Raw genomic sequence first — 115343 nt, 5'->3', positions numbered from 1 at the left:
CTTTACCAGTGCTATCAGCAAGGATTTTCCATGAAGAACTTTTATATAGAACATTGAGCCAATCACAACGAACGCTAACCCAATCCAGACTGGAGAGTGGTTTTTGGCACTTTTTACTGGATCTCCGCTTTGCAAAATTGTCTTTGAGATTGCTTTAAAGACTACAAATGCCATTATTGCTCCAAAAACTGGCGAAAGAATCCAGCTGGCAACCACTTGAGCCATCTTGCCCCAGTTGACTATCCCCAGACCTGCATACACAATCCCATATCCAACTATTCCACCAATGATAGAGTGTGTTGTTGATACTGGCAACCCAAATTTGGTTGCTATTAGGAGCCACAAAGCTGCGGCAAGTAAAGCTGCTATCGAACCGTAGATTAGAACAGTTGGCTCTGTTATTTGAGAGAGGTCAATTATACCTTTTCTTATAGTTTCTGTAACGCTCTTTCCAAAGAAATAAGCTCCAGTGAACTCTAAAATACCAGCAATTATGACTGCCTGCTTTGGAGTTATTGCTCCAGCTCCAACAGCAGTGCTCATGGAATTTGCAGCATCATTTGCTCCTATTGCCCAAGCCATGAAAAGACCAACAGTAATTGTGATAAAGAGCCATGGATCTGTAAGAGCTTCAAGCACTTATCACCACCCAAGAAACCGTCAGCTGGAGAATATAAATAGCTTGTCGAAATAGAATATAGCTATATAACGTCATCTATATAGACTATATAGAAAAGATGCAAAAATAAAAGTTCACCATTCCTCTTCTTCCCACTCTTCCTCCTCTTCCCAATCCTCCTCCCATTCTTCCTCTTCCCACTCTTCTTCCCAGTCCTCTTCCCAATCCTCAAATTCCTCTTCCTCAAAGAACTCTTCCTCTTCTATTTCTTCAACTTTCTTTTTCTTTGGAGGTTGCATGTTCTCACCCCCTCAATTGTCTTTCTGCATTATGACTTTAAGAACTTTTCGTTAATAAAAGAATAATATAAGAATAAAAGAAGGATCAGCTGACCTTTATAGGCTCAACTTGGATTCCTCCATCCACAGAAATCTTGACATAATGGTAGAATCCTCCCTCGTCAGGTTTAGCATATGGCGGAGCTCCTCCTCCACCAGTTACTACAAAGTAGACTCCGTTCTTTTCTCCGTACCAATAGATGTGAATATGGCTGAATATTCCAAAGGCATTGTATTCTTTCATTAGGTTGAGTAGTTTCTCTCCCTCGCTCGGTTTCATTGAATGATCGCCTCCAGGTCTTGGATCAACTGGGGGTGTATGCATAACAATTATTGGCCTTTTGTTGAGTTTCTTTGCTTTTTCAAGCTCATTCTCGAGCCATTTCCACTGTGAAGCACTCAAGGAGTAGCCTTTTTCAACGTTGTTCATGAAAATGAAGTAGTAGTTTCCAAGGGTAAACGAATAATCTGTTGGCCCAAAGTATTTGTGGTATATGTTGATTCCTTCTCCTTGATACTCGTGGTTGCCTACTGAGATGAAAACGGGCTTGTCGAATTTCCAAGCTTTAAGTAGCTCTGCCCATTCTTCAACTTTTCCAGAATAAACTAAATCTCCTCCGTCAATTATGAACACTCCGTTGTCATTGTTCATGGCATCTCTAACTTTTAAGAATATCTCTGGAACTTTTTTTCCACTTCCGGGCCTGTGATCACCAAAAGCTAAGAAAGTGAAGTTCTCAAGATTCTTTGCTTGGATTACAAAGTGTTCCTTATTTGTTGTAAGCTTAATCCAAGTGTTTCCGGTTTCTGCATTCTCTGGGATCTCCATAATGTTTGGATTCACGTTTTCAACAATGTAGGTTATCTCTGCTCCATTCCCGTTTTTAACTTCAACACTCACATTAAAGCCCAGAGCGTGAATGTAAACCCTTGAGCCGTTGACATATCTGATAAATCCACCTCTAACTGTTACATTCTCCCCATTAACAATGCGCCAGTTGTAAATAAACGGCTCCTTAAAGTAAATCTCGTTAATTATCCAGTATTCGTCGTTTTCTGGAATTCCATCCCAGTTGTTGTCACCGATTTCTTTCAGCACAACACCTTCAAAGTCTCCTCTTCTCAAAATATATGTTGCCTTTGGCTCTCTTTTCCCTTCTTTAATTTCGAAGGCATACTCCAATGCAGCACCTATTCCAGCTTTTCCATTACCTGTAAAGATTAGTCTGTCTCTGTTGTCTTCTTTGTATGCCACAATCATTCCTATATCCTGTCCAACGAACTTGTATCCAACTTTGTAAAGGACATAGCCGAAATAGTCGTTGATTGTAATCAGCATTGGCTTTCCTCTCAAAAGCTCGCGGGCGTCTTTTGGACTCAAAATTGCAATTCCGTTCTCAAACTCACTTGCAGGTTTTATTTGAGCATTTGGAAAGTAGTGCTTCGCCAAGTCTTCATATCCCTTACTGACATAAACTACACTTGTATCAAAAAGCTTCCACCAATTCCTGATTATTTCTCCACGCTTGTACTCTTTGAAGTTAATTCCTTGAGCTTGAGTCTGTGTTGGTGTGGAAGTTGTTATTTGTGTCTCACTTGGCTTTTCTTGGGTTGCAGTTTGGGTAGTCTCTGTTGGAGTTGCCCCTTTCTGCGTGCATCCTGCTGAGAAGATGATCAGCCCTATTAAAAGCAGCACGAAAAGCTTTCTCATGTTTTTCACCAAAAACCCTAAGTAGTTCAAAACTTAAAGACCTTTGGGTGACAGAAATGTTCGTTGGGCATTATTTTGATGTTGAAGAAAAGGAAGTTACAATAGGAGGGGTTGAGAAAACAACAATTAGATGGCTCGTTTCTCCAAAAGTTGGGGTAAAGAACTTTGCAATGAGGTATTTTGTAATTAAGAAAGGTGGAAAGATACCTATTCACCAGCATCCATGGGAGCATGAAATATTTGTAGTCAAAGGCGAAGGTTACATAACAAACGGTAGAAAGACAGTAAAAGTTGTTCCGGGCAGCTTTCTGTATATACCTCCAAATGAACCCCACGGATATGAGAATCCAGATTCGGAGACCTTTGAGTTTCTCTGCATAATCCCTGTAACTGAGAAGAGCATTCCTCCAGAGGAGAGGGGAGATTGACATATTCTTTTAAACTTTCTCTTCTTCTCCGCAACATTTTTAAATCGTAAATTCCAAGCTCAAAGCGGGCTTTTAATGATAGCTGATGAGAGATGGAAAGGTGTTTATTCCTTTGAGGACTCACCATTTTTGATGGAAATCCTTACAGAGCTCAGAGACAAGAATACTGGTGCAATAGAGTTCAGAAAAGGCTTAGTAAAGCTCGGCAGGTACATGGGTTATGAGCTAACAAAAACAATGGACGTTGAAACTGTTGAAATTGAAACACCGTTGGAGAAGACAGAGGGCATAGTTGTCAAAGACAGGAAGAACGTTGTAATTGTTACGGTTCTAAGAGCTGCAATTCCGCTGATGGAGGGATTGATAAAAGTTCTCGAGCATGCAAGGGTTGGCATAGTTTCTGCATCAAGGGGAAAAGCGCCAAGGTTTGAGATAGAGATGAACTACGTTAAGATTCCAGAGATTAAGCCTCAAGACACTGTAATAATTGCAGACCCAATGATTGCAACCGGCTCAACACTGCTAAAGGTCATCGAGGAAGTTAAGAAGTATGGGACTCCAAAGAGGATTATAGTTCTTGGAGTTTTAGCAGCACCAGAGGGGATAAGCAGAATTAAGGAAGCGCATCCAGAAGTAGAAATTTTCGTGGCAAAGATTGACAGGGAGCTGAATGACCACGGCTACATTCTCCCAGGACTTGGAGATGCTGGAGATAGGGCTTTTGGTGCACCAATTAAAATAGCGAAAAAATAATAACCCTTCTCTTTCTATTTTGTTTGGGTGAAAATGGTAGGCATAGATGAAAAAGACGAAGAAATTCTCAGAGAGCTTCGAAAAAATGGCAGGGCTACGTTGACAGAGTTGGGAAGGAAAGTCGGGCTTTCGCCGGCAAGTATAAAGAACAGAATTGAAAAACTTGAAAAACTTGGCGCTATTAAAGGGTATTCTGCAATAGTTGATCCTACTTTTTTGAATGAGTTCGTTCAGGCAATAATTGAAGTTGAGCTTCTCGTTGATAATGAAGCTGTTGACAGAATGCTGTACAACATAAGTCAGCTTGACAATGTTGTTGGAGTTTACAGAAAAACTGGAGAGTTCCAAATTTTAATAATGGCTAACTTTAGGGATGTTTCTCAGCTTAAAGAGTTCGTGAAAAGTCTTTCTTCCGAATACCTTGGAAAGAATATGAGAAGGTCCAGAGTATCAGTTATCATAGATGCTTTTAAAGAAAGTGGGGTTGTTTTGTATAAGGAGAGGAAGTCAAGAAGGAGAAGGTAGTGCAATAGGTTCAGGTGGTTTCAATGCTGTTTGTAATCAGAAAAGGCAGAAAAAAGAATGAGCTTGAAGCCTATTACATTGAGAAAGAACCTGAAAAGCTTTCTCAGATGCAGAATTTGAAGGCTGATAGTATTTACCGGCTAATTATGAGAGACAACCGTTTGTTTAAAGTTCTTGAGGGCAGTCAGTATAGGAATCCCAAAGAAATTGAAAAACTTTTGAGACAGGCGAGGATTGTTTTAGTAGATACTGACGAGTGGGAGGAATATTTTAGAGTAAGGCTCCAAAATAAGAGGGTTGAAAAGGCCTATCTATGTAGATTCTGCCTTCTCAATGGGAAGATAACGGTCTTAACTGAAGGAAACAGAGTAAAATTCCATAATGAGTATATTTGTGAGAAATGTGCAGAGGAAGAGCTCAAAAACGAGTTAAGGTATCGCTTCAGGAGTTTAGGAATGTTTGACCAAGCAAAGAAGCTTTTGCAGCGATTTAGAGACTTGGATAAAGTTCTAATGGTTTTTGACCCAAGATTTGACCCAACTAAAAATCCTGAAGTTACAAAATGGGACGAGCTTAAGCCGAAGAAGATTAAAGTCAAAAAGCTGAACATTGACGAACTTGAAATTCCGGAAGAGCTCAAAGATGTGTTAAAGAGTGAGGGCATAAAGGAGCTTTTACCAGTTCAGAGCTTAGCTATTCAGCATGGTCTGTTAAAAGGAGAGAACCTTCTCATTGTTTCAGCCACAGCGAGCGGGAAAACTCTTGTAGGAGAACTAGCTGGAGTTCCTAAGGCGCTAAAAGGAGAGAAGATGCTTTTTTTGGTTCCCCTTGTGGCTTTGGCAAATCAAAAATATGAGGATTTCAAACGTCGCTATGGGAAGCTTGGCTTAAGAGTGGCGATTAGAGTTGGTATGAGCAGAATTAAGACTAAAGACGAGCTCGTCGTTGTAGATACAGGAATTGATGCCGACATAATTGTGGGAACTTATGAAGGAATTGATTATCTATTGAGGGCTGGCAGAAAAATTGGAAAAGTTGGAACTATTGTCATTGATGAAATTCACATGATCGATGACGAGGAGAGAGGAGCGAGATTGGATGGCCTCATAGCGAGATTAAGGAAGCTCTATCCAAAAGCTCAGTTCATTGGGCTGAGTGCTACAATTGGAAATCCTGAAGAACTTGCAAAAGAGCTTGGGCTTAGGTTAGTTGTCTATGATGAAAGACCAGTGGCTTTAGAGAGGCACGTCATTTTAGCGAGAAACGAGAGTGAAAAATGGCGTTACATAGCTCAGCTGGCTAAAGCTGAGGTTATGAGAAAATCAAAACAGGGATACAAGGGTCAGACCATAGTTTTTACGTTCTCAAGGAAGAGATGCCATGAGCTGGCTGCGTTTCTAACAAGCAGAGGATTGAAGGCAAAGCCTTATCACAGTGGATTGCCGTATCATCAAAGAAAGCTCACAGAGATGGAGTTTCAAGCTCAGATGCTTGATGTTGTTGTAACTACAGTTGCTTTAGGAGCTGGGGTTGATTTTCCAGCGAGTCAGGTAATCTTTGAAAGCTTGGCAATGGGCAATAAGTGGCTGAGTGTTAGAGAGTTCCACCAGATGCTTGGAAGAGCTGGGAGACCTCTCTATCATGAGAAGGGAAAGGTTTACCTCATAATTGAGCCTGGGAAGAAATACTCAGCTCAAATGGAAAGCACGGAAGATGAAGTTGCATTTAAGCTGTTAACAGCACCTATTGAACCCGTTTATGTTGAGTGGAGTGATGAACTAGAGCAAGACCAAGTTTTAGCTCATGCATGTGTGTTCTCATATTTGGATGATATAGAAGAAGTTCAGAGCAGATGCTTGGGCGCAAATCAAAGCGCTGAAAAGGTTTTGGAAAAGCTTGAAGAGTATGATTTTGTTGAACTCAGAGGCAAGCTCGTGAATGTTACACCTTACGGAAGAGCTGTCAGCATGAGCTTCTTACTGCCAAGTGAGGCTCAGTTCATAAGAGAAAACCTCACAAAGAAAAGTCCAAGAGAGATTGCAATCACGCTTTTGCCTTTTGAAAATGTTTATCTCAGCGGAACTTTGCAGAGGGAGCTGGAAGGAGCGGTTAGGGGAAGGCTGAGCGCTAACATCTTTTCCCCAAGCTTTGCTTCGATTTTAGAGGAGCTTGAAAAAGTTATCCCAGAGCTTAGTCCAAATGCTCAAGAGAGGCTCTTTACGATTTATCAGGATTTCTTTATGTGTGAAGAAAAAGAGTGCACTGAGTATGCGATGCACAGAATAAGCGACCGCATCATAGAGCTGAGGAGAGAAGGGAAGCATCCAACTCAGATAAGCGAGTACTTCAGGAAAATGTACGGTCTAATTCTTTATCCCGGAGACGTCTTTACGTGGCTTGACGGCATAATTAGGAAGCTTGAAGCAGTTGAGAGGATTGCAAAGGTGTTTAGGGTTAAGAATGCAGAGTTTGAGGCGAGAACTTTGAGGAGAGAGCTCGAAGAGGGGAGAAAGTTAAGAAGAGACTAACCCGCAAGCTGTAAAATCATCTGCGCTGGGTCTCTTATCGCTGGGCCTAAGCCGAGAATGTAAATTGCCAGATACCAGTATCTTCTTTCTTCTTCGTCTGGCACTAGGTATTTTAGGCCGTAATAAACGACTATTAGGATAAAGAGTATCCATGGGTAGTAAATGAATGCTCCAAATTTTGTGACTAGAATATTCTCAAGCCAATGGACTTCTCTGTAGCCGTAATAGTGTATTGCCACAACTGTTGAGCCTATGTCAAAGAGGTGAGCTAAGACAGGATATAGGTAAAGCTTCTCAAAGGGCCTAAACTTGTAGAAAACAAGAACTGGGAGTATAAAAACTATCGTCCAGAAAATCGTGAGCTCATAAGGCTTCCAGCTTTTAACGTGTGTTACAAGGAGATAGTTTGCACACAATGCCAAAATTGTGCCCCAAGCTATTGTGACTTTTGGGTATGTTTTCAGCTTTGCATCGGCTATTAAAGCGGGAACAATCAGGAAAAATGCTGTGAAAAATATTCCGGGTGTTAAAATCAGAGGATTTGGCTTCAGCACTCCACCATCAACTAACGCCCTGACAGTTGCTCCAAAGACGACCATGGGAGTAACAGCCCAGAAGAGCTTTTCATCAACTTTAATCTTGAGGGGTTTGATTATGTATCTATAGGAATATATGACACCCAAACCCAGAAGAATGGCGTAGACGATGGTGTTGTATGGGTTGTAGCCTTCTCTCGTGTACATAGGTCTTATGAAGTAAATCCAGAAAAATTCCTTGATCGATTCGAGCATCTTAATCCCCTCAACACCTAAGGGAGAATGTTTAAAGCTTTTTCGCAAGAATTTTTTCAATAAATTGGGAAGCTTAATAAACTTTGAGATGTTATAAACTAAGAGGTGATATTATGCCAGCACCAATGGGTGGAATGGGCTTAGGGCCTCTTATTGGGGCCATTGGATTTGGAATGTTTGTAGTTATGTTTATAATTGGTCTAGCAGTTGCGGCGGTATTCCTATACATTGGAGCAAAGTTTGCTAGCATTGAGGATGCGAGCTTTGGAAAAGCGATTATAGCGGTAGTAGCAGGAGGAATTTTGTCTCTCATACTTTCCATGATACCAGTTCTCGGGTGGATTCTGGGGAGTATAGCATACATCTGGATCATCAAGACAGTATTCAACACAGACTGGGTCAAGGCAGTGATAGCTTGGCTTATATCAATAATAGCGGGAGTCGTTGTGATGGTAATATTGATGGCTATAGTGGGAATATCCCTCTTAGCTTAGTTGCTTTCTGAACCTTTTCTTTTTAGCAAAATATAAATATTCTGAAGGGAAGATTATTTTTTGATGCCGATGTTCTTCAAGCCCGCCAGTGAAGAGAAGAAAAAAGTAGGTCTCATTGAAGAACTTTCACCATTAGTTGGTGAGCTAGAAGAAGGGAGCATGGCGGCTGTAGTAACTACTGATGCCCTTGCACAGACAATTCTCCAGTATTCTTCTCTTGCAAATGCTCTTAACTCTGGAATAACTGCCTACTATCTCGAGCCAACTAACGGGTTCTCCTTGAAGCTTCTGAGTAAGCTTTCTGAAAATACTGAGGACTTATTCTTGGGCAAAATTTACACTTTAGATGAGCTTTCCTCTGCTTTGGAGCTTGTTGAGGATAATTCACTCGTCTTTGTCTCAAACTTCTCAATTCTTGAGAATCAGTCAAAGGAAAAGCTGATTAAGATGAGAAGAACAGTTGATGAAAAGGGGCTGTTCTTAGTTTTATCACACAATACCCTTGAAATAAATGAGCTAGATCTAAATTCTGAATTTAGAAGGCTGTTCGGCATTCCTGAGCTGTTTGAACATCTTTTGGTTTTAAGGACAAGCGGATATAGAGGACATTACCGCATGAACATTAGCGTTCTTAAAGCCCCACCAGAGTTCGTGAAAAATATTGGGGAGCACAGCATCCCAATTGACAAAAAAGCTAAGCTCTTCTTAGTATAACCTCACGTATCCAATTCCAAGTTGATATCTTGCATATAAGGCTAAGCCAAACAGCAGAAACACAATAATCAGCGCCACATAGTCTTTTCTCTTCATTTCGATTGTATATAAGAAAGTTCTTCTCTTATTTGCTCCAAATGCTCTGCTTTCTAAAGCTATGCTCAGCTCGTGGGCTGTTTTTATTGATGCAATTATCAAGGGAATTAAGATGGGTACTGTCTTCCTAATCCTTGAGAAAAAGCTGCCCTTTTCTAGCTCAAGGCCTCTTGATTTTTGTGCATCAATTATTGTCTGGGCTAAGCTGAAGAGAGTTGGAATGTATCTTAAAGCTATTGTGAGAGTTAGTCCAATCTCATAGGGCATTTTAAGCTTTATGAAGCCTAAGATCAACTCCCTCTGGGTTGTTGTCATTAAAAGGCCAAAAGTTATCATGGCCATTGAAGCTAATCTTAAAGCGTATCCAAAGCCAATAAAGAGTCCAAATGTCCTTGGTTCTAAAATAAAAGGCCAGATTGCGATTGTTATGATTATCAGAGGAGTTAGTGGCTTCAACACCTTTATCTGCTCCTTAAAGCTAATCTTTCCAAGGAATTTGAGAGAAAGGGAAAGCAGGGCAAAGAGTATGAAGAGCAGATACGGAGAATTAAAGAGAATCATAGCTAGAATGCCTAGAAGTGAGGAAATTATTTTGACCCTTGGATCTAAGCGGTGGAGGAATGAATCCCTCTCAATATAGAGGTTGTACATCATGTTCTCACCCTCTCTAAGAGCGAATTCACGAACTCATCAACACTTCTTACAAAGCCGATGCCAAGGGATTCGCTGATCCTAAGAAGTTCAGGCTTTTCTAAGCCGTAATTTCTCAAATTAAGCCGGAAGAATTCATCAACAGAACCATCAAAAACTTTAGTTCCATCGTAAAGCAGAATAACTCTCTCCGCTAATTCTAGGACAAGCTCCATATCATGAGTTATCAGCATTATTCCATGACCTTCTCTCCTCAGCTTTCTGATGACTTCCTTTACACTTTCAGCGCTTTTTTCATCTAAACCAGTGGTTGGTTCATCTAGGATAAGGTACTTTGGCTTCATTGCCAGTACGCATGCAATTGCTAAGCGCTGTTTTTCGCCTCCGCTTAAAGAATACGGACTTCTGTCTTCATAACCTTCCAAATTTACGGATTTTAATGCCAATCTTACTCTTTGTTCAATTTCATCTTTGCTTAATCCTAAGTTTTTAGGACCAAATGCAACTTCTTTGAAAACGTTTTCTTCAAAGAACATGTGCTCAGGATTTTGAAAAACATAACCAACAATTCTAGAAAGCTCAGCAACACTAGCTTCTTTGGTATTTATTCCATCAACAATCACTTCTCCCTTCGTTGGCTTTAAAAGTCCATTGAGGTGCTTTGCTAAAGTTGTTTTTCCAGAACCGTTAGGGCCAACTAGGGCAAGGATTTCATTTTCAATAGTCAGGCTAACATCTCTCAGGGCAATTTTCCTGCCTTCGTAAATGTGCCAAAGGTTTCTGACTTCAATCATCGTATCTGCATTTGAGCTGAGAGCTTAAAAAAGTGACTAAAGGATTAACAAAAAGAGAAAAGAAGTAAAGAATCAACCGCTTATGGTTTCGAGAACTGTCGGATCAATTGTCCACCATTCTTCAATTATCTCGTCTCCTTTAAAGTAAATCTCGTATCTCAATGGGATTTGTGTTCCTTCTTCTGTTGTTACTATGACAATTGCTTTTATTCCCGTCATGCCCTCTTCGCTTTTTGCGAGCGTTATATTGTATATTCCAACATCTGTTACATTGTTCCCTGCAAAGAATTTGCTCCATGTTGCCTCTATCTCGCTTACTCCATTGTATGTACCGTTGAGCGGTCCTCCTATCCAGTAAAGGGTTGAATTCTCAGCATTCTGCTGCATTAAAGCCGCTAAATCATTGTCTTCTAACGCCTGCCAGTGTTTAAGGCCTCTTAATGAATAATCTAGCAGAACATAGGCTTTCTTTACATTTATGTAAGCCCTTCTCATATGCGGCAAAGCCTGTATGTGTCCCTTAATTGGGTGTCCATACTGCCAGCCTTTTTGGTAGTGATATTCTGCCAATGACTTGTATTCTCTCACTTGAGGCATTGTTGCATTTGTTATGTTGTACTGAGCAACATTCTCGTACATTTCATCGAACTTGTCGGTGTATTTGTTGTAAAGCATGTACCAGATGTAGTTTAGCATGGCATAGTCAAAGTACTTAACTTTTTTCTGAGGTGTGAATTCAAGGTTGCTTGTGATAATTTCTTTAAGCAATTCTTTCCACTCCGGTCCCCTATACTTTGCACCGAATTCTAAGGTTAATCCTGTTGCAAAGACTAGTCCTTCTCCGAATGTATACGTAACGGCACTCGGCTTGTTATAGTCTGGGTTTCCTTGGGAATAACTAATGTCTGACTGTACCATTATTATTTTTGCATCCTTTGGGAGATTAATAAGATAGCCATGGCTGGCATAGGTGCTGTAGTACCAGAGGTCTTTTTCTACATGATAGTCATACCTTGAGTATCTTTTGGTTATTTCTACTCCTCCTGGTAGGGGAGTCTTCCAGATTCCTCCATGCCATCCCCAGTTTGCAGCATGTACTTCTAATACCTTCCCTGCTTTGACGAACTCCTCAATGTCCCCCATTTCTGGTGCAAGTTCATCATAAAAGATCTGAGGCTGATCACTTTCTATGATAATCAAGTCGTACTTATTTATAAGATCTGAAGCGGTCAAAGGTGCGAACTCAGAAGATGAAAGGATGTCATATGGCACACCGATTTCATCCAGCGTTTCTCCAACAGCCTTTGAGCCCCAAGCGTCAACATTTTTCAACAGTAAAACTCGCTGGTTGCTATAATTACTTTGGGCAGAAACACGTGGAAAGCTAATAAATCCGACGCTACTTGCTAGAAATAAAAATACAATTACTAAACTTGCTATTTTTTCATGGATTTCCCTCCAATTTGACTGCTAAGGCAGTTATATTACTTTGTTCTATGCTCTCAATCTATTTTAGTAATGACAGATTACCAAATGCTAGAGGGTCAGAGATCATGTTCTTTCAGCTCTCTCCTAAGGTTAGCAAATAATTTCCGTGAAAACTCAAGAAGGTTAATCTCTTTTCCAAGTTCTTGCTTTAAAGAAGTTGCATTGGCTGGCACTTCATTATTAACGTTCACACCTATCCCAAGTATGAGAAAATCAACCATATCGAGCTCTCCTTCGGCTTCAACTAATATTCCAGAAACCTTTTTTCCATTAATAAAAACATCCCCAGCTTCATTGACTTGAGGGCTTAGGTTGTATTCTTGAATTGTCTTGGCAACTGCAAGGGATGAAGGCATTAAAATTTTCTCAACCTCCGTGAGCTTAATCTTCGGTCTTAGGATTACAGAGAAGTATAAGCCCCCTTTTTGAGATACCCATGACCTTTTTAGTCTCCCTCTTCCGGCAGTTTGTTCTTCTGCAATTATAAAGGTCCACTCCTCTTCTCCTTTTTCAGCGAGCTCTTTGGCAACGTTCATGGTTGAATCAACGCTTAGGTAATAGTAGGCTTTGACATCTAGCTCCCAAGGATAGGGCTTATTGGGCTCTTTCAAAAGCTTATAGCCCTTTGGTGTTGATTCTATCTCGTAGCCAAGCTCAATAAGCTCTCTCACATGCTTCCACACAGCAACTCGTGAGATATCAAGCTTTGCCCCTATTTCATCGCCTGAGACACTATAACTTTCGCGGAGAGCCTTTAAGAGCTCTCTTTTTATTCTGCTATCCTTGAGCACTTTTCTTGGCATCTTTATCACGTGATTTTACTATGCCTTGAGCGTTAAAAAGCATTTTCGTTAATCACAAAAATTTTAAAAGTTAACCAAAATAAAACAGCGGAGGGAGCTAAAATGAAGGCAAAGGATATTGCATACTCAGCTTTATTCGCAGCTTTAACGGCAGTTGGAGCTCAAATAAGCATTCCAATTGGAGAAGTGCCAGTGACTCTGCAAGTTCTCTTCGTTCTGCTCAGCGGGTTGATTTTAGGAGCGCGTTTAGGTTTCCTAAGTCAGGCGATATACCTTCTGATGGGTACCATCGGACTGCCCGTTTTTGCGGGATTAAAAGGGGGATTCGTTTATCTCTATGGTCCAACGGGAGGATATCTAATAGCATTTCCAGTAGCTGCATTTTTGGTTGGCTTGATAGGTGAGAGATATGAGAATCTAAAAGGCTATATCCTGGGCTCTTTAATTGGCATTGGTGTTATATATCTCTTAGGCTGGCTTAGACTGGGTTTCTACTTCGGAGGAAACTTTGAAAAAGCCTTTGCAGTAGGTGTTGCACCGTTTGTTGTTATTGACTTGATAAAAGCTGGGATTGCTGTGGTGGTTGCGGACAGGGTGAAAAAATCTGGAGTTATTTAAATCTCCCCTCTTTCAATCTTTTTGAGTGTTTCCTCAGCGAATCTTAAATCAAAGCTGCTCTTAACTTTAAAGAAGCTCAGCGTTACTTTAGGATTTCTCTTAGCAAGCTCTTCAATGCTCACTGTTTCGTAATCCAAATATTCTTTAATGCAGCTCAGCTTTTTCTCGTTTTCTGCCAGACAAGCCTCTAGTGCACTCTTTAATGCTTTTGCGTCATAAAACGCATGTGTAATCTCTAATGTTCCATCGCTCCATGATGGAATTAATGCTTCGCTGTCTGAATCTAAAAACAGTGTTGAGAGGTAATTTACTAGAAAAGGCATTATCAGCGGCATATTCCCTTCAACAAGGAAGAGTTCTCCAGAGGCTGGTAAAGCTTTGTAAAGCGCTTCGATTTTGTTTTTGGCTTTAACTTCAACGGGATTTGAGACGTGAAGAGAAAAACGCTTCAGCTGTCCCTTTCTTATGATTGTATAGACTTCATCAATCCTCTTTGCCATTCTGAGCCTTTGCTCAACTATCTTAACGAGAGGCTCTTCATTCAAAGGTATGAGATAGCTCTCCCATCTTTTTTCTGGGAATGCTAAGATATAGGCATGCATGAAACTATGGATATAATGGGGATTTAAAAAGATTTTTGCCAGTTTTTGTCACTTAATCAAAGATTTTTACAAAAAACTTAAATTGTTCATATTTCTGCATTTTTGGTGGGCAAAATGATACCAAAAACAATGAGTACTCAACATCCTGACAATGTATATATACCTTTCTTTGCCCAAGAACCTCAGCTGAGTGGTGAGGACGAAGTAATTGAAGCGTTTTATGCTTTTAGTGTTCTAGGAATAGAAGAGCAAATGTGGGATTTCGAAGGAAAAGAAGTTGATGAATTTGTTGTTAAAAAACTTCTAGAGAGATATCCTCATTTTTTCAGAAAGCATAAGCTTGGAAAGGATTTTAGGTTGACTCCAAGAGTACCCAATCCCAGCGTTGAGAAAACTGAAGCAAAGCTTTTGCTTGAAACGCTCGAAAGTATTCCCCGGTCAGCTGATTATTCGAAGATATTTTATGGCGAAGAAAGTGCTCCGATATTTGAAGTTATCCTCCCAATGACAACTTCAGCAAACGAAATTAACAGAGTCTATGAGCTGTACAAACGTTATATCGTTGGAAAGCAGTACAAGAGAGTCTACGATATAAAGCTATATGAGTGGATTGGGGAATTCTTTCCTGAAGAAATTAACGTAATACCTCTCTTTGAAACAAAAGAAGCTATATTAAACTCGGCTGAAATACTGAGAGAATACTTGCATGGGAAGGACTTTGAATATCAGCGTGTTTTCTTGGCGAGGAGCGATCCTGCCATGAATTATGGGATGTTGAGCGCTGTCACCTATGATAAATATGCGCTCTTTAAGCTTCAGGAGCTTGAAGAGACGGAAAGTGTTGATATTTATCCGATAATTGGTGTAGGCAGTGCGCCATTTAGAGGCCACCTTGTCCCCGAAAATGTTGAAAATGTCTTGGAAGAATATAGATGGGCTCAGACATTTACAATTCAAAGCTCATTTAAATATGATAATCCACCAAAGGAAGTTATAAAAGCTGTTGAGAAAATTAAAAGCTCAAAGAGAAAGGAAGCTGAGCCAATTGATGAACAAATTCTCTCACTTCTCAGAAAATATGAAATTGAATATTCCAAGCAAATTAAAGCTTTAGCAATGTCAATAAGAGAGGTTGCGAAATTTGTTCCTTCTAGAAGAAAGAGAAAGCTCCACATTGGACTTTTTGGTTATGCTAGGGACGTTAATGGTTTTGCACTTCCAAGAGCAATAAAGTTTACTGCATCTCTTTATTCTCTTGGCATACCTCCAGAGGTTCTTGGATTAAATGCACTTAGCGAAAAGGACATTGAGGTCATAAGTGATGTTTACAAGGGCATTTACAAAGATTTAAGCTTTGCATTTAGGTATTTCAATCCTAAATCGGCTGAGAAATTTAAATTCCTAAGGGACATTCTGAAAATGAGCCAGCTGTTTGAATTTGAGAGAAATGAGGAACACTGTGAGATTACAAACAAAATACTGGATGGCGAGATTAATGAGGAGTTAATAATCAAAGCCGCGAGCATTAGGGGATTCTTGGGGTGACCGCCAAGCTTTTATACTTTCCATCGTAATTAGGTTGGGGGTAGTGTCATGCTGGCGGAATTTACGGTAGGCTTCCTTTTCACCCTAGCATGGGCGGGTTTTTTTGTGATCGTGGGGAAGCAGAAGAGCATCTGGAAGGCTACTTTGGGAGTGACCATACTGTTCTTGGTTATGATGGTCTTAAACTACGCGAGGTACCACCTCGGTGAGCCCCTCGGTTGGTTCCTCGGCGCTATCGTCGGCTTCCTGTTCAGTCTCTGGTTTATTCAGAGAGTTGGGTCGGAAAAGCCCACCAAGGAGAGCGCCGTTGCAATGTTCCTTTTTGATCCACTCATCTTTGTGGTGTTGTTGATTGTTGTCCTCTTTCTCTGAGGGCCGAAAATTTTATATACTTTATGTTACTAAAATTCCATTGGCGAGAGCTGAAAGGAGGTGAGAGCGATGGCTGAGATGATAATACCATATCCTCAACTCAAGAAGATTCTTGAGAGAACATGTGAGTTAGCAGTAATAAAGCCAAGAGCAGAGGAGATGATGGAGATAGTTGAGAAGAAGCTCAGTGATCTCTTTGAAGTGGCCTATGAGAATGCAAAAGCTGAAAATACCGGAATAATAAAGCTCAGACATCTTCCGCTAACAAAAGGATTCAAGAATTCAATGAATCTCTTCAGAGCTGTCATTGAGGATGAGAAAGTTGAAATTGAGCCGATAAGGAAGTTCGTTCTTAAGAAGATACCCTCTGATCTGCCGCTTGATGAGGAGGTTGTTAATGAGTTGCCCACTATAACAGGAACGCTCTTCGTGCTCGTTGGAAGAGTTATCAAGGCTTTGCATCCAGAAGTCAAAAATGTTTACCCAGAGCACATTGAAGAGGCTGGAAAGGTTCTGGATTATACGCTTTGATGCTCCTTTTACTTTTGCTTTGGCATGCTTAAAAAGAAGTTAAAAGTAGAGAATAATCACTTAAGCCATTTCTCAAACCACCCAACAATCAGCTCAAGCCTCTTAACTCTATGTTTCGGCTTTCCACTCCTTGATAAGTCATGATTTTCTCCCGGAAACACTGCCAGCTCAACGATTTTTCCAAAATACTTTAGTGCTGTGAAAAGCTGCAATGCCTCTGGAAGCCAGCAGCGATAATCTTCCATGCTGTGGATTATCAAAAGCGGTGTTTCAACATTGGGGGCATATTTCAGAGGTGATTTCTTCCAGTACCCTTCAAAATTGCTCCATGGGTCTTCTCCGATTTGATCTGGGGCGAAGTAGTAGCCTATGTCAGTCGTTCCAAAGAAGCTCACCCAGTTGGAAATTGACCTTTGAGTGACTGCTGCCTTAAATCTATTCGTGTGTCCAACTATCCAGTTCGTCATGAAGCCACCATAGGAACCGCCAGTAACTCCGATTCTTTCAGCATCAATGAAGTCAAATCTTCTCAAAGCTTCATCCACGACTTCCATTAAATCTTGATAGTCCCTTTCGCCGTAGTGCTCCCGAATGTCTGCAAACTCCTCCCCATAGCCGTCGCTTCCTCTTGGATTGCTGAATATCACTACAAATCCTCTAGATGTTAAAACATGGAACTCATGCATGAAGGAGTAGCCATAGGCTGTCTTTGGACCTCCATGGATTTCGAGAATGGCAGGATACTTTTTGCCTTCTTTAAAGTCCACTGGTCTCATTATCCATGCATCGATTTCTACGCCATCGCTTGCCTTAACTTTGAAGTGCTCAGGTCTTGAGAGCTTATACTCCTTGATCCACTCGTTGAAGTTTGTGACCTTCTTCTCTTTGCCGTCTCTTAGAATGTACAGTTCTGTTGGAGTTACTGCATCTTGAGCAATAAACGCTATGTAGTTTCCAATTCCAAAAGTTTCAATACTCCTATCGCCGCCTATTACTCTCTCAATGTTTCCTTCCAAATCTACTCTAAAGAGGTTCGCCCTCGGTCCATCTGTTGCTATGTAGTAAACCCAGCCATCCTTGTAAATCAGCGGATTTCTCGACTTTCCTCTCACATCGCAGTTAAGTGAGTTGTATGCTGAGCGATCGAGCTTTTCAGTGAGCTTTTTAATCTCCTTTGTCTCGACATTGAAGAGATAAATGTGAGTGTTTGTTGGTATTCCCTTCTCAAGGGTGCTCATCCTTAAAACAAAGTTCTTCTCATCAATTATCACAAAGTCTCCAATACGCCACTTAGAATCGGTGAGCTTTTCAATCTTCTTGCTCTTAACATCTAAAACGTAAAGGTCGCTTATCATTGGCTTCCTTTCTCTGTCTTCTTGAGCAACGAAGTAAATTTTACTTCCATCGTCGCTCCACTTGAGAGTTAGGATGTTTAGTTTTCCTTTAGTTAGCTTTCTCTTTCTCCCGCTCTCTGTGTTAACTAAGAAAATTTGGGCTCTCTTTCCGTAAATCCAGCCTATCCCATTGAACCAGAAAGGTATCTCTTTGATTATGTGGACATCATCCTTTTCCTTTTTGCGTTCAATTTCTACTGGTGAAATAACAGCGAGAGCTTTTCCATCGGGAGAGAATTCAAAGTCGTTGATCCCGTATTTAAACCTCGTTAAAAGCTTAGCTTCTCCACCTGTCGTTGGAATTAAATAAAGTTCACTCTCCTTGCTTTCTTTATCTCTCTTCGACGCAAAGGCTATGAACTTTCCGTCTGGCGAGAACTTTGGATTTGAATCTTTAGGACCAGCTGTGAACTGCATAACCTTTCTACCATCATAAAGGTAGATTTTGCTGAAGTAGTCATCTTTTTCAAGGCTTATCTCCGTAACTGTGAATGCCGTCTTGTTCTTGTGGACATCTAGTCCGCCAACGAGTTTGAATTTTCCCAAGTCCTTGATGTCAAGCTTTTTCATTAAAACCACCACAAAAATTTGAAGTCGTTTATATAAAAATTTAGCGTTTCGATAGTTATCATAGTGAATACTAATTGGAAAGGTATTTATACCCTCGGCATGAAGTTTATGTGATTACCATGAGAAGAAAGAAAACAATTGCTGTAGTTATGCTGTTGGTCATCCTTCCGGTAATTGATGAGGCATTAGCTAAGTGGGAACTCTCAAAATATCCTCAAGATAAGTCTATTTCTCCGGTATACATCTGGTATAAGCCAAGAGTATCAAAATTCCTCTCCCTAAAGATTGCTGAACATTACGGGGAAGTACAGTCTGCATGTTGTAAGAAATACGCTGTGATATACCTCAAAAGGGCTCTGCCCTTGAAGCTGGAATATAATGAGACCGACAAGATGTATGAGGAGCTTCGCATTCTGTATTCGGAGCAGTATAAGATTTTATCCGAGATTCCGACGACTAATGACACCAAACGGCTTTATGAGCTCGTGTGGAGGTATTCTGAGAATCAAGAACAGATTAATAAACTGAAAAGACTAGACAAGACAGCTGTTTTGAACTTAGGCTTCTCTTGGATTTCGTTTTACTCATTCATCTTCCATCAATTTGGTTTTCTGATAGGCATCGTTCTGTTCGCTATATTCCTTGAGCAGTTCGAGAGGAAAGTTAAGGTTAATGAGAAGCTTAAAGATCTCCTAATTGTCACAATATCAGCTCTGGTTGTTTTCCCTCTAATCTTGTATGGACTTCCCCTTGGGGAGAATCATGCTCCCCGTTACTTGGACATGCATCTTGAAGAGAGTAGCTCCTCGCTGGTGTACGGAAACGTCAGCTGCTATGAGGAATGGAATGTTAAACTCAACGATGAAAGTGTTGCTTATCTAAAGTCTGTACTACCAAATCTTACAGTAGGGGCAGTTTATGATGATGTGCATATCTATGCTGTAACTCTCCTCTTAAATGAATCTCAGAGAAATGAACTATTTAGAAAGCTCTCGGAACTTACTGAGATTAATGTGCCGTACACGGTCTGTTCTGTTAATAAAAGTATTGAAACAGCACTTAAGGTGGAGAAAACAGCAAAAAGGCTGTACGTTGATGGCTATCTATCTAAAGAGCAGTATGAGAGATTGTCCCTTTATTGCGATGAAGTCATTAAGAAGCTTAAGAGAACAAGGTTTGTGTGGGACTATGAAGTGCATATGAGTTTTAGGTGATCATTTCTATTAGGCCAATGATTTTTAAACTTCCTTTCCATCTTTTTACGGAGGTGAGGGAATGACGGTAAAAATTAGATTTGACAAAGAAGTGAGAGATTATGCAAAGGGAGAGAAAGTCAAAGATTCACTGTTAAGGCTCACTGAAACTGCTTTGGCCGAGGCATTGGAGAACTTTCACAGAAGGATGATTGTTCTTCAAGGAGAGAGTATGAATAAAGCAAAGCTAGCTGGAATTTTAGCTGGAGCCTCTGTCAGGGTTTTATCTTCCCTAATTGATGAATTAATTGCGAGAAAGCTGAGAGATGAGAGCGAGGGGAAGGTTGAGGTTTTATATGCTACTGATGCTCTCGGAGAAGGAACATTTGGAAGAGCTCGCTATGAAGAGTTTAGGAAGCATTTTGACATCTTAGCAGGTGAAAATGCCGAGCTTACAAAGGTCACGTTCAAATATACGAGCGATATTCTCGGCAGGACTTTTGATTTGCTAATCCTCGATTTGAGCTATGACTTCTCTCCCAACGATTTGGGCAGGATAATTGAGACTGTTAGGGGTGGGGGATTAATATTTGTCCTCACGAATCCATTTGAAAAGTGGAAAAATATGTGGACTGGCTTCCACAAGAACCTCGTAACTCCTCCATACACCATTGATGACGTCAAGAAGCGCTTTAATAGGAGATTAATTAGAAAATTTGAGAAGCATGAGGGGATATACATAGTGAATGCCGAAAATCAAAAGCTTCTGAAGAAGCCAGAGAAAAACAAGAGCCAGGCAAAGCTTCCAGAGAGAGAAAAAATCGATGTCCCCGAGGAAACTAGATTTCCAAGAGAGCTTTATGAACTGTGCCTCACAAATGGTCAAGTTGAGGTTCTCAGGAATCTTGAGGAGCTAATAGAAAATGATGGCATGGTCGTTCTCACAGCTGATAGGGGAAGAGGAAAAAGTGTGAGCGTTGGTATTGGTGTTGTCGGCTTAGCCTTGTCTTCAAAGAGGAGAAGATTCAGAGCAGTAATAACAGCTCCAGAATTGGAGAATGTGCAGAGCTTATTCAGATTTGCAAAGAAGAGCTTGGAGATTCTTGGCTATAAAGTCAAAGTCGTTACGGAGAAGAACCTCATAAAGGAGCTTTATGCCAAAGGCATTGGGTTGAGGTACTATCCACCAACTCAAGGATACAAGAAAAATGCTGATGTTTACGTTCTTGACGAAGCTGCTGGTATTCACGTTCCAATCCTTCACAAATATCTTGAAAAGCCAAAAGTTATTTATTCCTCAACCATTCATGGCTACGAGGGTGCGGGAAGAGGCTTCTCTGTTAAATTCCTAAAGAAAGCGAAGGAAAAGCGAGAATTTAGAGAAATCCATCTCTCAGTTCCAATCAGATACTCCAGCGGAGACCCAATTGAAAAGTGGCTCTTTGATGTACTTTTGCTGGATGCGGAGCCAGTGCCCCTAACGGAAGAGGATTATGAGCTGATTAGAAAAAAGGAAGTTTACTTTGAAGAGCCGGACCTAGATGATTGGTTTGAGAATGACAGGGAGGACTTGAAGCACTTTGTCGGGATTTATGTTCTAGCTCACTACCGCAACAGACCGAGTGATGTAGCTTTGCTTGCAGATGCTCCACATCACGAAGCCCGTGTATTGAGATTGAAAAACGGCAAGATAGTGTGTGCTATTCAAATTGCAAAAGAGGGAGGAATTCCAAAGGGTGTAATTGAAAAGATGGCAAAGGGCTACAAGCCGAGAGGAAACATAATCCCAGATATGATGGTCAAGCACCACTATGCCAAAGAATTTGCAAAGCTCAAAGGATACAGAGTCGTGAGAATTGCTACACATCCAGACGCTATGGACATGGGGCTTGGAAGCAAAGCCCTTGAACTGCTCATAAAGGAAGCTGAAGAAAAAGGCTACGACTGGGTTGGCTCAGGCTTTGGGGCTAGTGAAGAGCTGATTAGGTTCTGGATTAGAAACGGCTTTGCCGTCGTTCACCTAAGTCCTTCAAGAAACCCAGTTAGCGGTGAATATACGGCAATAGTAATTAAGCCCATAAGTGAAAAGGCCAAGCAGATAGTGAAGCAGGCAAATGCAGAGTTCAGGATTAGACTGTTAGACTGGCTGGGAGACACTCACAGAGATTTGGAGCCAGAAATTGCAAGATGGCTCTTTGAGAGTCCCTTTGGTGAGGCGGTTGATTATCCAGTACATCTGACAAAGACTCAGATAAGAAGATTGGAAATGTTTGTTGGTAAAGTCCTTACCTATGATACTGTAGTTGATGCAGTAAAGCCAATAGTGAAGCTCTACTTCCTTGATGGCTGGATGAGACCATATCTGGATGAACGTCAAATTTTACTCTTGATTTACCGCGTCCTTCAAGCTCACACTTGGGAGGAAACCGCTAAGTTCATTGACAGAACACCCCTCTTCACAATGATAGAAGTGAGGGACATAATCAGAGGGCTTTGGTATTACTATAAGCACATAATCAAGAGCTTTTCCAGCTAACTTTTTTATACTTTATAACTTTTTTATACTTTAAGTGCATTATTTAACTAGGAATATTAACGATGTCTCGTTGCACCGATGGTGATTAGAATGCCCAGCAATTGGGAGAGGATAATGGCGATTACAAAGGAGGGAATGCGGAGCATAGCAATGATGAAGCGCAAAATGCGGAGGGGCAAAAGGATTGCTCTTCTAATTGATGGTCCTAATATTTTAAGGAAAGAATTCGGAATCCACCTTGAGGATATTGTTGAGGCGCTTGAGCAACTTGGAAATATTAGAGTTGCCAAAGTTATTCTCAACCAATATGCTCCTCAAGGTTTAATTGAAGCTGTAGCTAACCAAGGTTTTGAACCGATAATTGTTCCCGGAGAAACGGGGGTTAAATTGGCAGTTGAAGCTATGCGTGAGATATATAATCCAAACATTGACATAATAGCTTTAGCAACGAGAAATGCTGAGTTTTTGCCCATAATTCTCAAAGCAAAAGAGAAGGGTAAAGAGACTGTGATAATTGGAGTTGAGCCAGGATTTAGCGCTGCTTTAAAGCATGGAGCTGATTATGTCATCATTTTGACTCCACGGGGTGGAGATAGTGGTGAAAGAAAAGATATTCAGAATTCTAAAAAGAGAGGAAAGAGAGGTTAAAGAAAAAAGTGAAGAGCCGAGAAAAACAATTGGGCTTATCATTGATGGACCAAACATTCTTAGAAAGGAGTTTGGGATTAGGTTGGAAGATATAAAAGAAACTCTCGAGAGGATTGGAAAGATTAGGGTTGCCAAAGTTGTCCTCAATCAATACGCTCCTCAAGGTCTTATTGAGGCTGTTGTGAATCAAGGTTTTGAGCCGATTATTGTAGCTGGAGATACCGATGTTAGAATCGCTATAGAGGCAATGGAGCTAATATATAATTCCGATGTAGATATAATTGCCATAGCAACGAGAGATGCTGACTTTCTTCCAATAATTAGTGAAGCCAAGAGAAAGGGAAAAGAAACTATCGTGATTGGGGTTGAACCGGGCTTCAGCGTTGCTTTGCAGAATGCTGCTGACTATGTAATTAGGATGGAAGGCAGAGGAGATGGAGTTGGGTACGAGAAAGACCACAGGGAGCACAAAGCATAGCTTTTTAAATTCTATGCTGCCTACAGACTATCGGCGATGACAATGATACAGGAGTTCATTATGTTCATAGTAGGCTTAGTTTTACTTATTAAGGGCAGCGACGAGTTCGTTGAAGCTGGGAGTAGAGTGGCTAAAGGCTTCGGTATTAGCGAGTTCTTGATAGCTCTTGTGCTGGCGAGCGTAGCTACAACTCTTCCAGAGGTTACGGTGTCTGCAATTGCGGCTTATGAAGGCAATAGCGGAATCGCCTTGGGAAACGCTGTTGGTAGTGCATTGGCGAATATAGCGTTGATTTTGGGAGTTTCTGCAATGATTATGCCTCTCAAAGTTGATGAAATCGCTTGGAGGAATTCTCTTTTCATGCTTGCTGTAACTTTCTATGCTTGGTTTTTGATGAGAGACATGACGATTTCGAGAATTGAAGGAGCTACGCTGATTTTGATTTATCTCTGCTTCCTCTACTATCTCTACAAGAAGCACATCACCCTTGAGGAAGTTGGGAGGAGCAATGGTAAAAACGTGAAGAGAGATATTGTAATCCTATTTTTAAGCGGTATTGTCGTTGTAGTTGGTGCGAGAATGGTTGTCACAAGTGCTGTAACAATAGCCAGAGCCTTAGGAATCTCTGAGGTTGTCATTGGCTTGACGCTGGTCTCTATTGGAACATCTCTTCCAGAGCTTGCAAACTCTTTGACGGCAACATTAAAGAAAATACCTAATATAAGCGTTGGAAACATTGTTGGGGCAAACATTCTGGACATACTGATGGTTATAGGAATTGCTTCAATAATAAGGCCAATAACAGTTGATGCAGGCATCTTCTCATTTACCATGCCTCTCACATTGTTGGTTATGGGAATTCTCACCATATCTCTTAGATTGACAAATAAAGTCAGCAGAGCGACGAGTGCTATTCTCTTGGTAATTTATGCCTATTTCCTCTATTCCCAATTTTAATTTCCCATTTTTGCCCCAATAAAGTTTTAAACTTCCTTCTATTACTGACTTATGGAAGTTAAAAAACAAGTTGTAGGTGGTTAATATGAAGAGGCTTGCTTTGATCTTGGCTTTGATGATCATAGCTGGTGGATTGGGATGTATCAGCAGTAATAAAGAGCAAACAACAACAGAAACCCCGGAGCTTGTTGTTTACGCTTATGACAGTTTTGTCAGCTGGGGATTGGCAAATGCAACGATACCAAAGTTCGAGAAAATGTACAACGTCAAAGTTAAGATAATCACAGTTGGAGACGCTGGAGAGGTTTTGAACAGGCTCATTCTCGAAAAAGACAATCCAAGGGCAGATGTCGTCATTGGAATTGACAACAACCTTATAGCAAAGGCAATTGAAGCTGGAGTTCTTGAACCATACAAGCCAAAGAACATTGATGTCGTTCCAAAGGAGCTAATAGATGCACTCGATCCAACTTATCATGTAGTTCCATTTGACTATGGATTCATTGCAGTTGTGTACAAGAAGAGCGAGGTTCCAAACCCACCACAGAGCTTTGATGATCTAACAAAGCCTGAATGGAAGAAGAGCTTGATTGTCGAGGATCCGAGAACAAGCTCAACTGGTGCCGCATTCTTGCTATGGACAATTGCTGTCTATGGAGATCCAGGATGGCTCTACTTCTGGGAGAAGCTTAAGCCGAACATTTATCAAATAACCAAGGGCTGGGACGCTGGATGGGAGATGTGGGACAAAGGCGAAGCTCCGCTGTTTGTCAGCTATGCAACAGACCCAGCTTATTCCGCTTATTCGTCAGGAAAAGAGCCCGACATTGGGGCAATAATCTTCAAGGAAGGAGGTTACCCACAGATTGAGGGAATTGGTCTTGTTAAAGGAGCAAAGCACCCAGATTTGGCTAAGAAGTTCATTGAGTTTGTTCTCAGTGAGGACTTCCAGAAGGAGATTCCACTCACAAACTGGATGTTCCCAGTGAACAAGAACGTTCAGCTTCCAGATGTTTTCAAGTATGCAGTTAAGCCAGATAAGCTTGTAACTCTTGATCCAAAAGAAATTGAGCAGAACTACTCAAGATGGCTCGAAGAGTGGACAAAGCTCATGATCGAGGGCAAGACTCCGGAGGAGATAATTAAAGAGAGGCAAGGGTGATTCTGAAAATTTTTCGATTCTCGCTTATTTTTCTGTTTTTGCAGTTTTTGACTGTTAAAGTTGGCTAATTTCAAAATAATGATTTGAAAATTCTTTGGAAGTCTTTAGTAATTATTTGTTAGGAAATTACTTTGTGTTACAGATTTTCTCTAAAATTATAACGTTTTAGATGTACACATTTGGATTTGAGGATTTTTAAAGCTTATTTTGTATGCACTCCTTATGGAAATCTGACCATTTTGGGTTTGGAGAGGTTTGAGGTAAGATTTTTGAAATTAAGGGTTTGTTTGGGCGTTGGAAGCTTCTTGAACATTTTTGTGCATTAGTAGATCCGAGGAAGTAATGGGGGTTACTCCATAAGAAAAAATATAAGATCACCTAAATCCGGGACTTGCTTTGGCTTTGTTATTAGTCATTTAGCACAAGGTTTTTATAATTCAAGCGTTTTTATAGTTTCATTAGGGAAATAGAGCAAAATTGCGCCCTGTTCCAATAAGACTCTAAGAGAATTGAAAGGCTCTCCTGATAAGCCCAAAACCTCTCAAGAGGGTCGTTCCAATAAGACTCTAAGAGAATTGAAAGATTGGATCACGAAACGAACTTATGAAAGAATATTACGTTCCAATAAGACTCTAAGAGAATTGAAAGCCAAAGCATTGACAAAGTCCTTTCCCAAAAGCTCCAGCGTTCCAATAAGACTCTAAGAGAATTGAAAGCCTTCGGGCTTGATTGCTATGGGTTGGCCGTTGTAGAGTTCCAATAAGACTCTAAGAGAATTGAAAGAACGTTCGAGGAGGGTGACTCAATACATCAGGGCTTGTTCCAATAAGACTCTAAGAGAATTGAAAGGACTATGAAGAAGATGAACAGCCCTGCTAGTGGTGAGGTTCCAATAAGACTCTAAGAGAATTGAAAGAGCTCGATGATGAGCTTGCGCTGATCGAGAATGCAAGTTCCAATAAGACTCTAAGAGAATTGAAAGGTCTTCAACCTGTGTGTTTACAAAGACAGCTTTTGCAGTTCCAATAAGACTCTAAGAGAATTGAAAGCTTTGGCTTGAGATACTTCTTTTCATCATCATACTTTCGTTCCAATAAGACTCTAAGAGAATTGAAAGTGGATTGCGGATTTTGGCCTCAATAACCCAAACGTGTGTTCCAATAAGACTCTAAGAGAATTGAAAGAGATGATGTCCTCAAGGTCTGGGAAAAGGTTCTTCAAGTTCCAATAAGACTCTAAGAGAATTGAAAGTTGGTATAGCTCCACCAATTGCCTCACCGATGTCGTGGGTTCCAATAAGACTCTAAGAGAATTGAAAGACGGTGGCGTACCGCTTCCTCATTGACATTCCAGAGTGTTCCAATAAGACTCTAAGAGAATTGAAAGCACCCAACGGCTCGGGCTTTAGCTCTCGATCTTGAAGCGTTCCAATAAGACTCCAAGAGAATTGGAAGTGCAATAACAAAAGCCCAGAATCGTGAACCCAAGAAAAACCTCTGAGCTTGTGGTGGGGCCGCCGGGATTTGAACCCGGGTCCCCGGCTCCCGAAGCCGGAAGGATAGGCCAAGCTACCCCACGGCCCCTCGAGAATGAAGTTTAAGGAAACTGTTATAAACATTTCGCAATGAGATTGAGAAAAAGCAGGAAGGGGTTTCTATGATTTCAATTATAGTGCCAACATACAACGAGCGTGACAACATTGAGGAGCTTGTGAGTAGAATAAGCAAAGCGTTAGAAGGTTATGAGTTTGAAATCATAATCGTTGATGATGATTCTCCAGATAAAACGTGGGAAAAAGCACAAGAATTAGCACAAAAATATCCAGTTAGAGTGATTAGAAGGATAAATGAGAAGGGTCTCTCTTCTGCGGTGATTAGGGGATTTAAAGAGGCTGAAGGCGACATTTTTGTAGTCATGGATGCTGATTTGCAGCATCCTCCAGAGGTAATTCCGAGGCTCATTGAGGCAATCGAGAGTGGAGCTGACATTGCAATTGGCTCCCGATATGTAAAGGGTGGAAAAGTTGAGAATTGGTACTGGTGGAGGAAGCTAATTTCAAAAGGTGCAATAATGATTGGTCGTGTTGCGTTGCCGAAAATTAGAAACATTAAAGACCCGGTAAGTGGATTCTTTGCCCTCAGAAGAGGAGTTGTTGAGAATGTTGAGCTGAACCCAGTGGGCTTTAAAATTCTCCTTGAGATTCTCATAAAGGGAAAATACGGCAAGGTCGTTGAGGTTCCGTACACATTTGGTTTAAGAAAGAGTGGGGAGAGTAAGTTGAGCCAAAAGCAGATTTTCAATTATTTGAGGCATCTCTATCGTTTAATGAAGTGGGAGGGTGAGATTGACCGTTTGGTTAAGTTTTCAATTGTGGGAATGAGTGGAATAGTTGTAAATCAGTTTTTCTTGTGGCTTTTTGCAAATATTCTCGGTGGGGGGATTGCTAATTTAATGCTTGCTAACATTCTTGCGACTGAGCTTGCAATCCTCAACAATTTTACTTGGAATGATTTGTGGACGTTTAGGGATTTGAAGAGCAAGCCCCTTTACAAGAGGCTCTTCAGCTTCCACTTGGCTGCTTTAACTGGAGCTGTTGTCCAGTGGGTAATATTTGGTGTGCTTGTTTACCTTGGCATGCATTATCTAATAGCGAACTTAATCGGAATTGGGTTTTCGTTCATCGTTAGGTTTCTGGTCAACAGACACATTACTTGGGGCTAATGCTCCAATTAAGCGAGCAACTTAAATAAGCATTGCGAAATTATCTTTGGTGGTATTATGAGGGAGTTTCTTAAAGAAGCGAAAATAAATGTGGACGAAATTTTAAGGCACATTATGAACATATCCGAGTTCCACAGAATCCAGGGTTCAAAAGAAATCGTTGATACAGCGGAGTATGTTCTCGGAGAGCTCAAAAAAGCTGGAATTGATTCTCAGCTTTTGGAAGATGTCTATGATGGAGAAACCTGGCATCTAACATTGAGATCCCCAATTGCATGGGACTTAATTTATGGCGAAATTGAGATTTTTGACCAAAAATTTACAACTAAGGAAATTCCTCTCGTTGTAATGGCACACTCGCCAAGCGGAGAAGCTGAGGGAGAGATAGTTTACATTGAAAGAGAAGAGGACTGGGGAAAAGTAGAGGGAAAAATAGTTCTAATTGACAAGAAATGGAAGGAGAATTATGAAAAAGCAAATAAGAAGGGTGCCATTGGTTTTATAGCCTATCGCAAAGGAACTGGGAAAGCCTTTCCATATATGGGGCTGTTTCTCTCAAAGAAGGATTTAGAGTGGGCAAAGATTCCAGCTGTTGCTGTGAGTGAAGAGATTGCGAATAAAATAATTGGCAAGTTAAAGAAGGGAGAGAGCGTAAAAGCCAAGATGAAAGTTCAAACGGAGATTAAAGATAAACAAATTTTGCCAATGGTTTATGCAAAAATTGGAAAGCCACCGTATATTCTCTTCACAGCTCACATCTGTCATCCAAAGCCTGGGGCAAATGACAACGCAAGTGGTTCAGCAATGCTCATAGAGTTGGCAAGGGTATTGAAAGAAAGATACGGCGAAGACTTCAGATTCGGCTTTGCATTCCTATGGATTCCCGAATACCATGGAACACAAGCATTCATTGAAAAGTTCGCTGAGCTTGAGAACTATTATGTGGTGATAAACCTCGACATGGTTGGTGGAAGTGAAGATCGCTCCGCTTCAACCATAATGATTGTAAGGACGCCACTATCAAGGTTCTCAATTGTAAGTGGGCTTTTGGAGTACTACCTCAATCTGGCGAACTCTCAAGGTGAAAGCTTTGGCGGTGAAGGAATGCCCAAGCTGAAAGTTAAAAGCTACTCTTATCAGATGGGAAGCGACCACGACATCTTCAACTTCTTTGGAGTTCCTGGAGTCATGCCAATAACTTGGCCTGACAAGTTTTATCACTCAAGTGAAGATAGCATAGAAAAGATAAGCAAAGATTCTCTCGAAGTAATTGGGAAGGCTGTTTTAGCTACAGCCTTAGCACTGGCGAAAGCTGAGAAAGAAAAACTGCAGAGATTTGCAAGAGGCTATGCTATGAAATATCTGGGAGAACTTGGCATGGATAGAGAAATTGAGGTTGCGGAAAAGCTTGTTATGAAAGGTCTTGCGAGGGATGGAAAGTTTTTGGGAATTGACATAGGTCATGATTTTGAGTTCAAGACTTGGATAAAGTGGGAAAAGAAGGGACTAGTCTCAGTTAGGACAATTAGGGAATTTGATGAAAAAGCAGCAAAAGAACTTGAAGAATTTATGGAAGACAAAAAGTTCTCAATTCATCTTCACGAGCTTCTAATGTTGGGAGAAACCCTTCCAGAGAAAGAAGCGTTTAAAGCTCTAGAAGAAGAATTCGGAAAAGTTGACAAAGAGAAGCTCAATAAAGCCCTCGAAATTTTGAAAAAGCTGGGATTTGTTAGCTATTAGATTTCCTTCTCCTTCTCTTTCAATTCTCTCTCTAGCTCGTTTATCTTTTTAACGATGTTCTCTTTCAGCTTTTCAAGGAGTTCTGTTGGTGACGTTGCAGTGTAAACGTAGCCGAGCCATCCCTTTTGGATTAGCTCTCTCTTTAGGAGCCCTTTTCTATATAGGCTTAGCACGTGCTCTCTCACGCTTCTCTCACTTATACCTAGCTCTCTTTGAATCTCCGTAATTCTCATGGGTACTTTTTTCTCCAGAAGTAATCGATAAATTCTGATTTCAGTTTTTTTAACACCCAATGATCTTAACAAGCTTTCAAGCTTCTCATGTATCTCATTCATTTTCTCACACCTCTGCAAATTTATCTTCATACTTTAAACTTCATAAATGTTGCGGTTCTAAATGAAATTTATTCTGCCAATATAGGTTCCATTAGGCAAATATACATCTCCTTTTTTACTATCTTTCAAGAAGGGAATCATCTTGATTCCTTCTTTTACGTCAAATCCCTCTATGTAGGGGTTTATCGTAGGGAGAATTAGGAAATTTTCGATTCTCAAAAAGCATTTTACTTTTTTTGCAATGCTCCCAAATTTTATTGTAATTGCTGGATGAATATGTCCAAGAAAAGCTTTTTCAAACTTTACCTCTGGGAGATTTTGATGGCCGTGAAGGAAAAGGAGATTGTCTATTACGTGGTATCCAACTACTTTAACGTTTTCAAAATCCCTCAAAGCTTCTTCAATTTTTCCATCATGATTCCCTCTTGTTATTATTACCTCAAAGTCTCTAAGCTCAGAGAAGAACTCTATGAGAAGCTTTTTTGTAAATGTATTAATTCCAAGGGGTTCTTTGATATCACCTAAAATTACCACAAAATCTGGGTTTTTGAGCTTTACAAACTCAGCGAGCTTTTTTTCAAATTTTGTTCTTATTCTTAATCCCCTTGAAAGCTCAAAAGCTATGTGGGGGTCAGCAAACACTAAACCTTTCCCCTTTGATGTCTCGAGTTCAAGGGAGAGGCTCTCAAAATCAAGAGTCAAGACAGAAAACCTCCAGATAATGAAAGGGATAGAAAAGAACTGAAGGTATCAGATTAATCCTCTTTCCTTCTTTCTCTGCCTCTTGAGTCTCCTAATCCTCTTCTTGATCCACTTCCACCTCATCCTGCCCTTCTTTTTCCACTTCCTTGGTCTCCTCTTCATGATGATCCCTCCTATGATCGCTCCGCTCTAAGCTCTCTCAAGTATATTTTTAAGCTTTTCTCCTAAAAGCAATGAACCTATAACAATGCCCAAAAGAAGCGAGATTATCGCTATTAAGCTTGCTTTACCGATTGGAAGCACTTCCTTTTCAACTATTTTTTCTACTGGTGTATAAACGATCTTTGTCTCATTTGGGCACTGGATTGTGGGTGTAGTTGGTGTTGTGATGTTCTGAGTTGTGTTTTCACAGTTTATGTATTTTTCAACAATTTTTTCGACTATTTGAACTTTTTTAGATTGGTAAACGGAAATTGTAGCAGTATCGAGGAGTTGTTTCTTTGGAAATGGGCTCTCAAGCTTCAATGTTAGGTTTCCAGTTTTTACTGGAACTATTTCTACTGTGAAAGTTCCTTCTGAAGGACTCCCTGCTATCATTGTCGGAGATGATAAATAAGTAATTCCTTCTCCCTCTATTGTCAAAACAAAAGAGCTTGGATAGCTCGTATAGACGGTATAGGTGACCGTGGCGTTAAACGGAACGCCTAACGTTGCATTGTCTGGAAGATTGAGTTTTGCGGAAAAAGTAATCTCTGGATCTAGGACATAAAATTTATGCTCGATGATCCTACGGTATGTTTTTCCATCGTGGTCATATAAGAGCTCGATTGTGATACTCTGATTTTTCTTTTCAATTGTGACCGTGGAGTTGGCGGTAATAGTAGCGTTTGGGGAGAGTAAGGGACTAAAAGTTCTGTATTTCATGTCATCTGTGAATATTAACATTTCGAGATTTTCAGCAGGGGCATTTCCGATATTTGGTATCACCAAATTAAGTGGTACAGTTTCTCCAAGATGAACTTTTTCTGGGAGATCGACTTTGATGTTCACTATTGGGAGTGTAACGTTTGCTTCTTCCTCTTTCAAAGCATCTTCATCTACAAATACGATAAAATACGCAAGATTATTTTCAACACCTTCAAATCCGTATTTGAACTTTATTGCTAATGGGTAGTATACCAGATAGGGATTATCAGTGCTCAAAACTTTTTTCTCAACTATGTTTCCCGCTTTGTAAAGAGTTACTTCGACTTGGTTTTCATCAATGAAGTCCGAAACTTCGAGTTCATAGAGCTTTGAGAGTCTAACCTTCTCATGTTCAGCAATAAATCCTTCAAAATATGGCAGTTCCTTAATTGTTAAATACGTTGCATTCACCAAATCCAAACGAACTAATGCACGATTTTCATCAAAATCTAATAATGTTAATAAAGTTACATCGTCTACGTATGTCCTTTCGCCTTTGGAAAGCTCGTATGTTTCGTTCTTAACGACTAGAAGAGCTTTTCCATTGCTGATACCTTTGTATATAATATATCCGCTTTGGTCTTTGTATATGTATTCTCTGAACAGATAATTGAGGGGATTCAGCTTTATTTCAAAGTTTTTGTCCCTGTAGTAGGGCCTCTCTTTGGAAAGAGTTACATTTGTGTATCCTAAATTAAGCTCTGCATAACTTTCATTAGCTTTAATAACTTCAATCTGCTTGTTCTTGAGAACTAGAGTTTCTCTGGCTTTGAAATATGGAACATCAATCTCAAGAAGAACTGCTGGATAGATCTCAGACTTAAACGAGTCTTGCAGATAGATTTGGATATCATCAACCATTAGCCCTTCATTGAAGGAAATTGTTCCCATTCTGTAAAGCAGGCCATATCTGTATACTTGAATTAGAGCTTTTGTAAAATCTTTGTCAACATCAACAACTTTTATAGTGTAAGTGTCAATAGTCACGCTCTCTCCAATTCTAAGCCACACGAAAATTTTGCCTTCATTTTGAGCACTCACGGGGAGAGAAAACAACAGAAGTAATGCCAAAAGGACAATAATCTTCCTCACTTTCACCACCAATCTTATTAGGTTCAATGCTTATTAATTCTTTGCTGGTGATTAGCTATGAGAATAGGGTTTATTCAGATGGAACCCAAGCTTTTGGATCTAAACGCTAATTTAAGCAAAGCTGAGAAGCTTTTAAAAGAGGCTGCCAAGCAAGAGGCTCAGTTGGTTGTTTTTCCTGAACTCTTTGATACTGGTTACAACTTTGAGAGTAAGGAAGAAGTTGAAAGCATAGCTCAGCAGATACCAGATGGAGAAACCACACAGTTCTTAATAGAGCAGGCAAAAGAGCATGAAATGTTTATTGTGGCTGGAACTGCTGAGAAAGATGAAAAAGGTAAACTTTACAATTCTGCTGTTCTTGTGGGACCAATTGGATGGGGTTACATAGGGAAATACCGCAAGATTCACCTTTTCTACAGAGAAAAGCTGTTCTTTGAGCCGGGGAATTTGGGATTTCATGTGTTCAATATTGGAATAGCAAAAGTAGGCATAATGATCTGCTTTGACTGGTTCTTCCCAGAAGCTATGAGAACCTTAGCGTTAAAAGGTGCTGACATAGTTGCTCATCCAGCGAATCTTGTAATGCCTTATGCCCCAAGGGCAATGCCAATTAGGAGCTTAGAAAACAGGGTTTTTTCAATTACAGCTAACAGGATCGGAGAAGAGAGAGGGCTCAAGTTCATTGGAATGAGTCAGATAAACTCACCAAAGGCTGAGATCTTGCTTAGAGCTAGTGAAGACAAAGAAGAGGTTGGTGTTGTAGAAATAAATATAGAAGAAGCACGGAATAAAAAGATAAACGAATACAACGATATTTTCAAGGACAGGCAGCCTAAGTATTATTTTGTCTGATGTGCTGTTTGCTTCTTTTTCTTACTACTTATGAGTTCCAGCAGCAAGTAGCAGTCTGAAAGTTTCAATCAGCAATAGTCCAATTCCACCAAAAAGTGTTGCAGATAGTAGGGCATTTGAGTGGAAGTTGTAAGCGTTATAAAGTATAGCGTAAATGTTTGCCCATACTAAGATTACCTCGAGGAGTGTCATCATTTCAGCAAAGACTTTCAGTGCTTTTTTGCTTGTTTTTGGAGCTACTCTTATTGTCATGGGATCCTTGGCCATGTATGTAAGAGCAATTGGGAGCAGAGATATTGCCAAAGGAAACAGAAAGACTCCGAATGTCTTCTGGGCGAAGTTGTCAGGTTCTCCGGCTATGTTGAAGTGAATTGCAACTGTATCAGGGAGCTTATCCCAGCTGAACGCCAAGAATCCAAGACTGAAAGCTAAAATACTTATCTGAATCAGAAGATATGGCTTTACATCTATTCCTTCAATAGGCTTTGGCTCTCCAATTGCTGGCTCTTTGATGCTTTCCTTCTCAACGATTTCCTTGGCCATCTTATATCCTATGGCAGTTATCAGCAGGGTCCCTGCCACTACTATTAAGGTGAAAATGAGCATATTATGAATTTTAGGGCTCAAGATGAAGAGCAAAATTCCAAAAGCCATGAAAGCTTTTCCGCCGAAGGTGTTTACCTTTACCCATGCCTCCTTAGATGCAAAGGTGTAGCCAAAGCGAAAGCCTATCGCCATGTTCGACTCGTTTCTAAAGAGGTAAGTTAGCAGGCCGGCTATAAACATCGTGACAGCAAGGAACATTTCAAACATCATGTTCATTGCTTCAATCCCATCCATATTCATCCCTCATCAGCTTTTTAACAACGTTATTGACAAACTCCACCTCTTCCTTAAGCTCTTTAAGGACATCTTTTCCAAGAGGGGTTATCCGATAATATTTCCTAGCTCTCCCTCCAACTTCAGCCCAAAAACCTTCAATTAGCTTGTATTTCTCCAAGCTTTTCAGCAAATCGTAAAGAGTCCCCTCACTTGGCACGATTTTACCATTACTCAGCTTTTCAAACTCCTTTCTGATTGCATAACCGTGCATATCCCCTTTATTCTCAAGAATAGATAGGATGATAAAGGAGTAAGTGCCAGCCCTAAGCTCCCTCCTCAGCTTTTTTAGGGCTTTCTCTTTTGGATCACCAAACAACCTTTTCTTCCTCCTTTTCTACTTTCGCTTTTGGAATGGCATACTGCAGTAGTATGAGTGTTATAACAATGATGATACCATAAGTCATTATTAAGCTTGTCTGGGAATTCGTGAGCTGATAATATGCGGCAAACGTATCAATAACGCTGTGGGCAATGCTTAGGACTACTAAAGCTTTTCTTCCAAATCCATTTTTATAAGCGTATGCCAGTATTAGAGTGGTTCCTCCATGGAAAAGAGTCGCTATGTATCTTTCAAATGAGCTAAGCAGTGCTTGTGTCAGCTGGACTGGAGGCAAACCTCCTAGAGCAAAGCTTTGAACTACTTGAAGCAACGGCACCAAAACTGCCTCACCGAGTCCAAATCCAATTCCAATGAAGAGTGCTTCTTTAAGAGTCTTATTCCTCACAAAAGCATACTTCAGACTCTCTTGGAAGAATCCGGCAACAAATCCAAGCCAAATCGCTGTGATAACTGTGAAACTAAACCCTTTAGCAATTATATCTGCATTTGATTTAATTCCTAAGGCCAAGAATGGAGCTTGCTGAATTATCGGCTGAATGAAAAGTGTTACTGCAACTAAAAAGAAGCCCAAAATAAGCTCTGCACCTTTAATCTTCTTAAACCCAATGGTGTAAACTGTTAGTAATGCTAATATTCCGCCCAAGATGGGCAAACTAACTGCTAAGGGAAGGGGAATTCCCTTTTCCTTCCAAATAACTTTTTTAATCCAGAGTCCAGAAAGCTTGTATTCGCTATCAACTTGGCTAAAAACAAGTTTTATCGTAACATTAGCTTTTTCGAACTCAAAATGATAATACCCCAAAATAAATTCCCCAGCTTTTCCTTCTTCAGCAAATTCAAAGCTTTCAAGATTGCCATATTTCGAAATCATCTGTTCTCTTAAAGCATTGAAGGATTTTTCATTAAAAGCCTCCTTCATTTTTTCGTCCAGATATGGTTCGAGAATTGAGTAATTTCCAGTTTTTAGGCTTTCAAAAACTGCTTTTGCAACTTCGTCATAGGGCTGCGCTGCATGGATTAATGAGGTAGAAACCATAACAAGAAGAAATAAGCTCAAAATTATCTTTTTCATTTTTCACCACCAATACCTCGGACTTCGATGTATTGTGGAAACATTAGAAATATAAAGCTTGCGGTTGGTTTTCACAGGGGGAATTAAAGTGATTCACGAGATACCCTTTGAGGAGATACTACAGAACCTTGAGGAGTTAGATTCTAAAAAAGTTCTTATTCAAACTCCAGAGGGGTTAAAGAAAGAAGCTCAAGCTTTGGCTGAATTTTTGGAAAAGAATGGAATTGAGGTAATAATAAGTGGAGATATAAACTATGGGGCTTGTGATTTAGCTGATAGAGAGGCTAAGATGCTCGGCTGCGATGTTTTGATCCATTTAGGTCACTCTTACATGCAGCTTAATCTAGAAATTCCTGTAATTTTTGTCCCTGCTTTTGCAAAAGTTGATGTTGTGAAAGCTTTGGAGAATAATTTAAACGAGATTAAAAAGCTCGGTAAAAAAATAGCTCTCGTAACAACAGTTCAGCACATAAGGGATTTAAGGAGAGTACGGGAGTTCTTAGAAGAGAGGGGCTTTCAAGTTTTCATTGGCGAGGGAGATAATAGGGTTTCATTTGCTGGACAGGTTTTGGGGTGCAACTTCACAACGGCAAGAGTTAGAAAGGAAGTTGATGGAATTCTGTTCATAGGTGCTGGCTACTTTCACCCAATTGGTGTTGCTTTAGCCACAAAAAAGCCAACTTTAGCTATCAACCCTTACAGTGGAGACTTCGCTTGGATGGATAAGGAAGTAGAAAAGATTGTGAGGAAAAGGTGGGGAATGATTGCTAGAGCTTATGATGCTAAGAAATTTGGCGTTATTATAAGCACAAAGAAGGGACAGCTACGCTTAGGGGAAGCTAAGAGAATAATGGGGCTTTTAAAAGAGCACGGGAGAGAAGCACAGCTGATAGCAATGAACTACATAAATCCAGAGGCTTTGGAGGGCTTTGATTTTGATGCCTACGTTGTTGTTGCTTGTCCTCGTGTACCAATAGACGATGCAGAGAAGTGGAGAAAGCCCGTTTTAACGCCGAAGGAGGTTGAATTACTGCTCGGCTTGAGAGAAGAGTATGAGTTTGATGAAATTCTTGGGGGTAAAAGGGAGATTGATGAGCCTTTGGGAATAAGCTTAAAGCTTCCAAAGAGGTGAAAGGATGCTTAGACTCATATTAGACTCAGCTCTTCACCTTCTGCTGATTTTCATGTACTACAGCTTCTTAAAGACCGCTATAGAGGTTTTCACGTATAAGAAGCCGAGGAAACTGTTGCTCCTCACGGTTTCAATATTTGGAGTCTTCATCTCTCTCTACATTGACATTCTTCTCGGCTTTCTATATCTCTTCCTCGTGCTCCTCCTTATAGGCTTGAACTCAAGAGAAGCGATTGTATCAGCTTTAACAGCTGAGTTTGGCTTCATAATAGCCCTTGTTGTTGTAATGTTTATCTTAACGACAATCGGCACAATGTACAACATTCCAGGCTTCAGGTTTGAGATGCGCTTTGAGGAGTTACTTCGCTACATGAGGGGTTAGCTATGAAGAAGAAGCATCTTGCAATGCTCCTCTCAAGGCTCAAAGGGTTTGAAAATCCCAGACCAGAGCTGGAGCAGTATAGAACTCCGGGAAACGTTGCAGCTGAGCTTTTATGGTTAGCATATTCTTTGGACGACGTTGAAGGCAAAGTTATAGCTGATTTAGGTGCCGGCACAGGAGTTTTAAGTGTGGGAGCTTGCCTTTTGGGGGCAAAAAAGGTTTACGCTGTTGAAATTGATGAAAATGCTTTGAAAATAGCAAGGGAGAATGTAAAAGCTCTGGGTGTGGAAAGTTGTGTTGAGCTGATTTTCTCTGATGTGAGCTTTTTTGATAAGCAAGTTGACACGGTCATCATGAATCCCCCTTTTGGCTCTCAAAATCCAAAAGCGGACAGGCCTTTTCTTCTAAAGGCTTTTGAAATAAGCAGGGTTGTGTATTCAATCCATCTGGCAAAGCCCGAAGTCAGGAAATTTATTGAGGCTTTTGTGAGGGATAACGGCTTTACAATAACGCACCGACTAACAGTTGACTTTGAAATTCCGGCTCAGTTTTTCTTCCACCGCAAGAGGCTGGAGAGGATAAAGGTTGACATATATAGGTTTGCTCAGCCAACCGAGCGCTCATCATGATTCAGCCAGTGCCGGTATCATCATCGCATAGCATAAATTTATAAACTCTCCACCATTCAAAAAGCTTGATGCCGATGATTGAGGAAATCCTCAGCGCTTCATTGCTGATGCTAATCATGATTGATCCGAGCGATAAGATACTCTTGGTTAGCTTACTTAGGGAGGACTTTCATATAGAAGACATAAAGCAGCTCATCATTAGAGCAAACTTAATCGGTTTTATCCTGCTCATAATCTTTGCCTTAGCTGGTAAAATAATTCTGCAGGATATTTTTCACATTGATTTGAATGCCTTGAAGGTTGCTGGAGGATTCGTTCTGTTTAAAATAGGTCTTGAGGCACTGGAAGGCGGCGGTATGGTAACACTCAAGAAGGAGAAGAACATCTTAGCCTTAGCTGCAGTTCCGGTTGCAACTCCTCTTATAGCAGGACCTGCTGCAATAACAACTGCAATCACCTTGACAGCGGAGTATGGGTTAAAGGTCTCTGCCTCAGCTATCTTAATAGCGATTTTGCTAACTGCTCTGCTCATGTTCGTAACGCTCTACATGATTCAGAACATCAAGAAAACAACCTTGGGTGTTTTTATTAGAATAATAGGTCTCTTCACGATGGCAATTGGTGCCCAGATGATGGTTGAAGGCGTTGGTGGGATTTTCCTCAGACTGCTTCAAAGCTCTGCCTGAAGCAAATGACTTTTAAGGTTTTTTGCATTCTTAATGGCAGGAAGGTGGTAAAATGGTAAAAGAGAGAATTGAGAGAGTAAAAGGAACGAGAGATTTACTTCCAGAGGATATGGCTAAAAGGAGATGGGTGTTTGAAAGGATAAGAGAGGTCTTCGAGGTTTATGGCTTTAAAGAAATCCTCACTCCAACCTTTGAATACACCAAGCTCTTCCAGCTCAGGAGCGGAGAGGAAGTTGTGAAGCAGCTCTACGCCTTTAAGGACAAAGGTGGGAGAGATATATCCCTGAGACCAGATCTGACTTCAAGCGTAGCTCGCTTATTTGTCAATAAATTCCAGAACGCTCCAAAGCCCGTGAAGTGGTACTACATAACAAATATGTTCCGCTACGAAGAACCTCAGAGCGGTCGCTTGAGAGAGTTCTGGCAGGCTGGCGTTGAGCTCATTGGCTCGGCAAACATCGAGGCTGATGCTGAGGTAATAGCTTTAATGATTGAGAGCTATCTTGCAACGGGTCTCAAAGACTTTACAGTTAATATAGGTGACAGAGTTCTTTTAGATGAGTTTGCCAAAATGCTGGGCGTTGAAGATGACATTGGATTGATGAGATTAATTGATAAGAAGGACAAGATGACGAGGGAGGAATTCATAAAGTCTCTCAAAGACTTTGGACTGAACGATGATGCCATTGACAAAGTTCTCTTTTTGATTGAGCTTAAAGGAAAGCCTGATGAAATCTTACCCAAAGCTTACGAGCTGTTTACAAGTGAAGTAGCTAAGGAAGAACTGAAAAAAATTGAGGAATTATTTGAGCTTTTGAAGGCTTATGGTGTTGAAAAATATGCTTTAATCGACTTTGGAATCGCGAGAGGCTTTGACTATTACACAAGCATTGTGTTTGAGGCAATAGCTCCGAATGAACTTGGTATTGGCTCCATTGGTGGCGGTGGGAGGTATGACAACTTAATAGAGGTCTTTGGTGGAAAGCCGACACCAGCGACAGGTTTTGCAATTGGAATTGAGAGGCTAATCCCAATATTGGAAAGCAAAGGACTTTTGCCGAGCTTTAGACTAAGTCCAGACGTTTTTGTGGTTTACATTGGAAAGGAGCTTGAGGTCAAAGCCAAGGCAATAGAGATAACCCAAGCCCTTAGGAAAGCGGGGATTAAAGCAGAGTATGACTTGCAGGGAAGAAAACTGAAAAAAGCCTTAGAGTATGCTGATAAGCTTGAAATACCCCTCGTTATAATACTCGGAAAGAGAGATCTGGCTGAAGGAAAAGCCACGATTAGAGATATGGCAACTGGAGAGCAGAAGAGTGTTGCAATTGAAAAGATAGTTGAGGAAGTTAAGGAAATGCTTGGATGATGATTAAACCCGTTGCTGACCGGTGATGAGAGGACTGACTAGCTGACCGTGATGGGAAGTGGTATGGGCAGAAAAATCTTTGCTCCTCTCTATATTTTAACTGGAGTTTCCGGGATAGTCCTCTCTGCAGCTTATCCGAAAATCTCTTTTCCTAATCCTCTCAATCCAATCTTCTTTTCAGCTTTTCTCGTTTTTGGTCTGCATCTCTACGGCGTTAAGAAGGCAGTAATTTACGGAATGTTTCTTTTACTGCTTTCACTGTCTCTCGGAATTGAATTTTACTACCTTCTGAATGCTCAGCTTAAAAACGCCGCTCTTTTCCTAATAACTCCCCTATTCGTGGGTATTAAGTTTGCTATAGCGTATTCCCAAAACTCGTGACTTCAAGTGTTCTTCCTTTTAATTTCAAACTTGTTTTTCTTCCTCTCAAAGCGCCATTTTTCGATTGCTCTTATGAATGGACATCTCCTCCTCCATTCTGCAAAGAATTCTTTAAGCCCCATGCTTTTCACCCGAAAATAGATTAGAAGAGGGGGTTTAAAAATTAAATCATGAAGGAAAATTCATCAATGCCAAGTAATAACTTTGTGAGTCACTTTACCAGCCAATGCATCTTTCAAAGCCTGCTCCATAATCTCTAATCCTTTCTCTGCTATTTCTTCAGTTATAACTAGCGGAGGTGTAATTCTGATGACATTTCCAAACATTCCGTAGCTCGGCAGAATTAAGCCGAGTTCAAAGGCTCTCCAGCATATCTTTCCAGTTAGATCTGGGTCTGGTTTACCATCTGGCTTAACGATTTCAACACCAATCATCAGTCCCTTTCCTCTAACGTCGCCCATGACTTCATATTTCTCCTGCATTTCCTTCAAGCGCTTCATTATGAATGCCCCGACCTTTTGGGCGTTCTCAATGACCTTTTCCTCCTCAATTATCTTCAGTGTAGCATAGGCTGCTGCTGAAATCACTGGATTGGCAGCTGGAGTTAATAGAGCGCTTCCGCTCGTCATGTCCATTAGCTCAGCCCTTCCTATAACTCCGCTCAGCCCCATTCCACTAGCAACTCCCTTTCCAAAGGAAATGAAGTCTGGCTCTACTTTGAACCACTCTGTTGCAAACCACTTTCCGGTCCTTCCAATGCCCGTTTGAACTTCATCCATCGCCAAGAGAATGCCGTGTTCATCTAAGACCTTCTTTAGTTCGATGAAAAAGTTCTCTGGCGGAACAACTATTCCTGCGTCTCCTTGAATTGGCTCCGCTATTAAAGCGGCAACTTCATCTGGTGGAACTACATGGGCTAAAACGTAGTTCTCAAGATAATCTAAAAAGCGGTTTATCAGCTCATCTGGTTCTTCATAGCCGTTGATTCCCCAGACGTTTCGGTAGGGGTTTGGATAAGGAATCCACACAACATTGGGCACTAAAGGTGAGAACCCTCTCTTCTGAGAGCTCTGGAATGCGGCTATGGAAGTTGCACCATAAGTCTGTCCGTGATAAGCTCCAATAAATGCTATGAACCATGGCTTCCTCGTGGCAAAGCGTGCTACCTTCATGGTCAAATCCATTGCATCGCTCCCGCTCAAACCGAAGAGTATCTTCGGATTTTCAATTGGAGCTTTTTCTGCTAAAATTTCAGCAACTTCTATGGCTCTTTTGCTATAGGTATAACCTATCATTGAGTGCTGTATCTTTGAAACTTGTTCTTGAACTTCTTTAACCAACTTTGGATGGGCGTAGCCTGTTGATGCTGCAGCAGCCCCAGCTAAGAAGTCAATGAAAATATTCCCATCAACATCCTCTATTAAAGCTCCAAAACCCCTCTCAGGAACAACTGGGAATAGTTTAACACCGAGACCAGAGGAAATCACTCTCTTTTCTCTTTCAATCAGCTCCTTTGCCTTTGGTCCCGGAGGCTTAATAACTATCTTGGGAAATTCCTCAAAGCCCATAAAACCACCTCAAATTTGTATTTTGGAATCCAAGCTTTTCTGAGTTAAAAACCAAAAATCAAAAAGAAGAAAATGGAAAAATTGAGTTCATGGATTCGCTGTGACGAACTCATCGGTGTACCTCTTAATGACTGTGTAGAGCAGTATTAGACCAATCAAGTTGGGTATTGCCATGAGACCGTTCATCATATCTGAGAATGTCCAGACGTTTTCTAGGACTGTTGTTGCACCGATGTAGATGAATATTACGAAGAGTAGGTTGTAAATCAGATGAAGCTTTGGATACAGCCTGGCGAACTTCTCTGGGTCACCTTCAATCCACTTAGCTAAATACATGATGTTCTGTCTTCCATAGAATGACCATGCTAAGACTGTTGAGTATGCGAAGAGTATGACACCGATAACGACCATTATCTCACCGATGTGTCCAAAGGCTCTTGCGAATGCTTCTTGGGTTAATGCTGTACTTGTTTTGTCTGTTTGCCAAGCACCAGTTGCTACAATTGAAATTCCAGTCAGTGAACATATGACGAGTGTGTCAATGAATGGTCCGAGCATAGCAACGTGAGCCTGTCTTGATGGGTGGTCTGTTCTTGCAGCTGCGTGGGCAAGTGTTGCCGTACCAAGACCAGCTTCATTTGAGAAAAGACCTCTTGCGACACCCCATCTTATGGTTGTACCAACTGCACCGCCAGCAACTGCGCTTCCAGTGAATGCGTCCTTGAAAATTAGTGCTATTGCACTTGGCAGTTGTCCAGCGAACTTAATCCAGACTCCAATTGCGAAGATGAAGTAGATTATTGCCATAAATGGAACTAAAGCCTCTGCAACCTCACCAATTCTCTTAATTCCACCAACGATAACTATGAATGTCAGGAACGCGAAGAATGCTCCACTTGCCCACTCTGGAATGTTGAATGCAACTTTCATTCCCAATGCTAAGGAGTTTGACTGAGTCATGTTACCAATACCGAATGCTGAAATCGCCGCGAAGAGTGCAAAGAGCACTGCAAGGGTTTTTCCAAGCTTTGGTAAGGACTGTTCTCTTGTAAGGTAGAACGCCAACAGAGCAAAGAGCAGTGCGATTATTATTGCTAGAATCTTGAGTCCGCCACTCAGTCCAATGGCTTCGTATCCGATAAATGCTGCAAATATTAACATAAATACCATCGCTAAGTATCTTGCTGTTGGTGATATCTTCTCTTCTGCAAGACCTATTTCAAGGAAGTTAAATGTTCCACCAATCATTGTTCCATCTGGTAGCTTGCTTCTGAAAGCAACACCTAAGAGACCCTCTGAGTATCTTGTTGCCATACCAACTAATGCTGTAACCCACATCCAGAACAGTGCTCCAGGACCACCAAGGTGAATTGCAGTTGCGACACCAGCGATATTTCCAATACCTACTGTTCCAGCGATGGTTGCCATCAATGCTTGGAATGGTGTGATGTCACCCTCACCTTGCTTCTTTCTTCCCTCAAAGAGAGTAAACCTAATTGACCATCCAAGTCTGCGGAACTGAATTCCTTTCAGAACTATGGTGAGGAAGAGCCCTGTACCAACAAGCAAAATCATTATGGGGGGACCCCAAACCATGCCATCTAACCAGTTAATAAAATCTATTATGGCTCCCATATAGACACCTCCAACCTATTTAGGTTTTTTCTGAACGTCACTGTACCATAAAGTAGAGTTTTCTGCATTGGTGTACTTTACAAACTTATCTTAATATCGACAAAATATTTAAGGATTTTGGCTAATTGTTGAAGTTTTTCTCAAGTAATGTTGAGGTTATATATGCTACATTTTGGCAACGATATGTTTTTGAAACTATAATATACACAGTAAACAGTGAGAAGTGCATTAAAAATCTGGCAGGATTAAGGGAGTAAGCTCTCCTTTTCAAATCATATGAGTTTCTCATTGGTGATAGTTTATTAATGAACTAAAGCTTGATCAAGTTGAAGCCAAAAAGCCTTCATTTTTCCTTTTAACCTCTTGCTGAGAAAGAGGTTTAAAGCTCAAAAAGTCAGCTTAAAATAAAGATGTGGCCTCTGGGAGAAAATTGAGGGAAAATCTTATTAGTTATGAGAATCATAATCAAAAAATTGAGGAATGATGAGTCTGGAGCCCCCTGAAATCAGTGATGAGGTTTCGCGGGTCTGACCGGTGTTGTATATGCTCAAAGAAAAGATATGCAAAGATCTGTATGAGGAAATTGAGAGGTTAGAACGTTCGATTATTGAGCTTGAAGATGAGATAATTGAGCTTAAAGCTCAGCTTAGAGCCAAGACGGAGGAAGCTACGAGCTTAGCTATTGAGAACCAAAATTTACGATATAAGCTTGAACGCTTAAGAAAAACGTATGAGCAACTCATAGAGATGCTCAAAAAGATGAACTTCCCAATCATTGTAATCAATGAGAATGAAGAGGATTAGCTCAGTCTAATGGGAGCTTATACTAGACAAATTCTTCATATTTCTTGTTTTTGCCTAAATTTCAGTAAACTTAATATAACTTCACTCTTCTGTTGTTTTTAAGGTAAGTACTTTTCACTAGTTAATTTTGGAAGGGTGATTAAAATGTCAATGGATATGACAACGAGGATGTTTAAAGAGGAAGGATGGATAAGGAAGACCTGTAAAGTCTGTGGAAAACCTTTCTGGACGCTCGATCCAGACAGAGAGACATGTGGGGACCCTCCGTGTGATGAGTACCAGTTCATAGGAAAGCCGGGCATTCCAAAGAAGTACACGCTTGATGAAATGAGAGAGGCATTCTTAAGCTTCTTTGAGAGACATGGGCATGGAAGGGTTAAGAGGTATCCAGTTCTGCCTAGATGGAGAGATGATGTTCTCCTCGTTGGGGCAAGCATTATGGACTTCCAACCTTGGGTCATTAGTGGAGAAGCTGATCCTCCAGCAAATCCGCTCACAATTTCCCAGCCTTCAATAAGATTCACAGACATTGACAACGTTGGAATAACGGGGAGACACTTCACAATCTTCGAAATGATGGCACATCATGCCTTCAACTATCCAGGCAAGCCGATATACTGGATGGATGAGACAGTTGAATTAGCTTTCGAGTTCTTCACTAAGGATCTGAAGATGAAGCCTGAAGACATAACCTTCAAAGAGAACCCATGGGCAGGTGGAGGAAACGCTGGACCCGCTTTTGAAGTCCTTTATAGAGGTTTGGAAGTTGCTACGCTTGTGTTCATGCAGTATAAGCTAGCACCTCCCGGAACTCCGGATGACCAAGTTGTGATTATCAAAGGGGACAGATACATCCCAATGGATACCAAGGTCGTTGATACCGGTTATGGTCTTGAGAGGTTAGTTTGGATGAGTCAAGGCACTCCAACGGCTTACGATGCTGTCTTAGGTTATGTCATTGAGCCCCTCAAGAGAATGGCTGGCATTGAGAAGATTGACGACAGGATTCTAATGGAAAACTCAAGGCTGGCTGGAATGTTTGACATCGAGGACATGGGTGACCTTAAAGTTTTGAGAAGAGAAGTTGCGAGCAGAGTTGGGATAAGCGTTGAGGAACTTGAGAGACTAATAAGACCCTACGAGCTTATCTATGCAATAGCCGATCACACAAAAGCCTTAACTTTCATGCTGGCTGATGGAGTTGTTCCTTCAAACGTTAAAGCTGGCTACCTTGCTCGTCTGTTGATAAGGAAGAGCATTAGGCATTTGAGGGAGCTTGGTTTGGAGATTCCGCTCAGCGAAATCGTTGCCATGCACATAAAAGCTCTTCACAAGACTTTCCCAGAGTTTGAGGGGATGGAAGACGTCATTTTGGACATGATTAATGTGGAAGAGAAGAGATATCAAGAAACCCTTAAGAGAGGCTCCGATTTGGTCAGAAGAGAAATTAAGAAGCTTAGGAAAGAAGGCAAAGACGAAATTCCACTAGAGAAGCTCATACTGTTCTACGAAAGCCACGGCTTAACGCCAGAGATTGTTAAGGAGATAGCAGAGAAAGAGGGTATAAAGGTTCACATACCCGACAACTTCTATAGCTTAGTAGCAAAGGAAGCAGAAAAGACGGCAAAAGAGGAAAAAGAGGAACAAATCGTTGATTTCGAGCTTGTAAGAGACTTGCCAGATACGAGAACGCTTTACTATGAAGACCCGTTCATGAAGGAGTTCGACGCTAAAGTTCTCAAGGTCATTGATGAGTGGGTCGTTCTTGATAAAACAGCATTCTATCCAGAAGGTGGTGGACAGCCGTACGACACTGGTGAGCTTAACGGTGTTGAAGTTCTAGAGGTTCAGAAGGTTGGAAAGGTGATACTCCACAGAGTTAAGGAGCCAGAGAAGTTTAAAGAAGGAATGACAGTTCACGGAAAAATCGACTGGGATAGGAGAATTCAGCACATGAGACACCATACTGGAACCCACGTTCTGATGGGAGCTTTGGTGAGGGTTCTTGGCAGGCACGTCTGGCAAGCTGGCTCACAGCTGAGCACAGATTGGGCGAGGTTAGATATTTCCCACTACAAGCGCATTAGTGAAGAGGAGCTGAAGGAAATAGAGAGGCTTGCTAATAAGGTTGTCATGGAGAACAGAAAAGTCACTTGGGAGTGGTTGCCGAGAACAGAGGCGGAGCAGAAGTACGGCTTTAGGCTTTATCAAGGTGGAGTTGTGCCGGGAAGAGTCATCAGAGTTCTCAAGATTGAGGACTGGGACGTTCAGGCATGTGGTGGAACTCACTTGCCGAGTACTGGCTTAGTCGGTCCAATAAAGATACTTAGAACTGAGAGGATTCAAGATGGAGTTGAAAGAATTATCTTCGCATGTGGTGAAGCTGCGATAAAAGAGTGGCAGAAGGAGAGGGACATAATAAAGAAGACAAGTGAAGTCTTCAGAGTTCCACCAGAAAAGTTGCCAGAGACAGCTGAGAAGTTCTTCGAGGAGTGGAAGCAAGCAAGGAAGGAAGTTGAAAAGCTCAAGAAAGAATTAGCTAAGCTGCTAGTTTACGAGCTTGAGAGCAAAGTCGAGAAGATCGGCGAAATTGAGTTCATCGGAGAGGTTGTCAAGGGAGACTTAGACCATCTAAGAGAAGCAGCACTCAAGCTGAAGAAGTCCAATAGGATAGTTGCACTCATAAGCGAAGACACGAACGCTGTGGTCGTTGCAGTTGGCGATGCTCTTGAGTTCAAAGCTGGCGAACTTATAAGGGTGATAACTTCAATCGCTGGTGGCGGCGGTGGAGGAAAGAAGGACTTAGCGCAAGGAAAGATAAAGGATGTAAGAAAGGCAAGAGAAGCTTTGGAGGAGCTTAGGAAGAGGCTCTCCTCTTGATTTATCTTTATTTTAGGATCGAGAAATTATGGTTAAATTTCTTTTTATGTTCCACACTGTAAAAGATGAGCAGAATTGCAGAATTTACCTCGACTGCATCTTTAGTGTACTCCTGTTCAAGAAGAATAAAAAGTGAGGGGCTACTTCTCGTTTTTCATGTATTTTATGTATATGGTTTCGTTTGACTTCCAGAATGGTAACTTTATCATTCGTATCTGTATTGTAGCTTCTTGCTTTTCAAATATCACTGTTTTTGTAACATCTTCTGGAAGCCAAAATTGGACGTATATAACTTCCTTGGGCAAATCCTCTTTTGAAACTTTGTACTCAAACTTATCTTTTCCCTTAATGTTCTTGTCTCCATATTTGATGAGATACTCCGTTCCTTGAGGAAATATTATCTCAAGCTTAAAGCTATCAACGTAGGGATTTATTTTCATTCCGAACAACCCCGCACCATCTTTTGTAATAAATGTGACGCTCTGATTCTTGATGTAAAATACTTCTTCATAATCTACACTGGCTGCTGGAAGTTGTGCTGTTTTGAGGGCATATGCCAGTAATACTATTGTTATAACCCCCAGTGCTAGGAGAGTCTTGTTCATTATCCCCCCTCCTATACGTTATTGTTTCCAGAGAGTTAATTAACATTTGTGCTAGGTTCTTGTTATTAGAGTCCTGTGGAATTATCTATGAAAACCGTCTTAACACCAAACTTCTCTCTCAAGAGAGGCATTAGTGCCTTAACACCTAAAGTTTCTGTTGCATAATGTCCAGCTGCGAGAACACTCAGCCTTAAGTCTTCAGCCGTTCTATAGTTTCCATGAGTGAACTCGCCTGTTATGAACAAATCAACATTCTTTCTCACAGCTTCTTCAATTGCAAATCCTCCAGCTCCGCTTATGACCCCGACCCTCTTAATTTCTTTCCTTCCGAACTCATAGCTCTTCACATAGTCAATTTTCAGCTTTTCCACTAAAATTTGAGCTATCAGCGGGAGAGGCTTTGGTTCTTCAAATTCGCCGATAAATCCGATTGTAACGCCTCCATAGTCTCCGAAAGGCTCTTTGGGCTCTAAATCAAGGAGCTTTAAAAGTTGGGCGTTGTTTCCAACTTCTGGGTGAGCATCTAAGGGAACATGGGCAACGTAGAGGTTTATGTCGTTCTCGAGGAGGAACTTGAGCCTCTTTTGAATGAGCCCCGTTATATAATCAACTCCGCCCCAGACTATGCCGTGGTGGACTATTATCATGTCAGCCTTGAATGTCTTTGCTTTCACAAAAGTATCTAAGCATGCATCAACGGCAAAGGCTATTGTGTTAACTTCGCTCTTCCCTTCAACTTGGAGGCCGTTTTTCGATTTGTCTGGGAAGGCTTTTATGTTCAAATATTCATCGAGGAAGTTTACAATCTCGTCTCTGCTCGCCATTTTTATTCACCAGCCGAATTATTCACTAAGTGAATATAAACTGACAACCTTTTTAAGCTAACCCGCTTTCCTTAAACCAAAGGGTGAGACTTTAGAGGTGTATGGATGATGGATGCTTATAGAAAAGCCTGCGAGGAAATCGCTCAGATGATAATTTCGGGTGAGATTAAAAGCAGAGAGGAATTAAACAAGGTTAAGGTTAGAGTTGCGAGAAAATATCATTTGAGCAAGCTTCCCGGTAACGCTGACATCTTGAGAGTTATGAGTAAAGAGGATAGGGAGAAGTTCAAAGACTTCCTTAAGAAGAAGCCTACGAGGACAATAAGCGGTGTTGCAGTTGTTGCAATGATGACAAAGCCTTTTCCATGTCCTCACGGGAGGTGCATCTATTGTCCTGGAGGCCCTACTGAAGGTTCGCCGCAGAGCTACACTGGAAAAGAACCATCAGCTTTGAGAGCAATTCAAAGTGCTTATCACCCTTACATAATCATGCTCCGCCGTTTAAAGCAGCTCTATGACATAGGACATGACATTGACAAGGTTGAAGTGATTATTCAAGGCGGAACATTTCCAGCAATGGACTTGGATTATCAAGAATGGTTCATAAAAAATGCATTTAAGGCAATGAACGACTTTCCTTACTTTAAGGATGTAGAGAACCTTGAAGAAAAGCTGATTAGAGTTCTGATTAAAAAAGACTACTCGGTATTTGATGAAGATCCCAAGTTTAAAGCCGCTTGGGAGAGAACTCATAAGAAAAAGTACTACTACCTCGAAGACGAGCAGAGAAAGAATGAGAAGGCAAAGGTCAGAATGGTCGGCTTGACTATTGAAACTCGTCCTGATTGGTCTTTTGAGAGACACATTGATAGAATGCTTGCCTTTGGTACTACAAGAGTAGAGCTTGGTGTCCAAACTGTTTTCAACTTCATATATGAGAGAGTTAAGAGAGGGCATACCGTTGAAGACGTTGTTAGAGCGACTCAGCTTTTGAAGGATGCTGGACTTAAAATAAACTACCATATGATGCCCGGTTTGCCGGGAAGCAACTTTGAGAGGGATTTAAAGGCCTTCCAGATAATCTTTGAAGATTCTCGCTTTAAACCAGATATGTTGAAGATTTATCCGACGCTTGTAACGGAGGATACAATCCTGTACAAGTGGTACAAAGAAGGTAAATATAGGCCATACACTACTGAAGAAGCAGTTGAGCTCCTTGTTGAGGTTTACAAGATAATTCCAAAGTGGGTTCGCGTTATGAGGATTCAGAGAGACATTCCTGTTCCTCTAATTGCTGCTGGGGTTAAGCACTCCAACTTAGGACAGCTCGTCTTCAACGAGCTCATCAAGAGAGGCATAAGGCCAAGAGAAATTAGATTCAGAGAGGTTGGTCATGTGATGCAGAAGTTTGGAATTCAGCCAGAAGTTGAGCATATAAAGCTTTTGAGAGAGGACTATGAAGCAAGCGAGGGCAGAGAAATTTTCCTCAGCTTTGAGGATGTTAAGAATGACATTCTCATAGGCTTCCTTAGGTTGAGGATTCCAAGCGAAAAAGCCCACCGTAAAGAAATCAACAGAGTACCATCAGCAATTGTTAGAGAGCTTCACGTTTACGGCCCACTGGTGCCAATTGGAGGCAAACCTAAATACGAGTGGCAACACAGAGGATATGGAATGGAGCTTTTGGCAGAGGCGGAGAGAATAGCGAGAGAGGAGTTTGATGTCAAGAAGATGCTTGTCATCAGCGGCGTTGGAGTTAGGGAATATTACAGAAAGTTCGGTTATAGAAAAGACGGTCCTTATGTGAGCAAGCGCCTGGATAAAAGCTATGCTGACTTTGGAAAGAGCAAAGAGTTTGATGCACATTTGAATACCTGAGGTGAGTCAATGAGATTTAAACCCAAACCTCTCAAAAGTGATGTTAAATTTGAGTGCAAATTCTGTATAGATTGCTGCCGTGGGAGGTTTATCTACCTCACACTTTACGACATAAAACGTATAGCAGAGCATAGCCATGATCCTCAAGACTTCGTTCTCTTCACAGCTGAAAACGGAAAAATTAGGTTTGTCTTGGCTTACAGAGAGTGGGATTTGGGCTGTGTATTTCATGACCCAGAGACGGGCAAATGCAAAATCCATGACTACAATCCCCTAGTTTGTCAGATTTATCCTTTTATGGTTTCTCACAAACCTCTGGGCGTTGAAGGGGAAGAGCCTTTTGAATATAAAGGGGAAAAGCTCTGGCTGTATTATGATGAAAGCTGTCCCGGAATAGGGGAAGGAAAAGAAATCATCACAAGAGAAGAGATAGCCGAGCTCGGTTTGAAATTCAAGGAGGAGTTTGATAAGGCTGATTTGGATGGCTTTATGGATATTTTAAAGTAGTTTTTCCATAATCACGGCTCTTTCATTGTATCCTCTCCTTTTATACCAGTCTAGTGCTGGGTTATTAATCTCTACACGCAAGACTATTTTTCTTGCATCATTTTCTTTTGCAAACTCTTCAGCCTTTTTGAGCAGTGCTGAACCAATTCCAATGCCCTTAGTTTTCACTTCGATGTCGTAGATATAGGCAATTTTTACATAGTCAACTGTATCAATTGTAATGCATACCCACACATGCCCGAGGTATCTTCCTTTTTCATCCACCGCAGCGAAGAACTTGTGCTTCCCTTCGGAAAATAGTTTGTTAATAACGGCTGAATATGCCTCAACATATTCTCTTTCTGTGAGGTCGAATTGTAGGAATTCTCTACTAACTTGCATATCATATTCAAGGATCTCATCAAGGTATTGCTCTCCATCAACTATCTTAAACTCCATAAAGAGCTTCCTCCCGTGAGATTCTAATCCATCTCTCATCTTTGAGATAGACGTACCCTTTCGTGTACTTTTCAAAAATTGTGTAGATTGCTTCTCTAAATTCCTCCGGAATGTTATCAAAATGGGAATTTCTGTCATCAAAATGGAGCATCTCAACATGCCAGTGAGGTTTTCCTTCAATTGGAAAGTTTGGGTTTTTCTGTTTTATTAAATAGAGAGAATGCTCAAGCTCATCCTTGTCAAGCCTTATCTTGCCCTCTTTTATCCTCTCAGGTAATGTATCAACATGTTTGGGTTTGTATTTTATTAAAGTTGGATCTATCCCATTTGCTAGGAGGAATGTTAGAATTCCATTGCATTTAAAGCACGTTCCGCAGGGCACATATTCTCCATTTTCCTTGTGAACTGAATGGCAGCTGCGTTGGAGTCTAAATAAAGTTGGATAGCGAGTATAAAGTATCCTCTCAACGATTAATCCGCTCAAAGGTCTGACGACTGACCATTGTCTCACTTTTAATCCTCTCTCCTCAAACCACCTTGTCATGTATTTGTCAAAATATTGGCTCTGGTCAAAGACTGCATAGAAGTGGGAAATTCCATGAAATTCATAGCTGAGTCCTCTTGGGTCATCATATTCATTTCCGAGGAGAATGTTTCCGATGTTATACTTGTATATTAGAGGCAAGAATGAGAAAACATAATGTTCAAAAAAGAACAATCTTATTGGATAAACTTCTGCTTTTGGTTTGCGAATGTTTTTTAATATCCTCATGCTGCTTTCGATGAAATTATAGAGCCTGTCAACGTTGCTCCAAACCTTCCTTGTATTTGGTTCATTATTGATGAACCATTTATAAGCAGTCAGCGCAACCTTCCAGTGTCCTCCTGACTCATTAAAAAAGAATGGATAAACTTCACAGCCTATTTCTTTCATTAAACCGTATGTAAGCAGGCTTTCTTTGCCCCCACTTAACATTACTGCGCACTTTTTATAATCGGGTTCAAATTTTATATCTTCGTGTATCACTTCTTCTGCCTTTATCTGTGCCATCGGCTCTGCCATTTTTGGTGTAATCTCTTTCGGAATGAATTCCTCTTTAACAAAGCCTGTTTTCTTTGCTATCCTGTTAACAAATATATCTCTTGCAGTTATTTCCATCATGTCTCTAAAGAATTGTATGTCTCTCTCATCGAGGGGGAAATCAAAATATATGAGCGGTGTGAAGAGCCCATAGTTGATTGCCGGTGTTATTGTCATCAGCTTAGCGAATAAATCTATTTTTGGTATTCTTTCTGGATAGTGGTGTATTAGCTTAAATTTCTTTTCCTCTCCATCTATCGAAATAATGTAGAAAGCAGAGATCCTTCTTGATTCTATCTTAGGCTTTTCGATAATAATGTAATCAAAGCACTTGAGGCTGAACACTTTCTTCCACTCCAATGGAAACTTTTATTTTCTCTGCATCTTCAATAATTGCTTTTGCTATGTCTTCAACACCTTCATAAAGCGGTACTCTGGTCATTATTCCATACTGAATCTCTATTTCTCTTGCTTTTTTCAGAGCTTCCTCCTTTGTCATTTTTTCCGAATTTATCGTTATTGCTATTGGCTTTTTTCCAGAGAGAAGCTCTATGAGCTGGATATACCTTTCAAGTGGTGGAATTTCATACTGAGGAAAGTCATCGAAGTGTTTCCTCATAGGTGCATGCTGGAGGATTATGTAATCAGGCCTCCCTGCAGCTATAAGCTCAAAACCTCCTGGATATGCGGGATGAAGAAGGGAGCCTTCGCCATGTGTAACTATGACATCTGGATTTTCTTCCTTCCATGCCCGCCATATGATATCTTCTATTGCGCCAGCAACAAAATCGTTGATTATGGAGTCCATAACTATGCAGTATTTAGCTCCCTGCATCCAGCCGGTTTGTCCCATTGCAACGAAGACACTTTTCTTTCCAAGTCTCTCAAATGCTTCATGGAGCATTATTGCAGTTGTCCTTTTTCCTATTGCTCCATCAGTTCCGAGGACAGCAACTTTAATTGAGGTAACTTCGTTAATTTTTCCAGTGAATGGAATTTTCATGTCCTGATATAGCTTCCTCACATCAATTAGTTCGACTTTATAGCGCTTTGCAAGACGAGAAAATTCTGGATCATCACTTAAGAAGTTATGGAGGCCATTGACAATGTTAATGCCCCGTTTAATAGCTTTCTTTATTATGTCACGATACACCTTGGGCAGGTATCCTCCGGGGGTAGCGACTCCAATTATTAGGTATTTGACATCTGGATTCTCAGAGATTGCTTCTTCAAAGCTTCCATATATTGGAATTCCCCGTGGAATACCATCCAAAACTTCACCTGCATCTTTCCCAGAGAGTGTTGAGTCTATAACACCAACAATACGGAACCTTTTGGAGTACCTAACCAGACCATGTGCAGTCTTCCCATCTGTTGTGTTATATCTACCTTCAGCCAGTATTAGGGTTTTTTCCATCGTTAAACCCTCCAGTTAAGATAAGCACAAAATTTTGCCATCTACACCAAACTTTTTCACAAATTTCACTAAACCCGTCAAGACTAAAGCAGATGCGGGAAGAGCTTTAATGTTCTCAAGCTTATACAAAATTTCAGCATGATCATCTGAAAATTCAAATATGTAACCGTTAGAATCATGTATCGCTTTGAGCGCATTTTTATCCTTGTGGGTTCCAGTAGGATTCATGAACTTGAACTTGGGGTATATTTTTGATATTCCCACGTACTGTTCCAATTTTCTGGCTCTTATGAGTGGTGTCTCACTATCGGAGCTTTCTTTGTCCTCCATATCTCCCACCAAATCTCTCAATTCTAATATTAATAAGGTTATATTGCTCTAATCTTGGTTTACTATAGCCTGATTCTTTAAGATTTGGAGTTGTCCAATTTACGGTAAGTTATGGGTATATAAACCTTTCTCCTAGGTGAGGCTTTTATTTTGTGTTAACTTTGTTAATCTACCCTAAAATTTTTAGTTCTCGGCTGAGAATCAACATTATCTAGCAAAAAGTTTATAAACCCAAGTTTTACCAATATTGATGCCCCTCGGGGGCGGGAGGTGTCTCAAATGCAACCTCCAAAGAGACAGAAAAAAGTTGAGGAATACGAAGAGGAGCCAATTATAGAAGAAGAATTTGAGGAAGAAGAATTTGAAGAGGAAAGCTGGGAAGAAGACGAGGACTTTGAAGAAGAAAGTTGGGATGAGTCCGAAGATTGGGATATTGATGAAGAAGATGAAGACTGGTAGCTTTTCTCTTTCTCCTCTTTTTATGTTCTCATTTTTTCTTTGATATTGGGGTGTTTTTCATGAAGCGTTCAATGAAGAGGGAAAGAGCAACATTGAAGAGCCTTGAAAAGGCTGCTCAAATGAGGAAGAGACCTAACAACTCAAAGTGGTTCTATTCTTTTGTGCCTTTTAAGATATCAACTGGTGGTACAGCTCCTTTGATTCCTCTCCTAACGTTAGCTGTTGGAGGTGGCCCTTCCGAGGTTGGTGTAGTTACCGCTGTTGGAAGTAGCTTTTCAATGCTTGGAGGACTGTTTTGGGGAAAACTATCTGATAAGTTAAATAGGAGAAAAGTTTTCCTTATCATAGGATTTTTGGGTTCAGCATTGATGACATTTGTCTTTGTATTAAACAGGTCCGTGCCTCAGGTGATTTTAACGAATGCTATCTATTCATTTTTCATTGCATCCACAATTCCAATACCAATCCTAATAATAACTAAGAGCTTTCGATTTGAGGATTGGGATTATGCTATAGGGAAGTTCAATGAAATTTGTGGATGGGCTTGGGTTATAGGATTAATGATTGGTTTTGTGCTCTCACAATTCTTGAGCATTAGGGAGATATTTATAGTGCTTGGTGTGATTGGTCTTATCTCTGTTCCTTGGGGAATTAAGGTGATTAGAGAGGTTCCCTTACACATTGATAGAAAGATTCTTGGCGTGTATTTTGGATATGTTATTGAGAAGTTTAGATACCTTCCAAATATGATTATTCACATGCCTCACTTTTCATGTGGGAAATTCAAAATATTTTATCTTTCAACTTTTTTGTTCTGGATTGGTGGAATGTTGTATTTTACTCAGTTTCCGGTTCTTCTAAAAGATAGGGGTTATACAGCTTCAGTGGTATACTTAATGAGCGTGGGTAATTCAGCAATCTCAGCTTACATGTATACAAGGGTTGGGATGGAGCTGAAGACAAAAAGTTGTATATCGGTGCTTAGAAATGCCCTGATGTTTAGGATCGCTGGGTTTGTGATTTTGCTCTTTGCATTGAAACTTAGTGGGATAAAGTTCTTACTTTTGGCTTTTATCTCCTACTTTTTAGCTGGTTACACGTGGGCATATATAGGGATATCAACAACATTGGTAATCTCTAAGAATGCTCCGGAAAAAGAGAGAGGAACACTGATTGGAACATACAACTTGATAAGCTCTCTTGGAGCAATTATAGGGAACTTGGCAAGTGGTATTTTAGTAGAGCTCTTTGGTTTTGAGACAAACTTTTCTCTGTCAATTCTCTTACTTGGAGTTTCAGTGATAACGCTGAGGTATAGTGGACTATGAGGGTTTATGCTCATGGCTTCGTGTTATTAGGATTAAGTCAATTTTAGCGAAAGTTTTATCCTCTCTAGGAGTATTCCATAGAAAGTGTAGAGGAATAAGAACAAGAGGTGATGGAATTTGGAAAATGTGGATATAGATATGCTACAAGACATTTATTTATGAAACTATGTGAAGCTATTAAAGAGAGGGCTTTAGAGGCTAAAAAGAAAAAGATGAAGCTGAAAAATGCAAAGACAAAGATATGGGAGGATATATGTATGCATTAGGAAGACTAATGGCTTTTAATGAGGTAATATCAATAATTCAGCAAACAGCAGAATCTCTCGAACTCGGAATGAATTTGAAAGATTTGAAACTCAACGATATAGGCCCGGATAAGGATTTAATTTAGCAGCTTAAGAGTGGAAAAGAATCAAAAACTTGACAAATAATCTCGGCGATACTTATAGTCTATTACCAAATTACATGCTGAAGGCTTATAACCTCCGCTTTTGAAATTCATATTAGGTGTTGGGATGGAGCTTAGATATCGAAGAGTTTCCTCATGGGAGTTTGACTTAATTTTGAGAGAAGCAGAAAAATATGGCGAACTTAGGCACAGCTTTTTTGCAGTTGTTGAAGGCAAATTCAGAGATGTTTATGCTGTAAACGAGGAAGTTTGGAGAGAGATTGAAAATCTAAAGCTCAAGCCCTATTCCTTTGGAACTTTTGTTGGAACAATAAAGGTTGATGAAAATTTGGTGGAGAAATTCTATCCAAACATTGAGTTCTTCTACTTCGTTGATATCAAAAAGAACTATGCAATCTTGAAGCCAAAGGCTGCTTTCCTTTTCACAACGGGCAAAGATGTTCCAAAAAGGGGCATTAAAGAATACAAATGGGAAGGTACAAAAAAGCTTGTTCTCTTCGATGAGAATGGAGTGATTTTGGGAATTGGCAGAATTCAACCAAATAGTGAGAGGAGCTTTATTAAAAACATTACAGATGTTGGGGAGTTTATACGGCGGCACAAAAAAGCGTAACTTTTATATACCTCTACGTTTATAGTATATTTTGGTAATTAAAATCAGAGCTTTTTCTGATTATGTTAAAATAACCTAATTTTGATGATGGGGGTGGTGGAGATGGTTAAGCGCGTTAAGACGGGAATTCCGGGAATGGATGAAATACTTCATGGGGGTATACCAGAGAGGAACGTCGTTTTACTAAGCGGTGGGCCAGGAACTGGTAAGACAATTTTCAGTCAGCAGTTCTTATGGAACGGTCTTCAAATGGGTGAGCCTGGCATATATGTTGCTTTGGAAGAACATCCAGTCCAAGTGAGGCAGAACATGGCTCAATTTGGCTGGGATGTGAAAAAATATGAAGAAGAGGGATTATTCGCAATGATTGATGCCTTTACGGCTGGAATTGGAAAGTCAAAAGAATATGAAAAGTATATTGTCCACGACTTGACAGACCTTAGAGAGTTCATTGATGTTTTGAGACAAGCAATTAGAGACATTGGAGCAAAGAGAGTTGTTGTTGACTCAGTCACAACTCTCTACATAAACAAGCCAGCCATGGCGAGAAGTATAATCTTACAGCTCAAGAGAGTTTTAGCCGGAACAGGATGTACATCAATCTTTGTGAGCCAGATCAGTGTTGGTGAGAGAGGATTCGGTGGACCTGGAGTTGAGCACGGTGTTGATGGCATCATAAGGCTTGACCTTGATGAGATTGATGGTGAGCTCAAGCGTTCATTAATCGTCTGGAAGATGAGAGGAACATCACACTCAATGAGGAGGCATCCATTTGACATTACTGACAAAGGAATAATTGTCTACCATGACAAAGTATTGAAGAGAGGTAGAGTTTTAGAGATGTGAAGTGTAGGAGGTGAGAGATATGGCAATTGAGGTCCCACTCAACCCAATTGGAAGACAAGAGATTCATCAGCTTGAGAGCATTCTCTTATTTGCAACACTTTTCAGACCAGAGGTAATTGAGCTTATCAAAGACCCAGCCGAAAGATTGACGTGGGTTGACAGCTTAGCAGTTGCTGCTGGTGCTATTGCGAGAGAAAAGGCTGGAATGACAGTTAGCGAGATTGCAAGGGAATTAGGAAGGACTGAGCAAACAATAAGAAAGCACCTCAAGGGCGAGAGCAAAGCTGGACAATTAGTTAGAGAGACTTATGAATTAATCAAGCAAGGAAAGCTCGACGAGCTCATTAAGACAATTGAAATGATCGAGAAAGGTGGACTGAAAGAAGTAATCGCTAAGGAAGAATACGAAAAATTAATGCACGAGTATGAGAAGCTCAAGTTTGAGTACGAGAAGCTTAAAGAAGAGCTTGAGAAGATGAAGCAGACAGTGGAGCTTGAGAGCTTAGAGAAAGCTAGGGAAGAGATTGAAAAATTAAGGAGAGAGCTTGAGGAGACAAAAGCAGAGCTTGAAAAAGTTAAGAGGGAGAAGAAAGAGCTAGAAAAGGAGCTGAGCGAGGCAAAGGTTAAGCTCATGGAACTTCAGGCGAAGAAATTTGACGAGACCAAAATCAAGGAGCTTGAAGAGAAGCTTAAGGCTAAGGAGGAGGAAGTAGAAAAGCTGGAAAAGATAGTCAAGGAGCTGACAGCAGCAAAAGAGGAGCTTGAGAAGAAGCTTGAGGAATTAAGCAAAGAGAACGAAGAGCTGAGAAAGAGAATTGAGGAGCTTGAGTCATACAAGATCAAGTTCGAAGAGCTCAAAGAAAAGATTGAAAGACTAAAGGAAGAAATTGAAAAGCTCTTAGAATGATTATTATTTCTTATTTTTCCTGTCGAGTTTTTCTTCCCATGTCAGAATCATGTGTGTAAATGTGTTGTCCTCTTCTTCAATGCCTCTTTTGACTTCTGAAACGTGAGCGTATTCTGCTCCGATTGCATCAAGGATGTAATCAACTGCCTTTTCTGGGTCGGCTTTTTCTCCACAAGTGTAAACGTCTATAGCAGCATAGCCCTTCTCGGGCCATGTGTGGATTGAGATGTGTGATTCTGCAACGATAACCATACCACTGACGCCTGTTGGGGAGAATTTGAAAAAGTAGCTTGCTTTAACTTCCATATCTCCCGCTTCTGCAGCTTTGAGAAAGATCTCTCTTATCTTGTTAGCATCTCTCAGAATCTCGGGATCACAGCCTGAAGCTTCGACTACATAATGGTATCCTATGGTGTCCATGATCCTCACCACCATACCTTTTGCACTTCACCTTTTAAAGTTGAGTGCTCGAAGGCAAACTTAAATACCACATACTTTTAAAATACTTTCGCCGAAATAATGGAAAAGAGTTTAATCGAACACCTTTAAAATTGTTCAGAGGTGAAAGGAATGATCAAAGACAAACTTAAAAAGCTCACAGAAATTGAAACTAAAAAAATGATAATTTATCCCTTGGCAGTTTTCTTTGTGTCACTCTTAATTCTGGCAGTTCACTTCCCCCAGCTTGGAATTGACCTCAGGGGTGGAGTGGTTGTAACTGCCTATGGTGTAGATGCAAACTCGGATGAGATTGCTAAATATCTCGCTCAACAGCTTAATATAGATGTTAGAGTTGAGAAATTCACTGGAATTGGGAAAGAAAGCAGTGGAATAAATGTTTATGCACCGGCAGATGCTGATCCTGAAAAAATAAGGGAAGTCCTTAAGCAACGCTTCCCGGATGCAAAGTATGCGATATCAGAAGTTCGGCCCACTTTTGGAGCAATGGCAAGAGAGCAAGGAATAAAAGCAATAAGCCTAGCATTCCTTGGAATGGCAGTTGTCGTCTTTCTGTTCTTCAGAGTTCCAGTTCCGTCATTCACAGTCATATTCTCAGCGTTCTCAGACATGGTGATAGCTCTAGCCCTAATGAGCATCTTCGGCATCGAGTTAAGCCAAGCGACAATTGCAGCTCTGTTAATGCTTATAGGTTACTCAGTTGACAGCAACATTCTTTTGACTACAAAGCTCCTTAAAAGAAAAGAAGATACCATTGAAGAGGCCTATTTCTCTGCAGTATCAACTGGTTTTACAATGAGCACTACAACTTTGGGAGCTTTAGCTTCACTCTGGCTGTTCTCAACAGCTAAGGTTATTGATGAAATTGCAATAGTTTTAATCTTTGGTTTGCTGGCGGATTTCATGAACACATGGATTTTGAACGCTGGTGTCTTGAGATGGTTCATAGCAAAGAAAGAGGAGAGGGAGAAAAGTAAAGCTCCTAAAAAAGCGCCCACAACATCAAAAACTCCTAAGAAGAGAAAGGGGGGTAGGAAATGAACTGGAAAAAGCTTCTCTTTAATTGGAGAGTCTTACTGCTCACTGTCTTTATAATCGGCTCAATTGCGTCATTGCTCATTTACGGCTTAACTTTTGGTCTTGACATAAGTGGAGGAACCGCTATCACCGTTAAGCTTGAGCATCCTGTTGATCAAAATACAATGGAACAGGTGAAAGTTTCTCTGGAAAAGAGACTGAATCAGCTTGGTGTAAAAGATATTAAAGTTGAGCCTTGGGGGGACCAATACATAATTGTTAAAGTCGCTGGTGTTACGGAAGAAGAAGCAAGAAGCGTGAAAGAGACCATTGAGAGACAAGGTGTATTTTATGCAGAATTTGAAGGGGTAATTTTTGCAACTGGTGAGGATATTGTCCAAGTATTTCCAATTCAGATAGAACCAAAGGGCACATATTATGAATGGTCTGTTCCATTTAGAATCTCAAAACAAGCGGCAGAGAAGTTTGCTCAGTTAGCTAAAGACAAAGCAGGCTACCCTGTTGACATGTTCCTCGACCCACCTGTGAATTCTCTCTTCGTAGTTCCTCAAGAGGGTTATAATCTAATGATTACTGACTTCAAAGGGGAAGCTCCAGATGCAATGCCCTTAACTGAGAGAATTAAGAAAGCGTTCAACATTGACACAATTGCATATACAAATCAAAGCGTTGACGAGATAGCGAATCTCGCTAAGGACAAGGAGCTTGTTGTTCTAGTTGGTGTTGGTAAAAACCTCAAAGAGCAGCTTGAAGCAAAAGGGATAAAAGTTAGATACATTGAGCCACAGCAAGGTGAAGACTTGAGGAGCTTAATAACGAGGGCATTGGGGTTATACGGTCCCTACAGCCTTGGTGAAGGTTTGGCTCGAGGCATTCCACAGACCGATGTAAGAATAACCGGAACTGCGCCAAACCAATACATTGCTCAGCAAGATGCTCAAGTTATAGCTGTCGTTTTAAGCAGCGGGTCACTACCCGTTAAGGTTTACGTTGAAGGTTCTCAATATATTTCGCCAGAGCTGGGAGAGAACTTCAAGAAGCAGGTCTTAATAGCTGGAATAGCGGCTTTAATAGTTGTTGGATTAGTAATTTATGCTCACTACAGAAAGCTTAAGATTGCAATCCCAGTAGTCTCAACGAGCTTAAGTGAAGTCATAATAATCCTCGGAATTGCTGCCCTAATTAAGTGGAACTTAGATTTACCAAGTATTGCGGGAATCATAGCAGCAATAGGTACTGGTGTTGACCAACAGATAGTTATCACCGATGAGCTATTAGGAAGGAGAGGGAGAGAGAAGATTACGAAAAGGAGCGGCATACTTAAGAGAATGGGAAGAGCATTCTTTGTTATCTTAGCCTCTGCAACGACAACAATTGTGGCAATGAGTTTCCTCTTCAAGTTCTTCGTTGGCGGCTTAAGAGGCTTTGCATTCACAACAATACTCGGTGTCTTAATTGGAATTACAATAACGAGACCGGCTTATGCTGAGATAGCAAAATTCCTCATAGGAGAGAAGAGGTGATTTGATGTTTGTTGTGATAATGGGGGCAGGCAGGGTTGGATATTTAGTTGCAAAAATGCTTGAAGCGAATGGGGACGATGTTACAATAATTGAAATGAACAAGGAGAGAGCCAAGGAGCTCTCTCTTTTAATTAATGGTCTCGTCATTGAAGGTGATGCAACTGACCAAAAAACTCTTGAAGAGGCGAATATAAAGCAGGCTGATGCGTTTGCGGCCTTAACTGGAAGGGACGATGCAAATCTCCTTGCTTGTATTTTAGCAAAGCATTTGAATCCAAAAGTTACTACAATCTTGAGAGTCAGCAATCCAAAGAATAAAGAGGTCTTTGAGAGGGTTGAAGACCTCAAGAGATACTTTGACTTCGTTATAAGTCCAGAGGAGATAGCAGCGAACTATATTTTCAGGAGCATAGTTACTCCAGGCTTCAACAGGGTCATATTCCCAAAAGAAGGGGCGGAAATTGTTCAATTCCAAATTGACGAGAACAGTGAAGTTGCTGAAAAAGTTGTGAAGGACCTTGGTCTTCCAAAAGATGCCCTCATAGTTGCAATTTACGATGAGAAAGGCAATCTAATTATTCCATCTGGTGACACTAAACTTCCAAAGAAAGGACAAATTGTTATATTTGCTAAGAATAATGTCCTTAAAGAAATCAAATCTCTTCTCGAAAGGAAAAAGAGTGAAGAATAATTCTTTTTTCCTTTCTTTTTTCGACATTATGTCATATTATACGAGCATAAACTATTTAAACCAATTAGACTAGCCAAAGATGAACCTCATTTTCACCCATCATCGGGAGATGATGCTCATGGAGGAAGTAATTAAGCAAATCGTTGAAGCTGAAAAGGAAGCAGAGGAGAGGATTGAAAAAGCAAAGGAAGAGGCAAAGCTCATTGTTCAAAAAGCAAAGGAAGAGGCAAGAGAGCTTGAGAGTAAAATAATTGCTGAGGCTGAAGAGAAAGCAAGAATGATAATTGAGGATAAGAAGAAAGAAGGTGAAATTGAAGCTAACAAGCTCATTGAGGAAGGGAATAAAGAGCTTGAAGAGCTTAAAGTGAGAGCAACTGAAAACTTTGAGAAAGCTATTGATGAGGGCATAAAACTCATAAGAGGGGGCTGAAATGTTTAAGCCCGAAGAGATGGTTAAAATTGAACTTATAAGCATTAATAGATATAAGGATAAGCTTTTGACGTACCTTCATGAAGAAGGTGTAGTCGAAATAAGGGAGCTTGATGTTAAAATAGCTCAAAAAGATGTTCCCAATGAGTTTTATCGAAAAGCAACTTCTTACAGCATAAGCATTTCCCGTTTGGTCGATTTTCTCAAAGGATATAGGGAGGAGAAAAAAGGCGGCATTAAGGAGTTCTTCTTCCCGCCGATGATATCAAAGAGGAAATACAAGTACAGGAGCATTGAAGACCTTGTGAAAGAAGTTGAAAAGTTTTTAGAGGAAGTTGAGCCTCAAATCAAGCAAGTTGAGGGCAAGATAAGCTCGATTAACACCGAGATAGAGAGGATAAAGAACAACATAGCTGTTCTTGAGCTTTTATCCGCTTTGAACATTGATGTCTCATATCTGAGACCTACCGAAAAGATTGAGATCGTTGTTGGCTTTGTTGACAGAGATAAATATACCCATCTTGTAGAGGAATTAACAAAAACTCTTGAAGGCAAAGTTGCTTATGTTTCAAAGGAGTTTAAGGCTAGGTATTTGGTTGTGTTTGCTATCCTCAAGAAAGATTATGACAAGGCAAATCCAGTGTTGGCTAAGTATGCTTTTGAACGCATAGAGGTTCCAGAAGGGAAGGGTACTCCAGGAGAAGTCATAAGGGAATACAAGCATCAGTTAGTTGAAAAGGAGAAAGAGTTGGCAGAAGCAGAGAAAGAAGCAAAAGAGCTTGCGAGAAAGTATTATGACGACATAGTTTTCTATCAGGAGCTAATGGAAAACGAGAGAGACAAAGCAAACATTCTTAGTCATCTCGCCAGAACCAACATGACCTTTGCTCTACTTGGCTGGCTTCCAAGAAGAGATGTTCCAAGGGTTGTGGAAGGCATAAAGAGAGTTACAGAAGGTAAAGTCTACATCAACATCAAGGAGCCAACTAAAGAAGAGCTTGACGACATTCCAATCAAACTTAGGAATCCAAAGCTTATAGCGCCTTTTGAGATGCTCACAGAGATGTTTGGAGTTCCGAAGTACAATGAAATTGACCCAACACCGATTTTAGCCTTTACATATTCATTCTTCTTCGGCTTCATGCTCACGGACTTCATGTACGGTCTGCTGATAGGAATAATAGCCGCGTTGTTGGTCAAAGGCCACAAGCATCTCCAAGATGGAACCTGGAAATTTGCAAATATCTTGCTTTGGAGTTCCTTCTTCACTATGCTCATGGGAATATTCTTTGGCAGCTACTTTGGAAATGCTCTTGACCTTGCAGGGTTCCATGTGTGGAGGAAACTTGATGCAATGAGAGATGCATTAATGGTCCTTGAAATTTCTTTAGCAATAGGTCTCATGCACTTGTTCATAGGATACACAGTGGGCTTCATAGTCAAAATCAAAAACGGTGAAATAAAAGATGCAGTACTCGATCAACTCACTTGGATGTTTATAATCCTTGGTACAGCATTATTTGCACTTTCCTTGGCAGGAATGGTTCCATTAATTGCAGCTGAAGCATTATTTGGCATTGGGCTAGTCCTATTTGTCCTCAGTGAGCTTAGAAACGGAGCTTTGGCAATATTAATGATAATCTCTGACTTCTTCGGCTTTGTCGGAAACTGGCTCAGCTATGCAAGATTAATGGCACTAGCTCTGGCAACGTCGGGAATTGCCATGGTCATCAACATAATTGTTCAGATGATATGGGGTCTGAAGATAGGCCCAGTTCCTCTTGGCATTGCTGTTGGTTTGATTGTCTTCATTGGAGGACAGATATTCTCAACGGCAATAAATGCCTTGGGAGCTTTCGTTCACGCTCTCCGTTTGCACTATGTTGAATTTTTCGGAACATTTTACTCTGGAGAAGGCAAAAGGTTTGAGCCTTTCAAATCAAGAAGGGAAGTTTCGGAACTCGAAATTTGAGGTAGGAGGTGTTGAAAAATGGATCCAATAGTTTATGTTGCTTTGGGAATGGCATTGGCAGCAGGTATAGCTGGTGCAGCATCATCATTTGGTGTCGGTATAGCTGGTGCTGCTGCAGCTGGTGCAGTTGCAGAGGATGAAAAGAACTTCAAAAATGCTTTGATACTTGAAGGTCTTCCAATGACACAGAGCATTTACGGTTTGATTACACTGTTCCTCATAGCACTAGTCTCAGGAATACTTGGTGGAAGCTTCAAATTTGCCGCGGCAACTCAGGAAAACATCATTAAGAGCGCAATTCTCTTAGGAGCTGGTCTTACAGTTGGTCTCACAGGTCTTTCAGCTATCCCGCAGGGTATCATAGCCTCAGCAGGTATTGGTGCAGTTGCAAAGAACCCCAAGACTTTCACACAGGGTATCATCTTTGCCGCTATGGCTGAGACAATGGCAATCTTCGGTCTTGTTGGTGCTTTGATATTGATAGTTACAGGAGTGGGCTTCTGAGCCCCTTAACTTTCCTTTAGGGAGGCAGAGCAATGGAAGGAGCAAAGCTGATCATCGAGGAGATAAACAGAGAGGCAGAGCAGAAGATAAGGTATATTCTAAGCGAAGCAGAGAAGCAAGCTGAGGAAATTAAAGCAGAAGCAGAAAAAAGAGCTAGAGCTAAAGCAGAGTGGATTTTGAGAAAAGCACAAACACAAGCTGAAATAGAAAAGCAGAGGATTGTAGCAAATGCTAAGCTCGAAATTAGAAAGAAAAGGCTGGCTCTTCAAGAGGAGTTGATAAACGAAGTTCTTAAGAGCCTCAAAGAGAGACTGGCAGCTCTTCCAAAGGATGAGTACTTTGAGGTTGTCAAGGACCTAATGCTTCAGGCTGTTAAGGAACTCGGCGAAGATAAGATTAGAGTTAGCTCAAACGAGGCAACTTTGCAGTTAATAGCTGAGAAAATCGACGAGATTAAGACATTTTTGAATGAGAAGACAGGTAGAGAGATGAGCATTGAACTTGGAGACAAAATTGAAACCATCGGTGGAGTTTTGGTTGAGAATGCTGATAGGACAATCAGAGTTGACAACACATTTGAGGCTAGAATTGAGCGTTTAGAAAGTGAGCTTAGGTCAAGAATTGCTAAAGTGCTCTTTGGGTGATGGAAAGTGGAAATTAGCACAATAACTGGCATCTTAGACACAACCCTTGCAGTGGTTTTCACATGGATAGCTTACAAGACAGGCTCGATTGTCTATAAATACACTCCATATTCCTACCCAAATGCAAGGATTAGGGCTATGGAAGCCAGGCTTTTTACTGAGCAGAGATTTAATGAGCTTGCGGAATCAAAAACCCTAAACAATTTTGTAATGAACCTTGAAGATAGCGACTATAAGCCCTATTTGGGTAAGCTCTCGGTATATACTGTTGAAACAATTGATAGAGCATTTGATGAGGCCCTTGCAGATACTTACAATTTAATGTTTAAGATTTTGCCTAAAAGAGTTAATCCCTTCTTTAGGCTTCTCCTTGAAGAGTGGGACATTAGGAATATAGCCGCTGTTGTTAAGGCCAAGCTCTATGGTGAGGTTGCAAGGGATTACATAGCAGAGCTTGGAACCATGGTTGAGAGAATTAAAGCAATGGCTGAAGCTAAAACCATGGAGGAAATTCTTGTCATCCTTGAGGGAACGGAATATGAGGAAGTTTATCAGAGACTCCTCCTTAAAGAAATTACTGTCGAAGAGTTTGAAACAGAGCTTTACAAAATGCATTATGCAAAGCTGCTGAGATATGCACAGTCAAGAAAAGATGAAGAGAGAAAAATCCTTGAGGAATTCGTTAAGCTCAAAATTGACAAGATAAACCTGATGACAATTTTGAGAGCAAAGCTCCATGGTTTGGGCGCTGATAAAATAAGGCCTTTCCTAATCCCGGGAGGCAGCTTAAACCAAAGAACCCTGGATACTCTAATGCACGTTGAAGACCTTAGCATGGCATTGGCTGAGCTTGATTCAACGAAATACAATGAAGTTCTCAGGGAGGTAAGGGAAGGCCTTGAAAGCGGCGATTTGGACGCATTTAACAAAGCATTTGAGAGATACATAAAGAGGAAAATCAACGAGTTGACAAGATTCTACCCATTAAGCGTTGCAATTCCGCTAAACTACATCCTCGCAAAGGAGAGCGAAATAAGAAAGCTCAAGGCAATAGCGAAGCTTATTGAAGACAGAATCAAGCCAGAGAGCATAAAAGCTATTGTAGGTGAACTGCCATGAAGATAGTTTTAATGGGTGATAGAGACACTGCATTGGGCTTTAAGCTTGCTGGAGTCCATGAAGTTTATTCTTTTGAAGAAACTCCACTAGAAAATGAAAGAGCAAAGAATAAGTTAAAAGAGCTTATAGAGAGGGAAGATGTTGGTATAATATTAATCACTGAGCGCTTAGCTCAGAGAATTGGGATTCCTGATGTGACGTTTCCAATCATCCTTCAAATTCCCGATAAGTTTGGTTCAGTCTTTGGTGAAGAACAGCTGAGGGAAATTGTAAGAAAAGCAATTGGTGTTGAGCTAAAGAGGTGAAGAAAATGGGAAGGATAATTAGAGTTGCTGGACCTCTGGTCGTTGCTGACGACATGAGAGGAGCAAGGATGTATGAGGTCGTTAGAGTTGGCGAACTTGGTCTGATAGGAGAAATTATCCGTTTAGAGGGCGATAAAGCTGTCATCCAGGTTTATGAGGAAACTGCTGGCCTTAAGCCTGGAGAACCCGTTATTGGAACAGGAGCTTCACTTAGCGTTGAACTCGGTCCCGGTTTGCTGACTTCGATTTATGATGGTATTCAGAGACCACTTGAAGTTCTTAGAGAGAAAAGTGGTGATTTCATTGCAAGAGGTTTGACAGCTCCAGCCTTACCAAGGGACAAGAAGTGGCACTTCACTCCAAGAGTTAAGGTTGGTGATAAAGTAGTTGGTGGAGACATTCTTGGTGAAGTTCCAGAGACGAGCTTAATCGTCCACAAAATAATGGTTCCTCCTGGGATTGAGGGAGAGATTGTTGAGATTGCTGAGGAAGGAGATTATACAATTGAGGAAGTTATCGCAAAGGTAAAGACACCGAGTGGAGAGATTAAGGAGCTTAAGATGTATCAGAAGTGGCCCGTCAGAAAGAAGAGACCCTACAAAGAAAAGCTTCCTCCAGAGGTTCCGCTCATCACCGGTCAGAGAACAATTGACACATTCTTCCCACAAGCCAAGGGTGGAACTGCGGCAATTCCTGGTCCTTTCGGAAGTGGAAAGACCGTTACACAGCACCAGCTAGCAAAGTGGAGTGACGCTCAGGTCGTAGTTTATATCGGTTGCGGTGAGAGAGGTAACGAGATGACAGATGTTCTTGAGGAGTTTCCAAAGCTCAAAGACCCAAGAAGTGGAAAGCCATTGATGGAGAGAACGGTTTTAATTGCAAACACCTCGAACATGCCTGTCGCAGCTAGAGAGGCTTCAATTTACACCGGAATTACAATCGCAGAGTACTTCAGAGACATGGGTTATGACGTAGCTTTGATGGCAGACTCAACTAGCAGATGGGCTGAGGCTTTGAGAGAAATCTCCGGTAGATTGGAAGAAATGCCAGGTGAGGAGGGTTATCCAGCATATTTAGCTTCAAAAATTGCTGAATTTTACGAGAGAGCAGGTAGAGTTGTAACGTTGGGAAGCGACTACAGGGTTGGGAGCGTTTCAGTTATCGGAGCTGTCTCACCACCCGGTGGTGACTTCTCAGAGCCAGTAGTCCAGAACACATTGAGAGTTGTCAAGGTCTTCTGGGCACTGGATGCTGACTTAGCTAGAAGAAGACACTTCCCAGCAATCAACTGGCTTATGAGCTACTCACTTTATGTTGACTCAATCAAAGACTGGTGGCACCAGAACGTTGACCCAGAGTGGAAAGAGATGAGAGACACTGCAATGAAGCTCCTCCAGAAAGAGGCTGAACTCCAGGAGATTGTCAGAATTGTAGGTCCAGATGCTCTGCCAGACAGGGAGAGAGCCATTTTACTGGTTGCAAGGATGCTCAGAGAGGACTACCTCCAGCAAGATGCCTTCCATGAAGTTGATACCTACTGTCCACCAAAGAAGCAGGTTACAATGATGCGCGTTATACTCAACTTCTATGACTACACCATGCAGGCAATTGACAGAGGAATACCGGTTGAAGAGATTGCAAAGCTTCCAGTAAGAGAGAAAATCGGTAGAATGAAGTTTGAGCCTAACGTTGATGAGATTGCCAAGCTTATAGATGAGACAAAAGAGCAGTTTGGAGAACTCTTTAAGAAGTATGGAGCGTGATTGAGATGTCAGGAAAGGAGTACTCAACAATTAGCAAGATTTACGGTCCTCTCATGATTGTTCAGGGAGTCAAAGGAGTAGCTTACGGTGAAGTCGTTGAGATAGAGACAGAGAGCGGGGAAAAGAGAAAAGGTCAAGTGCTGGAAGCAAGGGAAGATATGGCAATTGTTCAGGTTTTCGAGGGAACAAGAGATTTGGACGTTAAGACAACCCACGTAAGGTTCACTGGTGAAACGCTGAAAGTCCCAGTTTCAATGGACATGCTCGGTAGAATATTCAACGGTATTGGTAAGCCCATTGATGGAGGTCCAGAGATAATTCCAGAGGACAGGAGAGACGTTCACGGTGCTCCTCTCAATCCAGTCGCGAGAGCTTATCCAAGAGACTTCATTCAAACAGGTGTTTCTGCCATAGATGGAATGAACACACTCGTTAGAGGTCAAAAGCTGCCAATCTTCAGCGGTAGCGGTTTACCACACAACAAATTAGCTGCACAGATAGCAAGGCAGGCAAAGGTTTTAGGTGAGGAGGAGCAGTTCGCTGTCGTCTTCGCTGCAATGGGTATTACATACGAGGAAGCTAACTTCTTCAAAAAGAGTTTTGAAGAGACAGGTGCAATTGAGAGAGCTGTGTTGTTCCTCAACTTAGCAGACGACCCAGCTATCGAGAGAATCATTACTCCAAGAATGGCCCTCACAGTTGCCGAATACTTAGCTTTCGACTACGACATGCAGGTTTTGGTAATCCTTACAGATATGACGAACTACTGTGAGGCTTTGCGTGAAATTTCAGCAGCAAGAGAGGAAGTTCCAGGAAGAAGAGGTTATCCAGGTTACCTCTACACTGACTTGGCAACAATTTACGAGAGAGCAGGTAGAGTTAGAGGAAAGAAGGGAAGCATTACCCAGATGCCAATTCTCACAATGCCCGACGACGACATAACTCACCCAATTCCAGACTTGACAGGTTACATTACAGAGGGCCAGATAGTTCTCAGTAGAGATCTACACAGAAAAGGCATCTACCCACCAATAGACGTTCTACCTTCACTTTCAAGACTCATGAAGGACGGTATCGGTAAGGGAAGAACGAGAGAAGACCACCCACAGCTTTCACAGCAGCTCTATGCAGCTTACGCTGAAGGTAGAAGCTTAAGAGATTTAGTGGCTGTCGTTGGTGAAGAAGCATTATCTGAGACCGATAGAAAGTACTTAGCCTTTGCTGACAGATTTGAGAAGGAATTCGTTGCTCAAGCATACGATGAAGACAGAAGCATTGAGGAAACACTTGACCTTGGTTGGGAATTACTTGCAATGCTTCCAGAAAGCGAGCTTAAGAGAATTGAGCCAAAGTACATCAAGAAGTATCATCCAAAGTACAGGCGCTCCTCTTGATTCCATTATTTTCTTGGGGTGAGCCAAGATGTCAGAGATACTTAAAGTCAAGCCAACCCGTATGGAGTTGCTCAAACTAAAAAGGCGCATTAAGCTTGCAGAGAAGGGACATAAGCTTCTCAAGGAGAAGCAGGATGCCTTAATTATGGAGTTTTTTACAATTTATGATGAAGCGTTGAACTTGAGGAGAGAGCTTAACCAAAAGATAGAAGAAGCCTTTGAAGCTTTACGCTTAGCTGAGATTGATGTTGGTCTGCTCAGACTTAAGGAAATTGCTCTCGGTGTTAAGCCAAACAAGGAAGTTGAGATAAGGAAGAGAAACATCATGGGTGTTTCAGTGCCGCTGATTGAGGCAGAATCCTTCAAGAGAAAGCCAGACGAAAGAGGATACACGTTTGTTGCAAGCTCTCCAAGGGTTGATTTGGCAGCGGAGAAGTTTGAAGAAGTTTTGGAGTTAGCGGTTCGCTTAGCCGAAGTTGAGGAGACTCTCAAAAGATTGGCAAAGGAAATTGAGAAGACGAAGAGAAGAGTTAATGCCCTTGAGTACATCATAATTCCGAGAATGCAAGCGACTGTAAAGTTTATCAGCCAACACTTGGATGAGATGGAGAGGGAAAACTTCTTCAGGCTTAAGAGGGTTAAAGCAATCCTTGAGGCAAGAGCTGAGGCTGAGTAGTTTTTCTCTGCATTTGACAATATTTTTATACTGCCCGCTTTCTATTTCTGTTGGGTGATTACATGACAGCTAGGCTCTTTTATGATGACGCTTATCTCAAGGAAGCAAAAGCGAGAATTGACGCTCTTGAATTTAAGGGGGATAGAATCAAGCTCAAGCTCGACAGAACGATTTTCTATCCAGAGGGTGGTGGTCAGCCAAGCGATAGAGGGATTATTAAGGGAGATGGCTTTGAGATTAGAGTAGAAAAGGTTTACGGCAAAGATGAGATTTGGCACGAGGGAACTTTAAAAGGCAGGGAACCAAAGGCTGGAGAAGAAGTTGAGCTTGAGCTCGACTGGGAGTGGAGATACGAAAACATGAAGCAGCATACGGGTCAGCACATTCTCTCAGCAGTTCTAAAAGATTTGTATGACAGCAACACGACGGGCTTTCAGATTTTTGAAAACTACAACAAGATTGAGATTGATTTTGATGGAAAGCTGACTTGGGAGCATATTTTAAAGGCTGAGATTAGGGCTAATGAAATCGTCCGCAGAGATTTGCCCGTTGAAATTGAGTTTTACGATAAGCTTCCTGAGGATTTAAGAAACCAGCTCCGAAAAGATCTTTCTGATAAGGTCAAGCCCCCAATAAGGATTGTCAGGATTCCTGGTGTTGATGTAATTCCTTGTGGGGGAACTCATGTAAAAAGCACGGGAGAAGTCGGCTTTATTAAAGTTGTGAACTTCTACAAGAAGAGCAAAAACATTTGGCGCATTGAGTTTGTCTGTGGGAATAGAGCTTTGAGGTATTTGGGTGATCTTTTGAAGGATTACTGGAGAAGCTTAGATGAGATGCCAAATAAGAACAGGCCCCTAGTTGAGAGGGTTAGGGAACTTAAAAGCGAGATTGAGAAGCTTGAAGAGGAGAAGAAGGCTTTAAGACTAGAGGTGTGGGAGTGGAAGGCTAAAGCACTTTTAAAGGAATCTGAAGAAGTTAAGGGAATTAAAATCGTTAGCACGGTTGAGGAGCTTGATATGAAAGATGCCCAAGCTTTTGTGGTCTATTTGGTAGATAAGAATCCAAACACAATTGCTTTAGTTGTTGGGAGGAACTATGTGATATTTGCAAAGAACAGAGGTGTTGAAGGTGTTTCAATGAAGGAGCTTTTGAGGGAAGTCCTCAAGGAAACAAGTGGCGGTGGGGGAGGCAGTGAAGTTTTAGCTAAAGGCGGAGGATTTAAGGTTGAACCAGAGAAAGTGCTTGAGATTGCTAAGGAAAAATTAAAGCGGCTCCTTCAAGTTTAAACGCTCGTAGACCTCTCTCTTTATCTCTTCTGGAATCTCTGGCTTTTTCACTTTTTCCAAAGCTTTCTCTTTGTCTAAAAGCCCATACCTAACCAAAGCTGCTATTCTCCTATGCTCAAAGCTGAAGCCGTGTTTTTCATAGTACCTCTCCAAGGCTGGACCTAAGATGAGGCAGTTCGTTGTATATCCAGCTAACTTGGGAAACTCAAAAGGTAGCTTTTTCAGAATTTCAAATCTCTCGCTTTCGCTCATCAAGCTCAAAAGCCTAATCTGAACTATCCCGCCAGACATTAAGCGGTAGGGATAATGGCCAAAAGGTAATTCGTGACCTGTGATTATGTATTTAACCTCTTTCTTCAGTGCATACTTTCTCAGCTTTTCCATAGTCCTCTTTGAGCATCTCCTACATGGAGATTGGGCCTTTAAGAGAGCTTCACGGAAGATGTCTGAATAATCATATCGCAGAATTGTAAATTGCACATCCAGATATTCTGCTATCCTTTTGGCATTTTCAATTGCTTCCTTTGCCATAAAACCGTGGTCAATCATGACTGCTTCAAGTTCTGGAACCTTGTAAACATCTTTGGCTAAATAAAGCGCAACTGTGCTGTCTTTTCCGCCAGAAAAAGCCACAATTGCTTTATCAACACTCTTCATAAGCTCATCCAACTCAGCCCTAATTTTACCCCTATCTGGCTTGTGCTTGAGATAAACTAAGCATTCTTTGCAGATGTGTTTTCCAGCAATAATTTCAATTTTTGAAGTTTTTTCGTTGTTTATGCAGAGTGAGCATGTGAGCATGATAGGAAGAAAGAATGGGAGTTTAAAAGGTTATCTTCTGAATCTTTGAGACCCTTTTCCAGCAAATAAAAACACAACTGAGATTTCGTCCCTTAGGGGAATTAGAGGGCTATAAAAATAAAAACCGTCCCCATACGTTTCACCAAGAAATACGCCTTCAAAAAGTTAAACTTCTCTTCTCTCCCTTTTAACCAAAGGTGCGACTTCTCTTGAAACTTTGTAAACGTTGTATAATGTTAAAGCGTCCATATGCTTTAATTGAACTAATAAACAGCCGCTTATCCTGACATCTATGTATTTTTTAGCTTCCATCGCTACTTTGAGTAGCTCCCTAACACTTTCAGCCCTCTCAAAATCTAAACCCGCTCTTTTTAGTCTTTCTTCATTCAGCTTGTGTATCGTTAAAGGCTGGAGCATCATTTCATCAACTCCAAGTGAAGCCGCTAGCTCAGCAATCTTTGGAATGTCCTCATCATTTATCCCTGGCATAAAGATTGTCCTCACAATTGAACGAACAGATTTATCAGAACCAACTATTTTGAGGGCATTTACAACTTTATCAAAAGTGTCAGCATTCGTAATCATCCTGTGCTTTTCTCTGCTTGCGGCATCTAAGCTTATCATAACTAAATCGAAATCAAGCCTTTGCCAGAGCTCCTCCGTTAGAAGACTCCCATTAGTTTGCAAGTCCAACCTAGCCTCTGGAAATCTTTCACGGAGCATCTTATTAACTTCAACAATTCTTGGTGAGAGCAAAGGCTCTCCATACTGAGAAATTGTTATTGCTTTTGGATTTTCCCAGCCATAGTAACCGGGCTTTGGTGCTTTTCCCAATTTTACAGCCACATTTGAATAACAGAAGATGCAGTCGTGATTGCATGCTGGAGTCAGCTCGTAAGAAGGATGATGGACGGGATTATCAATGCTTAAATCTAACCCTTGACAAAACTGACAGTGAGTTGGAGCTATCAGCTCATCGACAAACTTCTTTAGCTCTCTAGCTTCTTTATTTTCCAGTCTCTCGACTTCAATCCCCATTTTTCTCGCGAATTCTTCCCAAGTGTACTTCACTTTTCTCACCTTAAAAGAGAGTTTGTGATAGTATTAAAAAGTTAATTGGACAAAAATAGTTAAAGCTTAGCAATCCTCCCATCTGGCAGTCTCTTGAATTTTCCAAGCTCTGTGTTCTTGAGCTGTTCTCCATAAAACACAGGTCCATCTCTGCATACTAGGTACTCCCCAAGAGCACAGCTTCCACAGACACCAATTCCGCACTTCATATACCTCTCAGCTGAAACTTGAACGTTCTTAAAGTTCATAATTTCGAGGACTTTTGCCATCATAATTTCGGGACCGCAAGTATAAACATAGTCAAATTCATCCTTTCTCTCTGCTAAAAAATCCGTTGGAAAGCCTTTAACTCCTAAGCTTCCATCGTCAGTTGTTAGAATAATTTCGTCAACATAATTCTCAATGTCGAGCAGTGCAAATTCATCTTTACTTCTAGCTCCATAAATCAAAGTGATTCTCTCAAAATGCCCTCTATAATGCTTTGCAAGAGCATACAGCGGGGGAATTCCAATTCCACCAGCAATCACTCCAATGTTCTTGCCTTTTGGCTCAAACCCTTTTCCATAAGGACCGCGAATCCAAATGTAATCTCCTTCTTCCAGCTCAAACATTTTTGATGTAAATGCTCCAACTATCTTTACGAGGATTAGGTCCTTATCAGCTAAGCTGAACGGCTTTTCCCCAAAGCCTGGAAGCCAGACCATTATAAATTGTCCTGGGACGAAATCAAGTTCTCTACTAAAGCGGAACGCTTTAATGTTCTTGGCTTCTTCCCACACTTCACTCAGTTCAACTCTCAATAACAATTCTCTCCCCCCTTGGCTTTCCTACGATTTCATCGTCTTCTATAACAACTTTTCCTCTAAGCAGAGTCATCTTAACCTTTCCTTTCAACTTCCATCCTTCAAATGGACTCCATTTTGCTTTTGTATAAAACTCTTCAGGTTCAACTTTCCACTCTTCTTTTAAGTTCACAACTATTAAATCAGCGTCTTTCCCTACTTCGAAACCTTTGTTCTTTATTCCAAAAATCTTAGCTGGATTTAGAGATGTTTTTTCAATTATATCCCAAAGGGAAACCATGCCTTTATTGTGTGCTGTCAAAAGAAGGGCTAATTCTGTCTCTAATCCTGGTAACCCTGCTGCACCTTCTTCTTTTTCATCTAAAGTGTGAGGGGCATGGTCGCTTGCAACAATTGGGATTTTTTTGAAGTTCTGCCAAAGATATCTGACATCTTCCTTACTTCTTAATGGGGGATACACTTTCAAGAGAGGATTTTTTTCGAAGTCGTTTTTTGTTAGAAATAGATGATGGGGAGTAACTTCAAAGCTTATCCATAGAAGACTTTCTTCCAAAATTCTCTTTAATCCTTCTTTTGTAGAGACGTGGCATATGTGGAGGGATTTCTTCAATTTTTTGCTAGCATTCAGAGCTTTTTCAATTGCTTTGACTTCCACAATGTTGGGTCTCTCTGGAAATTTTTGGATTAGCTCATAATCCTCAGCATGGACACTAACCCTTTTGCTGGCGCATTTATAATCCTCTTCAAAATTTTCTGAGTAAATTCCTCCTGTGGAAGCTCCCATAAAAATCTTGTAAAAATCTGCATTTGCTTTCTTAACTTCTTCACAATTCCCTGCAATTAAAATCCCCAATGCATAATCTGCGTATGATTTTTTCTTGAACAGCTCCTCTCTTTTTTCAAAAATTTCTTTAGTCATTATTGGTGGATCTGTATTTGGCATGTCAAATACTGTTGTTATCCCCCCATGAAGAGCTGCCATAGTTCCACTTTTCACTGTTTCCTTGTGTTTTTGGTTAAAATCCCTTAAATGGACGTGAACATCAATCATTCCGGGCATTATGACTTCATGAACCTTTGTTTCAATTATCTCTTCTCCCTTAAGAGGACTTTTCGAGAATTTTGTAATTTTACCATTGTCAACTCCAATGTATCCATTTACAACTTGATTTTCAATGAAGAACTTGCCTTTGAGAACAAGCTCATACATAAAGTGCCCGCTTGAACGTCAAATGTCCAATCTTTTTAAGTTTTTCGTTATGGTTTAAACAAAACAAGGTTTCAGACGATTTTCTGGGCTTTCTACAGAATTTTTTCAAAAGCATTTCAAGAGATAAGAAAAATACGCTTCAAGATTTTTATATGGGGGATATTTAGTATCGCATTGTTCTGTTTAATAGTTACTATGCCTGTGTTCAATTTAATGGCTTACGATCTTTCAGTAAATGCTTCTAAAGTTTTACAAAAACGTAACTCTTAAATAGGGATCGCATGTATAATCTTATGCCTTTATACCCTAAGGAATGCAGCAGTGTTTAAAAAAATGAGGGAGGACTAAACCATGAAGAGGTCTGGAATTTTGGCCTTGTTGTTTGTTTTTGTTATGCTCTTAGGACCATTAGCTGCAGCAGAGCAGGGGCCTGCCCCTGACAAAGTCTATATTTCAATTAGGACTAACGAAGAAACTGGTATCACTGACGTTGCAAAGGGAGACTTGGACATCTTCCTTTGGTCAGTCTCTGGTGCTAAATTCAAAGACTTGCCAGCAGATGTTTTGAACAACTTGAAGCTCATTAAGACAGCAAGCGGTTACTGGGAAATCACCATGAATCCAGTTCATGATGACGACAACCCATACTTGATCACAGTTGGTGATAAGAAGTACTTCAACCCATTTGCAATTAGAGAGATAAGATTTGCAATGAACTGGCTCGTCAGCAGACAGTACATTGTCCAGAACATTCTCCAGGGTTCAGGTGCACCAATGATCGGCGGTATCAGACCAAGCACAGGTGCAAACCCATACTTCGAGCCAGTTTACAAGGCTCTTGGAATTTCAGCTACAGCTGATATTGCCAAGGCTCAGCAGATGGTTGACGAGGCAATGAAGAAGGCTGCTGAGGAATTGGCAAAGCAGGGCTACAAGCTTGAGAAGAAGGATGATGGATTCTGGTACTTCAACGGTGAGCCAGTCACAGTTAAGTTCATCATCAGAATTGAGGACAGAAGAAAGGACGAAGGTCTCTATGTTGCTGACTTAATTGAGAAGTACCTTGGATTTAAGGTTGAGAGGCTTCTCTGGGACAGAAGAAAGGCTTCATCAACAGTCTACTTGAGCGATCCAAAGAACTATGAGTGGAACCTCTACACTGCTGGTTGGGTTTCAACAGTCAACATCAAGTGGCCAGATGACTACACTGCCTTCTGGTATGCTGACTGGTATGGCTGGCTTCCAGCTCCAGTCGGATGGGAGTACAAGCCAACCCTCACAGTTAAGGACTTCATCGACTACATTGGCGGTCCAGATAAGGCTGTTGAGGCACTCGATCTTAAGTACTATGGTGGTGACAAGCTCAAAGAAATCTACGACTGGACAATTGACGATGTTACAAAGCTTCTCGTCCTCACAAGCGTTGAGATCAACGGCAAGAAGTACGTCCTTGAGGAGGGCAATGCTGACCAGTACTGGGACCTCCAGAAGATAAGCATGGGTCTCGGTATAATGGACAGCATCAGAATGTTCACTGCAGAGACTTGGGAGTACTTCCCAGTTAACAAGAACAGAGTTAAGTCAATTGCAAGGGACGTTTCAAGCGGTCTCTGGACAAGATGGAGCTTGATCACAGCAGAGACCCCAGACAAGGTTGTTAACGTCGCTGAGTACTCAGCAACTGGTGCACTCTTCATGAGCGCATTCAACCCAATTGGTGGTATTGACGACGTTTACGCATCAGCAATCTGGAGAGTTGTTAGGGACTACCCAGTCTTTACAGACCTCTCAACTGGAACATACATCCCAGTCAGATGTGAGTTCAAGGTTGAGAGAGGACCAATTAAGGTCCCAGATGATGCAGTTATCTGGAATGCAACACTCCAGAAGTGGGTTGCTGCTCACGCTGGTGAGGAAGCTAAGGCTAAGGTCACCTACGACTGTAAGCTTGGCAACTGGCACGATGGAACACCAATGACAATGGCAGACTTCAAGTATGCAATTGCATTCAACTACGAGTGGGCATACAAGAACGGAGACGATGATCCATACTACGACGAGAAGATCGCAAACGCATTCGTTGATATCGCTAACCAGATTAAGGGTTACGAGTTCGTTGACGAGGACACAATTGTAGTCTACACAGACTACATCCACCCAATCGCTGACGATGTTATCGCTGCAAACAACGCTGTCTGGCCAACACTTCCATGGCAGCTCCTCTATGCAATGGGTGAGCTCGTTGCAAAGGGACAAGAGTACGGAGCTTCACAGAAGTACTCATTCAGTGAGGAGGCAGAGGGTGTTGCACAGCTCGACTTGCTCATCAAGGACCACGTTGCAGACTTGAAGAAAGTTATCGAGGCTCTCAAGGCCAAGAAGGCTGTTCCAGCTCCAATTGCTGACGATGTCAAGGATCCAACACCAGGCTACGACGCACTCATCAAGTGGATTGACACTCACGGCAATGCAGTCGTCAGCAACGGTCCATTCTATATCGAGAGGTACGACCCAGATAAGATCTTCGTTGAGCTCAAAGCATTTAGAGACCCAACCTATCCATTCAGCGTTGACTACTGGAAGCAGAAGCTCATCCTTGCAAAGCTCGAGCTTGCTGGTGTCAGCGTCCCAACAAGAGTCTTCACCGGAGACGACTTGAAGATTGAGGTTAAAGCAAACATGGTCGTTGAGTACCCAACAGAGGGAACACAGCCGGCTGACAAGGGATTCGTCTATGTTGAGATAAGAGACGAGAACGGCAACATAGTCTACAGTGGTGAGGCTAAGCTTGCAAAGGCTGGAGTATTTGAACTTGTCGTTCCAGGATCAGAGACAGCTAAGTGGGAGGCAGGAAGATACGACATCTACGTCAAAGGCGGACTCATGGAGGGCGTTACATCATTCACAGACAAGAAGACGGTCGTCGTCATCAAGAAGGAAATCACATCAAAGACAACAACCACTACAACCACAACAACTACAACAACCACCACATCAGAGAGCCCATCACCAACCACAACAACTGGCGGTGGAATCTGTGGTCCAGCAGCCCTTGTTGGATTAGCATTGATTCCACTGCTCTTGAGAAGAAGAAAGTGAATTTTCTTTCCTTCTTTTCTTCATTAAATTTAATTTTGTTCTGCAATTTGTGCTTCTAAGCCAAAGTTGCTGTGGGATATTGTATTACTGTTCTCATATTCCCGGATTACTACTGCACTTTCTTGACCCAATATGTTATTCATCGACCGTTATAGAAAAATATATAAAAGTTTTACAAGATTGAAAATGTTGATGAATGAGAAATATCCCGAATGAACACATATGAACAGGGAGGTGTGAGGTTTGGGGTACGGTCGTTATCTAGCAATTAGGCTGTTAAATGCACTTTTAGTGCTGGCATTAGTAACGCTACTTGTTTCAGTTTTGTTTACGAAAGTTGCAGAAGAAGACTTAAAATCAAGCATACAAGAGCAGATAAATATGAAACTGAGAGCAAATCCCGAGTTAATGAAACAGCTCTCAGCTGATCCCGAAAGATTCCAACAGTGGTATCAAAATGAGTACAACAGATTAATTCATGCTTATGGACTGGATAAGCCCTTCTGGGTTAGGGTCTTAGAGAGAACAAAAGACACACTCACCTTAAACTTCGGAAATACAAAGACACCAATATTTGGTGAAACAAATGTGAAAAAGATTATTGCTGCAGCAATCCCAAGAACAGTTTTACTCTTCACAACAGCTCAAATAATTGTTATTTTGATTGGTCTTCTCTTGGGAGTTAAGGCAGCACAAGTTGCAGGGAGTGCATTGGACAGAGCAGTTTCTATCATTGCAATGCTTACGAGCAGTATACCAATGTGGTGGTTCGGAATGATTGCAATCCTAATTTTCTCATTCAAATTGGGCTGGTTCCCAAGTGGTGGTATGACATCTACTCCACCTAAGGAAGGATTTGCATATTATACTGACATCCTGTATCATATGGTGCTTCCAGTTGGAACAATTGTGTTCGTTCTCTTTGGTGGATGGGCATGGACAACAAGAAATATCATGATTGGTACAATGCAAGAAGACTTCATCATGGCTGCAAGAGCTAAGGGTGTCCCAGAGAGGAAGGTAATTTACGGTCACGCTTTAAGAGCAGCTGCTCCACCGATCATCACAATGACAATATTCAGTCTTCTCGGATCTCTTGGTGGTGCAATCATTACAGAGGGTGTTTTCAACTGGCCAGGAATGGGAAGACTCTACTGGACTGCTTTGCAGCAGAACGAGACAAGGCTCCTCATGGGTGTTACATTCGTTACAGTTGCACTCTATCTAATAAGCATGATCCTTGCAGACTTGGCATATGGTTACCTTGATCCAAGAGTTAAAGTTGGTGCATCCCAGAGCACATGAGGTGAGGTAGATGAGATGGGTTGATGTAAAAGAGAGCCTTAAGGACTTTTGGTTTGAATTTAGAAGGCAAAAAGGTGGATTGCTTGGATTATTCTTACTTGCTCTCTTAGTTTTCACAGCCATAGCGGCACCCTACATAACTGAGCCAGACATACCAAAGAAGTGGACTACATACTGGGAAGGAAATCCAACTAATGTTCCTCCAGTTTGGTACAACTACTTCACAACGAAGAAGCTTGCAGCTCACGAAGTCCTAACATATGACAACTTAAAGATCACACAAGAAGGCGAGGATTTAGGAGGAGGAATAAAGTACTATGCTTTTGAATTTGACTACAACAATAGATATGATTTGCCCCCAAAAGACTTGATAATAAAGAACATTGGAGTTCAGCTAGCTGATTTGAATTCCCCGGCTCAAATTGTTATCTCAGTATACAGACCGGATGGTCAGAAAATTGAGCTTTTAAGTGCTGATTTGATAGAGGGTTCAATCTATCAAATTGCAAAGATGGGCACGGTTAGGAACAATGTGTTCAACTGGGCTTCACAATTTGAAGATCCGAAGAACCTTGAGGGCAGAGTGGAGACGATAAAGAGCACAATGGATGTTATGGAGGTTATATTTGCAAAAGCTGAACCAGGAATACTTGTAAATCCACAGCCGCTTCATGGAGACTACAAGTTCCAAGTTGAAATCTTCACATTCAATGAGGGGGATAAAATTGACTTAAAACCAATTCAGATTATCCTCACTGGAAGAACATACGGACTGATGGGAACAGATTACAAGGGAAGAGACCTTTGGGCTGGTTTAGTTTGGGGAACAAGAGTTTCACTTGTCGTTGGTGTTTCAGTTGCAGTCTTGAGCGTTTTAATCGGAATTGCTTACGGTGTTACAAGTGCATACCTTGGTGGCTGGAAGGACGAGTTCATGCAGAGAGTTAACGAGTTTGTTGCTTCAATCCCGACACTGCCAATCCTTATCCTCTTAGGTGCAGCATTCAAGGGACACGTTACACTGTGGACAATAGTTTTCCTCCTAGTAATGTTCGGTTGGACGGGAATTGCTAAGGTTGCTAGAAGTATGGCACTTCAGATTAAAGAGCAAACTTATGTTGAAGCGGCAAAAGCGTTGGGTGCTGGAACTGGAAGAATTATCTTCAAGCACATCATGCCACAGATCATGCCATATGCATTTGCTGTCATGGCATTGAGCGTTCCTGGAGCAGTTTTAACAGAGGCATCGCTAAGCTTCCTTGGACTTGGTGACCCAACAGCAGTTACATGGGGACAAATCCTCTATGATGCTCAGACAAACAGCGCAACAATTAACGGATACTGGTGGTGGGTCATTCCACCAGGACTGGCAATTTCATTAGTCGCATTGACATTCGTGCTTATTGGTGTAGCATTGGATAGAGTGTTAAACCCAAGACTCAAGAGGTTGTGAGGTGTGAAAAATGGCTAGAACTGTCCTTGAAGTTAAAGATCTTAAGATGTATTACTTCACATCCAGAGGTGTCGTCAAAGCCGTTGACAGTGTTAGCTTTGAGCTCAAGAAGGGAGAAGTCTTGGGACTTGCCGGAGAGAGCGGATGTGGCAAGTCCTCCCTTGGTTTTACTTTAATGGGAATGCCAACTCCTCCAGGAAAGATAGTCGGTGGTAGCGTTAAAATCGATGGCAGGGAGATTGTAGGACTTCCAGAAGATGTGTTGAGAAGGGAAATTAGATGGCAAAAGATTTCAATGATATTCCAAGGTGCAATGAATGCTTTGAATCCAGTTTATACAATTGGTTATCAGATGATTGAGCCGCTTATTTATCACAAGGGTATGGACAAAGAGGAAGCTTTGGACAGAGCAATGAGGTACCTTGAGCTAGTTGGTCTTTCACCGGAGATTGTTTACAGGTATCCACACGAGTTAAGCGGTGGTATGAAGCAGAGAGTTGTCATTGCAACGGCATTAATTCTCGAACCAGAGGTTGTCATTGCTGATGAGCCAACAACAGCTCTCGACGTCGTTGTTCAAGCGCAGATCATCAACTTAATGAAGAAGCTTAAGAAAGAGCTTGGACTTTCAATGATATTCATTACACACGACTTGAGCATTCTTGCAGAGATTAGCGACAGAGTGGCAATCATGTATGCTGGAAAGATAATCGAGATTGGTGACAGTCAGAAGATTTACTATGAGCCAGCTCACCCATACACACAGAAGTTACTTGCAGCAATCCCAAGACTGCACGAAGATGTTGATAAGCTTGAATTCATCCCGGGACAACCACCAAACCTCATTAAACCACCAAGCGGTTGTAGATTCCACCCGAGGTGTCCATATGCAATGCAGGTATGTAGAGAGCAGGAGCCAGAGCTGAAGGAGATTGATAAAGACCACTATGCAGCATGCTGGCTGTTGTGAGGGATGAAAGATGGCTGAGCCGATTTTGAAAGTTGAAAATCTTAAGAAGTACTTCCCAATCAAGAGAGGATTGCTCGGAGCACTCAGAGGGGAGCCTCCGAGATTCGTTAGAGCTGTTGATGGCGTTAGCTTTGAAGTTCATAAGCAGGAAGTCTTTGCTTTAGTCGGTGAGAGCGGTTGTGGTAAAACAACAACAGGAAAGCTCGTCATGAAGCTCCTTGAGCCTACAGATGGTAGAATATATCTGGAAGGAAAAGATGTTACTAACCTTAAGACGCAAGAAGAAATTAAGGCGTACAGAAGAAAAGTTCAGATGATATTCCAGGATCCTTTCTCATCAATGAACCCGAGATTCAGAATATACGACGTTCTTGAGGAGCCTCTCTTAATTCACGGAATAGGTGAAACAAGGGCAGAGAGAGAAGAGCTCATCTACAAGGCATTAGAAATGGTTAAGATAGTTCCACCAGAGGATTACGTTGGAAGACACCCACACATGCTTTCAGGTGGTCAGAGACAGAGAGTTGCTATTGCAAGAGCACTCATCTTGAATCCAACATTCATCGTTGCAGACGAGCCTGTTTCGATGCTTGACGTCTCTATTAGAGCAGAGATTCTTGAGCTGATGAAGGAGCTCAAGGAAAAGATGGGAGTTACATACCTCTACATTACCCACGATCTTTCAACGGCAAGATACTTCGCCGACTGGATAGCAGTCATGTACTTGGGGAGAATTGTTGAAATGGGCCCAGCTAAAGTTGTCATCGATAATCCACTTCACCCATATACCAGAGCTCTCTTAGCAGCTGTTCCAGAGCCAATTCCGGAGAGAAGAAACATCATCAAAGAACTGCCAATTAAGGGTGAAGTTCCAAGCGCAGTAAACATTCCACCAGGATGCAGATTCCATCCAAGATGTATCTACATGGAGAAAGGGCTCTGTGATGCCAAGCATCCACAACTCATTGAATACGAGCACAACCACTGGGTCGAGTGCCACCTGGTAGGTAAAATCTGACTCTTTCCTTCTTTATTTCTACCTGGAAGTGATATCATGACTACATTTAGGAAAGCCATCAATTATCCGCTGATAAAAGGTGGATTGATTTTTTTGGCGCTTGCCCTCCTGCTGTCCATTGTATCAATGTACAGTGTTGAGAAATCATATTCTTCTGAGGGAACTCTGAGCATAGGGCATCATATTATTGGGGATGAAAACTTTGAGAACAATTATTTCATTACAAACAGAACTTTAATCCTTTCATCCCAAAATGCAAGCGTCATTGTTATTCAAAAGGGGAAAATCAACTCTTACATCCTTAAAAACCAGTCTGTCTATCTAAATCCAACTTCTCAGCCTGAGATAAGTGTTGAGAGCGGCAATGTGAGCTATTCATATAAGGTCTATGGTATTGATTATCCTTACTCACTCTTATCCCTTTTAGCTTTCGTATTCATGATTGTAGGGAGTGCTTTAAGTGTGTATGGATACATTAGATTTATGGAAAGTGCTGTTGGAGAAGCACGGAAGAAGAGAAGGTGATTTTGATGAGGACTCTAGATTATGGGGAAGTTATCGAGAAAATTGTCTCTTTCATTAGGGAGAAAGTCAATGAGGCGAATGCAAATGGTGTAGTGGTTGGTGTTAGTGGTGGTGTTGATAGTGCGACAACTGCTTTCCTTGCAGTGAAAGCCTTGGGGAAGGAGAAAGTTCTCGGCTTGATAATGCCTTATTATGAGAATCAAGATGTGGAAGATGCAAAACTGGTTTGTGAAACCCTTGGGATAAATTACAAAATCATCAACATCAAGCCAATTGTTGATGCTTTTGAAAAAAGCCTTGATTTCGAGCCGGACAAAATTACCAAAGGCAACATAATGGTAAGAACAAGAATGATTTTACTTTACGCTCATGCTAATCAAGAAAATCGCATTGTTCTTGGAACAAGCAACAAGAGCGAGCTTTTGACTGGCTACTACACTAAATGGGGCGATGGGGCAAGTGATTATGCCCCATTGATAAACCTCTATAAGACTGAAGTCTGGGAGATTGCTAAGAGGTTAGGCGTTCCAGAGAAGATCATTAAGAAAAAACCAACTGCTGGACTCTGGATTGGACAAACTGATGAAGACGAGCTTGGCATAAGTTACAAACTCTTGGACGAAATCCTTTACAGATTAGTTGACTTGAAGATGCCAAAAGAAAAAATTGCTGAGGAGTTGGGTATTCCACTTGAAAAAGTCAAACACGTTGAAAACCTAATAAAGAAAACCGAACACAAAAGAAGACTACCAATAGGACCAGAGATTTGAGGTGAGAGCTTGAAAAAGGGTTATCTTTTAGTTTTTTTAGCTGCCAGCATGTGGGGTACCCTTGGGATATTTGCCAAACTGCTGTATCAGTTTAATTTGGATACTTTTACAGTGGTATTTTATCGTGTGCTGATTGCGTTTTTTCTCCTCTTGGTTTACAATTTCTCAAAAGGTCTGAAAATTAAAAAAGAGCGCCTGCCGTTTTACGCATTTTATGGATTTTTTAGCATTTTCTTGTTTTATGTGTTGTATTTTTATACTGTGAAAATATCCTCAGTGTCTTTGGCAGTCTTGCTCCTATATACTGCTCCGATACACTCTACAATACTAGGATACTTCATTTTCAAGGAGAGGATAACTTCGATAAAATCAACAGCGTTGATAATGGCGGTCGTTGGAGTGCTGTTTGTTGTAAATCCCAATAATGAAGAAGTAAGTGCTCTTGCAGTAGCATTAGGGCTTTTATCCGGATTTACTTATGCTTTATATGGTATTTTAGGTAAAATAGCAGTTAGGAATGAGAGGCCAGAAGAAGCCTTGCTGTACACTATTGGATTTGGAGCTTTGTTCCTACTCCCATTTTCAGATTTTAGAATCCCGTTAAATGCTGTTCCTTACCTCTTTGCACTCGCTTTTTTCCCGACGTTTCTGGCGTATATTTTATACAATACAGCTCTTAAAGAAGTTGAAGTAAGCAAAGCCTCAATTATAGCAACAATAGAACCAGTTGTGGCTCTGGTTTTAGCATATTTAATTTTCAACGAGACCCTAACCTTAAAACAGCTGTTTGGGGCGGCTTTAATAATTGGAGGTTCGATGCTTGTCCATTTGGATGAAGTGCTTGTTTAGGAATTATAAAAAGCTAAAGGAAAAGAAACGCTCAGATATCAAAATACTTCATAAACTCCCATGGAGTTACGTACAGGCAGTACTGGTTCCATTCAGCAGTTTTGAGCTCAATGAACGCATCGTATATGTGGCTTCCTAGGACTTCCTTCATGAGTTCATCGCTTTCTAATGCTTCGAGAGCATCCTTTAAGGTTGTTGGTAGCTCCTTAATTCCAAGCTCTCTTTTCTCCCTATCGCTTAACTCATAGACATCCTTCATGACTGGGTCTCCTGGGTCGATCTTCTTCTTTATACCATCCAAACCAGCTGCCAGCTGTGCTGCTATTCCCAAGTATGGGTTTTGGCTTGGGTCAGCACCTCTGTACTCAACTCTAATTGCTGATGGCTTCTTGAAATAGGCAGGAACTCTAACCAACGCTGACCTGTTTCTTGGGCTCCATGCTATGTATATTGGCGCCTCAAAGCCCGGCACTAATCTCTTGTAGGAGTTAACTGTTGGAGCGTTTAAAGCTGTCAAAGCTGGTGCGTGCTCTAAGAGACCACCGATATAGTATCTTGCCAACTGACTCAGCCCAAACTCGTCATCTGGATCAGAGAAGAGGTTTTTACCTTTGAATGGTTCTCCTTCCCAGAGGCTCTGGTGAGTGTGCATTCCGCTTGCATTGTCCAGGTAGAGGGGCTTTGGCATGAATGTAGCAATTAACCCGTGTAGCTTGGCAATATTCTTTGCTGCAAACTTGTAGAGGTAGAATGCATCTCCAACTCCAACTAATCCAAAATGCTTAAAGTCAAGCTCTATTTGTCCTGCCGTAGCTACTTCGTGGTGGTGATACTCAACCATAATCCCCAGTTGCTCTAAGTAATACACGAGCTCGTTCCTGTACTCTACGGTTCTGTCCTCTGGAGGAGCCCTAAAGTAGCCCTCCTTTGGTCTTATTATTGGAAGTTCATCAAGCTCGCTGCTTATTGGCATAACCCTAGGTGCTCCCCATGAATCCCCTTTACCACCATTTGGTGAGACAAACAAGTCCCAGTAGAGGTTTTGGATATCAATCCCATCGAAGATGAAGAACTCTATCTCTGGTCCAAAGATTGCGGATTTTCCTTCATCCTTCAGCTTCTTTTCGAGTCTCTTGGCGACGAATCCTCTTGGGTCACATTCTGCTAAATCCTTCCCTCCAGCTTCATAAACGTCTCCAAACATTATTGCGCTCTTGTGAATTCCGTCAGTCCATGGGATTACTCTCAACGTTGATGGGTCGGGCTTCCAAACCATATCACTCTGCTCTATTGTCTTAAATCCTCTAACTGAAGAGCCATCAAAACCAATGCCATCAACGAACGCATCTCCCTCTATGAATTCTCTTGCTGGTATTGAGAATGTTAGCAAATAGCCTCTGACGTCTGTGAATGCACATAGCACTTGTTTTACTCCATTTTCCTTTAGTATCTGTTTTGCCTTCTCAATTCCTATCTCGTTCATTTTGATCACCATTTATTGTTCTAATGTTCAATATAAACGCTTCTACTCTGAACAATATTTACAATATAAGGTTTTTGCTTGAACAGTTGGCATTTTGACAAACTTCTAAAATGGCTTCATCGCTATGACGAAAAACAAAAATATGTTAAAGTTATTATGTTGTCATTTCAAAATTAACAAATTTAACTCACTGAAATTCAGATTTTCAATGGTGTATATACAAACTTTTTGAATTGTAATTACATGACTACAAAAAGAATATATACCTGATGTTCAGACAATTTGAAGGGTGACAGGAATGAGAGTTTTAGTCACAGGGGGAGCGGGCTTCCTAGGTTCTCACTTAGTTGACAGATTAATGGAGCAAGGTCATGATGTTAGAGTTGTCGACGATTTAAGTGCCGGGAGCTTAAAGAATATTGAGAGATGGCTTAATAGTGAAAATTTTGAGTTCATCAAAGGTGATTTAAGAGATCCAAAGGTTGCTGAAGAGGCAGTTAAAGGAGCTGAAGTCGTCTTTCACCTAGCAGCAAATCCAGAAGTTAGAATCGGAGCACAAAGTCCGGAGCTTTTGTATGAGACAAATGTTCTGATAACGTATAATCTCCTTGAAGCCATGAGGAAGGAAAAAGTCGAGTATTTAGTTTTCACTTCATCATCAACGGTTTATGGAGATGCAAAGGTGATTCCGACGCCAGAAGATTATGCTCCTCTTGAACCGATAAGTGTTTACGGTGGAGCAAAGCTTGCAGCTGAAGCTTTGATAAGTGGCTATGCTCACACTTTTGATATAAAGAGCTTGGTGTTTAGGTTAGCAAACATAATAGGGGAGCGCTCAAATCATGGAGTGATTTATGACTTCATAAATAAACTGAAGGCAAACCCAAATCGTTTAGAAATTCTTGGAGATGGAACTCAGAGAAAGAGTTATCTTCACGTGAGCGATACAGTCGAAGGAATGCTATACCTTTTTGAAAAGTTTAGAGAGGAAGGAAAGGTTTATGATGTTTATAATCTCGGCAGTGATGATTGGATTACTGTTAAGGAAATTGCAGAAATAGTTAGCAAAGAGATGGGGCTTAATCCAGAATTCTACTTTACAGGTGGAGTTGATGGAGGAAGGGGATGGAAAGGGGATGTGAAGTTCATGCGCTTGAGCATTGAAAAAGCCAAAAGCAAAGGATGGAAGCCAAGAATGAACAGTTACGAGGCCGTAAGAAGGACTGTTCAAGAGCTCTTAAGAACATTAAAGTGAAAAGCTTTTTATCTCTCCTATGTCTTAATTTAATTCATGACTCAGCCGGACGAAATAATAAACAAAGAAATTTTGCGCATTAACCTCCACTTACCTAGAGCGAGAAAGAGCTTAGCGAAGCTTTTAAATGAGGATACTCCAAAAGTACAGCTTAGAGATGGGAGCTTCCACTATTTCAAGAGGGAAGAGCTCGAATACTTGAAATCCCTCTTAGAGGAATGGGAGCTTGAAAGGCTCAATCTTCCAATTGTGCTGGAGATAACGACTGCATGGCATGGATACTTCAGAGTTAGAGGGGAAATTGAGGTTAAAGTTATTGAGAAGATACTTGGAACATATGACATACTAGAGGAAAAGAAGGAAGTCACTCTCCCTCGATACTTGCTGCCAAAAATAAGAAAAACTTTGCCCACAACGACAACTTATGCATTCATTATGGAGTGAGGACCAATGGACGAGAATAGGGTTTTGCTCAATTACTACCTTTTCACAGTGCCTCACATAACTGTATTGGCTGGAGCAGTTCTCGGGTTACTTCTGCTCTTAAAGATCGATATAAAGAAGGCTCTTGGGATTTTCGCAGTTTTTTACGGCAGTATGCTCACAATACTTGCTCTCATGGTCAGAGCTTACTTCTCAAAACTTGCCCTTTATAAGGTAAGTTTAATTGTCTTCTTTGGGTTTACACTCTTGGGAGTAGTTCTTCTTTTAACATGAAATTTATATTGTCTAAATGCAAAAATATTTGGGGGATGCTAATGAAAAGAGTAACACTAATCATTGCTGTAGTATTGCTCTTATTGCCTCTTGCGTCGGCACAATTCGTCATATTTTCATCTCAAGGTGAGATTCTGGTGCTTACTGGAGACTATACAGAAGGTACTTTTACTCTAAAAAATGACCAAAATTTTGATTTTAAGGTTGTAAGCTTCCGCAAGTACGTTGTTTTGGATGAAAAGCTTAATGAGGTTGGAGGATTTAGGCTAGAACTTCAGAAAACAATATACAATGACTGGAAATCTGGGGAGAGCAGAGAAATAGATTACACCCTTTTTGTGAATGAAAGCGTTAAACCGGGCAACTATCAGATCGTTTTAACTTTTTGGGGCTTTTTGGAATCTGGAGATATCTATATAATAACAGCAAAAGTTCCAGTGAAAGTAGTTGACAAACCGCTTATTTTTAAGGAAGCCATAACTTATGTGAAAGAGAGGCCTTTTAGCTCTAACTATGTGCTTAATGGGGAAACAATAGTTGTTTATTCCCATGTTGAAAATTTAAAGAACAGCATAATTTCGCTGAAAGCCTCTGCATATCTTGAGAGAGACGGAAAGAAGTATTTGCTTATGACAAAAGTTGTTAATCTGACAAAAGGGGATAATATAGTTCGGTTTGAACTATCGATTCCTTATGATCTACCGTCCGGAAACTACAAACTTGTATACCTTCTGGAATATCCTGGAGGGACATACAGCTTTTCGAAAGAATATTACATTCAGTTTGGTGTTGAGCTTTCTGCACTGTCTTTAAAGAGCACTCAAGTTATGGAGGATTCTCAAAATGAAGCTTATGTTACAATAACGGCTGAAAGAGACATTAAATTCAATGTTACGCTTTTGACATACGATAAAAACGGCGAACTGCTTCGCAAATATGCTGAGACAGTCCAACTTCAAAAAGGCACAAACATAGTTCGCTTTACACTCTCAGCGGCGCCTCCCGGTGAAGTTAAGGTTCTTGTAAAAGTAACTTATGATGGTGTCTCTCTTGGAGAAAAATCGACAGCGTATTATGTTATAGCGTACCCAAAAATAGACAGCATAATCTATCACACACTGGATGGTGGAAAGATCGAGTTTATAGTTGTAGTCATGAACGAAAATCAGGGAAAAATTGAGGGGGTTTTAAGCTATAAGATAACTGCGGCAAATGGAACTCTCTATAAGGGCTCGAAGGAAGTAGTATTGACTTCGGGAAAAAATGAAATACGTCTTGAGTTCACTCTTCCAGAGGGGGAGGCAAAGTATCAGTTTGTGCTTTCTTCATTTGATAAGGAGAGCATTAGAGAGGGAACGGTTTATGTTAAGAAGCAAACTCCAACACAGACACTGTCTTCAACATCCTCCAGCAGCACAATTAGAACAAAGGAAACGACTTCATCTCAAGCAGAAAGCGTAGGAAAGAGTGAAAAGAAAAACTGGATATTATATTTTGTTGTAGCATTAGCTGTGGTTTTCTTAGTAGTGGCTCTTGTAGGGCTGAGAAAACCCAGCAAGAGGAGACGAGAAAGGCCAAAGCCTAAGAGAAAGTCACCTCTAGGCAAATACAGGAAGCCGAAAATCCCAAAATTCATAGAGAAGAGAGAACTTCCAAAAAAGAAGTGACCAAACATTTATAATATCTTTTTTCTAAATCTCTTCTAGGCGAGAGGGCTGGGAGTTGCCGGGCCTTGAGCCCGAGGAAGTTCCGCCCACCGCACCGGGGCCGCGGTGCCGCAAGGCACCTCCCGAGAGGGAGGGCAACGGCGCAGAAACGACACGTCCTCCGAGGGATGGGAATGAAAACGGCGAAGGGGGCTGGTGACAGCTCCCGAGCTAACCCGCAGACGACCTCGGAGGGATCGGTGAAACGGCCGTCCCGCGGGGTGCAAGGCCGAAAGAGGGACGATGAGTTCCCGGTGTGAGTCCCGTGGTTGGCCGCTTAGTCGAATGCTCCCTTAATACAGAAGGCGGGCTATAGCCCTCTCGCCTATCTTCTCTTTAATATATCTAAAAGGGACGCCGATAATATTAAGAACCCACCAATAATTGTTCTCAGGGTGGGAACTTCTCCGAATACTAAAAATGCATAAACCACTGCACTTAGAGGGTCAAGATAACTGAGCAAGGCGGCTTCATTAACTTTAACGCTTTTTAATCCGTCCATGTATAGGAAGAGTGCAAAAACAGTGTGCACAGCTACTAAAATTCCAACGGCAAACCAGTCAATCTTTCCAACGGATATTTTACTGGAGAGAACAAAAGGAAGCAAGATTATAGATGCTATACTCAGCTGGGTAAACGTCAGCACATCGCTTTTTACGTCCTTTAAAAATCTACCCAAATTAGGAATTAATGCATAGAAAAATGCTGCTATGAGGGCAAATACAATCCCAGCAAAGTCTCTGTTTGTTAAATCTATTTTTTGCTCACTCATTATTATGATCAAACCTAAAAAAGCCATTAGAATTAGCGAAATTTGGAATTTTGAAATCCTCTCTTTAAGGAACTTAGCTGAAATCAGTATCGCAAGGACTGGAGCTAAATAATAAACAAGGACTGCCCTTGCTATCGAAGTGTACAAAAAGGCCGTAAATAAAAACACCCAGTTTAGCCCGAGTGCAGTTCCAAGCAGGAATACCCATTTAAATTTCTGTTTAATGGTATCACTAACCTCTCGGAACCAAGATTTATCCTTTATACTAAACAACAGCGCTAAAATTGAGGCTCCTAATGAGACCCTAAAGAATGCTACTCCTAATCCGTTTAAATTTGTAAACCTTGCAAAAATCCCAACACTTCCCCAGATTAGCATTGATAAGATTATTTTAACTCTCCCTGAAATTTCCATTTTTACTCACTCTTCAGCTCATTGTTCTCGAGCCATTCTTCATACGCTTGTTTGACCTCTTCTTTTCTGAACTTTGGCACAGCATCTCTAAAGGGATTAAACTTTTCAAGCTCTTTTTCGTTGCTCCCGATATATGTTGTGATAAACCCAACTTTGGAATGAAGGCTTGAGGGAACTCTGAGGATTCTTTTAACGTCAACAGTAACTCTACCATCAAAGTATGCTTTTGAGAATGTAGTTGATAATGCAAAGAGTCTAAGGAGTGTTTTATACCCTACACCTTGCGGAAAAGCTGTAAGTCTTGCCTCTTTAACAAATCCCTGGTAGATGTTTTCTCTGTTGTTTAGAATTAGATTAATTTGCTTTTTATTTAATCCAATGTTTTTGAGGTGGTTGTATCTTACACGCATTATAAAGTATCCAAAGCGAAGACGGAACACCCTGAAGTAGCCAGAGGACAGCATTATCCTCTTGCTTTGAATATCCTCAAATGTAACCTCCTCGGCTGAAGATACATATGCTAAAATCTTTTCCCTTGCCTTAGAATCGAGTTCAAGAGCCCACTCATCGAGAACCCTTATATGATAGCCTCTCCCTGAATAAACCACATGAATATCTTCAAATCCAAAATCCTCCTTTAAAACGATTAATGTATCCTTTGCGAGCTCTTTGGCATCCTCTAAGCAAATTGGACAAACAGTTCCACTTTCATGGTTACATCTCCTTAAAGGTAAATCTTTGGCGTCTATGTCAAAAACAAGCTCTGCGCCAAGCCATCCGCCCATTTCCCTGGGCTCCTCATAAAGTGCAACACTTGAGAACATTGCATAAGGCGCAGTTGCTCTAACATAGTCTTCTAAATCCCTAACATCATGGAATACATTTTTTCTATCACTTGGACCCTCACCTGTATGGTCAAAGCCGAACTCTCTATTTTCAAGAGTCTCCACAATAAATGCTGGGAGTTTTTTGGCACTCCATTCCTTTTCATAGTAGAGTTGTCTCTCCTTCTTTGTAACCTCTCTGAAAAGCTCACTCATTTCTCTCCTCTCCTGGGTTCTCTTTCTTGCTTTCTAAGTACAACTTTCTCAAATAATAAGTGAGGGGATTTTTGATGTATTTGCAATCTTTATCTGGTTTACAGAGCTGGGGAGCATTTGCTCTAATTTTTGAGCAGTTTGGCGGGAAATACCAAGTGGAGGTGCCGCTGTCTTCCAGCCTGGGCTTTGAGGTATATCCAAAGCCGAGATGATACCATATGTTCTTGATTTCATTCGGCTGGTCTTCAAAAAGCGGAGGAGAGCAGCGGTTTCCTGCTTCGATTATTATTGGTAGAATTTCTTTTTCAATTATACTCAAATCCTTTATACAGTCTTTGATTCTCACATTTTTGCTTGGGGGATTGGGGCATATTCTAGCATAGCTTAAGAATGATGTTAACAGAACAGTTATGGCATAGTTTCTCAATCCACTAGGAACTCCTCCGAGGGCAATTTTAACACATGGAGGGAATAAATCAAATCTTAACGGCTGAGTGCTGGCTTTTCCAACTTTCTCAAACCTTTTCTTAAAGTGTTCTCTTGCAATCTCGCTTAATCTGTTGTAAAGCTGGAGGTAATATTGCGGAAGTTCATCTCTGAGCTCATATAATAAATTTACGGCTCTTTCGAGATTTCTCTCAAATGATTTCTTCCAGAGGTCTATCACTTGATTTCTGGTTAAATAGGCATACCCCTTTTTAATATACACACTTTTTAAACTGCCTTCATTTAAACTGAGAAAATCTTTTAGCTTAATTTTATATTTGAGGGCAATTCTATCCCTTTCCTCTGGGGAAATTTCGCTGTGAAGTCGTTTTTCAATTATTGTTAAATCTCTTTGGGGTATCTCATTTTCTGAGACTGGCTCAATTGAGAGGGATAGTTCTTCAAAGTTTTTAGACTTCTCAATTCTGGTGAGATAAATTCTTAAGTTGGCTTCTTTTACGAGCTCCATTTCAAATCCATATGGAGAAAATGCTAGAGCACCTAGAAGGGCGTAAAATCCCATTAGGTCTTTCAGATCATCAGTATCTAAAATGTATCTAGGGATGACATTGTCTTTTAACCATACAACTCGTTCTAATGCCAGATTTATATCTAGATATGTTGGAATAATCTCTAAGAAGCTGTTGATGTTTTCAAATTCTTTTAATATCTCCCTTGCTCTCTTTCCAAAGGGATCTAGCATGACCTCACCTTAAGGAGGTTGTTAGTTTGGGCATAAAACTCTTATGCTCTCTAAAAAGATTACCTCATGGTATCTATCATTGCCTTCTTTTTTGTGGATATTCCCTAAATTTGTAAAATTAACAATTGAGATTGCAGAAAGTGCAGAAAATCTGAAACTTTACTCCAAAAATTTTATATTGCTTAACAGTCCAAAATAAATTAGTCATAACAAGATGGGGAAAGATAAAACTTAATAAGAGCTAAATGTTGTAATATCAATATTACCGGGTGATTGAGATGATCGAACCTTATACGGTGAAAAGAGTCAAAAGTGGTATTCCTGGGTTTGACGAGCTAATTGAAGGAGGTTTCCCTGAAAATACAACTGTCCTAGTAACGGGTGGTACAGGTACTGGTAAAACAACTTTTGGAGCGCAGTTTATATATAAAGGTGCAGAGGAGTATGGAGAACCCGGAGTTTTTGTTACCTTAGAGGAAAGAGCAAAAGATCTTAGAAGAGAAATGCGCTCTTTTGGTTGGGATTTTAAAAAATATGAGGAGCAGGGATTGATTGCTATTGTCGATGGTGTCAGTTCAAGTGTTGGCCTGCCCTCAGAAGAAAAGTTTGCTCTTGAGGATAAGTTCAATATCGATCAGTTCCTGAGGTATATTTATAGAGTTGTCAAAAGTATAAATGCAAAGCGATTAGTTATTGACTCTATTCCATCAATAGCGTTTAGACTCAAAGAAGAAAAGCAGATTAGGGAAGTTCTCCTGAAATTAAATACAATCCTCCTAGAAATGGGGGTCACAACAATTTTGACAACTGAGGCTCCTGACCCAAGTGCTGGAAGAATAAGCAGATATGGAATTGAGGAGTACATAGCGAGGGGTGTTGTTATCCTTGATCTTCAAGAGAGAAACATTGAGCTGAAGAGGTATCTGCTTATTAGGAAAATGCGTGAAACAAAACACTCAATGAGAAAATATCCCTTTGAAATAACTAGCCACGGGATAGTTGTTTATCCAAGTGGAGAAATCTACTAGACCAAGTTTTTGCTTGGGGGTGTTCTGGCATTGGATCAAAGTCTCTTTGAAGTATACGAGGAAGTCGAAAAACACGTGGAAAGAGTGTCAACAGGGATAATAGATGATCTCATAATGGGGGGCATCCCCAAAGGGAGCGTTATTCTGCTTATTGGTGATCCAAAATCTGGAAAAACAACTTTTATCAGCCAGTTTATTCACACGCAGCTAGCTATGGGGTATCCTACAATTGGTATACTCGTTGATATCTCAAAATATGAATTTGTAAGTAATGCTCTTAGTTTTGGATGGGATTTTATGCCATATCTTGAGGATACATTCTTCGTGCTTGATGCCTACAGCCAAAGATTGAGAGGCACCCCTAGGTTCACTTTCGATGAAGCTGTCGTTACTGATATCACGGACACAACCCAGCTTATTGATGCTATAAAAGATATAACCCTAAAGATTTTATCTCAAAAGAACCCTCCAATGATAACTGGAGTAATATCATCTTTAACTCCCATATTCTTTGAAACGGATAAAAAGCAAATATACAAATTCTTGGAAGATTTAAAAGAGTTTGCTCATAGACACAAACAAGTGTGGATATTAGAAATGAACTCTGGAATTGAAGAGCCTCATGTTGAGATGATGGTCAAAGCAATAGTTGATGGAATAATTGAAATGAGATTAATAGAAGAAAATATGACTCTCAGAAGGTATCTAAGAGTCTATGGGATGAGAAGAACTAAACATGTTCTTTCTTGGGTACCTTATGAAATAACGGAATCTGGAATTAAGCTCCAACTCTGATTTTCTATTATGGTTGCTGTACTCGTTTAATTACCTCCCGGTTACTGCCAATCTTACTGTCAACACCATTGTTAAAAGAAAACTTTTTAAAGTTGTATATTTACTTACTATCATGGTTAAGCAAAAAATATATGTCATGGTAGTAATATTGGCTTCTCTGATTATGCTGGGTGCTGTGTATGTTATTGGACATGATGAGTATACAAGCCTTAAAAGTGCTCAAAAGGGAGATACAGTAGTTTTTACTGGTCTTTGTGTCTACTCTAAAGGTGATTTTAGTGTGCTTACGAATGGATATGAAACTGTCATGGTTTACAGAAATTTAACAGAGGGCAGAATTTACACTATCAGAGGGAAATTAACTGACAAAGAGAGGAGAGCTTTGTATCCACTAGAGATTGCAAATGGAAGTGCTGAAGAACTGCTTATTTCCAATTTATCTGGAGTTTATTGGGTAGATTACAACTGCTACATTCTCATTCCTCAAAAAGTGAAACTTAACAAATGCTTAAACATCCAAAAAGGAGCTGAAGTGAATGCTAAGGGCGTACTTTACGGGAATACATTTTACATTCTCAGCTTTGAAGTGGGGGATTTTTTGGCAGAACCAAAGGATGGTTTTCCTTATAGAGTTGTTGGAGTGGTCATAAACAACGGAACGCCGACAGTGATATGGAACGGAAAAGAAAAGGTTAAGGTTTATCTTCCATATAAGTTTTCTCTGAATCTTGGAGATAAAGTCGAAATCTTAGGAATTGCACGGCTTTATTCCACACTTACTCTTTATGTAAACAGTCCAGATGACGTTAAATTAATTGGGAAAGCTAAGAGAAAACCACTCGGAGAAGAGAATGTTGGTGATATAGTCTACGGAAGTTGTCAGGTCGTCAAATCTGGTAGAAGTTTGGGTTTAAATTGTACTGATCTAAAATTATACTCGTTCTCTGCAAGAATTGGAGATATAATAAAATTTGAAGCTCTTAGAAGGGAAAGATCCCTTGTGTGCCTAAACTGTTCGGTTAAGCTCCCAAGGGAAAAGCTTGAAAATTCAATATGCAGTCCAGAACGAGCAGGAATAATCAAAATTGAAGGAAAAGTTTCTTGGGTTAAAATTTATAAAAACGGTTTTGGATTGGCGAATATTACAAATGGTGATTGCTGGATTTTGCTGAAGCTTAAAAAGTCATTAAACCTTGAGTTTAAGGAGAATCAAACAGTTACAGCTTTTGGGGTTTACACAACTTATAGAGAAAAGCCAGCTCTTGAACTGCTCTCAGGGGAGGACATATGCTTGGAGAATTCCTGCTTGGGCTCTTAGCTGGAACTTTAACTGGAATAACACCCGCTCTTCATGTCAACACTTTGGCATCACTGTTGAATGCCTTAAATAATAACTCTGATGGATTTGTAATTCTGATTTACATTATGGGACTAACACACACATTTCTAGATTCTATACCTTCGACATTTCTTGGTATTCCCGATGAAGATACAGCGCTAAATATCTTGCCAGCCCACAGATTGGTCATTGAAGGAAGAGCTATTGAAGTGATCAATATCTCTCTAAAAGCGAGTCTTTTGGCTGTGATTTTTGCCCTTCCCCTTGTACCTATCTATTTTTTCATAGCTCCTAGATATGTTCCAGAGTTTGGCAGAGTTTTTGTGTTCTTTTTAGCATTCCTTCTGATCTTAACGGAGAAGGGAATAAGGAAGGTTTTTGCTTTAGCTGTTATCTTGCTCTCTGGAATTTTGGGAATTCTAATTGATTACCTGCCTCTTCATGAGCCTTATTTCCACATCTTTGTCGGTTTGTTTGGGATTCCAACAATAATGTACTCTCTGCACAGTGAGGTGAGCAGCATTGAGATTAGAGATGGTAGGATTAAAATGTCTCATATCTCTTTACTGAAATTTTCTTTTCTTGGCACTGTTTTGGGAATGTTTGCATCCCTCCTTCCAGCGTTTACTTCTTCTCAAGCTGCATTAATCGGGAGCTTCTTTTCGAATGATGAGAGGTCATTTTTAACTGTTGCATTTTCAGTAAATACTTCAAACTTTTTCTTCTCGCTCTTTAATTTCTACCTAACTGGGAGGACAAGAAACGGGATAATGGTCTTAATTAAAGGGAAGTATTATCTGCTGAGTTCACGCGAAGTTTTAATTTTGGCATCACTTACCATCGTTGCAGCTTTAATTATAAATCTCTACGGGTTAAAAACAGCTGAAGTAATCAGTAGTTTTATTTTTAAGGTGAATTATAAGCTCCTAAACTTTCTTGTTATAGTCTTTATTGTTGTACTGTCTTTTTATTTCGACGGAATCCTTGGTATTTTAGTTTTGGTAACAGCGTCACTAATAGGATCTCTTCCGCTTCTCCTTAATGTAAAGAGAACAAACTGTATGGGGGTTTTGATGATAAAAATAATGGTAAGGAAATAATTAAGCAAAAATCAAGCAGATTTTTCCTTCAAAATCTTTTGGAATTCAGTATAGTCTGTTACTATCTTCACATTGTCAAGAGTCTCAAAGTAAATCTTTTTGATTTTAACCTTCTTTGCAGTGGTGTACTTCATTTTAGGGGGATCATAAGAACCGAGTTCAACAATTTCGTCTTCAATAACATATGTTTTTAAATCAGGTTGTCCTACATACTTCCAAACCTCATAGAACACCTCTGGAGCAAGGTGTATTTCCCCCTCAATTTCTGTATAGTCTGCCCCTATATCCTCTAGAAACTCTTTTATAACCTCTAAGTTCATAGAACCACCACTATATATTTTGCATCTCAAGAGTTAAATATCTATCGCTTCAACTATCATGGGGTGATGAAAATGGCGAGAGTTTACGTTGATGCTCAGGCTTCACGAGCACTTCAAAAAGGTGCCATGATTATCTTCAAAAAGGGTGTCATCAGGACTGAAGGCGAGATAAAGCCGGGAGATATTGTTGAGGTGTATTCTCGTGGAGGAAAGTTCTTGGGTAAGGGGTTTGCAAATCCAAACTCGAATATAATGGTTCGTTTGCTAACAAAAGAGAAAGATGTGGAAATTAACAAAGAACTCTTCAAAAAGAGAATCAGAAAGGCAAATGAATATAGGAAGAAAGTTCTCCGCTACGGCAACGTTTACAGGATGGTCTATGGTGAGGCAGATTATTTGCCAGGATTAATCGTTGACCGCTTCAATGATATAGCTGCTCTTCAGATTTCAAGCGCTGGGATGGAAAAGTTCAAGCTCGATGTTGCTGAGGCAATAATGGAAGTTGAGCCAGAAATAGAAACTGTTTTTGAAAAGAATACGGGAAGATCAAGGAGAAGGGAAGGACTGCCAGAGATTGAGCGTGTATTGCTTGGCAAAGAAAAATACAGAACGATAATTGAAGAAGGAAAAGCTAAATTCATAGTTGACATGCGCGGACAAAAGACTGGATTTTTCCTCGATCAGAGAGAGAACAGAATTGCCTTAGAAAAATACATTAAAGGCGGTGAAAAAGTCCTTGATGTTTTCACTTACACGGGGGGCTTTGCAATTCATGCTGCTGTTGCCGGAGCTGAAAAGGTAATAGCCATTGATAAATCTCCAAAAGCGATAGAGATGGCAAAAGAGAATGCAAAGCTCAATGGTGTCGAAGACAAGATGGAGTTTATAGTGGGTTCAGCATTTCCTGAAATGGAAAAGCTCCAGAAGAAAGGAGAAAAGTTTGATATAGTAATTCTCGACCCTCCTGCATTTGTCCAGCATGAGAAGGACTTAAAGAGGGGATTAAGGGCTTATTTCAACGTGAACTATCAGGGGCTTAAGCTTGTAAAAGATGGAGGGATATTAGTAACTTGCTCATGCTCTCAGCACGTTGATTTGCAGGCATTTAAAGACATGATTATCGCAGCTGCAGCAAAGGCAGGCAAATTCCTTAAGATGCTTGAGCCCTATAGAACACAAGCTCCAGATCATCCAATACTGATGGCTTCAAAGGATACTGAATATCTCAAATGTCTGTTCCTATATGTTGAGGACATGAAGTGATGATTTGTTTTTCTCTTTCTGCATTTCATTGGACGTTTACTGATCTCTTATTTGATAGTGATGCTTTATGCAGAGGCTTAACCTTATAAATTGGAGGGGCCATATTTTCTTTAGCGAATGAAGAGAAAGCACCTCCTCTGAGCACTGCAATGAAGATACGCCCACGGTCTGACGCTATAGAGTGAAAATTAAAGAGTGTCTGACTCTTGTTCCCGCTTTAAATTTTATGTCTTTAACATTGTATCCCATTTTTTCTGCTTCTTTGGTTATAACATTAAGCAGAGGAGCTTTGTCAGGCAAAAATAGAGCAACTTTTCCTCTAGGTTTTAAGTAGTCTTTTGCTTCTTTCAAGAGCTTGAGTGAAAACTCCTCTCCATATTTGCCTCCGCCTACAGCTTCGATAGGAGTTAAAACCCCCTTTGTGGGCTTCTCATAGTAAGGAGGAGCTGAGAATATAACATCGAATTTTTCTTCCTCTGGAATTAAGCCTTTTATGATCTCTCCTTTGCTTTTTATGAGCTTAATTTGAACTTTATTACGTTCAGTATTCCTCTTTGCACACTCAAAAAATTCTTTATTAATCTCCGTAGCCCAAACTTCGCAGTTAAGCAACTTAGCTGCCATGATCGCCATCAATGCAGAATGGCCTGTCCCAATTTCGAGGACTTTTTCTCCACCTCGCAAAAATGTCTTTAGAAAAATGTATCGTGAAATTGGGGGTGTTATTAGACCTTTTGGATGATACTCCACCTCAATGTCAAAAGCAGCTTTTGCAACAGCCTTATTGTATAGAATCCGGGCTTCTCTATTACTGAAGTCTAGCTTGCCGTTTTTTATGTATTTTTGAAGTTCGGGGAAAACTTTCAGAGCATCCGCTATTTTTAACCCTATCATTCTCATGCTTCCTTATTTTATGAGTTTGCATAAAAATTTTGGGATCTTCGGATTTTGCCTACTATTTATGAGAGTTTGCAAAACATATAAAAATAGTTATAAACGATTGAGATAATATAACAAAAGGTGAGTTATATGGAGGAGACAAAACACAAAATGTATACAATCCGCGATTAGTGATTCCTTGTGGAAAAGTCATTGACCATCTAAGTGAAGACGTTATTGAAATGTTTGAGCACTACTACGGCGGCATTCCAGTGGATGATATCAAGTGCTTGACTTGTCCATATGCAGATAGGATTATTTTGGATTTTGGGCTTGTTATCACTGTTTGCACTGCTTCTCGATTGGTGAAATAAATTCAAAAGGGATAGAATCACAAAAGGGCTAAAATCGCCATAACTTTTGCATCCTCCACCATGTTGTCTATTCTCGCATACTCGTTTGGCTGGTGAGCTGTTTCATCGCATGTGCACCACACAACTGCTAGAATTCCAAGCATTCTGAAGTAAGCTGCAAAAGTTCCTCCGCCAATTCCTCCAACTTTAGCTTCTTTGTTTCTCAAAATCTTAATTGCATTCTGAAGGAGTTTTACTATTTCACTGTCTTTTGGAGTTGGTTCTGGAGCATCAACCCTCTGCATCACTTCAATCTCAATTTTTGCCCCTCTGTACTTTTCTTCCATTTCTTTTGCGAGTTCTTTTGCATCGTTTAGAATATCGTCAAGTTTGTATTTTGGTAAAACCCTACAATCAAATACTATCTCATGCTCTCCTGGAGCTATGTTTGGAGCATCAGAAGGATTTCCACCCATTGTTGGTTCAAAGGTGCTCTCAGGTGGGCCAAAAATTTCATCCTTTGCATCATATTTCTCATGGAGAAGTTTGTCGAGCTTGTATCCATATTCTAAAGCAACACGGTGAGCATTTAAACCTCTATCTGGCATGCTTGCGTGGACTTGCTTCCCTTTGAACTTAATCTTCATCCAGAGTATACTCTTTTCTGCTATTTCAATAAATGTTCCCTCTTCGTTTCCGCCGTCTGGAACTAATACAAGATCATCTTTTCTGAAAAGCTCTGGGTGGTTCTCCATGAGCCATTTTATTCCGTATTCACTTCCTGTTTCCTCATCACTCACAAATGCTAGGATTATTGTCCTCTTTGGCCTTATGCCGAGATTCATAAGAGCTTTCACAGCATATAGGGATGCAACCAAGCTCTGCCCATTGTCCTCACTGCCTCTTCCATAAACCTTTCCATCTTTAACAACTGGCTTAAAAGGTTCTGTTACAATCCATTTGCTTAAGTCTCCTGGGGGAACTACATCTAGGTGAGTTAGAATCCACAAGCGGGGGCTTTCTTCTCCTTTTTCTCCATAGTAATAGGCCAAAATGTTCGGTCTCACACCGTTTTTAGCTCTTTCATCTGGGACATCATAGCGTTCAATCTTATCAAAGCCCCAGTCCCTTATGATTTCTAAAAGCTTTTCCGCCTTGTCGTATTCTCCTTCATATCCGTAATCAGGGCTTATTGCTGGAATTTTGATAAGCTCAACCAACGTCTGAACCATCTCATCTCTAAGCTTTTCAACTTCCTCAGAAACTTTTTTAATTAGCTCTTCCACGATACCACCCCTGCAATATCTTGGTTGGAGCATATTAAACGCTTTTTGATTAACGAGTAATATTCGGTTAGCCAAATGTCTTATATACCATCTGATGCAAACATTTAACATACTGAAAAAGTAAGAGGAGGGGAATAGATGATAGAGATAACATTTCTGGGTAGCGGTGGAGGCAGATTCATAACAATAACGCAGACTCGTTCCACTGGTGGGTTCTTTATAAAAGCGAGTAAGAAAATTTATGTTGATCCCGGACCGGGAGCGCTTGTGAGGGCTTGGCGTTACAAAATCGACCCAAGGCGAATTGATGTTCTCTTTGTATCCCACAGACATACTGACCACTGCAACGATGTGGAAGTAATGATTGAAGGCATGACGATGGGTGTAACAAAAAAGAGGGGGATTTTAATAGCTTCTAAAAGCGTTGTCCATGGAGATGAGAATCACACACCTGCAGTTTCAAAGTATCATCTCGATTCTTTAGAGGAAATACACACTCCGAATCCTGGAGATAAGTTCATTCTTGGAGATGAGGAGATGGTAATAACTCCAACAATTCACTCAGACTCAACCACAATAGGCTTTAAGCTAAAAACGAAGTTTGGAGACATTTCTTACATTCCAGATACCCAGTATTTTGATGAGCTGAAAGAATGGCATGAAGGAGCGAGAGTCATGATAGCAGCGATAACTCGACCAAAGGATATGAGAATCCCATACCATTTGTGCACTGAGGATGTAGTTTATATGCTGAAGGGAATGAAAGAAAAGCCCGAATTGCTAATTATGAACCACATAGGCATGAAGATGCACTTTGCAAACCCATACAAGGAGGCAAAGTTCATTGAAAATGTCACTGGAGTGAAAACTTTAGTGGCAAAGGAGGGTTTCAGAGTTACTATTGGAAAAGAAATAAGATTAAAAACGCTGAGACCAGCTAGGTGGATTTAAGGCTTTCGACGGCTTTTGAAACCACACTGTAGGCTAGATCAAAGAGTTCTTTCATTCTCTTTTCTGTTTGTCCCTCCACAACAACTCTGATTTTCGGCTCTGTTCCTGAAGGTCTCACTAGGACCCATGAGCCGTCGTTGAGGTTGAGCCTTATTCCAGAAATTGTGAGAACTTCTTTAATTTCATCCTTTAGCTTTCTCTCAAGCTCGTTTTTTGCAATTTCCATAACTTTCGGCTTCAGGTCATCCGGGCATTTGACGTTCTTCTTTATGAGGGGATATTGAGGTATCTCCTTGATGATTTCTGATAGCGGCTTTCCTTCTTCATCAATGAGCTTAATTAAAAGCCCCATTGTTACAAAACTGTCAATCCACATTCCAAATTTTGGATGAATGAACTTCCAAGGCTCAGCGGCAAAAATTGCATGATACTTCTTTATGCCATCGTGGAGCTGGCCTAATGGAACACGATAAACTTTTCCACCTGCATCTTGAACAACTTTGTCAATTCTGAAGCTTGTATTTATTGAGGTAACAACAATCCCTCCGTTGTTTTCCTCGACATAAAGCTTTGCAAAGAGAGCAATTAGTGTATCCTCTGGAATGTAGTTGCCCTTTTCATCAAAAACAGCTAATCTATCAGCGTCGCCATCTTGGGCTATTGCTAAATCTACCCCGAGTTCTCTAACAAGATCTCCGAGATATGCTATATTTTCATATCTTGGTTCTGGTTTCCTGCCTGGAAAGTGTCCATCTAAATGGGCATTAGTTGAAATTACTTTTGCACCAAGTTCTCTGAGGAGATATGGTGCTATTACACTGCCGGCACCATTTGCTCCATCGTATAAAATCCTGAGACTTGTTTCATGATTTACGAAGTCTAAGACTGCATTGATGTACTCATTCTTTAAGTCACGTCTCTCAACTTTCCCGATTTCGTCCCAATTTGCCTTTTTATAGCTTTGAGAGAAGATTATCTTTTCGAGCTCTTCCTCTTGCTCAAGATAAAATTCAATGCCATTCTCATTAAACACTTTGATTCCGTTGTCTGTTGGTGGATTGTGTGAGGCAGTTATCATAACTCCTGCATCGCTCAGCTTGTTAGTTGCCCATGCAAGCATTGGGGTTGGGATTAAGCCGAGCTCTATGACATCGCTTCCCGTACTTAATAATCCGCTTATGAGGGCAGCTTCCAGCATTATGCTTGAAGTCCTAGCATCCCTTGCAACTGTGACCTTTCCAGAATTAATGTACGTTCCTAAGGCTTTTCCAACATTTAATGCCAGTTCTGGGGTTACCTTAGAATCAATAGGACCTCTAATTCCGGCTGTTCCAAAAAGCTTCATAACACCACCAAGTTAATGTATGGCTTTGCTTTATATATCTTTAGCCTCCAACTTGTAAATTGCTAATCCCTTATAATTTTCGAGCTTCATACCTTTTGGCACGGCATCTGTTGAGAAGGGAACTATGTAGAGGGGAGTTTTAATGATTTGAGCAATCTTTAAGAGATATGGCATCATCTCCGGTGTCGGTCGAATAGAATAAATTGCACTTGCGCCATTATAAATTTCAAGCTGGGGGTTAAAAATGTCATCAATAACGGCATTTAATTTCAACTCTTTTGCTCTTTCAACAGCTTTTGGATTCCAGTCCACAACGAGAACGTCAAACCCAAACTCTTTTAACTTTAATGCGGCTTTAAAATTAAAGCCAACTCCGATTTCGATGATTTTCCCTTTCTTAAATTTTTGTGCGAGATATTCTGCAAGCTTCTCATACATGATAGGGAGAAAGAAAAGAAGCTTTAAAAATCTTTAGAAAATTGCTTTCTTAGTTTTCTTATCAAAGATGTGCACCTTCCTCATGTCAAAGACTACGTCGACTTCCTGGCCTTCTTTTACCATCGATTCAGCACGGAATGAACCGACAAAAATCAGATCTCCCACTCTTAAGTGAACAATCCTTTCACTACCTAGGTTTTCTACTATATCTACAACAGCTCTAATCATGTTCTCTCCTGGGATTTTAACTTGCGCAAACATTGCATCATAGATGTCTTCTGGCCTTATACCGAAAATCACTTCCTTGCCAATATAGTTGAACTCTCTTAGCACTTCTGCTTGGTCTTCGAGAAGCTTAAGCCTGAACTCGCCAAAGTCAACCCAAACTCCTCTTTCATCTTCAACAATTGAGGCATCGAGGAAGTTCATTGCTGGTGAGCCAATAAAACCACCAACGAAAACGTTTGCTGGCTTGTTGTAAACTTCGTCTGGCGTTCCAACCTGCTGTAAAACTCCCTGATTTATAACAGCAATTCTATCCCCCATTGTCATTGCTTCAACCTGATCGTGGGTAACATAGATTGTTGTAACGCCCAGTTGCCTCTGCAGCTTTTTCAGTTCAGCACGCATTTTTACTCTAAGCTTTGCGTCAAGATTTGAGAGGGGCTCATCCATGAGGAAGACTTGTGGTTTTCTCACGATGGCTCTTCCCAAGGCAACTCTCTGCCTCTGGCCACCAGAAAGCTCTCTCGGCTTTCTCTTTAACAGCTCGGTTAAGCCGAGCATTTCTGCAACTTCTCTCACTCTTCTGTCTATCTCTTGTTTTGGAACCTTTCTGAGCTTGAGAGGGAAAGCTATGTTATCGTAAACTGTCATGTGTGGATATAGGGCATAGCTCTGAAAGACCATTGCAATATCCCTATCTTTTGGAGGTACAAAGACACCTTTTTCCGGATCAGCTACCAGCTTGTCTCCTACATATATCTGGCCCTTTGTTGGCTCCTCCAATCCTGCAATCATTCTGAGTGTTGTTGTTTTTCCACAACCGCTGGGACCTAAGAGGATCATGAACTCCCCATCTTTTATGTGGAGGTTCATATCTTGAACTGCAACGACATCACCAAACTTTTTCCACACGTTTATCAGCTTAACCTCTGCCATCAAGTCCACCTCAGTTTGCGTTTACTTTTAGTAAACATGACAATTCCATACTATAAATAAGTTTTGATGTACACGCCCTAAAAATATAAGGAGAGGAGGAGATCATTTTCTTTTCCTTAGTAGCAGTGGTGCTAGTGCGAGTCCGATAATTAAGGCTGGTCCGCAGATTCCGCTCTCAGTTGGTGAAGTTTCGCTCGGACTTGATGGAGTTGTTGTAGTTTCGCTTGGAGTGCTTGTTGTTGTGGTTGTGCTTGTTTCCTTTGTAGTTGTGGTTTGTGTTGTTGTGGTCATTTCTGTGGTAGTGGTTTCTGTCTCAGTTGGAGTTGGTTTTTCTTCTGCTTTTGCACCCTTTACTATTGGAATCATGAGAACAACAGCCCTCTTTCCAGCTTTTGCGTCATAGCTGCTGAGCATTTCTTCTTGTGTCGGCTTGTATCCTGGTGGGACGAGTAAATCGTAAACTCTTGGTGCAACGTTGTTTATTACTGCATCTGGCTCTGCCCCACCGCCTTTCCACTCCTCAGCTTGAACAGCAACTGGTCTCCACTTGTCTGGACCATATCCATCTTGAGAACCAACCAACACAGCACCGTAAAGTCCATAATCCTCGTTGATTTGTATATATTTCTTGGGCACTCTCACGATTATTGCGTTCTTAATTGGGTCAGCTGAAATTTGAAGCTCTCCTTGGATTGCAGTTCCGTCTGGGAGGACAATTAAGTTCCCATAATCCCATCCAGCTATTCTGAAGGCAACGTCCCAAGGATGTTCTGGATCAAGCTGTACGTTGCTTCCTGGTCCGTCTGGGAACATTTTGATTGCTGATGTGTTTCCGCCCTCTTTGAAGTCGAAGTAAACTTCAATGATTTGTAAGCTGAAACCGTTTGGACCGTTCCATGGATTATCTCCAAGCTCCTTAAAGTAGAACTCCATAACATATGCATCTGTTTGTTCAAGCACTCTGAATCTGAGCAAGTCTAAGTGATGCGGAACGAATACTTTATTTGTCGCATATGTGTAAGTTCCTGGTCCATGGTCATCTCCTTCAACATCAACCATGTCAATGATTGGAACTCCCTTAACTTCCATTGGGAGCTTCAGCTCGATTGGAAGTGTTATCGTCTCAAGCTCTCCGTCCTTTACAGTTGATACTGCAAAGTAGAAGTCTTCTGGGCTCTCTATGTAATCGAATGGTACAATTATCTCAACATTGCCGTTCTCGACTTTTACAGTAGCTTCCCCAATCTTTTCACTCGTTTCGTAGTCCTTAGCTTCATAAATCTCAGCCTTTCCATCTTTATACACAACGTGCTTGGTAATCATGATTCCAATGCTGTCCTTGTTGTATGGGAACAACTCATATCTAAACTCCTTTGGCTTCTCCTGGAGCAATGTGAATGTGTTTCCAAATATTTTACCCTTCTCATAAATACTGATTTCAAACTGCTCTGGGGCGTTCTTTATTACGAAGTGCATTCCTTCGCCATCGAAATAAATCTCAACTCCTCCAGCCGTTGTTGATTGGCTTGTGTAGCTCTTCTTCTCTCCTTCTCCAAGTCCCTCTATGGCCCTAACTCTGTATGGTTGTCCATCTGGGAAGTAGTTTCCGTAGAGGTAGCTTGGGGGTTCGATTTTTGCGAATTTATACATTTCGTAGAGATAAATCTTCAGGTATCTGTCAAATGTTTCTTCACCGCTCACAAACTGGTCGCTTCCATACCACCAGAACCAGTCGCTCGCTTCAGCTCTCAGCAAGTACTCATAAGCTTTGTTCCACTCCTCTTGAGACATTTTGTTCTTATTCTCAAATAGGGCTTTTCTTGCTAAATAGAGCCAGTACCAGCCGATATTCTCCTGTGGTTCGCCTATCCATGTTGAAAGTGTTCCGTCAACCCAGCTTGACTCAATCCACTGCTGTGGTTCCTCAACACCCACCATGTCATAGAGCTCGTTCAAACTCTTTGCCTCAAGGAGCTTCTTCACTTTGTCCTCTGTTGACAAATCTAAGCGTTTAAACTCCTTTGGAGTGAGCTTGTTTGCTTTATCTCCATAGAGCTGTATGTATTCGCTTGGTGTCAATGTTCTAATCAGTCCCTGCTCTTGGAGCTCAGTAAGTCTCTTGTAAAGTTGCTCAAGGAAGGTCTTTCCATCATATGGATAGTGCTCCCATGGATTTTCTCCGTCAAGTGTTATGACATAAACCAAGCTTCCATCATAGTTCTGTTTCTGGATCTTCAAGAGTTCATTGACAAAGTCTTCAACAGCATCATACTGGTTCATTCCGCTGTACCTGAAACCAACTCTGTCGCTTAAATCGTGATTTCTTGGGAAGAGATAAATCTTCTTCCCATTAAATTCAGCAACCCAGGGCTTATAGTAGTTCTCAATGCTGTATGGAATTCCCATCCTTTCAAGGACGAGCTGGTCTGTCATGACCCACTGCCAGCCATTTTCTGCTAAAATTTCGAGTGTTTTGTCATTTAAAGCACTCTCAGCTGCCCATCCACCTTTTGGCTCAACTTTTCCTCCACCTAGGTATTTCTTATACAACTCATTAGCTTTCTTGACGTGAGCATCGAAGTCGCTTTCCCATCCAAAATCATTCAGAATTGGACCAATTGGGTGAGCGTATGGAACTACTGTAACTTCAACATTTCCATTACCTAAGAGGAGGTTTATCTTTTCGTGCTCCTCAAATGTGTGGTTGAGAAGCCACATCTGGTGCTGCAGAACTGTCTTGACGTCATCTCTTGTATATCCGCCAGTGTTTCTCTTTTCATAGATTGCTTTTAGGTCATCGTGCATCATTATGTAGTTGTAGTCAATCCAAGCTAAGTTGAAGAGAACTGCCAAGTCAATGTAGTCTTGCTCTGTAAATTCGGCAGTGATCTTTTTCTTCTGCTCCTCTAACGGCAAGCCCCCATACATGGCGAATGCCTTGTTTCTCTTGTCTTTAAGCTCGGTATAGCGCTTCCAGAAGCTTCTTGTTGGGTTTCCATTCTTGTCTGTAACTGGTTCTCCGTTCCATGGAATTGTGTGGTCAAAGAATCCACCTGGAGCTTGGAGCATGAACCACTTGTCGTCAACTGTCAGGGGCTCTCCATTTGCTATTTTTTCAGTAATTATCTGGTGCATATCCTTTTTGCCGTTCATGTAATCGGCCAACTGAGCAATCAGAGAACCAGATAAATCAATTGTTGCATGGACTTCGGGATATTGGCTTAAATAATATGCCATCTTCCAGTAGTCGTTTGCCGCGTGAAGTCTAACCCATGGTCTTGTATACACATCTTGTATCGGGTCATAGTAATATGGCTGGTGCTGATGCCATACAATTATGACATTCAAGGGCTTTGGTTCCTCAGCCTTTGCTGGAACTGCTAAAGTGCTGAAGAGAACTAAAAAAATTGCAAACAGGGAAAGCAACTTTCTCATTTAATTCACCTCATTCTTTTAATCCTCCAACTGTTAAACCGCTCCTAACGTAGTTTTGAGCGAGCATAAACATTATAAACACCGGTAGAGCGAACAGCAATGCTGCTGCTGCAAAATAGTTCCAGTCGATTCCTCTTCCTATTCCTCCCATGAGGAGGTATATCCAGACTGATAAGGGCTGATTAACCTCTGTAAGCAGCAAGTTCGCGAGAATGAACTCTGTCCATCCCCCGATGAAGGCGAATATTGCAACGGTTGCTATTCCTGGGAGAGCCATTGGCAGCAAGACATATCTGATGATTTGTAAGTAGCCTGCTCCATCGACTAGCGCTGCCTCGTCAAAGTCGGGTGAAATTGAGTCTATGTAGCCTTTAAGAAGCCAAGTATTGAAAGGAACGCTTCCTGCTGCATAAATGAGAGATAACACCGGCAGTTTATCATACAATCCAAGCTTGACAATCATACCGTATAGTGCTATTAATCCAGCTATTCCAAGACCACCTGCAACTTGGGTGAACATCAGATAGAAATACAAGATGTGCTCTCTCCCAAAGAACCTCAATCTTGAGAATGCATATGCTGCTGGAATCACAAAGAACAACGTCAATATTACTGTTAATCCCGCTATAAAGAGGCTGTTCTTAAGATGAGCGAAAAATACTGAGTTCACGAACTTTCCAACTGCTGTAACTTCTACGCTTCCGATGTTCCTTGCAACTATATACTTCTCCATTGCTCCGCTCATTGTAATTCCGTCAAGTTCTCCTTTTTTCAGCTTAACATCCTTCACAACTGCAAAACCAATCGTATTATCTTTGTTAATTCTAGTTAATCTGAAAGCTCCAGATATTTCTCCAGTAAACTGACCTTCTTTGGAGCCGCTTTGATCAACTTTGAACCTCACTTCTTTAAATGGGATCTCGAACCTCAACGCTGTAAATGGCCCTGCTTTTACAACTCCAGTTATTTTTCCATTTGTTACATACAATGTATCCCCATCAAGTCTCCCTAATCCTTCAATGCTTCCAGTAAAGTTTGCTGATATTTTGCTACCTTCAAATCCAAATAAGACCTCTTTATAAGCCTCGGCAGTTATGTTCCTCGGAATTAAGGTCAGTTCTGTTGTTGCTAAAGTTGAGACTGGCTTAATAGAGACTGTGAAGATGTAGTAAACTGGGAAGAGGATAATGAACATTATGAAGATTGCCAAGAGAGTAACGACAAATGCTTTAACAATCTCACCTTTTCTCTTTGGCAGCTCAATTCTCATCCTTTGGCACCCTCCTGAAGCTTTGTTATCTTGACGTTGATGTACATGTAAACTGCTAAGACAAGGGTTGCAATCACCATTATCGCCGCTGCCCTCCCATAATGCGGTGATGCTCCAAATGCTCTCCTGAAACCGTACAGCAAGATGAACTTGTCCTCGAATAGTCCAGCGTTGTACAGATAGGGCACCATAAAGTACTGGAAGCTTGCTGCTGATGTCAGAATTGTGGCAAAGGCTATGGGCTTGCTAACTATCGGGATTACAATGTGCCTCAAACGTTGCCAGTATGTTGCTCCATCAATTATTGCGGCTTCAATTAGAGTGTCTGGAACTGATTGCAGTGCTGCTGTGATTACAGTCATCATAAAAGGATAAGCCAACCACACTTCGATTACGTTAAGAGCAATAAATCCCCAAAGAGGATCATTAATCCAGTTCGGCGGAGTTGAAACTCCAAGTGATTTGAGGACAATATTTATTGGGCCAAAAACGGGGTCAAACATGAATCTCCAAACTGTGATCGAAAACAGCAAAGGTAATGCCCAAGGAATTATGAGGAGAGACCTATACAGAAGCTTCCCCTTAACATATTTGTTGTTGTACAAAATGCTTAGGAATATTCCAGAAAAGACCTTTAAAGTCACGCTTGTCAGCACAAAGAACCAAGTCCATAAAAAAGCTCTCCTAAATTTTTCATCGCTCAATGCCCATTTAAAGTTCTCGAGACCAACAAACTGCAACTGCTTTGTTGATTCAATAGGGAAGTTTCCAAGCTGTGCATTTGTGAACGCTATGTAGATTGAATAAACTATCGGCCATAGGTTGAAAGTTAAAAATGCAGCTATTCCCGGGAGAATTAGAAACAGCGCAACCAATGTTGTCTTTTTCATCTCTTTCACCTCTTGAAAATCAAAAGGGAAAAAAGAAGAGTTATCAGCCTCCGCTAATTGCTTTCAGTATCTCCTCGTTCTGGGCTTTCAATATTGCAGCTATGTCAGCATTTTGTGGGTCTTTGAGGATCTCTGTAATTGCAGCATCAACTGGTCCCCAGACGCTTCCCATCTCTGGGCTCTTTGGCATTGGAATTGCGTATTCAACGGCCTTACCAAATCCATATAAGACTGGGTCATTTTGTATCTCTGGGTCGTTCAGCACTTCCTTAAGGACTGGAATGTAACCGAGCTCTTTAGCCAATGTTTTAGCAACTTTTGGGTTAGTTGTGAACCATTTGACAAAGAACCATGCTGCATCTTTGTTCTTTATGCCCTTTGCAAAGTAAATGAGCTTAACTCCACCGTATGGCCTTGGATAGTACTCCTTTCCATTCTCAATTATTGGTGGCAGTGGGGCAACACCAAAGTCAATTCCAGCATCCTTAACGCTTCCAATGCTCCATGGACCGTTGACCATCATTGGAGCTCTTCCCTCAAGGAATATAGCCTGCTGGGTGTTGTAGTCACCTGTTGGTGCCATGTATGGGAAGATGTTCTTGAAGAAGAACTCAAATCCTTTGATAGTCTCTGGCTTGTCTAATCCGGGTTGTTTTGTCTTGTCATCGAAGTAGTAGCCTCCAAATGCATGAGCCCAAGCTGAGATGAAGTAGGCGTTGATTGGATATGCAATTCCGTATTTCTCCTCGTCTGGCTTGGAGTATTTCTCCATTATTGCTTTCATCTCATCAAAGGTCTTTGGTGGCTCGCTGACCATCTTCTTGTTGTATATAATTGCAACTGTTTCAGCTGCGAATGGCATTGCATAGTAGTGTCCACCATAGTCAATTGCTTCCTTTGCCATTCCGCTGAACTTGTCAAGAATGTCTGGAGTTACATACTCATCAATTGGCTCAAGCAAACCAGCCTCGGCAAACTTTCCAATCCAGTCATGGGCCCAAATGAATAAGTCTGGACCTTGGCCAGCTGGAATTGCTGCCTTAAGGGCATCTTCAAGGTTTGGCTTCTGCTCAAGAACTATCTCAATGCTTGGATACTCTGCCATGAATTCCTCGATTATTGACTCAAAAACCTGAGCTTCATTTGGCTGCATGGCGTGCCATATCACGACTTTTCCACTTGGAACCTTTTCGGTTTCAGTCGGTGTTGTTGTAGTGGTTGTTGTAGTCGTGGGAGATGAGGTTGTTGTCTTTGTGGGGCTTGGAGAAGAAGTTGTTTGAGTTGCAGTCGGAGTTGTTGTTTTTTCTCCGCCAATACAGCCGCTAGCAACTACGCTAAATGCCAAAACACCAATCAAAAATAGTGCCAACAAACTTTTCTTCATAGGGGTTCACCTTACATTAGTTGTTGTCATGAAAGTATCATCGCCAGTGATATATATACCTTACGATTTTCGTTCACGGATGTTCCCTTTTATGTATCTTGCTCAAAGAAGTGCATCGGAAATCATAAAGATGAAATGAAAAATGAGAAGGGAGGCAATCTTTCTCCATGAAGTTGGCCCAGAAGAATCTTGACTTTTCCTGGCAGCTCGATTTCTGCTTCCTTTTTTGAATAATTAATCCCAATCAGTATTCTTTCTTCTTCAGAAACTCTTTCGTATATGAGGAGCCTATCCTCAAAAAATATCGGAACAAATGCTCCTTTTTGCAAAGCTTTGCTTCTCTTCCTCAGCCTTATCAGCTCTTTTGTGGTCTCGAGTATTTCCTTGTCCCATATCTTTTCATTCCATTCCATGGGAACCCTCGAGACTTCCATAGAGTCAATATCCATGTTATCCAGTCCAACTTCATCGCCATAGTATATGGCTGGAATTCCCTTGTAAGTCATTAGGAATGTTAAGGCACAGAGATATTTCCTCTTATCTCTAACGAGTCCCAAAAAGCGCTCCACGTCATGATTGTCAAGGAAGTTGTACATGGTATATTCTGCCGGTCCGTAATAAACACTCAAAAGCTCAAGCCAGTTGAGAAATTCTTCAGCAGTAATTTCATTGTAAACGAAGAACCTCAAAAGAGCTTCATACA

General features: G+C 40.9%; 112 protein-coding genes, 1 tRNA gene, 1 other RNA gene and 1 CRISPR repeat array (2 of these 115 cut by a window edge). Of the genes, 69 read left to right on the top strand and 45 right to left on the bottom strand.

Annotated elements, in window-relative coordinates:
- From E3E24_RS01485 to E3E24_RS01475, 3 genes are all read right to left on the bottom strand, one after another.
- A protein-coding gene (locus E3E24_RS01485; RefSeq protein WP_167886502.1) for an inorganic phosphate transporter crosses the window boundary here: on the bottom strand, positions 1 to 582 show its beginning. 588 nt of this gene lie to the left of the window's left edge; the window shows 582 of its 1170 coding nt (coding positions 1-582); its start codon is at positions 580 to 582; its stop codon lies beyond the left edge, outside the window.
- 171 nt (positions 583 to 753) lie between these two features.
- Positions 754 to 918, bottom strand: coding sequence for a hypothetical protein (locus tag E3E24_RS01480; protein WP_167886323.1), 165 nt, complete (start codon positions 916 to 918; stop codon positions 754 to 756).
- An 85-nt stretch (positions 919 to 1003) separates the two neighbouring features.
- Positions 1004 to 2668, bottom strand: a complete 1665-nt coding sequence (locus tag E3E24_RS01475; RefSeq protein WP_167886501.1) for a metallophosphoesterase — start codon at positions 2666 to 2668, stop codon at positions 1004 to 1006.
- 56 nt (positions 2669 to 2724) lie between these two features.
- Here E3E24_RS01475 and E3E24_RS01470 point away from each other — a divergent pair, with 56 nt between their 5' ends.
- The 4 genes from E3E24_RS01470 to E3E24_RS01455 all read left to right on the top strand — a co-directional run bounded on the left by E3E24_RS01470 (position 2725) and on the right by E3E24_RS01455 (position 6902).
- Positions 2725 to 3096, top strand: coding sequence for a cupin domain-containing protein (locus E3E24_RS01470; protein WP_167886322.1), 372 nt, complete (start codon positions 2725 to 2727; stop codon positions 3094 to 3096).
- Between the two features lie 75 nt (positions 3097 to 3171).
- Positions 3172 to 3849: a uracil phosphoribosyltransferase gene (gene upp, locus E3E24_RS01465; RefSeq protein WP_167886321.1), complete on the top strand. Its 678-nt coding sequence runs from the start codon at positions 3172 to 3174 to the stop codon at positions 3847 to 3849.
- A gap of 33 nt (positions 3850 to 3882) precedes the next feature.
- Positions 3883 to 4374, top strand: a complete 492-nt coding sequence (locus E3E24_RS01460; RefSeq protein ID WP_167886500.1) for an Lrp/AsnC family transcriptional regulator — start codon at positions 3883 to 3885, stop codon at positions 4372 to 4374.
- 23 nt (positions 4375 to 4397) lie between these two features.
- Positions 4398 to 6902, top strand: a complete 2505-nt coding sequence (locus tag E3E24_RS01455) for a DUF5814 domain-containing protein (protein ID WP_167886320.1) — start codon at positions 4398 to 4400, stop codon at positions 6900 to 6902.
- Here the strand turns inward: E3E24_RS01455 and E3E24_RS01450 are convergent.
- Complete coding sequence (locus tag E3E24_RS01450) at positions 6899 to 7693, bottom strand: DUF63 family protein (RefSeq protein WP_167886319.1); 795 nt, start codon at positions 7691 to 7693, stop codon at positions 6899 to 6901. The two genes, E3E24_RS01455 and E3E24_RS01450, sit on opposite strands and share 4 nt — an antisense overlap.
- Positions 7694 to 7806: 113 nt before the next feature.
- Here E3E24_RS01450 and E3E24_RS01445 point away from each other — a divergent pair, with 113 nt between their 5' ends.
- Both E3E24_RS01445 and E3E24_RS01440 read left to right on the top strand, forming a co-directional pair.
- On the top strand, positions 7807 to 8187 hold the full coding sequence (locus E3E24_RS01445; RefSeq protein WP_167886318.1) for a hypothetical protein: 381 nt from the start codon (positions 7807 to 7809) through the stop codon (positions 8185 to 8187).
- Between the two features lie 63 nt (positions 8188 to 8250).
- Positions 8251 to 8901 (top strand): hypothetical protein, encoded by a 651-nt coding sequence (locus tag E3E24_RS01440; protein ID WP_240912170.1) that lies wholly within the window; start codon positions 8251 to 8253, stop codon positions 8899 to 8901.
- On the opposite strand, the gene E3E24_RS01435 is transcribed toward E3E24_RS01440, so the two are convergent.
- The 4 genes from E3E24_RS01435 to E3E24_RS01420 form a co-directional block, all read right to left on the bottom strand.
- A complete protein-coding gene (locus tag E3E24_RS01435) occupies positions 8893 to 9651 on the bottom strand; it encodes an energy-coupling factor transporter transmembrane protein EcfT (protein WP_167886317.1) in 759 nt (252 codons plus the stop codon). The two genes, E3E24_RS01440 and E3E24_RS01435, sit on opposite strands and share 9 nt — an antisense overlap.
- Complete coding sequence (locus E3E24_RS01430) at positions 9648 to 10442, bottom strand: energy-coupling factor ABC transporter ATP-binding protein (RefSeq protein WP_167886316.1); 795 nt, start codon at positions 10440 to 10442, stop codon at positions 9648 to 9650. The genes E3E24_RS01435 and E3E24_RS01430 overlap by 4 nt, the downstream gene beginning before the upstream one ends.
- Before the next feature lie 72 nt (positions 10443 to 10514).
- Entirely contained in the window at positions 10515 to 11774 is a 1260-nt protein-coding gene (locus tag E3E24_RS01425; RefSeq protein WP_167886315.1) for a ThuA domain-containing protein, read from the bottom strand.
- 212 nt (positions 11775 to 11986) lie between these two features.
- Positions 11987 to 12733, bottom strand: coding sequence for a biotin--[acetyl-CoA-carboxylase] ligase (locus tag E3E24_RS01420; RefSeq protein ID WP_206204993.1), 747 nt, complete (start codon positions 12731 to 12733; stop codon positions 11987 to 11989).
- A 102-nt stretch (positions 12734 to 12835) separates the two neighbouring features.
- Between E3E24_RS01420 and E3E24_RS01415 the strand changes: the two genes are divergently transcribed.
- Positions 12836 to 13351 (top strand): biotin transporter BioY, encoded by a 516-nt coding sequence (locus E3E24_RS01415; RefSeq protein WP_167886314.1) that lies wholly within the window; start codon positions 12836 to 12838, stop codon positions 13349 to 13351.
- Here the strand turns inward: E3E24_RS01415 and E3E24_RS01410 are convergent.
- On the bottom strand, positions 13348 to 13953 hold the full coding sequence (locus tag E3E24_RS01410; protein WP_167886313.1) for a molybdenum cofactor guanylyltransferase: 606 nt from the start codon (positions 13951 to 13953) through the stop codon (positions 13348 to 13350). The two genes, E3E24_RS01415 and E3E24_RS01410, sit on opposite strands and share 4 nt — an antisense overlap.
- A 114-nt stretch (positions 13954 to 14067) precedes the next feature.
- Between E3E24_RS01410 and ppcA the strand changes: the two genes are divergently transcribed.
- The 3 genes from ppcA to E3E24_RS01395 all read left to right on the top strand — a co-directional run bounded on the left by ppcA (position 14068) and on the right by E3E24_RS01395 (position 16401).
- Positions 14068 to 15498: a phosphoenolpyruvate carboxylase gene (ppcA, locus tag E3E24_RS01405; protein ID WP_167886312.1), complete on the top strand. Its 1431-nt coding sequence runs from the start codon at positions 14068 to 14070 to the stop codon at positions 15496 to 15498.
- Between the two features lie 48 nt (positions 15499 to 15546).
- On the top strand, positions 15547 to 15870 hold the full coding sequence (locus E3E24_RS01400; protein ID WP_167886311.1) for a hypothetical protein: 324 nt from the start codon (positions 15547 to 15549) through the stop codon (positions 15868 to 15870).
- A 69-nt stretch (positions 15871 to 15939) separates the two neighbouring features.
- A complete protein-coding gene (locus tag E3E24_RS01395; protein WP_167886310.1) occupies positions 15940 to 16401 on the top strand; it encodes a DUF1931 family protein in 462 nt (153 codons plus the stop codon).
- A 56-nt stretch (positions 16402 to 16457) separates the two neighbouring features.
- Here the strand turns inward: E3E24_RS01395 and E3E24_RS01390 are convergent, their stop codons facing one another.
- Complete coding sequence (locus E3E24_RS01390) at positions 16458 to 18365, bottom strand: S9 family peptidase (RefSeq protein WP_167886309.1); 1908 nt, start codon at positions 18363 to 18365, stop codon at positions 16458 to 16460.
- Positions 18366 to 18484: 119 nt separating this feature from the next.
- On the opposite strand from E3E24_RS01390, the gene E3E24_RS01385 reads away from it, so the two are divergent.
- From E3E24_RS01385 to E3E24_RS01360, 6 genes are all read left to right on the top strand, one after another.
- On the top strand, positions 18485 to 19579 hold the full coding sequence (locus tag E3E24_RS01385) for a hypothetical protein (RefSeq protein ID WP_167915510.1): 1095 nt from the start codon (positions 18485 to 18487) through the stop codon (positions 19577 to 19579).
- Between the two features lie 61 nt (positions 19580 to 19640).
- Positions 19641 to 22094, top strand: coding sequence for a tRNA(Met) cytidine acetyltransferase TmcA (locus E3E24_RS01380; RefSeq protein ID WP_167915509.1), 2454 nt, complete (start codon positions 19641 to 19643; stop codon positions 22092 to 22094).
- Between the two features lie 90 nt (positions 22095 to 22184).
- A complete protein-coding gene (locus tag E3E24_RS01375) occupies positions 22185 to 22742 on the top strand; it encodes a TIGR00288 family NYN domain-containing protein (RefSeq protein WP_167886306.1) in 558 nt (185 codons plus the stop codon).
- On the top strand, positions 22693 to 23220 hold the full coding sequence (locus E3E24_RS01370; protein ID WP_167886497.1) for a TIGR00288 family NYN domain-containing protein: 528 nt from the start codon (positions 22693 to 22695) through the stop codon (positions 23218 to 23220). Before E3E24_RS01375 ends, E3E24_RS01370 begins: the two co-directional genes overlap by 50 nt.
- Positions 23221 to 23262: 42 nt before the next feature.
- Positions 23263 to 24177 carry a calcium/sodium antiporter gene (locus tag E3E24_RS01365; protein WP_167886496.1) on the top strand — a complete coding sequence of 305 codons (915 nt, stop codon included), beginning with the start codon at positions 23263 to 23265 and terminating at the stop codon, positions 24175 to 24177.
- Positions 24178 to 24262: 85 nt separating this feature from the next.
- Complete coding sequence (locus E3E24_RS01360; protein ID WP_167886305.1) at positions 24263 to 25339, top strand: thiamine ABC transporter substrate binding subunit; 1077 nt, start codon at positions 24263 to 24265, stop codon at positions 25337 to 25339.
- Positions 25340 to 25825: 486 nt separating this feature from the next.
- Positions 25826 to 26793: a CRISPR direct-repeat array (repeat unit 30 nt; unit sequence GTTCCAATAAGACTCTAAGAGAATTGAAAG).
- A gap of 51 nt (positions 26794 to 26844) precedes the next feature.
- Here the strand turns inward: E3E24_RS01360 and E3E24_RS01355 are convergent.
- Positions 26845 to 26922, bottom strand: a tRNA-Pro gene (locus E3E24_RS01355).
- Positions 26923 to 26995: 73 nt separating this feature from the next.
- Between E3E24_RS01355 and E3E24_RS01350 the strand changes: the two genes are divergently transcribed.
- Positions 26996 to 28060: a glycosyltransferase family 2 protein gene (locus tag E3E24_RS01350; protein ID WP_167886304.1), complete on the top strand. Its 1065-nt coding sequence runs from the start codon at positions 26996 to 26998 to the stop codon at positions 28058 to 28060.
- Between the two features lie 57 nt (positions 28061 to 28117).
- Entirely contained in the window at positions 28118 to 29800 is a 1683-nt protein-coding gene (locus tag E3E24_RS01345; RefSeq protein WP_167886303.1) for a DUF4910 domain-containing protein, read from the top strand.
- On the opposite strand, the gene E3E24_RS01340 is transcribed toward E3E24_RS01345, so the two are convergent.
- From E3E24_RS01340 to E3E24_RS01330, 3 genes are all read right to left on the bottom strand, one after another.
- Positions 29797 to 30135, bottom strand: a complete 339-nt coding sequence (locus tag E3E24_RS01340; RefSeq protein ID WP_167886302.1) for a transcriptional regulator — start codon at positions 30133 to 30135, stop codon at positions 29797 to 29799. The two genes, E3E24_RS01345 and E3E24_RS01340, sit on opposite strands and share 4 nt — an antisense overlap.
- Positions 30136 to 30192: 57 nt before the next feature.
- Positions 30193 to 30837, bottom strand: coding sequence for a metallophosphoesterase (locus E3E24_RS01335; RefSeq protein WP_167915508.1), 645 nt, complete (start codon positions 30835 to 30837; stop codon positions 30193 to 30195).
- 189 nt (positions 30838 to 31026) lie between these two features.
- Entirely contained in the window at positions 31027 to 32895 is a 1869-nt protein-coding gene (locus E3E24_RS01330) for a hypothetical protein (protein WP_167915507.1), read from the bottom strand.
- 57 nt (positions 32896 to 32952) lie between these two features.
- Between E3E24_RS01330 and E3E24_RS01325 the strand changes: the two genes are divergently transcribed.
- On the top strand, positions 32953 to 33747 hold the full coding sequence (locus E3E24_RS01325; RefSeq protein WP_167886299.1) for a nitrilase: 795 nt from the start codon (positions 32953 to 32955) through the stop codon (positions 33745 to 33747).
- 24 nt (positions 33748 to 33771) lie between these two features.
- Here the strand turns inward: E3E24_RS01325 and E3E24_RS01320 are convergent, their stop codons facing one another.
- The 3 genes from E3E24_RS01320 to E3E24_RS01310 are packed head-to-tail and all read right to left on the bottom strand — an operon-like array spanning position 33772 to position 36041.
- Positions 33772 to 34587, bottom strand: coding sequence for a DUF1648 domain-containing protein (locus E3E24_RS01320; protein WP_167886298.1), 816 nt, complete (start codon positions 34585 to 34587; stop codon positions 33772 to 33774).
- On the bottom strand, positions 34574 to 34945 hold the full coding sequence (locus E3E24_RS01315; protein ID WP_167886297.1) for a PadR family transcriptional regulator: 372 nt from the start codon (positions 34943 to 34945) through the stop codon (positions 34574 to 34576). Before E3E24_RS01315 ends, E3E24_RS01320 begins: the two co-directional genes overlap by 14 nt.
- Positions 34935 to 36041, bottom strand: a complete 1107-nt coding sequence (locus tag E3E24_RS01310; RefSeq protein ID WP_167886296.1) for a DUF3887 domain-containing protein — start codon at positions 36039 to 36041, stop codon at positions 34935 to 34937. The genes E3E24_RS01315 and E3E24_RS01310 overlap by 11 nt, the downstream gene beginning before the upstream one ends.
- Positions 36042 to 36132: 91 nt before the next feature.
- Between E3E24_RS01310 and dph2 the strand changes: the two genes are divergently transcribed.
- From dph2 to E3E24_RS01280, 6 genes are all read left to right on the top strand, one after another.
- The gene (gene dph2 / locus E3E24_RS01305) at positions 36133 to 37173 is read left to right on the top strand and encodes a diphthamide biosynthesis enzyme Dph2 (protein ID WP_167886495.1); all 1041 of its coding nucleotides are present in this window, start codon (positions 36133 to 36135) and stop codon (positions 37171 to 37173) included.
- A gap of 4 nt (positions 37174 to 37177) precedes the next feature.
- Positions 37178 to 37555, top strand: coding sequence for a hypothetical protein (locus E3E24_RS01300; protein WP_167886295.1), 378 nt, complete (start codon positions 37178 to 37180; stop codon positions 37553 to 37555).
- A gap of 2 nt (positions 37556 to 37557) precedes the next feature.
- Entirely contained in the window at positions 37558 to 38184 is a 627-nt protein-coding gene (locus tag E3E24_RS01295; protein WP_167886294.1) for an METTL5 family protein, read from the top strand.
- Positions 38185 to 38258: 74 nt separating this feature from the next.
- Positions 38259 to 38870 carry a MarC family protein gene (locus tag E3E24_RS01290; RefSeq protein WP_167886494.1) on the top strand — a complete coding sequence of 204 codons (612 nt, stop codon included), beginning with the start codon at positions 38259 to 38261 and terminating at the stop codon, positions 38868 to 38870.
- A 52-nt stretch (positions 38871 to 38922) separates the two neighbouring features.
- Entirely contained in the window at positions 38923 to 40236 is a 1314-nt protein-coding gene (gene hisS, locus E3E24_RS01285) for a histidine--tRNA ligase (protein WP_167886293.1), read from the top strand.
- A gap of 51 nt (positions 40237 to 40287) precedes the next feature.
- A complete protein-coding gene (locus tag E3E24_RS01280; RefSeq protein ID WP_240912169.1) occupies positions 40288 to 40617 on the top strand; it encodes a hypothetical protein in 330 nt (109 codons plus the stop codon).
- A 185-nt stretch (positions 40618 to 40802) separates the two neighbouring features.
- Here the strand turns inward: E3E24_RS01280 and E3E24_RS01275 are convergent, their stop codons facing one another.
- Together E3E24_RS01275 and E3E24_RS01270 are read right to left on the bottom strand one after the other, a co-directional pair.
- Positions 40803 to 42185 (bottom strand): acetyl ornithine aminotransferase family protein, encoded by a 1383-nt coding sequence (locus tag E3E24_RS01275; RefSeq protein ID WP_167886292.1) that lies wholly within the window; start codon positions 42183 to 42185, stop codon positions 40803 to 40805.
- An 87-nt stretch (positions 42186 to 42272) separates the two neighbouring features.
- Positions 42273 to 43820: a sodium:alanine symporter family protein gene (locus E3E24_RS01270; protein WP_167886291.1), complete on the bottom strand. Its 1548-nt coding sequence runs from the start codon at positions 43818 to 43820 to the stop codon at positions 42273 to 42275.
- Between the two features lie 543 nt (positions 43821 to 44363).
- Here E3E24_RS01270 and E3E24_RS01265 point away from each other — a divergent pair.
- Together E3E24_RS01265 and alaS are read left to right on the top strand one after the other, a co-directional pair.
- Positions 44364 to 44624 (top strand): initiation control protein YabA, encoded by a 261-nt coding sequence (locus tag E3E24_RS01265; protein WP_167886290.1) that lies wholly within the window; start codon positions 44364 to 44366, stop codon positions 44622 to 44624.
- 144 nt (positions 44625 to 44768) lie between these two features.
- A complete protein-coding gene (gene alaS, locus E3E24_RS01260; RefSeq protein WP_167886289.1) occupies positions 44769 to 47504 on the top strand; it encodes an alanine--tRNA ligase in 2736 nt (911 codons plus the stop codon).
- Between the two features lie 140 nt (positions 47505 to 47644).
- On the opposite strand, the gene E3E24_RS01255 is transcribed toward alaS, so the two are convergent.
- Together E3E24_RS01255 and E3E24_RS01250 are read right to left on the bottom strand one after the other, a co-directional pair.
- On the bottom strand, positions 47645 to 48109 hold the full coding sequence (locus E3E24_RS01255; protein ID WP_167886288.1) for a hypothetical protein: 465 nt from the start codon (positions 48107 to 48109) through the stop codon (positions 47645 to 47647).
- 65 nt (positions 48110 to 48174) lie between these two features.
- Positions 48175 to 48933, bottom strand: a complete 759-nt coding sequence (locus E3E24_RS01250; RefSeq protein ID WP_167886287.1) for a Nif3-like dinuclear metal center hexameric protein — start codon at positions 48931 to 48933, stop codon at positions 48175 to 48177.
- Between the two features lie 105 nt (positions 48934 to 49038).
- Here E3E24_RS01250 and E3E24_RS01245 point away from each other — a divergent pair, with 105 nt between their 5' ends.
- Together E3E24_RS01245 and E3E24_RS01240 are read left to right on the top strand one after the other, a co-directional pair.
- Positions 49039 to 50811 carry a tRNA uridine(34) 5-carboxymethylaminomethyl modification radical SAM/GNAT enzyme Elp3 gene (locus E3E24_RS01245; protein ID WP_167886286.1) on the top strand — a complete coding sequence of 591 codons (1773 nt, stop codon included), beginning with the start codon at positions 49039 to 49041 and terminating at the stop codon, positions 50809 to 50811.
- Positions 50812 to 50820: 9 nt separating this feature from the next.
- A complete protein-coding gene (locus E3E24_RS01240) occupies positions 50821 to 51318 on the top strand; it encodes a YkgJ family cysteine cluster protein (RefSeq protein WP_167886285.1) in 498 nt (165 codons plus the stop codon).
- Here E3E24_RS01240 and E3E24_RS01235 read toward each other — a convergent pair.
- The 4 genes from E3E24_RS01235 to E3E24_RS12750 are packed head-to-tail and all read right to left on the bottom strand — an operon-like array spanning position 51310 to position 54593.
- Positions 51310 to 51756 (bottom strand): N-acetyltransferase, encoded by a 447-nt coding sequence (locus E3E24_RS01235; protein ID WP_167886284.1) that lies wholly within the window; start codon positions 51754 to 51756, stop codon positions 51310 to 51312. The genes E3E24_RS01240 and E3E24_RS01235 overlap by 9 nt on opposite strands.
- A complete protein-coding gene (locus E3E24_RS01230; RefSeq protein ID WP_167886283.1) occupies positions 51746 to 53182 on the bottom strand; it encodes a hypothetical protein in 1437 nt (478 codons plus the stop codon). Before E3E24_RS01230 ends, E3E24_RS01235 begins: the two co-directional genes overlap by 11 nt.
- Complete coding sequence (locus E3E24_RS01225; RefSeq protein ID WP_167886282.1) at positions 53160 to 54254, bottom strand: DUF1611 domain-containing protein; 1095 nt, start codon at positions 54252 to 54254, stop codon at positions 53160 to 53162. The genes E3E24_RS01230 and E3E24_RS01225 overlap by 23 nt, the downstream gene beginning before the upstream one ends.
- A gap of 15 nt (positions 54255 to 54269) precedes the next feature.
- Entirely contained in the window at positions 54270 to 54593 is a 324-nt protein-coding gene (locus E3E24_RS12750) for a hypothetical protein (RefSeq protein ID WP_240912168.1), read from the bottom strand.
- A gap of 270 nt (positions 54594 to 54863) precedes the next feature.
- Between E3E24_RS12750 and E3E24_RS01215 the strand changes: the two genes are divergently transcribed.
- From E3E24_RS01215 to E3E24_RS01190, 7 genes are all read left to right on the top strand, one after another.
- Positions 54864 to 55043, top strand: coding sequence for a hypothetical protein (locus E3E24_RS01215; RefSeq protein ID WP_167886281.1), 180 nt, complete (start codon positions 54864 to 54866; stop codon positions 55041 to 55043).
- Between the two features lie 59 nt (positions 55044 to 55102).
- Positions 55103 to 56371 (top strand): MFS transporter, encoded by a 1269-nt coding sequence (locus tag E3E24_RS01210; RefSeq protein WP_167886280.1) that lies wholly within the window; start codon positions 55103 to 55105, stop codon positions 56369 to 56371.
- Between the two features lie 110 nt (positions 56372 to 56481).
- A complete protein-coding gene (locus E3E24_RS01205) occupies positions 56482 to 56637 on the top strand; it encodes a hypothetical protein (protein WP_167886279.1) in 156 nt (51 codons plus the stop codon).
- Positions 56625 to 56762 carry a hypothetical protein gene (locus tag E3E24_RS12630; RefSeq protein ID WP_167886077.1) on the top strand — a complete coding sequence of 46 codons (138 nt, stop codon included), beginning with the start codon at positions 56625 to 56627 and terminating at the stop codon, positions 56760 to 56762. The genes E3E24_RS01205 and E3E24_RS12630 overlap by 13 nt, the downstream gene beginning before the upstream one ends.
- A 124-nt stretch (positions 56763 to 56886) precedes the next feature.
- Positions 56887 to 57393: a PUA domain-containing protein gene (locus E3E24_RS01200; protein ID WP_167886278.1), complete on the top strand. Its 507-nt coding sequence runs from the start codon at positions 56887 to 56889 to the stop codon at positions 57391 to 57393.
- Positions 57394 to 57495: 102 nt separating this feature from the next.
- Positions 57496 to 58239, top strand: coding sequence for a KaiC domain-containing protein (locus E3E24_RS01195; protein WP_167886277.1), 744 nt, complete (start codon positions 57496 to 57498; stop codon positions 58237 to 58239).
- A 19-nt stretch (positions 58240 to 58258) separates the two neighbouring features.
- A complete protein-coding gene (locus E3E24_RS01190) occupies positions 58259 to 59146 on the top strand; it encodes a transcriptional regulator (protein WP_167886276.1) in 888 nt (295 codons plus the stop codon).
- Positions 59147 to 59149: 3 nt separating this feature from the next.
- Here the strand turns inward: E3E24_RS01190 and speD are convergent, their stop codons facing one another.
- Positions 59150 to 59566: an adenosylmethionine decarboxylase gene (gene speD, locus E3E24_RS01185; protein WP_167886275.1), complete on the bottom strand. Its 417-nt coding sequence runs from the start codon at positions 59564 to 59566 to the stop codon at positions 59150 to 59152.
- Between the two features lie 141 nt (positions 59567 to 59707).
- On the opposite strand from speD, the gene E3E24_RS01180 reads away from it, so the two are divergent.
- From E3E24_RS01180 to E3E24_RS01120, 13 genes are all read left to right on the top strand, one after another.
- On the top strand, positions 59708 to 60646 hold the full coding sequence (locus E3E24_RS01180) for a protein translocase subunit SecF (RefSeq protein ID WP_346766021.1): 939 nt from the start codon (positions 59708 to 59710) through the stop codon (positions 60644 to 60646).
- Positions 60643 to 62166, top strand: a complete 1524-nt coding sequence (locus E3E24_RS01175) for a preprotein translocase subunit SecD (protein WP_167886273.1) — start codon at positions 60643 to 60645, stop codon at positions 62164 to 62166. The genes E3E24_RS01180 and E3E24_RS01175 overlap by 4 nt, the downstream gene beginning before the upstream one ends.
- 4 nt (positions 62167 to 62170) lie before the next feature.
- Entirely contained in the window at positions 62171 to 62857 is a 687-nt protein-coding gene (locus tag E3E24_RS01170; protein WP_167886272.1) for a TrkA family potassium uptake protein, read from the top strand.
- A gap of 118 nt (positions 62858 to 62975) precedes the next feature.
- The gene (locus tag E3E24_RS01165; RefSeq protein WP_167886271.1) at positions 62976 to 63287 is read left to right on the top strand and encodes a V-type ATP synthase subunit H; all 312 of its coding nucleotides are present in this window, start codon (positions 62976 to 62978) and stop codon (positions 63285 to 63287) included.
- 1 nt (position 63288) lies between these two features.
- Entirely contained in the window at positions 63289 to 65259 is a 1971-nt protein-coding gene (locus tag E3E24_RS01160; RefSeq protein ID WP_167886270.1) for a V-type ATP synthase subunit I, read from the top strand.
- 18 nt (positions 65260 to 65277) lie between these two features.
- On the top strand, positions 65278 to 65763 hold the full coding sequence (locus E3E24_RS01155) for an ATP synthase subunit K (RefSeq protein WP_042682046.1): 486 nt from the start codon (positions 65278 to 65280) through the stop codon (positions 65761 to 65763).
- 32 nt (positions 65764 to 65795) lie between these two features.
- Positions 65796 to 66407, top strand: a complete 612-nt coding sequence (locus E3E24_RS01150; RefSeq protein WP_167886269.1) for a V-type ATP synthase subunit E — start codon at positions 65796 to 65798, stop codon at positions 66405 to 66407.
- 6 nt (positions 66408 to 66413) lie between these two features.
- Positions 66414 to 67526, top strand: a complete 1113-nt coding sequence (locus E3E24_RS01145; protein WP_167886268.1) for a V-type ATP synthase subunit C — start codon at positions 66414 to 66416, stop codon at positions 67524 to 67526.
- Entirely contained in the window at positions 67523 to 67831 is a 309-nt protein-coding gene (locus E3E24_RS01140; RefSeq protein ID WP_167886267.1) for a V-type ATP synthase subunit F, read from the top strand. Before E3E24_RS01145 ends, E3E24_RS01140 begins: the two co-directional genes overlap by 4 nt.
- Positions 67832 to 67836: 5 nt before the next feature.
- Positions 67837 to 69594 (top strand): ATP synthase subunit A, encoded by a 1758-nt coding sequence (locus E3E24_RS01135; protein WP_167886266.1) that lies wholly within the window; start codon positions 67837 to 67839, stop codon positions 69592 to 69594.
- A gap of 5 nt (positions 69595 to 69599) precedes the next feature.
- Positions 69600 to 70988, top strand: a complete 1389-nt coding sequence (locus E3E24_RS01130; RefSeq protein WP_167886492.1) for an ATP synthase subunit B — start codon at positions 69600 to 69602, stop codon at positions 70986 to 70988.
- Positions 70989 to 71016: 28 nt separating this feature from the next.
- Positions 71017 to 71664, top strand: coding sequence for a V-type ATP synthase subunit D (locus E3E24_RS01125; RefSeq protein ID WP_167886265.1), 648 nt, complete (start codon positions 71017 to 71019; stop codon positions 71662 to 71664).
- A gap of 62 nt (positions 71665 to 71726) precedes the next feature.
- On the top strand, positions 71727 to 72953 hold the full coding sequence (locus E3E24_RS01120) for an alanyl-tRNA editing protein (protein WP_167886264.1): 1227 nt from the start codon (positions 71727 to 71729) through the stop codon (positions 72951 to 72953).
- Here the strand turns inward: E3E24_RS01120 and E3E24_RS01115 are convergent.
- The 4 genes from E3E24_RS01115 to E3E24_RS01100 form a co-directional block, all read right to left on the bottom strand.
- Entirely contained in the window at positions 72930 to 73754 is an 825-nt protein-coding gene (locus tag E3E24_RS01115; RefSeq protein WP_167886263.1) for a 7-cyano-7-deazaguanine synthase, read from the bottom strand. The two genes, E3E24_RS01120 and E3E24_RS01115, sit on opposite strands and share 24 nt — an antisense overlap.
- A 165-nt stretch (positions 73755 to 73919) precedes the next feature.
- Positions 73920 to 74792 (bottom strand): radical SAM protein, encoded by an 873-nt coding sequence (locus E3E24_RS01110; RefSeq protein WP_167886491.1) that lies wholly within the window; start codon positions 74790 to 74792, stop codon positions 73920 to 73922.
- A 92-nt stretch (positions 74793 to 74884) separates the two neighbouring features.
- Positions 74885 to 75631 carry a dihydroorotate dehydrogenase electron transfer subunit gene (locus E3E24_RS01105; RefSeq protein ID WP_167886262.1) on the bottom strand — a complete coding sequence of 249 codons (747 nt, stop codon included), beginning with the start codon at positions 75629 to 75631 and terminating at the stop codon, positions 74885 to 74887.
- Positions 75615 to 76838, bottom strand: a complete 1224-nt coding sequence (locus E3E24_RS01100; protein ID WP_167886261.1) for a dihydroorotase — start codon at positions 76836 to 76838, stop codon at positions 75615 to 75617. Before E3E24_RS01100 ends, E3E24_RS01105 begins: the two co-directional genes overlap by 17 nt.
- 351 nt (positions 76839 to 77189) lie before the next feature.
- Here E3E24_RS01100 and E3E24_RS01095 point away from each other — a divergent pair, with 351 nt between their 5' ends.
- The 8 genes from E3E24_RS01095 to E3E24_RS01060 all read left to right on the top strand — a co-directional run bounded on the left by E3E24_RS01095 (position 77190) and on the right by E3E24_RS01060 (position 86827).
- Complete coding sequence (locus E3E24_RS01095) at positions 77190 to 79937, top strand: ABC transporter substrate-binding protein (RefSeq protein ID WP_167886260.1); 2748 nt, start codon at positions 77190 to 77192, stop codon at positions 79935 to 79937.
- Between the two features lie 243 nt (positions 79938 to 80180).
- Positions 80181 to 81242, top strand: a complete 1062-nt coding sequence (locus E3E24_RS01090; RefSeq protein WP_167886259.1) for an ABC transporter permease — start codon at positions 80181 to 80183, stop codon at positions 81240 to 81242.
- A 10-nt stretch (positions 81243 to 81252) separates the two neighbouring features.
- A complete protein-coding gene (locus E3E24_RS01085) occupies positions 81253 to 82695 on the top strand; it encodes an ABC transporter permease (RefSeq protein WP_167886258.1) in 1443 nt (480 codons plus the stop codon).
- A 10-nt stretch (positions 82696 to 82705) separates the two neighbouring features.
- The gene (locus E3E24_RS01080) at positions 82706 to 83665 is read left to right on the top strand and encodes an ABC transporter ATP-binding protein (protein ID WP_167886257.1); all 960 of its coding nucleotides are present in this window, start codon (positions 82706 to 82708) and stop codon (positions 83663 to 83665) included.
- A gap of 10 nt (positions 83666 to 83675) precedes the next feature.
- Positions 83676 to 84683: an ABC transporter ATP-binding protein gene (locus E3E24_RS01075; protein WP_167886256.1), complete on the top strand. Its 1008-nt coding sequence runs from the start codon at positions 83676 to 83678 to the stop codon at positions 84681 to 84683.
- Between the two features lie 36 nt (positions 84684 to 84719).
- Complete coding sequence (locus E3E24_RS01070) at positions 84720 to 85208, top strand: hypothetical protein (RefSeq protein WP_167886255.1); 489 nt, start codon at positions 84720 to 84722, stop codon at positions 85206 to 85208.
- Positions 85209 to 85213: 5 nt separating this feature from the next.
- Entirely contained in the window at positions 85214 to 85978 is a 765-nt protein-coding gene (locus E3E24_RS01065) for an NAD+ synthase (protein ID WP_167886254.1), read from the top strand.
- A gap of 9 nt (positions 85979 to 85987) precedes the next feature.
- The gene (locus tag E3E24_RS01060; protein WP_167886253.1) at positions 85988 to 86827 is read left to right on the top strand and encodes an EamA family transporter; all 840 of its coding nucleotides are present in this window, start codon (positions 85988 to 85990) and stop codon (positions 86825 to 86827) included.
- A 31-nt stretch (positions 86828 to 86858) separates the two neighbouring features.
- On the opposite strand, the gene glnA is transcribed toward E3E24_RS01060, so the two are convergent.
- A complete protein-coding gene (glnA, locus tag E3E24_RS01055) occupies positions 86859 to 88310 on the bottom strand; it encodes a type I glutamate--ammonia ligase (RefSeq protein ID WP_206205294.1) in 1452 nt (483 codons plus the stop codon).
- Between the two features lie 298 nt (positions 88311 to 88608).
- Here glnA and E3E24_RS01050 point away from each other — a divergent pair, with 298 nt between their 5' ends.
- The 5 genes from E3E24_RS01050 (at position 88609) to rnpB (ending at position 92313) form a co-directional block, all read left to right on the top strand.
- Positions 88609 to 89565, top strand: a complete 957-nt coding sequence (locus E3E24_RS01050; RefSeq protein WP_167886251.1) for an NAD-dependent epimerase/dehydratase family protein — start codon at positions 88609 to 88611, stop codon at positions 89563 to 89565.
- Between the two features lie 36 nt (positions 89566 to 89601).
- On the top strand, positions 89602 to 90009 hold the full coding sequence (locus E3E24_RS01045; RefSeq protein ID WP_167915505.1) for a DUF61 family protein: 408 nt from the start codon (positions 89602 to 89604) through the stop codon (positions 90007 to 90009).
- A gap of 6 nt (positions 90010 to 90015) precedes the next feature.
- Complete coding sequence (locus E3E24_RS01040) at positions 90016 to 90282, top strand: hypothetical protein (RefSeq protein ID WP_167886249.1); 267 nt, start codon at positions 90016 to 90018, stop codon at positions 90280 to 90282.
- A 41-nt stretch (positions 90283 to 90323) separates the two neighbouring features.
- Entirely contained in the window at positions 90324 to 91949 is a 1626-nt protein-coding gene (locus E3E24_RS01035) for a hypothetical protein (protein WP_167886248.1), read from the top strand.
- A gap of 39 nt (positions 91950 to 91988) precedes the next feature.
- An RNA gene (rnpB, locus tag E3E24_RS01030) (RNase P RNA component) lies at positions 91989 to 92313 on the top strand.
- Here the strand turns inward: rnpB and E3E24_RS01025 are convergent.
- The 3 genes from E3E24_RS01025 to priL are packed head-to-tail and all read right to left on the bottom strand — an operon-like array spanning position 92314 to position 95403.
- Entirely contained in the window at positions 92314 to 93174 is an 861-nt protein-coding gene (locus E3E24_RS01025; protein WP_167886247.1) for a DMT family transporter, read from the bottom strand.
- A gap of 2 nt (positions 93175 to 93176) precedes the next feature.
- Positions 93177 to 94214, bottom strand: a complete 1038-nt coding sequence (gene priS, locus E3E24_RS01020) for a DNA primase catalytic subunit PriS (RefSeq protein ID WP_167886246.1) — start codon at positions 94212 to 94214, stop codon at positions 93177 to 93179.
- Positions 94207 to 95403 carry a DNA primase large subunit PriL gene (priL, locus tag E3E24_RS01015; protein ID WP_167886245.1) on the bottom strand — a complete coding sequence of 399 codons (1197 nt, stop codon included), beginning with the start codon at positions 95401 to 95403 and terminating at the stop codon, positions 94207 to 94209. The genes priS and priL overlap by 8 nt, the downstream gene beginning before the upstream one ends.
- Before the next feature lie 278 nt (positions 95404 to 95681).
- On the opposite strand from priL, the gene E3E24_RS01010 reads away from it, so the two are divergent.
- From E3E24_RS01010 to E3E24_RS00995, 4 genes are all read left to right on the top strand, one after another.
- On the top strand, positions 95682 to 96431 hold the full coding sequence (locus tag E3E24_RS01010) for an ATPase domain-containing protein (protein WP_167886490.1): 750 nt from the start codon (positions 95682 to 95684) through the stop codon (positions 96429 to 96431).
- A gap of 30 nt (positions 96432 to 96461) precedes the next feature.
- The gene (locus E3E24_RS01005) at positions 96462 to 97226 is read left to right on the top strand and encodes an RAD55 family ATPase (protein WP_167886244.1); all 765 of its coding nucleotides are present in this window, start codon (positions 96462 to 96464) and stop codon (positions 97224 to 97226) included.
- Between the two features lie 112 nt (positions 97227 to 97338).
- Positions 97339 to 98544, top strand: coding sequence for a hypothetical protein (locus E3E24_RS01000; protein ID WP_167886243.1), 1206 nt, complete (start codon positions 97339 to 97341; stop codon positions 98542 to 98544).
- Positions 98514 to 99665 (top strand): tripartite tricarboxylate transporter permease, encoded by a 1152-nt coding sequence (locus E3E24_RS00995; protein WP_167886242.1) that lies wholly within the window; start codon positions 98514 to 98516, stop codon positions 99663 to 99665. The genes E3E24_RS01000 and E3E24_RS00995 overlap by 31 nt, the downstream gene beginning before the upstream one ends.
- A gap of 11 nt (positions 99666 to 99676) precedes the next feature.
- Here E3E24_RS00995 and E3E24_RS00990 read toward each other — a convergent pair whose 3' ends face one another.
- Entirely contained in the window at positions 99677 to 99985 is a 309-nt protein-coding gene (locus E3E24_RS00990; protein ID WP_167886241.1) for a DUF5748 family protein, read from the bottom strand.
- A gap of 72 nt (positions 99986 to 100057) precedes the next feature.
- On the opposite strand from E3E24_RS00990, the gene E3E24_RS00985 reads away from it, so the two are divergent.
- Positions 100058 to 101248, top strand: a complete 1191-nt coding sequence (locus E3E24_RS00985) for a class I SAM-dependent rRNA methyltransferase (RefSeq protein ID WP_167886240.1) — start codon at positions 100058 to 100060, stop codon at positions 101246 to 101248.
- 174 nt (positions 101249 to 101422) lie between these two features.
- On the opposite strand, the gene E3E24_RS00980 is transcribed toward E3E24_RS00985, so the two are convergent.
- Positions 101423 to 102148, bottom strand: a complete 726-nt coding sequence (locus E3E24_RS00980; RefSeq protein WP_167886239.1) for an RlmF-related methyltransferase — start codon at positions 102146 to 102148, stop codon at positions 101423 to 101425.
- A gap of 170 nt (positions 102149 to 102318) precedes the next feature.
- Here E3E24_RS00980 and E3E24_RS00975 point away from each other — a divergent pair, with 170 nt between their 5' ends.
- Positions 102319 to 102501: a hypothetical protein gene (locus E3E24_RS00975; RefSeq protein ID WP_167886238.1), complete on the top strand. Its 183-nt coding sequence runs from the start codon at positions 102319 to 102321 to the stop codon at positions 102499 to 102501.
- A 17-nt stretch (positions 102502 to 102518) separates the two neighbouring features.
- Here E3E24_RS00975 and E3E24_RS00970 read toward each other — a convergent pair whose 3' ends face one another.
- Positions 102519 to 103799: a M20 family metallo-hydrolase gene (locus E3E24_RS00970; protein ID WP_206204973.1), complete on the bottom strand. Its 1281-nt coding sequence runs from the start codon at positions 103797 to 103799 to the stop codon at positions 102519 to 102521.
- A 105-nt stretch (positions 103800 to 103904) separates the two neighbouring features.
- Here E3E24_RS00970 and E3E24_RS00965 point away from each other — a divergent pair, with 105 nt between their 5' ends.
- Positions 103905 to 104717, top strand: coding sequence for an MBL fold metallo-hydrolase (locus E3E24_RS00965; protein WP_167886236.1), 813 nt, complete (start codon positions 103905 to 103907; stop codon positions 104715 to 104717).
- On the opposite strand, the gene glmM is transcribed toward E3E24_RS00965, so the two are convergent.
- From glmM to E3E24_RS00925, 8 genes are all read right to left on the bottom strand, one after another.
- A complete protein-coding gene (gene glmM, locus E3E24_RS00960) occupies positions 104704 to 106062 on the bottom strand; it encodes a phosphoglucosamine mutase (RefSeq protein ID WP_167886235.1) in 1359 nt (452 codons plus the stop codon). The two genes, E3E24_RS00965 and glmM, sit on opposite strands and share 14 nt — an antisense overlap.
- 30 nt (positions 106063 to 106092) lie before the next feature.
- A complete protein-coding gene (locus E3E24_RS00955) occupies positions 106093 to 106500 on the bottom strand; it encodes a UPF0146 family protein (RefSeq protein WP_167886234.1) in 408 nt (135 codons plus the stop codon).
- Between the two features lie 33 nt (positions 106501 to 106533).
- A complete protein-coding gene (locus E3E24_RS00950) occupies positions 106534 to 107661 on the bottom strand; it encodes an ABC transporter ATP-binding protein (RefSeq protein WP_167886233.1) in 1128 nt (375 codons plus the stop codon).
- Between the two features lie 102 nt (positions 107662 to 107763).
- Positions 107764 to 111096 carry a glucodextranase DOMON-like domain-containing protein gene (locus E3E24_RS00945; RefSeq protein ID WP_167886232.1) on the bottom strand — a complete coding sequence of 1111 codons (3333 nt, stop codon included), beginning with the start codon at positions 111094 to 111096 and terminating at the stop codon, positions 107764 to 107766.
- Between the two features lie 10 nt (positions 111097 to 111106).
- Positions 111107 to 112366, bottom strand: coding sequence for an ABC transporter permease subunit (locus E3E24_RS00940; protein ID WP_167886231.1), 1260 nt, complete (start codon positions 112364 to 112366; stop codon positions 111107 to 111109).
- Positions 112363 to 113256 (bottom strand): carbohydrate ABC transporter permease, encoded by an 894-nt coding sequence (locus E3E24_RS00935; RefSeq protein WP_167886230.1) that lies wholly within the window; start codon positions 113254 to 113256, stop codon positions 112363 to 112365. Before E3E24_RS00935 ends, E3E24_RS00940 begins: the two co-directional genes overlap by 4 nt.
- A gap of 43 nt (positions 113257 to 113299) precedes the next feature.
- A complete protein-coding gene (locus E3E24_RS00930) occupies positions 113300 to 114640 on the bottom strand; it encodes an extracellular solute-binding protein (protein WP_167886229.1) in 1341 nt (446 codons plus the stop codon).
- A gap of 122 nt (positions 114641 to 114762) precedes the next feature.
- A protein-coding gene (locus E3E24_RS00925; RefSeq protein WP_167915504.1) for a glycoside hydrolase family 13 protein crosses the window boundary here: on the bottom strand, positions 114763 to 115343 show its end. It continues 1387 nt past the right edge of the window; 581 of the gene's 1968 nt are visible here — the last part of the coding sequence; its start codon lies beyond the right edge, outside the window — the gene reads right to left on this strand; the stop codon is at positions 114763 to 114765.

The organism is Thermococcus sp. LS2 (genome assembly GCF_012027375.1).
Classification (GTDB): Archaea; Methanobacteriota_B; Thermococci; order Thermococcales; family Thermococcaceae; genus Thermococcus_B.
The sequence above is the reverse complement of the archived record's forward strand: the minus strand, read 5'-3'. Positions and strand labels throughout refer to the sequence as shown.

Coding starts and splice junctions, on each gene's coding strand:
- E3E24_RS01200 (WP_167886278.1), top strand. CDS start 56,887: ATGGAGCTTAGATATCGAAGAGTTTCCTCATGGGAGTTTGACTTAATT.
- E3E24_RS00970 (WP_206204973.1), bottom strand. CDS start 103,799: ATGCTCCAACCAAGATATTGCAGGGGTGGTATCGTGGAAGAGCTAATT.
- E3E24_RS01070 (WP_167886255.1), top strand. CDS start 84,720: ATGACTACATTTAGGAAAGCCATCAATTATCCGCTGATAAAAGGTGGA.
- E3E24_RS01210 (WP_167886280.1), top strand. CDS start 55,103: ATGAAGCGTTCAATGAAGAGGGAAAGAGCAACATTGAAGAGCCTTGAA.
- speD (WP_167886275.1), bottom strand. CDS start 59,566: ATGGACACCATAGGATACCATTATGTAGTCGAAGCTTCAGGCTGTGAT.
- E3E24_RS01120 (WP_167886264.1), top strand. CDS start 71,727: ATGACAGCTAGGCTCTTTTATGATGACGCTTATCTCAAGGAAGCAAAA.
- E3E24_RS01420 (WP_206204993.1), bottom strand. CDS start 12,733: ATGCCAAGAAAAGTGCTCAAGGATAGCAGAATAAAAAGAGAGCTCTTA.
- E3E24_RS01450 (WP_167886319.1), bottom strand. CDS start 7,693: ATGCTCGAATCGATCAAGGAATTTTTCTGGATTTACTTCATAAGACCT.
- E3E24_RS01415 (WP_167886314.1), top strand. CDS start 12,836: ATGAAGGCAAAGGATATTGCATACTCAGCTTTATTCGCAGCTTTAACG.
- E3E24_RS01115 (WP_167886263.1), bottom strand. CDS start 73,754: ATGCTCACATGCTCACTCTGCATAAACAACGAAAAAACTTCAAAAATT.
- E3E24_RS01340 (WP_167886302.1), bottom strand. CDS start 30,135: ATGAATGAGATACATGAGAAGCTTGAAAGCTTGTTAAGATCATTGGGT.
- E3E24_RS01375 (WP_167886306.1), top strand. CDS start 22,185: ATGCCCAGCAATTGGGAGAGGATAATGGCGATTACAAAGGAGGGAATG.
- E3E24_RS01080 (WP_167886257.1), top strand. CDS start 82,706: ATGGCTAGAACTGTCCTTGAAGTTAAAGATCTTAAGATGTATTACTTC.
- E3E24_RS01175 (WP_167886273.1), top strand. CDS start 60,643: ATGAACTGGAAAAAGCTTCTCTTTAATTGGAGAGTCTTACTGCTCACT.
- E3E24_RS01110 (WP_167886491.1), bottom strand. CDS start 74,792: ATGGGGATTGAAGTCGAGAGACTGGAAAATAAAGAAGCTAGAGAGCTA.
- E3E24_RS01475 (WP_167886501.1), bottom strand. CDS start 2,668: ATGAGAAAGCTTTTCGTGCTGCTTTTAATAGGGCTGATCATCTTCTCA.
- E3E24_RS01430 (WP_167886316.1), bottom strand. CDS start 10,442: ATGATTGAAGTCAGAAACCTTTGGCACATTTACGAAGGCAGGAAAATT.
- E3E24_RS12630 (WP_167886077.1), top strand. CDS start 56,625: ATGTATGCATTAGGAAGACTAATGGCTTTTAATGAGGTAATATCAATA.
- E3E24_RS01035 (WP_167886248.1), top strand. CDS start 90,324: ATGAAAAGAGTAACACTAATCATTGCTGTAGTATTGCTCTTATTGCCT.
- E3E24_RS01410 (WP_167886313.1), bottom strand. CDS start 13,953: ATGCATGCCTATATCTTAGCATTCCCAGAAAAAAGATGGGAGAGCTAT.
- E3E24_RS01380 (WP_167915509.1), top strand. CDS start 19,641: ATGACGGTAAAAATTAGATTTGACAAAGAAGTGAGAGATTATGCAAAG.
- E3E24_RS01195 (WP_167886277.1), top strand. CDS start 57,496: ATGGTTAAGCGCGTTAAGACGGGAATTCCGGGAATGGATGAAATACTT.
- E3E24_RS01170 (WP_167886272.1), top strand. CDS start 62,171: ATGTTTGTTGTGATAATGGGGGCAGGCAGGGTTGGATATTTAGTTGCA.
- E3E24_RS01460 (WP_167886500.1), top strand. CDS start 3,883: ATGGTAGGCATAGATGAAAAAGACGAAGAAATTCTCAGAGAGCTTCGA.
- E3E24_RS01265 (WP_167886290.1), top strand. CDS start 44,364: ATGCTCAAAGAAAAGATATGCAAAGATCTGTATGAGGAAATTGAGAGG.
- E3E24_RS01270 (WP_167886291.1), bottom strand. CDS start 43,820: ATGGGAGCCATAATAGATTTTATTAACTGGTTAGATGGCATGGTTTGG.
- E3E24_RS01480 (WP_167886323.1), bottom strand. CDS start 918: ATGCAACCTCCAAAGAAAAAGAAAGTTGAAGAAATAGAAGAGGAAGAG.
- E3E24_RS01085 (WP_167886258.1), top strand. CDS start 81,253: ATGAGATGGGTTGATGTAAAAGAGAGCCTTAAGGACTTTTGGTTTGAA.
- E3E24_RS01240 (WP_167886285.1), top strand. CDS start 50,821: ATGAGATTTAAACCCAAACCTCTCAAAAGTGATGTTAAATTTGAGTGC.
- priS (WP_167886246.1), bottom strand. CDS start 94,214: ATGAGTGAGCTTTTCAGAGAGGTTACAAAGAAGGAGAGACAACTCTAC.
- E3E24_RS01130 (WP_167886492.1), top strand. CDS start 69,600: ATGTCAGGAAAGGAGTACTCAACAATTAGCAAGATTTACGGTCCTCTC.
- priL (WP_167886245.1), bottom strand. CDS start 95,403: ATGCTAGATCCCTTTGGAAAGAGAGCAAGGGAGATATTAAAAGAATTT.
- E3E24_RS01050 (WP_167886251.1), top strand. CDS start 88,609: ATGAGAGTTTTAGTCACAGGGGGAGCGGGCTTCCTAGGTTCTCACTTA.
- E3E24_RS01360 (WP_167886305.1), top strand. CDS start 24,263: ATGAAGAGGCTTGCTTTGATCTTGGCTTTGATGATCATAGCTGGTGGA.
- E3E24_RS01290 (WP_167886494.1), top strand. CDS start 38,259: ATGATTGAGGAAATCCTCAGCGCTTCATTGCTGATGCTAATCATGATT.
- E3E24_RS01350 (WP_167886304.1), top strand. CDS start 26,996: ATGATTTCAATTATAGTGCCAACATACAACGAGCGTGACAACATTGAG.
- E3E24_RS01140 (WP_167886267.1), top strand. CDS start 67,523: ATGAAGATAGTTTTAATGGGTGATAGAGACACTGCATTGGGCTTTAAG.
- E3E24_RS01295 (WP_167886294.1), top strand. CDS start 37,558: ATGAAGAAGAAGCATCTTGCAATGCTCCTCTCAAGGCTCAAAGGGTTT.
- E3E24_RS01445 (WP_167886318.1), top strand. CDS start 7,807: ATGCCAGCACCAATGGGTGGAATGGGCTTAGGGCCTCTTATTGGGGCC.
- E3E24_RS01320 (WP_167886298.1), bottom strand. CDS start 34,587: ATGGATGGGATTGAAGCAATGAACATGATGTTTGAAATGTTCCTTGCT.
- E3E24_RS00955 (WP_167886234.1), bottom strand. CDS start 106,500: ATGTATGAGAAGCTTGCAGAATATCTCGCACAAAAATTTAAGAAAGGG.
- E3E24_RS01455 (WP_167886320.1), top strand. CDS start 4,398: ATGCTGTTTGTAATCAGAAAAGGCAGAAAAAAGAATGAGCTTGAAGCC.
- E3E24_RS01205 (WP_167886279.1), top strand. CDS start 56,482: ATGGAATTTGGAAAATGTGGATATAGATATGCTACAAGACATTTATTT.
- E3E24_RS01440 (WP_240912170.1), top strand. CDS start 8,251: ATGCCGATGTTCTTCAAGCCCGCCAGTGAAGAGAAGAAAAAAGTAGGT.
- E3E24_RS01225 (WP_167886282.1), bottom strand. CDS start 54,254: ATGGAAAAAACCCTAATACTGGCTGAAGGTAGATATAACACAACAGAT.
- E3E24_RS01010 (WP_167886490.1), top strand. CDS start 95,682: ATGATCGAACCTTATACGGTGAAAAGAGTCAAAAGTGGTATTCCTGGG.
- E3E24_RS01125 (WP_167886265.1), top strand. CDS start 71,017: ATGTCAGAGATACTTAAAGTCAAGCCAACCCGTATGGAGTTGCTCAAA.
- E3E24_RS01275 (WP_167886292.1), bottom strand. CDS start 42,185: ATGGGCTTTGAGGAATTTCCCAAGATAGTTATTAAGCCTCCGGGACCA.
- E3E24_RS01065 (WP_167886254.1), top strand. CDS start 85,214: ATGAGGACTCTAGATTATGGGGAAGTTATCGAGAAAATTGTCTCTTTC.
- E3E24_RS01100 (WP_167886261.1), bottom strand. CDS start 76,838: ATGTATGAGCTTGTTCTCAAAGGCAAGTTCTTCATTGAAAATCAAGTT.
- alaS (WP_167886289.1), top strand. CDS start 44,769: ATGTCAATGGATATGACAACGAGGATGTTTAAAGAGGAAGGATGGATA.
- glnA (WP_206205294.1), bottom strand. CDS start 88,310: ATGAACGAGATAGGAATTGAGAAGGCAAAACAGATACTAAAGGAAAAT.
- E3E24_RS01245 (WP_167886286.1), top strand. CDS start 49,039: ATGATGGATGCTTATAGAAAAGCCTGCGAGGAAATCGCTCAGATGATA.
- E3E24_RS01075 (WP_167886256.1), top strand. CDS start 83,676: ATGGCTGAGCCGATTTTGAAAGTTGAAAATCTTAAGAAGTACTTCCCA.
- E3E24_RS01135 (WP_167886266.1), top strand. CDS start 67,837: ATGGGAAGGATAATTAGAGTTGCTGGACCTCTGGTCGTTGCTGACGAC.
- E3E24_RS01160 (WP_167886270.1), top strand. CDS start 63,289: ATGTTTAAGCCCGAAGAGATGGTTAAAATTGAACTTATAAGCATTAAT.
- E3E24_RS00940 (WP_167886231.1), bottom strand. CDS start 112,366: ATGAGAATTGAGCTGCCAAAGAGAAAAGGTGAGATTGTTAAAGCATTT.
- E3E24_RS01235 (WP_167886284.1), bottom strand. CDS start 51,756: ATGGAGTTTAAGATAGTTGATGGAGAGCAATACCTTGATGAGATCCTT.
- E3E24_RS01280 (WP_240912169.1), top strand. CDS start 40,288: ATGGGAAGTGGTATGGGCAGAAAAATCTTTGCTCCTCTCTATATTTTA.
- E3E24_RS01150 (WP_167886269.1), top strand. CDS start 65,796: ATGGAAGGAGCAAAGCTGATCATCGAGGAGATAAACAGAGAGGCAGAG.
- ppcA (WP_167886312.1), top strand. CDS start 14,068: ATGATACCAAAAACAATGAGTACTCAACATCCTGACAATGTATATATA.
- E3E24_RS00950 (WP_167886233.1), bottom strand. CDS start 107,661: ATGGCAGAGGTTAAGCTGATAAACGTGTGGAAAAAGTTTGGTGATGTC.
- E3E24_RS00965 (WP_167886236.1), top strand. CDS start 103,905: ATGATAGAGATAACATTTCTGGGTAGCGGTGGAGGCAGATTCATAACA.
- E3E24_RS01395 (WP_167886310.1), top strand. CDS start 15,940: ATGGCTGAGATGATAATACCATATCCTCAACTCAAGAAGATTCTTGAG.
- E3E24_RS01165 (WP_167886271.1), top strand. CDS start 62,976: ATGGAGGAAGTAATTAAGCAAATCGTTGAAGCTGAAAAGGAAGCAGAG.
- E3E24_RS01155 (WP_042682046.1), top strand. CDS start 65,278: ATGGATCCAATAGTTTATGTTGCTTTGGGAATGGCATTGGCAGCAGGT.
- hisS (WP_167886293.1), top strand. CDS start 38,923: ATGGTAAAAGAGAGAATTGAGAGAGTAAAAGGAACGAGAGATTTACTT.
- E3E24_RS00935 (WP_167886230.1), bottom strand. CDS start 113,256: ATGAAAAAGACAACATTGGTTGCGCTGTTTCTAATTCTCCCGGGAATA.
- E3E24_RS01310 (WP_167886296.1), bottom strand. CDS start 36,041: ATGAAAAAGATAATTTTGAGCTTATTTCTTCTTGTTATGGTTTCTACC.
- E3E24_RS01435 (WP_167886317.1), bottom strand. CDS start 9,651: ATGATGTACAACCTCTATATTGAGAGGGATTCATTCCTCCACCGCTTA.
- E3E24_RS00995 (WP_167886242.1), top strand. CDS start 98,514: ATGCTTGGAGAATTCCTGCTTGGGCTCTTAGCTGGAACTTTAACTGGA.
- E3E24_RS00990 (WP_167886241.1), bottom strand. CDS start 99,985: ATGAACTTAGAGGTTATAAAAGAGTTTCTAGAGGATATAGGGGCAGAC.
- E3E24_RS00985 (WP_167886240.1), top strand. CDS start 100,058: ATGGCGAGAGTTTACGTTGATGCTCAGGCTTCACGAGCACTTCAAAAA.
- E3E24_RS01190 (WP_167886276.1), top strand. CDS start 58,259: ATGGCAATTGAGGTCCCACTCAACCCAATTGGAAGACAAGAGATTCAT.
- E3E24_RS01025 (WP_167886247.1), bottom strand. CDS start 93,174: ATGGAAATTTCAGGGAGAGTTAAAATAATCTTATCAATGCTAATCTGG.
- E3E24_RS01345 (WP_167886303.1), top strand. CDS start 28,118: ATGAGGGAGTTTCTTAAAGAAGCGAAAATAAATGTGGACGAAATTTTA.
- E3E24_RS01255 (WP_167886288.1), bottom strand. CDS start 48,109: ATGAACAAGACTCTCCTAGCACTGGGGGTTATAACAATAGTATTACTG.
- E3E24_RS00980 (WP_167886239.1), bottom strand. CDS start 102,148: ATGAGAATGATAGGGTTAAAAATAGCGGATGCTCTGAAAGTTTTCCCC.
- E3E24_RS01095 (WP_167886260.1), top strand. CDS start 77,190: ATGAAGAGGTCTGGAATTTTGGCCTTGTTGTTTGTTTTTGTTATGCTC.
- E3E24_RS01040 (WP_167886249.1), top strand. CDS start 90,016: ATGGACGAGAATAGGGTTTTGCTCAATTACTACCTTTTCACAGTGCCT.
- E3E24_RS01390 (WP_167886309.1), bottom strand. CDS start 18,365: ATGAAAAAGCTTGACATCAAGGACTTGGGAAAATTCAAACTCGTTGGC.
- E3E24_RS00930 (WP_167886229.1), bottom strand. CDS start 114,640: ATGAAGAAAAGTTTGTTGGCACTATTTTTGATTGGTGTTTTGGCATTT.
- upp (WP_167886321.1), top strand. CDS start 3,172: ATGATAGCTGATGAGAGATGGAAAGGTGTTTATTCCTTTGAGGACTCA.
- E3E24_RS01045 (WP_167915505.1), top strand. CDS start 89,602: ATGACTCAGCCGGACGAAATAATAAACAAAGAAATTTTGCGCATTAAC.
- E3E24_RS01400 (WP_167886311.1), top strand. CDS start 15,547: ATGCTGGCGGAATTTACGGTAGGCTTCCTTTTCACCCTAGCATGGGCG.
- glmM (WP_167886235.1), bottom strand. CDS start 106,062: ATGAAGCTTTTTGGAACAGCCGGAATTAGAGGTCCTATTGATTCTAAG.
- E3E24_RS01365 (WP_167886496.1), top strand. CDS start 23,263: ATGATACAGGAGTTCATTATGTTCATAGTAGGCTTAGTTTTACTTATT.
- E3E24_RS01000 (WP_167886243.1), top strand. CDS start 97,339: ATGGTTAAGCAAAAAATATATGTCATGGTAGTAATATTGGCTTCTCTG.
- E3E24_RS01250 (WP_167886287.1), bottom strand. CDS start 48,933: ATGGCGAGCAGAGACGAGATTGTAAACTTCCTCGATGAATATTTGAAC.
- E3E24_RS01215 (WP_167886281.1), top strand. CDS start 54,864: ATGCAACCTCCAAAGAGACAGAAAAAAGTTGAGGAATACGAAGAGGAG.
- E3E24_RS01300 (WP_167886295.1), top strand. CDS start 37,178: ATGCTTAGACTCATATTAGACTCAGCTCTTCACCTTCTGCTGATTTTC.
- E3E24_RS01385 (WP_167915510.1), top strand. CDS start 18,485: ATGAGAAGAAAGAAAACAATTGCTGTAGTTATGCTGTTGGTCATCCTT.
- E3E24_RS01325 (WP_167886299.1), top strand. CDS start 32,953: ATGAGAATAGGGTTTATTCAGATGGAACCCAAGCTTTTGGATCTAAAC.
- E3E24_RS00945 (WP_167886232.1), bottom strand. CDS start 111,096: ATGAGAAAGTTGCTTTCCCTGTTTGCAATTTTTTTAGTTCTCTTCAGC.
- E3E24_RS01470 (WP_167886322.1), top strand. CDS start 2,725: ATGTTCGTTGGGCATTATTTTGATGTTGAAGAAAAGGAAGTTACAATA.